At 41.9% G+C, this 115,343-nt stretch carries 100 protein-coding genes and 1 riboswitch (1 of these 101 running past the window's edge); of the genes, 45 read left to right on the top strand and 55 right to left on the bottom strand.

Annotation, left to right across the window (positions count from 1 at the left end; all coding sequences use genetic code 11):
• Both H6G14_RS02325 and H6G14_RS02320 read left to right on the top strand, forming a co-directional pair.
• On the top strand, positions 1-705 hold the 3' portion of the coding sequence (locus tag H6G14_RS02325) for a biotin--[acetyl-CoA-carboxylase] ligase (protein WP_190565548.1). It extends 120 nt beyond the left edge of the window; 705 of the gene's 825 nt are visible here — the last part of the coding sequence; the start codon falls outside the window, past its left edge; the stop codon is at positions 703-705.
• An 83-nt stretch (positions 706-788) separates the two neighbouring features.
• A complete protein-coding gene (locus tag H6G14_RS02320; protein WP_190565547.1) occupies positions 789-2,360 on the top strand; it encodes a M23 family metallopeptidase in 1,572 nt (523 codons plus the stop codon).
• 73 nt (positions 2,361-2,433) lie between these two features.
• Here H6G14_RS02320 and H6G14_RS02315 read toward each other — a convergent pair whose 3' ends face one another.
• Positions 2,434-3,093, bottom strand: a complete 660-nt coding sequence (locus tag H6G14_RS02315; protein ID WP_190565546.1) for a riboflavin synthase — start codon at positions 3,091-3,093, stop codon at positions 2,434-2,436.
• A gap of 338 nt (positions 3,094-3,431) precedes the next feature.
• Here H6G14_RS02315 and H6G14_RS02310 point away from each other — a divergent pair, with 338 nt between their 5' ends.
• Positions 3,432-3,929 carry a bifunctional nuclease family protein gene (locus tag H6G14_RS02310; RefSeq protein ID WP_190565545.1) on the top strand — a complete coding sequence of 166 codons (498 nt, stop codon included), beginning with the start codon at positions 3,432-3,434 and terminating at the stop codon, positions 3,927-3,929.
• Between the two features lie 210 nt (positions 3,930-4,139).
• Positions 4,140-5,270 carry an aldo/keto reductase gene (locus tag H6G14_RS02305; protein ID WP_190565544.1) on the top strand — a complete coding sequence of 377 codons (1,131 nt, stop codon included), beginning with the start codon at positions 4,140-4,142 and terminating at the stop codon, positions 5,268-5,270.
• An 88-nt stretch (positions 5,271-5,358) separates the two neighbouring features.
• Here H6G14_RS02305 and H6G14_RS33960 read toward each other — a convergent pair whose 3' ends face one another.
• The gene (locus H6G14_RS33960; protein WP_277884296.1) at positions 5,359-5,481 is read right to left on the bottom strand and encodes a hypothetical protein; all 123 of its coding nucleotides are present in this window, start codon (positions 5,479-5,481) and stop codon (positions 5,359-5,361) included.
• Between the two features lie 331 nt (positions 5,482-5,812).
• Between H6G14_RS33960 and H6G14_RS02300 the strand changes: the two genes are divergently transcribed.
• Positions 5,813-5,992, top strand: a complete 180-nt coding sequence (locus H6G14_RS02300) for a chlorophyll a/b-binding protein (RefSeq protein WP_010999386.1) — start codon at positions 5,813-5,815, stop codon at positions 5,990-5,992.
• 121 nt (positions 5,993-6,113) lie between these two features.
• Here the strand turns inward: H6G14_RS02300 and rpoD are convergent, their stop codons facing one another.
• From rpoD to H6G14_RS02280, 4 genes are all read right to left on the bottom strand, one after another.
• Positions 6,114-7,286, bottom strand: coding sequence for an RNA polymerase sigma factor RpoD (gene rpoD, locus H6G14_RS02295; protein WP_010999387.1), 1,173 nt, complete (start codon positions 7,284-7,286; stop codon positions 6,114-6,116).
• 1,714 nt (positions 7,287-9,000) lie between these two features.
• Positions 9,001-9,663 carry a fasciclin domain-containing protein gene (locus H6G14_RS02290; RefSeq protein ID WP_190565543.1) on the bottom strand — a complete coding sequence of 221 codons (663 nt, stop codon included), beginning with the start codon at positions 9,661-9,663 and terminating at the stop codon, positions 9,001-9,003.
• Positions 9,664-9,947: 284 nt separating this feature from the next.
• Positions 9,948-11,456: a serine hydrolase gene (locus H6G14_RS02285; protein ID WP_338421176.1), complete on the bottom strand. Its 1,509-nt coding sequence runs from the start codon at positions 11,454-11,456 to the stop codon at positions 9,948-9,950.
• A gap of 339 nt (positions 11,457-11,795) precedes the next feature.
• Complete coding sequence (locus tag H6G14_RS02280) at positions 11,796-12,527, bottom strand: RNA methyltransferase (protein ID WP_190565542.1); 732 nt, start codon at positions 12,525-12,527, stop codon at positions 11,796-11,798.
• Positions 12,528-12,739: 212 nt separating this feature from the next.
• Between H6G14_RS02280 and H6G14_RS02275 the strand changes: the two genes are divergently transcribed.
• Both H6G14_RS02275 and H6G14_RS02270 read left to right on the top strand, forming a co-directional pair.
• Positions 12,740-14,086, top strand: coding sequence for a PQQ-dependent sugar dehydrogenase (locus H6G14_RS02275; RefSeq protein WP_190565541.1), 1,347 nt, complete (start codon positions 12,740-12,742; stop codon positions 14,084-14,086).
• A gap of 179 nt (positions 14,087-14,265) precedes the next feature.
• On the top strand, positions 14,266-14,673 hold the full coding sequence (locus tag H6G14_RS02270) for a phosphomannose isomerase type II C-terminal cupin domain (RefSeq protein ID WP_190565540.1): 408 nt from the start codon (positions 14,266-14,268) through the stop codon (positions 14,671-14,673).
• A 132-nt stretch (positions 14,674-14,805) separates the two neighbouring features.
• On the opposite strand, the gene H6G14_RS02265 is transcribed toward H6G14_RS02270, so the two are convergent.
• From H6G14_RS02265 to H6G14_RS02190, 17 genes are all read right to left on the bottom strand, one after another.
• Positions 14,806-15,564 carry a HEAT repeat domain-containing protein gene (locus H6G14_RS02265; protein ID WP_190565539.1) on the bottom strand — a complete coding sequence of 253 codons (759 nt, stop codon included), beginning with the start codon at positions 15,562-15,564 and terminating at the stop codon, positions 14,806-14,808.
• 167 nt (positions 15,565-15,731) lie between these two features.
• Positions 15,732-16,247 (bottom strand): GNAT family N-acetyltransferase, encoded by a 516-nt coding sequence (locus tag H6G14_RS02260; protein WP_199326009.1) that lies wholly within the window; start codon positions 16,245-16,247, stop codon positions 15,732-15,734.
• 74 nt (positions 16,248-16,321) lie between these two features.
• Positions 16,322-16,498 (bottom strand): hypothetical protein, encoded by a 177-nt coding sequence (locus H6G14_RS02255; RefSeq protein ID WP_190565538.1) that lies wholly within the window; start codon positions 16,496-16,498, stop codon positions 16,322-16,324.
• A 237-nt stretch (positions 16,499-16,735) separates the two neighbouring features.
• Positions 16,736-17,152, bottom strand: a complete 417-nt coding sequence (locus tag H6G14_RS02250) for an ABC transporter permease (protein ID WP_190565537.1) — start codon at positions 17,150-17,152, stop codon at positions 16,736-16,738.
• Positions 17,137-18,645 carry an AmpG family muropeptide MFS transporter gene (locus H6G14_RS02245; RefSeq protein ID WP_190565536.1) on the bottom strand — a complete coding sequence of 503 codons (1,509 nt, stop codon included), beginning with the start codon at positions 18,643-18,645 and terminating at the stop codon, positions 17,137-17,139. The genes H6G14_RS02250 and H6G14_RS02245 overlap by 16 nt, the downstream gene beginning before the upstream one ends.
• Positions 18,646-18,732: 87 nt before the next feature.
• A complete protein-coding gene (gene vapC / locus H6G14_RS02240) occupies positions 18,733-19,134 on the bottom strand; it encodes a type II toxin-antitoxin system tRNA(fMet)-specific endonuclease VapC (RefSeq protein WP_190565535.1) in 402 nt (133 codons plus the stop codon).
• Positions 19,131-19,364 (bottom strand): hypothetical protein, encoded by a 234-nt coding sequence (locus tag H6G14_RS02235; RefSeq protein ID WP_190565534.1) that lies wholly within the window; start codon positions 19,362-19,364, stop codon positions 19,131-19,133. Before H6G14_RS02235 ends, vapC begins: the two co-directional genes overlap by 4 nt.
• A gap of 53 nt (positions 19,365-19,417) precedes the next feature.
• Positions 19,418-20,875 carry a DNA phosphorothioation-associated putative methyltransferase gene (locus tag H6G14_RS02230; RefSeq protein ID WP_190565533.1) on the bottom strand — a complete coding sequence of 486 codons (1,458 nt, stop codon included), beginning with the start codon at positions 20,873-20,875 and terminating at the stop codon, positions 19,418-19,420.
• Between the two features lie 223 nt (positions 20,876-21,098).
• Entirely contained in the window at positions 21,099-24,839 is a 3,741-nt protein-coding gene (locus H6G14_RS02225; RefSeq protein ID WP_190565532.1) for an ABC transporter substrate-binding protein, read from the bottom strand.
• A gap of 27 nt (positions 24,840-24,866) precedes the next feature.
• Complete coding sequence (locus H6G14_RS02220; protein WP_190565737.1) at positions 24,867-26,027, bottom strand: DUF1822 family protein; 1,161 nt, start codon at positions 26,025-26,027, stop codon at positions 24,867-24,869.
• Positions 26,011-26,655, bottom strand: coding sequence for a sigma-70 family RNA polymerase sigma factor (locus H6G14_RS02215; RefSeq protein WP_190565531.1), 645 nt, complete (start codon positions 26,653-26,655; stop codon positions 26,011-26,013). Before H6G14_RS02215 ends, H6G14_RS02220 begins: the two co-directional genes overlap by 17 nt.
• A 14-nt stretch (positions 26,656-26,669) precedes the next feature.
• Positions 26,670-27,938, bottom strand: coding sequence for a flotillin family protein (locus tag H6G14_RS02210; protein ID WP_190565530.1), 1,269 nt, complete (start codon positions 27,936-27,938; stop codon positions 26,670-26,672).
• Positions 27,939-28,003: 65 nt separating this feature from the next.
• Positions 28,004-29,347 (bottom strand): flotillin family protein, encoded by a 1,344-nt coding sequence (locus H6G14_RS02205; protein WP_190565529.1) that lies wholly within the window; start codon positions 29,345-29,347, stop codon positions 28,004-28,006.
• A 103-nt stretch (positions 29,348-29,450) separates the two neighbouring features.
• Positions 29,451-29,771 carry an NfeD family protein gene (locus tag H6G14_RS02200; protein WP_190565528.1) on the bottom strand — a complete coding sequence of 107 codons (321 nt, stop codon included), beginning with the start codon at positions 29,769-29,771 and terminating at the stop codon, positions 29,451-29,453.
• Positions 29,772-30,609: 838 nt separating this feature from the next.
• Positions 30,610-30,852 (bottom strand): hypothetical protein, encoded by a 243-nt coding sequence (locus tag H6G14_RS02195; protein ID WP_190565527.1) that lies wholly within the window; start codon positions 30,850-30,852, stop codon positions 30,610-30,612.
• 408 nt (positions 30,853-31,260) lie between these two features.
• Positions 31,261-31,441, bottom strand: a riboswitch (cyclic di-AMP (ydaO/yuaA leader).
• A gap of 18 nt (positions 31,442-31,459) precedes the next feature.
• Positions 31,460-31,594 carry a hypothetical protein gene (locus H6G14_RS33955; protein ID WP_277884295.1) on the bottom strand — a complete coding sequence of 45 codons (135 nt, stop codon included), beginning with the start codon at positions 31,592-31,594 and terminating at the stop codon, positions 31,460-31,462.
• Positions 31,581-31,700, bottom strand: a complete 120-nt coding sequence (locus H6G14_RS02190) for a DMT family transporter (RefSeq protein WP_338421178.1) — start codon at positions 31,698-31,700, stop codon at positions 31,581-31,583. Before H6G14_RS02190 ends, H6G14_RS33955 begins: the two co-directional genes overlap by 14 nt.
• A 223-nt stretch (positions 31,701-31,923) precedes the next feature.
• Here H6G14_RS02190 and H6G14_RS02185 point away from each other — a divergent pair, with 223 nt between their 5' ends.
• On the top strand, positions 31,924-32,091 hold the full coding sequence (locus H6G14_RS02185; RefSeq protein WP_190565526.1) for a hypothetical protein: 168 nt from the start codon (positions 31,924-31,926) through the stop codon (positions 32,089-32,091).
• 41 nt (positions 32,092-32,132) lie between these two features.
• On the opposite strand, the gene H6G14_RS02180 is transcribed toward H6G14_RS02185, so the two are convergent.
• Entirely contained in the window at positions 32,133-33,248 is a 1,116-nt protein-coding gene (locus tag H6G14_RS02180; protein WP_011319508.1) for a ferrochelatase, read from the bottom strand.
• 304 nt (positions 33,249-33,552) lie between these two features.
• Here H6G14_RS02180 and H6G14_RS02175 point away from each other — a divergent pair, with 304 nt between their 5' ends.
• The 3 genes from H6G14_RS02175 to ilvB all read left to right on the top strand — a co-directional run bounded on the left by H6G14_RS02175 (position 33,553) and on the right by ilvB (position 37,686).
• On the top strand, positions 33,553-34,125 hold the full coding sequence (locus tag H6G14_RS02175; protein ID WP_190565525.1) for a hypothetical protein: 573 nt from the start codon (positions 33,553-33,555) through the stop codon (positions 34,123-34,125).
• A 246-nt stretch (positions 34,126-34,371) separates the two neighbouring features.
• The gene (locus tag H6G14_RS02170; protein ID WP_190565524.1) at positions 34,372-35,634 is read left to right on the top strand and encodes an MFS transporter; all 1,263 of its coding nucleotides are present in this window, start codon (positions 34,372-34,374) and stop codon (positions 35,632-35,634) included.
• Positions 35,635-35,787: 153 nt separating this feature from the next.
• On the top strand, positions 35,788-37,686 hold the full coding sequence (gene ilvB / locus H6G14_RS02165) for a biosynthetic-type acetolactate synthase large subunit (RefSeq protein ID WP_190565523.1): 1,899 nt from the start codon (positions 35,788-35,790) through the stop codon (positions 37,684-37,686).
• Positions 37,687-37,873: 187 nt separating this feature from the next.
• Here ilvB and H6G14_RS02160 read toward each other — a convergent pair whose 3' ends face one another.
• Both H6G14_RS02160 and H6G14_RS02155 read right to left on the bottom strand, forming a co-directional pair.
• The gene (locus H6G14_RS02160) at positions 37,874-38,668 is read right to left on the bottom strand and encodes an LmeA family phospholipid-binding protein (RefSeq protein ID WP_190565522.1); all 795 of its coding nucleotides are present in this window, start codon (positions 38,666-38,668) and stop codon (positions 37,874-37,876) included.
• Positions 38,669-38,945: 277 nt separating this feature from the next.
• Positions 38,946-39,440 carry a pentapeptide repeat-containing protein gene (locus tag H6G14_RS02155; protein ID WP_190565521.1) on the bottom strand — a complete coding sequence of 165 codons (495 nt, stop codon included), beginning with the start codon at positions 39,438-39,440 and terminating at the stop codon, positions 38,946-38,948.
• Between the two features lie 177 nt (positions 39,441-39,617).
• On the opposite strand from H6G14_RS02155, the gene gcvT reads away from it, so the two are divergent.
• The 5 genes from gcvT (at position 39,618) to H6G14_RS02130 (ending at position 46,397) form a co-directional block, all read left to right on the top strand.
• The gene (gene gcvT, locus H6G14_RS02150; protein ID WP_190565520.1) at positions 39,618-40,748 is read left to right on the top strand and encodes a glycine cleavage system aminomethyltransferase GcvT; all 1,131 of its coding nucleotides are present in this window, start codon (positions 39,618-39,620) and stop codon (positions 40,746-40,748) included.
• A 189-nt stretch (positions 40,749-40,937) separates the two neighbouring features.
• Complete coding sequence (gene gcvH, locus H6G14_RS02145) at positions 40,938-41,330, top strand: glycine cleavage system protein GcvH (protein ID WP_190565519.1); 393 nt, start codon at positions 40,938-40,940, stop codon at positions 41,328-41,330.
• 212 nt (positions 41,331-41,542) lie between these two features.
• Complete coding sequence (gene gcvP / locus H6G14_RS02140) at positions 41,543-44,473, top strand: aminomethyl-transferring glycine dehydrogenase (protein WP_190565518.1); 2,931 nt, start codon at positions 41,543-41,545, stop codon at positions 44,471-44,473.
• Between the two features lie 553 nt (positions 44,474-45,026).
• Positions 45,027-45,884: an SDR family oxidoreductase gene (locus H6G14_RS02135; RefSeq protein ID WP_190565517.1), complete on the top strand. Its 858-nt coding sequence runs from the start codon at positions 45,027-45,029 to the stop codon at positions 45,882-45,884.
• A 255-nt stretch (positions 45,885-46,139) separates the two neighbouring features.
• Entirely contained in the window at positions 46,140-46,397 is a 258-nt protein-coding gene (locus H6G14_RS02130) for a hypothetical protein (RefSeq protein WP_190565516.1), read from the top strand.
• 11 nt (positions 46,398-46,408) lie between these two features.
• Here the strand turns inward: H6G14_RS02130 and mgtE are convergent, their stop codons facing one another.
• The 9 genes from mgtE to H6G14_RS02085 form a co-directional block, all read right to left on the bottom strand.
• On the bottom strand, positions 46,409-47,809 hold the full coding sequence (gene mgtE, locus H6G14_RS02125; protein ID WP_190565515.1) for a magnesium transporter: 1,401 nt from the start codon (positions 47,807-47,809) through the stop codon (positions 46,409-46,411).
• A 118-nt stretch (positions 47,810-47,927) separates the two neighbouring features.
• A complete protein-coding gene (locus H6G14_RS02120; protein ID WP_190565514.1) occupies positions 47,928-49,457 on the bottom strand; it encodes a mercuric reductase in 1,530 nt (509 codons plus the stop codon).
• A gap of 154 nt (positions 49,458-49,611) precedes the next feature.
• Positions 49,612-50,655, bottom strand: a complete 1,044-nt coding sequence (locus H6G14_RS02115) for a glycosyltransferase family 2 protein (RefSeq protein WP_190565513.1) — start codon at positions 50,653-50,655, stop codon at positions 49,612-49,614.
• Positions 50,656-50,775: 120 nt separating this feature from the next.
• Positions 50,776-52,065 (bottom strand): glycosyltransferase, encoded by a 1,290-nt coding sequence (locus tag H6G14_RS02110; RefSeq protein ID WP_190565512.1) that lies wholly within the window; start codon positions 52,063-52,065, stop codon positions 50,776-50,778.
• A gap of 50 nt (positions 52,066-52,115) precedes the next feature.
• Positions 52,116-53,408, bottom strand: coding sequence for a colanic acid biosynthesis glycosyltransferase WcaL (locus tag H6G14_RS02105; RefSeq protein ID WP_190565511.1), 1,293 nt, complete (start codon positions 53,406-53,408; stop codon positions 52,116-52,118).
• Positions 53,405-54,157 carry a histidine phosphatase family protein gene (locus H6G14_RS02100; RefSeq protein WP_190565510.1) on the bottom strand — a complete coding sequence of 251 codons (753 nt, stop codon included), beginning with the start codon at positions 54,155-54,157 and terminating at the stop codon, positions 53,405-53,407. The genes H6G14_RS02105 and H6G14_RS02100 overlap by 4 nt, the downstream gene beginning before the upstream one ends.
• A complete protein-coding gene (locus H6G14_RS02095; RefSeq protein ID WP_190565509.1) occupies positions 54,141-55,988 on the bottom strand; it encodes an ABC transporter ATP-binding protein in 1,848 nt (615 codons plus the stop codon). Before H6G14_RS02095 ends, H6G14_RS02100 begins: the two co-directional genes overlap by 17 nt.
• 90 nt (positions 55,989-56,078) lie before the next feature.
• On the bottom strand, positions 56,079-57,242 hold the full coding sequence (locus H6G14_RS02090; RefSeq protein ID WP_190565508.1) for a glycosyltransferase family protein: 1,164 nt from the start codon (positions 57,240-57,242) through the stop codon (positions 56,079-56,081).
• On the bottom strand, positions 57,208-58,428 hold the full coding sequence (locus tag H6G14_RS02085; RefSeq protein WP_190565507.1) for a glycosyltransferase family protein: 1,221 nt from the start codon (positions 58,426-58,428) through the stop codon (positions 57,208-57,210). The genes H6G14_RS02090 and H6G14_RS02085 overlap by 35 nt, the downstream gene beginning before the upstream one ends.
• Before the next feature lie 658 nt (positions 58,429-59,086).
• On the opposite strand from H6G14_RS02085, the gene H6G14_RS02080 reads away from it, so the two are divergent.
• The 6 genes from H6G14_RS02080 (at position 59,087) to H6G14_RS02055 (ending at position 67,465) form a co-directional block, all read left to right on the top strand.
• Positions 59,087-60,358 carry a glycosyltransferase family protein gene (locus H6G14_RS02080; RefSeq protein ID WP_190565506.1) on the top strand — a complete coding sequence of 424 codons (1,272 nt, stop codon included), beginning with the start codon at positions 59,087-59,089 and terminating at the stop codon, positions 60,356-60,358.
• A 90-nt stretch (positions 60,359-60,448) separates the two neighbouring features.
• Positions 60,449-61,744 carry a glycosyltransferase gene (locus tag H6G14_RS02075; protein WP_190565505.1) on the top strand — a complete coding sequence of 432 codons (1,296 nt, stop codon included), beginning with the start codon at positions 60,449-60,451 and terminating at the stop codon, positions 61,742-61,744.
• Between the two features lie 116 nt (positions 61,745-61,860).
• Positions 61,861-63,021 carry a glycosyltransferase gene (locus tag H6G14_RS33950; protein ID WP_190565504.1) on the top strand — a complete coding sequence of 387 codons (1,161 nt, stop codon included), beginning with the start codon at positions 61,861-61,863 and terminating at the stop codon, positions 63,019-63,021.
• Positions 63,022-64,824: an ABC transporter ATP-binding protein gene (locus H6G14_RS02065; protein ID WP_190565503.1), complete on the top strand. Its 1,803-nt coding sequence runs from the start codon at positions 63,022-63,024 to the stop codon at positions 64,822-64,824.
• A gap of 41 nt (positions 64,825-64,865) precedes the next feature.
• The gene (locus tag H6G14_RS02060) at positions 64,866-65,846 is read left to right on the top strand and encodes a phosphotransferase family protein (protein ID WP_190565502.1); all 981 of its coding nucleotides are present in this window, start codon (positions 64,866-64,868) and stop codon (positions 65,844-65,846) included.
• Between the two features lie 92 nt (positions 65,847-65,938).
• Positions 65,939-67,465, top strand: coding sequence for an iron uptake porin (locus H6G14_RS02055; protein WP_190565501.1), 1,527 nt, complete (start codon positions 65,939-65,941; stop codon positions 67,463-67,465).
• Positions 67,466-67,727: 262 nt separating this feature from the next.
• On the opposite strand, the gene H6G14_RS02050 is transcribed toward H6G14_RS02055, so the two are convergent.
• From H6G14_RS02050 to H6G14_RS02025, 6 genes are all read right to left on the bottom strand, one after another.
• Entirely contained in the window at positions 67,728-68,195 is a 468-nt protein-coding gene (locus H6G14_RS02050; protein WP_190565500.1) for a PepSY-like domain-containing protein, read from the bottom strand.
• Positions 68,196-68,306: 111 nt separating this feature from the next.
• Positions 68,307-68,774 carry a PepSY-like domain-containing protein gene (locus H6G14_RS02045; protein WP_190565499.1) on the bottom strand — a complete coding sequence of 156 codons (468 nt, stop codon included), beginning with the start codon at positions 68,772-68,774 and terminating at the stop codon, positions 68,307-68,309.
• A gap of 12 nt (positions 68,775-68,786) precedes the next feature.
• Positions 68,787-70,400 (bottom strand): sensor histidine kinase, encoded by a 1,614-nt coding sequence (locus H6G14_RS02040; protein ID WP_190565498.1) that lies wholly within the window; start codon positions 70,398-70,400, stop codon positions 68,787-68,789.
• 269 nt (positions 70,401-70,669) lie between these two features.
• Positions 70,670-71,338 (bottom strand): response regulator transcription factor, encoded by a 669-nt coding sequence (locus tag H6G14_RS02035; RefSeq protein WP_190565497.1) that lies wholly within the window; start codon positions 71,336-71,338, stop codon positions 70,670-70,672.
• Between the two features lie 201 nt (positions 71,339-71,539).
• Positions 71,540-72,271, bottom strand: coding sequence for a TVP38/TMEM64 family protein (locus tag H6G14_RS02030; protein WP_190565496.1), 732 nt, complete (start codon positions 72,269-72,271; stop codon positions 71,540-71,542).
• Between the two features lie 46 nt (positions 72,272-72,317).
• Positions 72,318-73,070 carry a TVP38/TMEM64 family protein gene (locus tag H6G14_RS02025; protein WP_190565495.1) on the bottom strand — a complete coding sequence of 251 codons (753 nt, stop codon included), beginning with the start codon at positions 73,068-73,070 and terminating at the stop codon, positions 72,318-72,320.
• Positions 73,071-73,341: 271 nt separating this feature from the next.
• Here H6G14_RS02025 and H6G14_RS02020 point away from each other — a divergent pair, with 271 nt between their 5' ends.
• From H6G14_RS02020 to H6G14_RS02010, 3 genes are all read left to right on the top strand, one after another.
• Positions 73,342-74,040: a hypothetical protein gene (locus tag H6G14_RS02020; RefSeq protein WP_190565494.1), complete on the top strand. Its 699-nt coding sequence runs from the start codon at positions 73,342-73,344 to the stop codon at positions 74,038-74,040.
• Positions 74,041-74,052: 12 nt separating this feature from the next.
• Positions 74,053-74,583 (top strand): hypothetical protein, encoded by a 531-nt coding sequence (locus tag H6G14_RS02015; RefSeq protein ID WP_190565493.1) that lies wholly within the window; start codon positions 74,053-74,055, stop codon positions 74,581-74,583.
• Between the two features lie 335 nt (positions 74,584-74,918).
• Positions 74,919-75,308, top strand: coding sequence for an Alr5209 family pentapeptide repeat protein (locus H6G14_RS02010; protein WP_190565492.1), 390 nt, complete (start codon positions 74,919-74,921; stop codon positions 75,306-75,308).
• A gap of 15 nt (positions 75,309-75,323) precedes the next feature.
• On the opposite strand, the gene H6G14_RS02005 is transcribed toward H6G14_RS02010, so the two are convergent.
• Positions 75,324-80,000 (bottom strand): PAS domain-containing protein, encoded by a 4,677-nt coding sequence (locus H6G14_RS02005; protein ID WP_190565491.1) that lies wholly within the window; start codon positions 79,998-80,000, stop codon positions 75,324-75,326.
• Between the two features lie 473 nt (positions 80,001-80,473).
• Between H6G14_RS02005 and H6G14_RS02000 the strand changes: the two genes are divergently transcribed.
• Both H6G14_RS02000 and H6G14_RS01995 read left to right on the top strand, forming a co-directional pair.
• Complete coding sequence (locus H6G14_RS02000) at positions 80,474-81,886, top strand: NAD(P)/FAD-dependent oxidoreductase (RefSeq protein WP_190565490.1); 1,413 nt, start codon at positions 80,474-80,476, stop codon at positions 81,884-81,886.
• Between the two features lie 4 nt (positions 81,887-81,890).
• The gene (locus tag H6G14_RS01995; RefSeq protein ID WP_242053326.1) at positions 81,891-82,406 is read left to right on the top strand and encodes a DoxX family membrane protein; all 516 of its coding nucleotides are present in this window, start codon (positions 81,891-81,893) and stop codon (positions 82,404-82,406) included.
• A 275-nt stretch (positions 82,407-82,681) separates the two neighbouring features.
• Here the strand turns inward: H6G14_RS01995 and H6G14_RS01990 are convergent, their stop codons facing one another.
• Positions 82,682-83,590, bottom strand: a complete 909-nt coding sequence (locus tag H6G14_RS01990; RefSeq protein ID WP_190565489.1) for a PEP-CTERM sorting domain-containing protein — start codon at positions 83,588-83,590, stop codon at positions 82,682-82,684.
• Between the two features lie 301 nt (positions 83,591-83,891).
• Between H6G14_RS01990 and H6G14_RS01985 the strand changes: the two genes are divergently transcribed.
• Entirely contained in the window at positions 83,892-84,983 is a 1,092-nt protein-coding gene (locus tag H6G14_RS01985; protein WP_190565488.1) for a hypothetical protein, read from the top strand.
• Positions 84,984-85,187: 204 nt separating this feature from the next.
• Here H6G14_RS01985 and mfd read toward each other — a convergent pair whose 3' ends face one another.
• A complete protein-coding gene (mfd, locus tag H6G14_RS01980; RefSeq protein WP_190565487.1) occupies positions 85,188-88,742 on the bottom strand; it encodes a transcription-repair coupling factor in 3,555 nt (1,184 codons plus the stop codon).
• A 285-nt stretch (positions 88,743-89,027) separates the two neighbouring features.
• On the opposite strand from mfd, the gene H6G14_RS01975 reads away from it, so the two are divergent.
• Positions 89,028-90,356 carry a hemolysin family protein gene (locus tag H6G14_RS01975; RefSeq protein ID WP_190565486.1) on the top strand — a complete coding sequence of 443 codons (1,329 nt, stop codon included), beginning with the start codon at positions 89,028-89,030 and terminating at the stop codon, positions 90,354-90,356.
• Between the two features lie 327 nt (positions 90,357-90,683).
• On the top strand, positions 90,684-91,268 hold the full coding sequence (hemJ, locus tag H6G14_RS01970) for a protoporphyrinogen oxidase HemJ (protein WP_190565485.1): 585 nt from the start codon (positions 90,684-90,686) through the stop codon (positions 91,266-91,268).
• 101 nt (positions 91,269-91,369) lie between these two features.
• On the opposite strand, the gene H6G14_RS01965 is transcribed toward hemJ, so the two are convergent.
• Positions 91,370-92,710 (bottom strand): TldD/PmbA family protein, encoded by a 1,341-nt coding sequence (locus tag H6G14_RS01965; RefSeq protein ID WP_190565484.1) that lies wholly within the window; start codon positions 92,708-92,710, stop codon positions 91,370-91,372.
• 320 nt (positions 92,711-93,030) lie between these two features.
• Positions 93,031-94,503, bottom strand: a complete 1,473-nt coding sequence (locus H6G14_RS01960; RefSeq protein ID WP_190565483.1) for a TldD/PmbA family protein — start codon at positions 94,501-94,503, stop codon at positions 93,031-93,033.
• A gap of 539 nt (positions 94,504-95,042) precedes the next feature.
• Here H6G14_RS01960 and H6G14_RS01955 point away from each other — a divergent pair.
• Positions 95,043-95,705, top strand: coding sequence for a class I SAM-dependent methyltransferase (locus H6G14_RS01955; RefSeq protein WP_190565482.1), 663 nt, complete (start codon positions 95,043-95,045; stop codon positions 95,703-95,705).
• 114 nt (positions 95,706-95,819) lie between these two features.
• On the opposite strand, the gene H6G14_RS01950 is transcribed toward H6G14_RS01955, so the two are convergent.
• Positions 95,820-96,098 carry a hypothetical protein gene (locus H6G14_RS01950; RefSeq protein ID WP_190565481.1) on the bottom strand — a complete coding sequence of 93 codons (279 nt, stop codon included), beginning with the start codon at positions 96,096-96,098 and terminating at the stop codon, positions 95,820-95,822.
• 5 nt (positions 96,099-96,103) lie between these two features.
• Positions 96,104-96,616: a hypothetical protein gene (locus H6G14_RS01945; protein ID WP_190565480.1), complete on the bottom strand. Its 513-nt coding sequence runs from the start codon at positions 96,614-96,616 to the stop codon at positions 96,104-96,106.
• Positions 96,617-96,858: 242 nt separating this feature from the next.
• Between H6G14_RS01945 and H6G14_RS01940 the strand changes: the two genes are divergently transcribed.
• The gene (locus tag H6G14_RS01940) at positions 96,859-97,047 is read left to right on the top strand and encodes a hypothetical protein (RefSeq protein WP_190565479.1); all 189 of its coding nucleotides are present in this window, start codon (positions 96,859-96,861) and stop codon (positions 97,045-97,047) included.
• 66 nt (positions 97,048-97,113) lie between these two features.
• Here H6G14_RS01940 and modA read toward each other — a convergent pair whose 3' ends face one another.
• A complete protein-coding gene (gene modA, locus H6G14_RS01935) occupies positions 97,114-97,911 on the bottom strand; it encodes a molybdate ABC transporter substrate-binding protein (RefSeq protein ID WP_190565478.1) in 798 nt (265 codons plus the stop codon).
• A 98-nt stretch (positions 97,912-98,009) separates the two neighbouring features.
• Between modA and H6G14_RS01930 the strand changes: the two genes are divergently transcribed.
• The 9 genes from H6G14_RS01930 to H6G14_RS01890 all read left to right on the top strand — a co-directional run bounded on the left by H6G14_RS01930 (position 98,010) and on the right by H6G14_RS01890 (position 106,398).
• On the top strand, positions 98,010-98,456 hold the full coding sequence (locus tag H6G14_RS01930; RefSeq protein WP_190565477.1) for a TOBE domain-containing protein: 447 nt from the start codon (positions 98,010-98,012) through the stop codon (positions 98,454-98,456).
• 163 nt (positions 98,457-98,619) lie between these two features.
• Positions 98,620-99,021 (top strand): DUF760 domain-containing protein, encoded by a 402-nt coding sequence (locus tag H6G14_RS01925; protein WP_190565476.1) that lies wholly within the window; start codon positions 98,620-98,622, stop codon positions 99,019-99,021.
• Positions 99,022-99,167: 146 nt separating this feature from the next.
• Entirely contained in the window at positions 99,168-99,392 is a 225-nt protein-coding gene (locus H6G14_RS01920) for a hypothetical protein (RefSeq protein WP_190565475.1), read from the top strand.
• 269 nt (positions 99,393-99,661) lie between these two features.
• The gene (locus tag H6G14_RS01915; RefSeq protein WP_190565474.1) at positions 99,662-101,467 is read left to right on the top strand and encodes a diguanylate cyclase; all 1,806 of its coding nucleotides are present in this window, start codon (positions 99,662-99,664) and stop codon (positions 101,465-101,467) included.
• A gap of 32 nt (positions 101,468-101,499) precedes the next feature.
• A complete protein-coding gene (locus tag H6G14_RS01910; RefSeq protein WP_190565473.1) occupies positions 101,500-104,385 on the top strand; it encodes a PAS domain S-box protein in 2,886 nt (961 codons plus the stop codon).
• A 36-nt stretch (positions 104,386-104,421) separates the two neighbouring features.
• Positions 104,422-104,796 carry a response regulator gene (locus tag H6G14_RS01905; RefSeq protein ID WP_190565472.1) on the top strand — a complete coding sequence of 125 codons (375 nt, stop codon included), beginning with the start codon at positions 104,422-104,424 and terminating at the stop codon, positions 104,794-104,796.
• 223 nt (positions 104,797-105,019) lie between these two features.
• A complete protein-coding gene (locus H6G14_RS01900) occupies positions 105,020-105,457 on the top strand; it encodes a hypothetical protein (protein WP_190565471.1) in 438 nt (145 codons plus the stop codon).
• Positions 105,454-105,750, top strand: a complete 297-nt coding sequence (locus H6G14_RS01895; RefSeq protein ID WP_190565470.1) for a Mo-dependent nitrogenase C-terminal domain-containing protein — start codon at positions 105,454-105,456, stop codon at positions 105,748-105,750. The genes H6G14_RS01900 and H6G14_RS01895 overlap by 4 nt, the downstream gene beginning before the upstream one ends.
• Positions 105,751-105,924: 174 nt before the next feature.
• Positions 105,925-106,398, top strand: coding sequence for a CRR6 family NdhI maturation factor (locus H6G14_RS01890; protein ID WP_190565469.1), 474 nt, complete (start codon positions 105,925-105,927; stop codon positions 106,396-106,398).
• 141 nt (positions 106,399-106,539) lie between these two features.
• Here H6G14_RS01890 and H6G14_RS01885 read toward each other — a convergent pair whose 3' ends face one another.
• On the bottom strand, positions 106,540-107,499 hold the full coding sequence (locus tag H6G14_RS01885; RefSeq protein WP_190565468.1) for a glycosyltransferase family 9 protein: 960 nt from the start codon (positions 107,497-107,499) through the stop codon (positions 106,540-106,542).
• Positions 107,500-107,665: 166 nt separating this feature from the next.
• On the opposite strand from H6G14_RS01885, the gene ispD reads away from it, so the two are divergent.
• From ispD to H6G14_RS01870, 3 genes are all read left to right on the top strand, one after another.
• Positions 107,666-108,352 (top strand): 2-C-methyl-D-erythritol 4-phosphate cytidylyltransferase, encoded by a 687-nt coding sequence (gene ispD, locus H6G14_RS01880; RefSeq protein WP_190565467.1) that lies wholly within the window; start codon positions 107,666-107,668, stop codon positions 108,350-108,352.
• A 290-nt stretch (positions 108,353-108,642) separates the two neighbouring features.
• Positions 108,643-109,176, top strand: a complete 534-nt coding sequence (gene scpB / locus H6G14_RS01875) for an SMC-Scp complex subunit ScpB (RefSeq protein ID WP_190565466.1) — start codon at positions 108,643-108,645, stop codon at positions 109,174-109,176.
• 147 nt (positions 109,177-109,323) lie between these two features.
• Positions 109,324-109,668, top strand: coding sequence for a DUF760 domain-containing protein (locus H6G14_RS01870; RefSeq protein ID WP_010999289.1), 345 nt, complete (start codon positions 109,324-109,326; stop codon positions 109,666-109,668).
• Between the two features lie 71 nt (positions 109,669-109,739).
• Here the strand turns inward: H6G14_RS01870 and H6G14_RS01865 are convergent, their stop codons facing one another.
• On the bottom strand, positions 109,740-110,945 hold the full coding sequence (locus H6G14_RS01865; protein ID WP_190565465.1) for an HhoA/HhoB/HtrA family serine endopeptidase: 1,206 nt from the start codon (positions 110,943-110,945) through the stop codon (positions 109,740-109,742).
• 215 nt (positions 110,946-111,160) lie between these two features.
• Here H6G14_RS01865 and H6G14_RS01860 point away from each other — a divergent pair, with 215 nt between their 5' ends.
• Positions 111,161-112,048: a LysM peptidoglycan-binding domain-containing M23 family metallopeptidase gene (locus H6G14_RS01860; RefSeq protein ID WP_190565464.1), complete on the top strand. Its 888-nt coding sequence runs from the start codon at positions 111,161-111,163 to the stop codon at positions 112,046-112,048.
• Between the two features lie 30 nt (positions 112,049-112,078).
• Here H6G14_RS01860 and H6G14_RS01855 read toward each other — a convergent pair whose 3' ends face one another.
• The 4 genes from H6G14_RS01855 to H6G14_RS01835 all read right to left on the bottom strand — a co-directional run bounded on the left by H6G14_RS01855 (position 112,079) and on the right by H6G14_RS01835 (position 115,005).
• Positions 112,079-113,110: a cysteine hydrolase family protein gene (locus H6G14_RS01855; RefSeq protein ID WP_190565463.1), complete on the bottom strand. Its 1,032-nt coding sequence runs from the start codon at positions 113,108-113,110 to the stop codon at positions 112,079-112,081.
• Between the two features lie 155 nt (positions 113,111-113,265).
• Positions 113,266-113,733 (bottom strand): DUF7689 domain-containing protein, encoded by a 468-nt coding sequence (locus H6G14_RS01850; RefSeq protein WP_190565462.1) that lies wholly within the window; start codon positions 113,731-113,733, stop codon positions 113,266-113,268.
• The gene (locus tag H6G14_RS33460; RefSeq protein WP_010999284.1) at positions 113,727-114,287 is read right to left on the bottom strand and encodes a DUF433 domain-containing protein; all 561 of its coding nucleotides are present in this window, start codon (positions 114,285-114,287) and stop codon (positions 113,727-113,729) included. Before H6G14_RS33460 ends, H6G14_RS01850 begins: the two co-directional genes overlap by 7 nt.
• Before the next feature lie 46 nt (positions 114,288-114,333).
• Complete coding sequence (locus tag H6G14_RS01835; protein WP_190565461.1) at positions 114,334-115,005, bottom strand: HNH endonuclease family protein; 672 nt, start codon at positions 115,003-115,005, stop codon at positions 114,334-114,336.
• Positions 115,006-115,343 lie beyond the last annotated feature (338 nt).

Genomic DNA, 115,343 nt, shown 5'->3' with positions numbered 1-115,343 from the left:
TGGGGATTAATCGACCAAGGTGCAAGTACAGGTTCCGTAGTTATTGCCACACAACAAACAGCCGGACGGGGACAATGGGGTCGTCAGTGGGTTTCGCCAACGGGGGGATTATATGTTTCTGTAGCACTCACTCCCAAGATAGACGCAAATGCGAGTTATCAAATAACTTTAGCTACTGCTTGGGGAATTGCCTGTCAATTAAGGGAATCTGGGGTGAATGTGGGGATTAAATGGCCGAATGATTTAGTTTTGGAGGGGCGTAAATTAGGCGGAATTTTAACAGAAACAAAAGTCAGCCAAGGTCAGATTTCCCAAGCTGTCGTCGGTGTGGGTATTAACTGGTCGAATGCAGTACCAGAGACGGGAATTAACTTAGAATCATGGCAGGCTGACCAAATCCATAAACCCATATCTTGTCTAGAAACCTTAACCAGTAAGGTTTTACTGGGTATAGAGTCCGGTATGGTGTGCCTTTGCCAAGAAGGAATTAGCATACTCTTGTCTCGCTATTCAGAATTATTGGTGAATATGGGCGATCGCGTACATATCAAGGATCTTTCCGGTATTGTGGTGGGAGTTACGCCCCAGGGAGATTTACGCGTGTCTTTAGAAACAGATTGCGTAACTGACATCAAAACACCAGAACTTTATTTAGAACCCGGTACAATTAGTTTGGGTTATCGTAGGTCTTTAGGTACATATTAGGTTTGTTTAAAAAATCGCTCTTTGGGCTAGACAAACCACTGTCTTCATCTGTTTAGCAAAATTCAACATAAACGAGAGAACAAATGACGCAGCGCCATAACTCTGCCCATAACCATTTGCACCAACCACAGCAACAAGGTTTGACAACAAAACGTCTAGCTTATACCCTACCAGCACAAGGTCTGTGTTTGTTGAGTAGCGTTAGTCTTCTGAGTGGTGGATTAGTAGTCGCCCAAACGGAAACATCCATAGATAACATTGTTCCTACTATTGAAAATGCCCAGCCCACAGCAGGCACAGTTACTGTAAAAAAAGATATTGTCATACCGGAAGCATCACCAACTCAGCCAAAATTTTCCCAACGGCGAGCCTCTCTTAAGCAAAGACTACGCAAGCCAGAAGTAGCTGAAACCAGACGGTCTCAACCCAAGCCTGAGTCTACTGAACCTGTTTTTAGTGTGAGACAGTCCCAACCACAAGTAGAAACTTCCCGCGTTGCTCCCACTAAGAACCCAGAAGTTAAGCCCAAGGTAGCGGAAACTCCACGAGTTACCCCTATCAAAGACCCAGAAATCGCAACTCCCACACCTTCCCTTAGAGATAACCTTCCAGCTTTTGCCAAACCTGCTAACAATGGTGTTACGGCAGAGCAAACCAGGGATTTTAACAACGCTTATATTGACCCAAACGATTACAGTGATAAAACTGCGGGTACTTATCAAGCGCCAAATTCTGTAATCATTACAGAACGCTCCAGTGGTTGTCGTACTGTGCTGTCTTCAGGACAAGGGATTGGCAACGCCTGCGCTAAACCTACGGATAGACAGTCTGTAGCCAATTCCAGTGGCAAATCATCCCCCTCTTGGCTCAGAAGAAGTCAAAATGCTCAGTTAGCTACTGTAACCCCAGCCCGGCGACTCCTAGCTACTAACAACAATGCTAGATGGGGCAATTCTGGGGTCGCTGCTGGTAGTTCCACCAAAACCGCATATCGCCCCAATCGCTTTATTCCTAACCCCAGCAATTTCGTCAGCACAACAACAGTGAGCGCAACTCCCATTGCTCCCAGTGGTGGCACACTACCCCCACCAATGGCACAGGGTAACGTTGCTCCTCGCGTCAGCACCGTAGCTTACGACATCCCCTTGGCATCGGTATTACCACAAATTCCTTACGCCAATACCATCGCCTATCGTGGTACAGGCATGGTTTATCCTTTGGCTGTAGCTTCTCCCATCACTTCTATGTTCGGCTGGCGCGTCCACCCCATCACGGGTAATCAACGCTTCCACGCCGGCACTGATTTAGGTGCGCCTACAGGTACGCCTGTTTTAGCAGCCGCCAGAGGTCAAGTAGCGACTTCTGATTGGGTGGGTGGTTATGGTTTAACAGTTATCCTCAATCATGGTTCTGCTCAACAAACCCTATACGGGCATTTGTCAGAATTACTAGTCCAACCAGGACAATGGGTAGAACCAGGAACTGTAATTGGACGAGTCGGTAGCACGGGTAACTCCACAGGGCCTCACCTCCACTTTGAAGTGCGCCACCTGACACAAAACGGATGGGTGGCTGTTGACCCTGGTGTACAGTTACAGATTGCCCTCAGCCAATTGCTCAACAATTCACGTACAGCGCGAGCTATTCGGGATTAGGGATTAGTGGGTTGCTTAGATCCCCGACTTCTTGAAGAAGTCGGGGATCTGACGACCATTAACCACTAAAGTATTACAAATACCCGTGTTCTAAGAGAAAAGCAGGCGTAATATCTGTATCTGTGGTGCGACGTTGACCGGGTTGGAGAAATTTTTCGACGTACTTGCCTAAGATATCCCCTTCCAAATTTACCAAGCTGCCAGGGACAAGATAACGGAGATTAGTCTCAGCGTAAGTAAGAGGAATAACTGCCACGGTAAACTGAGATAATTCAGGCTCGTAGGCAGCTACAGTGAGACTAATGCCATTGACAGTAATGCTACCCTTGGGGACAATGTAACGTGCGATCGCTTCCGGTGCAGTAAAGGTCATTTCCCACGAACTGGCTGTCTGTTCAAACCCTAGCAATTGACCTACGCCATCTACATGACCCATGACAAAATGACCGCCGACTTTACCACCAACTCTTAAGGAAGTTTCTAGGTTGACGTATCCTTGTTGTGTTTGCTCAGTTCCTAGAGTGGTGCGGCGCAAAGTTTCCGGGGAAGCTGAGGCGATAAACCCATCTTTCAAAATTTCTTCCACTGTTAAGCAAACACCATCTACCGCAACACTGTCACCGTAAGCCAGATCCTGCATAATTGATAATGACTGACTCACACAAGTAATCTGCCAAGAATCGCCCCCTAAAGGTTTGATTGTTCCTAATGCCTGTACTAATCCTGTAAACACGGCTTTTTTGTCAAACTAACTTTATTTATTACTTAATTTTGCCGAAAATCCACTGGTAATTCTCACAAGAATGGCAAAAATTCTGAGTATATTTTCTGACTCTATTTATTATAAGGTTATTAACACAATTACATCTTTCACAAGGCATACTTGGTTAAGAAGGTTATTGTCTACAAAGACCCATTTTCCATTACTCTGGTGTTCACCAACAGTTCGGAGTTTAATAGAGGCAATTATAGAAAACAATGACTATGTTTATTCCTGCTGTTACTTACCCAATAAGGGGTATTATTTATCACTTATCCTTGATAACTCAAAGGATGATAGAGGCTTAGTCAATGATTGAAATGAAAGTCGCTGGCATAGCATTAGATGCCATAACCCGCAGCCCCATCGTCTTGCTGAAAGACGCTTCCGATCGCCGAGCATTACCAATTTATATTGGTCAGGAACAGGCTAGGGCAATTATGGGCGCACTGGAGAATCAAAAGCCTCCCCGTCCCTTAACCCACGACCTGATTGTTAATATTCTAGAGGCGTGGAACATGACTCTGGAAAAGGTAATTATCCATTCCTTGCAAAAAGATACATTTTATGCTGCCTTAATAGTCCAGCAAGGTGAAGTCAAGAAAGAAATCGATGCACGTCCCAGTGATGCGATCGCTGTTGCTCTCCGTACAAATACACCCATTTGGGTGATGGAAGAAGTAATCGCTGATGCCTCCATTCCTGTAGACCGTGACGCTGATGAAGCAGAACAAGAAGCCTTTCGGGAATTTATTTCCAATCTTCGTCCTGAGGATTTAATTAAGCGCTTTGGTAATGGTGACAGCTAGACAAAGTGTTTAGCCATAAATTGGGGAATTTTGAGGAAAAAGGACGCAAAAATTAGCATGAAAAAGCAATTTTCTGGTAATAATTTTTGTTAGTACTTAAAACTTTTAGAGAGAAGATTCATCATCTGATACTCAGGAATCAAAACGGGCGGAATATTCTGCCACCGATGTAAGCGCACTATGCCCACAAGGCTATACTGCACTCAAACTATGCTCTACCGACGCTTTGGCAAAACTAATCTGCACCTCTCGGTTTTTTCTTTAGGGACAATGCGCTACTTGGCTGATAGCAAAAATGTGCAGCAAACTATTGCCACAGCTTTAGCATTAGGAATTAATCATATAGAAACAGCCAGAGGTTATGGTAAAAGTGAGGAGTATTTTGGCCAAGCAATCAAAGTCGGTTTATCTGTAGCTCGTTCCCAACTTTACGTAACTACCAAAATTCCACCAACATCTGATGCTGACAGTATGCGTCGGTACATCGATGAATCCCTGGAACGATTGAATTTAGATTATCTGGATTGTCTAGGAATTCACGGCTTAAATACTTGGGAACATCTGGAGTGGGTACAAGCCAAAGGTGGCTGTATGAAAGCCGTCGAGGAAGCGATTAACGACGGCCGAATTAGACACGTTGGCTTCTCTACCCACGGATCATTAGAGATAATTCAAGCTGCAATTAACACAGATTTTTTTGAATTCGTTAATCTCCATTATTACTATTTCTTTCAAAGAAATGCCCCAGCCATCAAGCTAGCATCTGAAAAAGATATGGGCATTTTTATTATCTCCCCAGCCGATAAGGGAGGAAAACTTTACACAGCACCCCAAACCCTCAAAGATTTGTGTCAGCCTTTTTCACCTTTAGAATTAAACTATAGATTTCTATTAAGTGATCAACGGATTACTACCTTGAGTGTAGGGCCAGCCACTCCAGAAGAATTAGTAGAACCCCTACAAGTAGCTAATTATGACGGTAAGTTAACATCAGTAGAAATTGCTACTTTTGAGCATTTAGAAAATCATCAGAAAACAGTTTTAGGAACTGAACAGTGTAGCCAGTGCTATGCTTGTTTACCTTGTCCAGAAAAAATCAATATTCCTGAAGTTCTTAGGTTACGAAATTTGGCAGTGGCATACAACATGACAGATTACGGACAATACCGTTATGGAATGTTTGAAAATGCCGGTCACTGGTTCCCAGGTATGAAAGCTAACCGTTGTACAGAATGCGGTGATTGTTTACCTCTGTGTCCAGAAAATTTAGATATTCCTTCTTTATTAGAAGATGCCCACAATCGATTAAATGGCAAAGCGGGGAGAAGGTTGTGGGGATAACTCCTAATTCTTAATTCGTAGTTAAATAATTATGCAAATAACAAGATGAAGTTTGCGGTTGGAGAGCCGAAAGGAAAAATTGATACTGTCAAAAGCACAGACATTTGTCGAATGGTTGAAGATTTTGTATAAACTCTGATTTTTTGGTGGCTAAAAATGGCGATCGCTCTTGTTTGTCACCATCAAATCCCCAGTTCTTTGATGTCTGCATTAAATGCTAATAATTCCTAAAAAGGAAAGCAATTATTAGAGTTAGCTAGACGCATAAATAACTCTTATTCCTGCAATCAACTACTTTTTTGCTGAAATTATTGCTTCTAGTTAGCAATAGATATTTTTTCATATAAATACTGTGTCTGTTGTGATTTCCATATATATCTATCTTTAGACAGATTTACAAAGGTTATTTTCTTATCAACTGAAATGTTGGCATAAATTAATTGCAACAAAATTATAAATAAATGTCGCATTTACGAAAAATATTGTTATATTAATTTACATACGGCAACAATCCTTATCAAAATTAATTTGGAGTGCCACCCATGACAGACACAACAAAAATCTCTGCTTCAGTAGTTGAAGACCGTAATTCTTGGCGCTGGGGCTTTACTCCCCAAGCTGAAATCTGGAACGGTCGCCTAGCAATGATTGGCTTTTTAGCAGCCACATTAATCGAACTGTTCTCTGGCCAAGGCTTCCTACATTTCTGGGGAATTCTGTAATTCCTAGAAAATATAGATAATAAAAGATAAACAAAAAAACCTAGAAGTGTATTAACACTTCTAGGTTTTTAAGTTATTTGTCAGTGGTCAATAGTAAAAACAACCGAACACTGACAACTGACTAGCGAATATATTCTTTCAGAACACTGTTGCGGTTGGGGTGGCGTAATTTACGGAGAGCTTTGGCTTCAATTTGCCGAATCCGTTCGCGGGTGACGTTGAAGATTTGCCCAATTTCCTCTAAGGTCTTCATACGACCATCATCTAAACCATAGCGTAGACGGAGAACATCGCGTTCACGAGGGCTGAGGCTATCGAGGACTTTTTCTAAATCTTCCCGTAACAGGTTTTTAGAAACTTGGTCTTCTGGGGTTTCGCCGTCTGATTCGATAAAATCACCTAAGCGGGAATCTTCTTCTTTACCAATGGGTGTTTCTAGTGAAATTGGTAACTGAGCAGATTTAGCGATGAACCGCAGTTTCTCGATGGTCATTTCCATGCGAGTAGCGATTTCTTCTTCCGTAGGTTTGCGTCCCATTTCTTGAGACAGCAATTTAGTGGTTTTCTTGATCCGGGAGATGGTTTCGTAGAGGTGGACTGGTAGTCGGATAGTGCGGGATTGGTCGGCGATCGCTCTAGTGATAGCCTGACGAATCCACCAAGTAGCGTAGGTGGAGAATTTATAACCTTTCTCATGGTCAAACTTCTCAGCCGCACGAATCAAACCAAGGCTACCTTCCTGAATCAAGTCTTGGAATGATAAGCCACGATTCATATACTTCTTGGCAATTGAAACCACAAGGCGCAAGTTTGATTGCACCATCTTATCTTTTGCTCTGCGGCCAATGTGCAAGCGATAACGAAAAGCTGGCAAGGGCAATTGTACGGCTTCTGCCCATTCACTGTCACGGGGATCACGTTCTAACTTTTCTGACAGTCGCTCCCGCACCCGTTCTAATTCTAATAAGTCAGCGATTTTTCTAGCAAGTTCAATTTCTTCATCTGCCCGCAACAAACGAATTCGACCAATTTCTTGCAAATACAGACGAATAGAATCTTCTGTGTAGTGCTTTTTCTTGCTTTGTGTCCGACGACGCGACTTAGCGGCTTTTCCAGACTTTGCGTCGTCCTCATCAGTCTGAGGCTCTAAAAACTCATCAATGTCGCCATCATCAGCGAGCAACAAATCCTCATCTTCTTCAATGAGGAGGTCATCTAACTCGATTTCAGGCTGATTCATTATTTCTAGGTCAGGCTGATAAATGCTATCGAGTACGTTGTTAGCCTGGTTCATGCCGCGTTCCTCATGCTCCTTGCAGAATCAATTACTCAAGATGGTTTTACTGCTCTTTTTAAAACGAGCTAGTTAACAACCGAAGATAGGGTTTTAAGTTGATTTCCCTGATCTTTTTCGGACGTTTTGTTCCTCATAAAAGAGAAACTTCTGGCTGAGTGTGAAAAGTCACATTAAGTGCTGACTTACTCATTTGGTTACAAACCAAAAGTGTTGCCTTCGCATATCACTGTTAACTGGCTTGTCTGAAAAAACTGGTCTTGATAAAAAAATCACCCCTTCATAACAAATGATTTATGACTGTCGGCATATTTTCCTACAAAGACTCTTCCGATTGTAGCCTGTTTCACAGAAATTGCACTCTTTTTGTGTGTTAATCATGAACTGATTAAGTAGGGTCAAGGCTCCAATATCAAAAAGATATTGTAAATGGTAGTAATCCCCTTAAATTTTCTCTAAAGCTTCTTGCAATTGCTGTGGCATTATCTTTACATTCTCAGGAAATTAAAGTTGCCTTCATACAATTTCTGGTATTGTGTGAAACATAAATTACTTAGAAACAGTGTACTTCAAGTTAACTGAGGCAAGAATTATGAACGCACCCATTTTTACATTTCCTTCATAAATAAATTAGTCCGGAGAATTGAGTAGGTCTTCCAACAATGTGCATAGAGCCAGAGAGATAATCCTTCTTTTCAGAAACTTAACTTTTTGCGTGTTCATCACAGTTAGCTCGTAGTAAAAGGTATGAGCTAACTTGCCAAACGACTAGCGGTTGAGATTTCGCAAATTAGGTCTTATTCACACATTAGCGTATCGCCGAGATTTTCAACCTCTGAATCTTGACAAACTCTTGTTATTGTATCCAACGATATTTTAATCAATTCAAAAGGACTTTGACATTTAAAATTACAGATATTTGTCTACTTAAGGCAAAACTTTATCGAATACAGACAAAATATGTAACATTCTCAAAGACGAAATAGTAATATAGCAACAGCCTAATAGCAGGATATTATCTAATGCTAGCAGCGTCTTGTGTAAATAGAAGTCAAGCGAATTGATGAGATTGGATACTTTTAACTGTTTGACTTGATATGAGAAAAGTGTGAAATAAACTACGTTAGTTTTCAACAGGATTTATTATCTTGTGAAATTCAATCCTTAAGCATAGTCAGGCTCACGTGACAGGCAAGAAGAGATTGAGCTTTGCTCTGCAAGCTTAACAAATGCTTTTTTGGTCTGTGGCTAGCATCAACCCGTGACTCAAAAACTTTATATTTATGTATATTACTTAGATAAATGATAAAAAATTTACAATAATTGTATAATATACTTGGCTGTGAGTAAATTTTGTGCATCGGTATATGCAGAAAAAGTGATGATTGTGCTTAATATTCTTTATGTATCCTATCAAACATTTTTCCCGAACTAATAAAAAGACCAAAAATTTTTCTATACAGGATTGGTAAAAAGTGATAAATGCTGTAAAGCCCTGGGGATATAGTTGCGCTCAAAGAGGTAGCGGGGCAATGATCAATGTACTGATAAGAATTTATTTCTCAGCTATTCTGCTTTTAAGCTGCATAATCCATCGTGAGGTTTGTTGACTGTTGACTGTTAACGGTCAACAGTCAACAGCCCTTGTTAGTAGTTATGCAATTTAGGCGGGTATTGGCTTATATTTTCTCTGCTACCTCTGCCCCTCGATTATCTATTGTGGTGTCGGTGTTGTGTTGGCATTGTTGGGAACATTGGGGGGCAAGATAACTTTGTCTACGACATGAACGATACCGTTGCTAGCTGGTATATCTGCTTGAGTGACTCTAGCGCCATTGACGGTAACTGTGTTATTGGTAGGGTCAACGTTGATGGTAACGGGGCTACCTTCAACTGTTTTGACTTGTCCAGATTTGAGTTGGTTTGAAGTAAAGGTGCCTGGAAGGACGTGATAGGCTAACAGTTTCACTAATTGCTGTTTGTTGGCTGGTTGAAGAAGGTTATTTAAGGTGTTTTTTGGTAAAGCAGCGAAAGCAGCGTCTGTGGGGGCAAATACTGTATAGGGTCCTGGGGCAGCTAACTGATCAGTTAAACCTGCGGCTTTTACTGCCTGTATTAATGTTGTAAACTGTCCTTGATTTGCTGCTGAATTGGCGAGTTCTCCCAGGTTACGATCCTCCGTGGTGTTATTTGGTGTTGTGGGGCTGGGAGTTGGGGTGAGAGGAGGAACCGTTGATACGGGCGTTGACGCATCAGGGGGAACTGTAGCGGTGGGGGTTTCTGTAGTCGGTTGAGCGCAGGCAGATAGCGCTGTTAGACTAATCGCACCGAAAATTTTGAAAAAGGTTTTTCCTAGCAAGCTGTTAGTTGCCGGCATGGTTTTATGGTGACTTTATTAGATCAAGAATTAATGACAATAGTCATGAAATTTATGTGGTGTTCCCTCATCCCAATGGCGTAGTTTGGAGATTGAGCATGGGGGATGGAGAACTACAGGAATCTGATTTGATTGTGTTTGCTACACCGAACATAATCAAATCGTATTTCTATATACTTGGAAATTATTTATACTGAAACACACTAGCAAACCATCAATTTTGGATAAGTTATTTTTTGGTGTTCCCTGATCAAGTTGTTAAGGCTCATGAAAAGGCCGGCTAATCATCTAGTTGGTGGGTAATATTGTGGATTCATCATTGGAGCGGGATAACTATTAGATATGGGAGGGGCAATTGATGGATTTATGGGTGTATTGGTGGCTGGAGAAGCCATGACTGGCGAAGGATAAGCAGTTGCGGGTAAATTACTAGTCGTATTACTAGGTGTTGGCTCACTTTGGCTAAACTGTTGGTAAGCTGCACGAGAAATTGAGCTAATAAGTTTTTCGGCACGGGGATCATTATTGGGGCGTTGTACCATGACAGCAACTACATAACGCTTCCCCGTAGGTGTATCAATTAACCCGGCATCTGCCAACATGGTACCTATGTCACCGGTTTTATGGTAAACTCTGGCACCTGCCCCTAAACCGGAGGGTAAGAGATTATCTCGCTCTGTCTGACGCATGATATCGAGAATTTGATCACGCGATCGCATACTCACCAAATTACCCTGACTTACCATAGTCATAATGTTTCCCAACTCTTTGGGACTGGTGGTGTTTGTCCCTGGTAGGTCTGGTAATATATTGCGAATGACTGTACTTGTCAATCCCCAACTACGAAAACGCTCGTTCAGTGCTTCCATGCCTCCCAGTCGGGCAATCAGCATATTAGTAGCTGTATTGTCGCTAATGGTGATCATTTTCGTAGCAACTTCCAAGGCAGCGTACTGAGTTCCGGCTGGTTTATATTGAAAATTCCCTGAACCCCCTGCGACCATTTCCTGTTGCATGGTCAGCAATTCATCCAAGCGGATTTTACCAGCATCCACATCTTGGAAAAAAGCGACAAGAATCGGGATTTTAATTGTGCTGGCGGCAGGTAAAGCATTAGCAGCATTGATATCTACATAACCTCCTGTGTCTAAATCTACCAAGAAGACTCCAGGGCTAAGGTTAGGAGTAGCAGTAGCCAATTGCTGCACAACATTTTTGAGAGGCGTAATTTCTTGAGTCAAGTATAAACCTGCTGGTGGGGTAGGTTTTGACTGAGTTTGTCCTGTGTTACCGGTGTTAGATGGAGTAGAAACAGGAACCATGCGAGTGGCGGGGTCTAAAACTGACAAAACTGTACCGACGATCGCACCAATACCCACTCCGACAATTAATAAGCGTATAGCATACAAAATGGCTCTGGCCATTGGTTTTAATCTAGTCTTCCGTGATACTCGTCTACCGATTTGGGGCATCGGCTGCTTCTGCGCTCGTACTGTTCTGACTTTTACATTGTTGGGGTTGAAGGGGGGTATCGGCCCTTTGGCTGTGGGAATGGGTTTGACTACACTGGGCATAACCAATCCTTGTTTGGGTCTGCGACCCCCAACAGCGACAGGGGGGGGTGTAGCGTTATTCTGAGAGCGCGTGATTACGGCTGCACCAGCACCAGCGCGCTGCTGGTTAGGAACTTTGACTTTTTTCGATTCTGCCTTTTGGACTTTACGCGATCGCTGGCGGCGGTTGACGGGTTGTCGCCGCGAAAAATCTCTTAGTTTGTCACTTGACTCTGACACTGCCACTCCTTGTGACCCACTCAAATTGTTTTCTGCCGACTCCCGATTCAAAACTTACGCCATCGGCTGGTTGAATTGGGGATTGGGGATTGGGAAAGAAACATTGTCATCTATTGGTTGTAGGCTTTTCCCCATTGGGAAAATAATGGATAGGAGCTATAGGCAAATTCATAGACTTGAGCTAACCTCTTTCCAGTCCCCAGTACCCAATCCCTAACTAGTAGTAACATTTTTGTGTTTAGTTTAAGCCATATTAAATATTTTGGGGAATACTTGCGTAAATATTAGACAATGAATTATACCAAATTGGGAAACAATGTCTCTGGGCATAATTACGAACTACACATCACGCTGGTTGTCAATTGCCCATTCTATCTGTCGTAGAATGCCGCGAAGCATTCCTACTTCATGAGTTTGCAGGTAGGCACGGTTATATAGTTGGCGAAATTTTTCCATACGGCTGGTTGCTGTATGAGGATATAAATAGCCAATTCTTAGTAGTAAGGATTCTAATTGTTGATAGTAGGCCTCCATAAACTCTAAAGGCGCAAACTCAGTTTCGCTGATTGCTTGAGTTTCAGGGGGTGTGAGATTTTGTGCTAGTTCGTAGCAGCAGATCCCGACAGATGTAGCCAGATTCAAAGACAGATAATCGGGGCTGGTGGGAATGCGAATAAATCTTTGGGCGTAAATTAATTCTTCATTGCTTAAACCCCTGTCTTCTCTACCAAAAATCAGCGCAGAGGGTTGACTGGTTTCTTCTAATAACCAAGGTAGGGCTATTCTGGGGGTTTCTAGCGTTAGACCCCTATCATTATCGCGGCCTGTAGTGGCGATCGCCCGCACACACCCATGTAAGGCTTCTGGTAAAGTTGGGATTGTAATAGCAGATTCTAAAATTTCTTTGGCATGGACTGCCATTCTCATTGCTTCTTCCGATAGTGGATCGCATTGGGGATTAACTAATACTAGCTGTGCTAACCCAAAATTTTTCATAACTCTGGCGATCGCACCTACGTTCAATGGCCCGGCTGGTTCTACCAACACGATTCTGACACCAGCCAATCCCATTATTTACCCCCTATTATCTCAACCAAGCTATCGGTTAAATATCATCAATGATTGTAGCTTTAGGCAACTGCACATGAATCAATTCAAAATACTTTACGGGAAGCTAAAGCTACAAAATAAAAAATTGATTCACAAAAATCGCACTTGTGACGGGCGGCAATTATTTAACTTCTAGCTTACATTAAGGAAGTTGTGTATATATTTGCACCATCATGAAGGTTTCTGGGCGTTTTGTGCTGTCTGTGTTTCTATTCATCACCGCAGCAGCTTGTAACCAGACTAGCGCCTCATTAGATAATTCTCCACCACAAGAAGCATCTACTTCTGCGGCTCAATTGGCACAAAATCCGACAGAAGGGAAAAACCTCATCCCTACGGAAAAATTTTCACCTACACCTATCCGCATTGACTTACAGAATTTACCAGCGCCCTTTGCTACAGATAGTGCATCTAAAGCCCCGCAAGTTGTGCCGATTCCGCAAAAACCAGTTCTGAAAGTCCCAGCCGGGTTTACAGTTAATGTTTTTGCCGAAGGTTTAGACGCACCTCGCTGGCTGGCTTTGACTCCCAGTGGTGATGTATTGGTGACGGAAACTAGACAAAACCGGATTCGTTTATTGCGTGATACTAACGGTGATGGGGTAGCTGATGTCCGCCAGACTTTTGCTAGCAAAGACAATGGGTTGAACATTCCCTTTGGGATGGCGTTTGCTGGTAATTCCTTCTTTTTAGGTAATACTGATGAGGTTTTACAGTTTCCCTACACCGAAGGACAGCAACAACTAACTGGCACTGGTAAAAAAATTGCTGACCTCCCTGGTGGTGGTTACAATCAACACTGGACTCGTAATGTGGTTGCATCACCCGACGGTAATAAACTATATGTTTCCGTTGGTTCTCGTTCCAATGTGGATGAAGAAGAACTACCAAGGGCTTCTGTACAGGTAATGAACTTGGATGGTTCTCAAAAGCAGACTTTTGCCTTTGGCTTACGTAACCCAGTTGGTCTTGACTTTCATCCTGTGACTAAAGAACTTTATACGACCGTGAACGAAAGGGATGGAATTGGTGATGATTTAGTTCCAGACTACCTGACACGGATTCGCCAGGGTGAATTTTATGGCTGGCCTTATGCTTACTTTACTCCCGAAAACCTCGACCCTCGGCAAAAGACCGGCGATCAAAGTAAACGTCCAGATTTAGCCGCTCGTACTCGTACACCGGATGTATTATTTCAAGCACACTCAGCTGCTTTGGGCTTGCAATTTTATGATGGTAAAACTTTTCCCCAAAGATATCGTAACGGTGCTTTTGTCGCTTTTCGGGGTTCTTGGAATCGCGATCGCGGTACTGGTTACAAATTAGTATTTGTTCCCTTTAATAGCCAAGGAAGACCGCAAGGTTACTATGAAGATTTTCTCACGGGATTTTTACTAGACCCTGCTGTACCAACCACTTGGGGGCGACCTGTAGGTTTACTTGTATTACCTGACGGCAGTTTATTAGTTACGGAGGAAGCAAACGATCGCATTTACCGAATTCAGTATACAGGGGGTTAGGGATTGGAGAGAAAAACAGGAATTATTCTATGTTTAAATTTAGATACAATTTATGGCCTAGAGTAAAGTGAGAGCAGTAGTAATCATCAGATAATATTGTGCATCTTGCTCTTAGTTTTCTCTGGTTTAAGTTAGATCACCTGAAAACATTAATAATCTTTTAGCTGAGAAGTTTGGTTATGACTCAGAGTGAAAACAATGGTCAGTTAGATGCTAATGATTCTTCCTCACACTCAGGTTCACGTTACTGGGGTAATGTGGAGGTAATTGAAGAGGGAGAGAGCTATAGAATTAGTCGCATTGAAATCAAGCCTAGACATGGTATTAAACCCCAAATCCACTATCACCGTAATGAACATTGGGTGGTAGTCTCTGGTGTTGCTAAGGTGACTTGTGGCGATGATGAGGTTTTGCTGGGTCGGAATCAGTCAACTTATGTACCAGCAGCAACGCTACATAAAGTAGAAAACCCAGGGTCTATCCCATTAGTAATTCTAGAAATTCAAAATGGTGAATATTTAGGCGAGGACGATACCGAGCGTCCATATGACTTAAATTTGGTTAAGCCTGGGGTTGAGAATAAGTAAGGGTCAGTTGTCAGTTGTCAGTTGTCATTCTGCTTACTTCCCCAGATCCCTGCTGCTCCCTGAATTGAAAGGGGTGTATTGGTGATCAACTCCTTACACCTCTACACCCTTACACCCCTACACCCCTACACCCTAAAACCAGCCTTCTTGTTCTAAGGTTTCAATGAGTTGCAAGCCACGGGGGTCGCCTACACCCAATAATGAGGCTTTAGCATCTTCGCGCACGCCTAAATCCTTGTCTTCGGCGAAGGCTTGAATTAAAGCATCGATCGCTGTGGCATAAACTATGTTAGAAGGCAGTTCTTTACACAATTGCCCAATTGACCAAGCGCTGTTACTCCGCACGGCGGCTACTGTATCTTGTACGAGAGCTTCAATAAGTGGTGGGATTGCGCCAACGATCGCTTCATAACCAACTTCTGTCATTTGGGCTAAGGCGCTAGCAGACCAAAGACGCACGGCGGAAATATCTGTTCTGAGAGCATCGGCTAAGGGTGCTAAACAACGGCGATCGCGGCAGTTACCTAAAGCCCAAACAACACCTTTTCTGACATAGCCATTCCAATCTCGATACAGTTGGGCAATTAACGGTTCAACTGCATCTGCGCTGGGATTTCTCCCAATGCCATAGGATGCACTCACTCGTACTAAAGGACAGTTATCACTCAAAAGACGAATCAAAATTGGCGTGGCGCGTGAGTCTTCGATATCGCAAAAAGCACGAGCCGCTAGCATCCGTTTTTGTGGTTGCGGATTGTCTAGAAGCGCTAGCATTTCATCTGGGTCAGGCTTTGGTATTTCTGACTCAGCCGTAATCGGTTCTATCTTATCTAAGGGGCTTTCTAACTCCTCCTCGATATCGAGTAGGCTTAGTTCTTCTTCGTCATACATATTTCTCTTGCACGCGCGAGTGAGATTTATATAAACTCCCCGTGCTGATTATTTAAAGCTTTGTTGTTATGGGTTAAATCATTGTACACTTTCTGATCCATCTCACACCCGATGAATTTGCAATTAGTAAGACTGTTAATTGATGACTGTTGACTGCTGACTGTTGACTAATTAATTTTCTTGACCATCCAGAGGGATTGGGTTTGATAACCTAAGTAATTGTAAAGATTTAAGGCTGGGGGATTGGATTGAAATACTTGTAATCCGATTTGGCGATCGCCTCTTTGCTTCGCCCAATTCTCTGCATATTGCATTAATGCTGTAGCAATCCCTTTGCGTCGATGTTCGGGAAGAACGTACAGCAGAAAAATATGAGCATGGCGATCGCCTTTTATTTGATCTATGGCATTTCCCATCCACAGGCAAGCCACGGGGGATAGGGGGGAATAATTCTTTGTTTCTCCCCCATCTCCCCCCAGTTCCTCACCCAAAAAATCAACCCACCACAAAGGTGTGTCTTTAGAGAAATATTGCTCAACTGTAATTGCTAGGTGAGCAAAGTCTGATTGTTGGGGGAACAACTCTTGGTAAGTACGCTGGATGAATTTGACGAGTTGCGATCGCTCCAAGGTTGAGCCGCGTCGAATATGATATCCGGGTATTAGTAATTCAGGATTAGTCAATTGTCATTAGTCGTTGGTCATTTCTTCTGAGACGTTGCACTGCAACGTCTGTAGTTTTCCTGGTTCAAAATGCTTCAAGAAAGTGCTATTGGGTCATTACCGATAGGTACGAAACTGACACCTACCTCTTCAATGGGTGCTGGTGCAGCCATATCTGAGGGTAAGAAGATGCGGGCGCTGACTGCGACTAGGGCAAATATAAATACTAGTACTACTAGTAAGGGGGCGATGTATTGTCTGAATATAGCCATATTTTGATGTGTGATTAGATTAGCTGGTGTTAGACGACCTAATCAAAGATTTGTAAATTTTACTTGACTTATTTTAGCTATATTTGAGCATAACAAACCAAAGATTCAGGACTTACGCACCCAGGTTGTCTGTTGAGACTGGGTGTAAGGGCTTTAAATATTTACACCCCTACACCCCTACACCCCTACACCCCTACACCCTTGTCCAAACCCTTGATTTTGAGGTTTCATACGTAATTAACGAGTGTCGCGGTCTAAATCATCCAGAACTCTTTCGCAGTACCAGTTGTCTGGCATCCCTGGATAGTTTTGCCTTGCTTGGTCTATTAATCGTTCTGCTGCTTCTACATCACCGGATAATCGGGAAATGAGTTTATTTTTGAGATGATTTTCGGGTATTGTTGTAGTTTGCGTTTGTGTTTCTAGCTGAGTGGGCAGTTCTGTGGGTATTACTTGCGTTTGTTCCCGCTTCAATTGCCAGAACAATACATAATATAAGGTGCCAAAAATCAAGATGAGGCTGACTGTTCCGAAAAAGGTTAGGAGGTTGAAGGCTAAAAAACCTAAAACTAACTGTGAAAGAACATAGCCGAGTAACAAACCTGTGAGTAAGAGAATAAATGTGCCGACGATAATCACTACTTGGTTTCCCATACATCCTCGTCATCAAGTCCTGGTCTATTTATTGCCACTGGTTTAGGATTCCAAGGGGCGACAACAGGCAAAAGCAGCAATCCAGGTAACGCTGCTGCTAGAGTAAGCAAGAAAAATGCAGGCCAGCCTGTGGTTTTAGCCAAATCTCCTGCTGGTGCGGATAAAACGTCTCTACTAATAGCCATTAAGCTAGAGAATAAAGCGAATTGAGTAGTAGTAAAGCGATGGTTACAAAGGTTCATTAAGAACGCTACTGTAGCAACTGTGACTAATCCTGCACTGAAGTTTTCGATATTCACTGCCAAGACTAGAAGTGAATAATTTTTGCCAGCAATGGCTAGTGCATAATAACCTAAGTTGCTCAGTAATTGAAGAATACCAAAGATCCACAAACTGCGATTGAGGCGGATTTTTGTCATGATGACACCACCGGCTAATACGCCGATAGTTGTGGCAATAAACCCTATACCAGCCTGAATTGCCCCAATCTCAGTTTTAGTAAAGGCAATTTCTCGCAGAAACAAGTTGGCGGTAATGCCTACTAGGGAGTCACCTAGTTTATATAGGATGATGAAAATCAGGATGACGCTGGCTTGAGTTAAGCCAAATCTGTGAAAAAATTCTTTGAAAGGTAGAAAAATAGCGGCTTGCAAATTTTGGGGAGGACTATCTTCTGTGACTTCTCCTAATAGTTCTGTGGGTAATAACCAGGATGTGACAATCCAAGCAATTATTAAACTTGCTAATAACCAATAAAATACAGGCAGAGCAATATACCCAACGAAAACACCGCCAATTAATCCAGCAACTAGGACTGTAATTAAGACGATAAAAATAACGTCTTTAACAGATATAGGCGCATATTTTTCAGTAGCGTTGCGGATTTCTGGCTCTGGAGGCGACCACAAGGTAGTCAAGATACTCCCCGCCATGAAAACAGCCATGAGTAAGTAAACGCTATTCCAAGGAATATAGTCGGCTAAAACTATCGCTAGGGAACTGGTGATAAACAAGGCGATGCGATAACCTAGCACCCAAACTGATGCTCCAGGTTCAGCTTCGAGGGGGTTTAAAATATCGGTACGGTAGGCATCTCCGGCGATGTCTTGGGTAGCGCTCAAAAAAGTAATGATGAGACAGTTGATAGCCAGGATTTGCAGTACTTGGTCACTTTGAGATGGTTGTTGTAATGCTAAGGCAGCGATCGCTAATGTTAACCCAATTTGGGTGCATATTAACCAACCCCGTCTAGCTCCTAACAGTGGTGGGACAAATCTATCCAATAAGGGCGACCACAGAAATTTTAGGGAATAAGGCAAAGCCAACAACCCAAATAAAGTGATTTTTCCCAAATCAACTTTGGCATCCTGCATCCATAGCTGTAATGTTCTACTGGTCAAAAACAAAGGCAATCCCGATGCAAAACCTAGCAGTAGTAGCGCTCCCATTTTGCGACTTTGAAAGGCTTGTCGCAGTGCTTGAACTTCTCTCATCGTTTATACTTTTCCTTTTCACCAGAGCGCATTGCCGTTATATTGCCATAGTTACAGTGTGATTTCATAATTTGAAAAAAATTGCCATTATTCTTCCCAATCTTCAAGCTGTAGTCCATTAATCCGACTAAATTCTCGCGTATTGTGTGTGACCAATATAAAATTTCTGGCTATTGCGCTCGTAGCAATTTGTAAATCATAAGGGCCTATTGGTGTACCACTAACAGCTAAATCAGCACGAATTTTTCCGGCTATTTTTGCCATTTCCGAATCCCATAAGATAATATTAAATTGACTAAAAAATCTTTCTAATATTTCTAGATTACTCTCAGTTTTTAAACTGCGGTAAGCACCGTAATAAAGTTCCAATTGGGTTATGGTCGAAATAAAAATATCCTCTGGCTGTTGATTTGCAAGACGATTAATTACCGTAGTGTTACTACCATTGATTAAACGAATACAGACATTTGTATCGAGAAGATAAGTCAAAATATCTGCTCCCTAGTTTCATATTCTCCCTGGTCTGGTCGTTCTAGTGCTTCTCCTACCCAACCCCCAATTACTTCTTCAAAGAAACCAGGCATCCAGCCTCGTTTTTGTGGCGAAACTTCTTGAATAGTTACTGTCACTTCAATTTCTGTATTTGCCATTTCTACGGGAATATCAAGATGTAAAATCCCATCTGCTCCAATATGAGATCGGATATTAATACTTTGCATAATTGTTTGTCCTTTGAATAGTGTTAATAACTTTCACAATCTTCAGGGTTTTCTTAATCTTCTTGAATCACATGAATTTCATGTCCCCTAATTTCTACACCATGAGCAGCGAGGCATTTTTCCCAACCTTCACGAGTGCCAATTTCGCTTTTCTGTTGGAGTAGCCCTAATTCTTGCTCTTGTTGGGTGAGTTTAGCAAATTGTTCATAAAGGGGATAGTTGGCAGTAACAAAAGTTTCTTTACGGTGCAGGACTGGTGGATTGGCTCTGGTACTATAGTCGCGGTGAGTTACATACAAAGTTTTTAAGTCAATTGTGATACTGGCTTTTAAGGACGGGTGGGGGTCTGTGTCGAATTCTGGATAGAACAAGTAGGATATTTGCGGTTGGTCGGTGTAATATTTGATCAGCGTAGCCCCATCGACACGCCCAATGGTACGGCTCGCACAACCTTCGTAAATTCGTAGCAAGGGGTCGAGGGCTGCTAATGCAGAAACGTGGACGTATAAAGCGCCCCGTGTGTGCTTACCGATTTTGCTTTTTTCACAGGCTGTCTGGACGACTTTTGGTTTACCTAAACTAAAGAGTTTTTGGTCGGCGACATTACAGGCTTCCTCGTAGCTACCAAAGAAAGCTTTGATGTCGTGGCGCATTTCTGGCGCTAGTTGGGAGAATTTGGGACGTTTATCAAAGTGAGTGAGGGCAAGGTAAACTTGAATATCTAAAGAACGACGGTAGGCGATCGCATCCCATTCTGCCTCATCGGTGGCTTGCAGGACAACTGCGAAAGCCCGGCGAAAGTTACCAAATTCGCTTAGTAATTCTTGTGCGGTGGCTAATTCTCCTTTTACTGGCAGTCTACCGCGTTTGGTGAAAAATTCCATGAGGGGCGCAAGTTGTTCCTGGTAGTCTTCAAAGCGTTTGACAGGAATGCGGACTCGCGGTGTAGAAGTGCGAGAAAAGAAACGGATGGCTTTGAAGCTTTCTTTTTCGGCTTCATCACGGAAAACGAAATAAACGCCAAGCGCCACAGGGACAGCATCAACGTTTAAAACTTCATCGATATATTTTTTCAGTTCTTGTTGTTCGTAATATTTTTGAAAAGTATTCCGACTGGTGACAATACCGTCACTGTAAGCCAGTTGGGCTTTACTGGGGGCGTTAATTAAAACTTGCGCCGCGACGATTAAAACGTTGCGGGTGAGTTCCCAGGCTTGAATGAGGCTTTGGCGGCGTTCTTCTTGGTCTTCGATGACGTTGAGGACGTAACCCAAATTCACCACATCGGCGGGGGTAGTGGCTGCATCAGGATAGTAGTAAGGATCCCAACCTGTACTGGTGTAGCCAAGATTAGCTACACGCTGGACATCGCCACCATAACCACAGCCGTAGTCAAAAAAAGTCTTGTCTGGGTTGAGGATTGCCCATTCTATAGCCAATCGTACAGGACGAGAGATTTCCGTGCGAGCGATCGCAGCTCGATGACGTTCGATTTCTACAGTTTCCGACATAATAACCCCTTGTTTTCGGGATACTACGTGTAGTTTGCTTCCCCGGTGGGGTAAGCTAATGCGCGGCTAAATTGTATAACTACTAACAAGGGGTGTTAACTGTTAACAATCAACGGTCAACAGTTAACAGTTAACACCCCTCACGATGGATTGTACAACTTAAAAGCAGAACAGCTTAGGAGGAATGCAAATTTATAGATTTAGCATCACACAATATGTAAAATTAAAACCTATTTGTTTTGGAAATCTTGTTTCTGGCTGCATTTAAGAGAAAAAAGTCATAGCCAGTTGCAGATGCTTTGCTTGCTTGAATCTTTACTAAGATAGTATCGTTTTTGAGATAGCGATCGCCTGATGGGAAAAAGCGAATTTTGCCGGTTGCACCCACAGCATAAAATTTAGGATTACGTAGAACTCTTTGTAATTCTTCACGATTTTTACTTTGCTGCAAACCTGCAATTACGGCTAGGGTTGCATCATAACTGGTAGCGGAACGCCAAGTTACAGAATTTCCCCAAAGGCGTTGAGCATTCTGGCTAAAATTATTTTGTGTATTCCCGTCTGGATGCCAAGGGACTGCTAACATTAAACCGTTAACGTCAGCTTGCCCTTGTTGTAAGGTTTGGGATGTGTATAGTGTGGGGCTAGCAAACAGTCTCAATCTACCTTTATTGGCTGCGGCTATATCTAAAGCTTTGTTAATTCTATCTATATGAGGTGCTAAAACTAAGCCATTAGCACCACTACTAATCGCCTCAGTAATTACTTGATTGGGGTTAAAATCAGGTGCAGAAAAATCACAGGGGATATTAACCAGATTTCCCCCATGAATAATGATAGCGGAGGTAAATTCATCTCGAAATGATTGATTATCTATCGCCTGTTCATCTACGCAAACTGCTAAGTTTTTTGTCCTCAATTTTTTAATTGCATAGTTAGAGAGAACATCAGCAATGAGTCTAATATTAGGGGCGGTACGGAATATATAAGCGCCACATCCTGATAATTTTAAAGAAAAGCTGGTGGGGGAAATATTAACTAGTTTACCCGCTTGATAAATGGGACAAGCGGCTACAGAAGCATCTGAAGCATTATGACCAATTACAGCTAAAATTTGCTTATCTGCCACAAAATGATTTGCTAATTGTTGAGCAATTTCTGGGTTATTATCATCGGTGGCAATTTCTACTTGTAATAAATGTCCTTGAATCCCACCTTGGCGATTAATTTCATCTTGAGCTTGAGCTACACCTTGGAGTATTTCTTTCGCAACATTCAAGTTACTACCAATAGGCACACTAACTGCGATTCTCAAGATTTTACCACTACGAGCAGCCAAAGAATTTTGTAAATATATGCGTGTTTCCGGGTCATTAAATACCTTTTGCAGAGATAGTTGAAATAGGGCGATCGCCTGTCGATAATTACCTACAGCAAAAGCTTCTACACCTAGTTGCTTTTCATGACTGGGGTTATCTTGGACTAGAATTTTATCTCCCAAACTAATCCTATGTTGTAGAGAGTTTTTCGGGACGAAACTGTAGCCACTGGGTGCTTTGGAGTCTGGTTTTACTTCTACTAAGATAGCATTGCCCACGCGATCGCCTTTGCGATCGCCCCAGGATAAAAACTGAATTGTCCCTGTAGCACTTTGTAAAGAAAAATTTCGGGCAAAGGCTTTTTGAATACCGATTCGGGTGTCGTCTTCCTGTTTCAGGGCTGCGGCGATAGCCTTGGTAGCATCAAAGGCGGTAGCCGTACGCCAAGTGATTAAATCTGGTTCACGCCAGAGATTTTTGGCATTCTGCACAAATTCTTGATTAGGAGAAACATCTGCTAACCAAGGAGTTGCTATCACCATTCCCTTAATTACATTGCCTGCATCGAGTATAGTTTTAGTTTGTAAGCTGGGATTTCCTAATAATCGTAACTTCCCTTGGTTAAATTCTGCAATCTCTACAGCTTTACCCATTCTATCAACTTGGGGATTGAGTAAAATAGCATCTACATTTTGAGCGATCGCATCTTTTACAATAGTCTCTGGACGAAAAACTTCTGAGGCAAAATCACAATTTATATTATTAATATGTTGCAAGCGTTTGTAAATTATTGCATTTACAAATGCTTGTTCAAAAGACTGATCTGCGGCTTGTGAATCGCTGCAAATCATTATCCTATTAATACCAGCATTTTTGGCATATTCAGCCAAACTTTCGGCAATCACATTAAAGCTGATAATTGTGCGATAAATATAATTACCATGACTATCAGGACGGGGACGATCTGTTAATCTTGTAGAACTACTAGTTGGTGAAACCATGACTAATTTTCCTGCCTGATAAATATCAGATGCAGGCACACTTGCGTCACTACTATTATGTCCTACTACTGCTAATATATCTGCATCCTGAACAAATCTCTGGGCTACTTGTTTGGCAATTTCTGGTTTATTATCATCATTAGCAATGACAACTTTTAAAAACTTGCCGTGAATCCCACCTTGATGATTTATTTCTTGTTGTGCTTGTGCAACTCCTCGCAAAATTTCTTGAGCAACATTGGAATTAGTACCAATAGGGACAGCAACACCAATTTTTAGTATCGGCTGATTGGCAACTTTAGCATTATTTAAATAGATTAATGTTTCTGGGTCATTATAATAATCCCGTAAGGACGCTTGAAACTTCTCTTGAGCTAACTGGTAATTACCTTGTTGAAATGCCTTAATACCTTCTTGTTTATGAGTGGTTGTCAATGTTTGCACTAAAAGATTATTACCATCACTAAAGCGTCCACGAAACTTCAACTCATTAACAACTATTGTAAAAATATAACTCCCGGTAACAAACAAACCTATTAAAATAGCTGCATTCAATCCTATTTTTGCCCAATTACTGGGTTGGGGATATTTTAATTCTGCTGCTGCTGGATTTTGAAAAATTACAGGTAGCCAGGAAGCGCAAGGATAATCATTTTCTAATTCTTCTTGCAAGCGGGCGCGACTTTGTTGGACTGAGGCGTATAAAGACTCACCGGATGCAAATGCTGTTAAGAAATATCTTAAAAAATGTTGGGCTACTATATCAGGGACAGGTTCCCGCATCACAATTGTGTAAGGAATCCTCACATCAGCCAAATTGCGCGCTAATCCTACACCATCGCAAGAATTAAAGATGGCTAGTTTTAATCCTTTCTTCACAGCATGACGGAGTGTATGACGCAGGCTATCTAGTGATAAAGTTTCTTGGGCATTAATTTGAATCTGTCCAGAAATATCATCTTGATAACTACAACTATGACCCGCAAAAAAGAAAATATCCCAAGATTGAGTCCATAATTTATCTCTAAGTTGTTGGCGTGATGGTTCTTGCAACAGTTCAATAATGGCATTAGGTAAATTTCTGATTGTTTCTAAATCCTGTTGAATGTCAATACCTTGATTGTTGCCAAGAACTACCAGAATTCTTACTGGATTTGTTAATTGTTTTTTAGATGGTTCATATTCAGAACTAACTATAATTTCTGGGCGGGGATGGCTATCGGGAAAAATATCCCATAGATGCCAAGGAATGCGGCGCAGCAAGGCATCTTGTGTTTGTAAAATAAAGCGTACATCCTGCCAATCACCAACTCTTTGTAATAATTGCCGTTCCAATTGTCTAACTACCGGTTGATTTAACCATTCATTAAAACTAAATTGAAATCTTTGAGCAGCATGATGACAAGTTTCGATGGTGGATACATTGGTAATTTGAGTTTCGGGAACAGTAATTAACCAATTTGCTGGCAAGTGACGGTAACTTGATTGCCATTCATAATAATGTTGAGGAATTGTTAATGCTGGTGGCAACCTGCCGAGAATTTCTGTAGAATCGCGTTTCCGTTCTTCCCCAATTCTAATTTTCACAGGAAACCCCTGCTGAAAACTGCCTTCTCCAATCTCGAAGATAACCAGCTTACCCACTGTTTCTTCCTTGTAATAATTTGTCTATTAAATGACAAAATTTTCTGTAAAACTTACATTATTTATAGTAACCCGAACTTGAAATTTTTCGCCAAATTCTGCACAAAATTTGCACTGGATGTAATCATCTTTATTTTCTCGTGCCTGGACTTCTAAAAATGATTTGCCATTTTCATCTAGTCCAGCTAATTGCAATCCTGGTGGTAGATAAGGCTGATTTCCCATTGGATACACACGCAATAAGACAGCCACATTCCTATCTGGTTTGGCTAAAATTGCTACCATTAAAGCGACAGGATGGCCTGCAAGCTGCATTCCTAAATCGATGATGCGTCTAGCACTGACAGCAGGATGATTGGGTGCAAGAGTCCACAAAATTTCTGCCAAAGTCCAGCGAGTTTCTTCGTCTGGAGTTGTTTTTAAAAGATGAGCGATCGCTTCAGTAAATTCAGTGCAATTATTAGTAGTGGGAGATACTTCTATATTGCCTAATCTCCTCCAAGGAAAACTTGCTAATAGTTCCGGTGGTAAACTTTTTTCCCAACTGTGAGCAGGATATAATTGCTCAACTACTTGCCAAACTTTTTCTGGAGTATCCAATTCCCAACCCCGCACACGTTTGGAACGGAAGGCTAATTGAGTGCTTCTTTGACTTGATAATTCTTCTACACTTTGCCAGTTATTGGTGTAGATACCTTCTAGCCATTGCCGTAAATGTACTAGATGTAAATGTTCAATTAATACCGTTAAAGATCGCAGTTGTTCCAGGGTAATTTCTGGAGTGTTGACACTGGCAATAAATCCTATAATTTTCCCTTCCTTACAAGTGTGATTAATTTCCACAACAACATAACCAATGCGATTATCCCAAACTTCTGGGGGAATTTTACAGGAGCGATCGCCCATCCGCATCGGCCGACATTCCAAACGTCCCACACCAGTTAATAGTAAATCTGCAACATCAGCCGCCAAGCGCCCCCTTGGATGCCAACTATAGCTAGCTTCTAGTTCCGTGGGGATATCTAACATTGCTAAATAGCTATTAACTATTTGTACAGCTAGGGTATTTAAATATACTTGTTTCGCTTTTGTAGAAATTGGTTGCTCTTGGGCAAATTCCAGAGCTATTTGGCGAAAACTCTCTGGAATCGGTATTGATATGCTTTGCTGTTCACTTAGGTAACTCATACTCATGATCAATATAACCTTGGGATATGCCGAAATTGAGGAGGCGGGGAAAACAATGGCGTTGATAGAAACCACTCAGGGTAGCGATGGAGACACCAAACTCTTGAGATAAATCCTTCCAAGAAGTTTCTGGCGGTAAGCGACGTTCAATCAACACCAAACAATTGATATCTGGGCGATTAGTTACGTAAATACGGCGTAAAGTATGAGCTTCTTTTTTTAACCATTCCTGAATTTCCTCTAGAATTGGTGGTGGTTCTGGGCGTGCAGGAATCAAATCTGTGGGATCTACTTCTTCGCCATTTTCATCTGAAGAATAATGAATGATTTTTTGATCAGGAACGACGATATCTTTCAGCCTGTACCGCAAGTAGGCATTCAGCCAAGTAATCACACTTCCTTGGCTGGAATTGTATGGTTCCTCACTGGTTGTAGCTTCGCAGAGATTGAGGCAAAAATACAGCCATGTTTTCTGCAATGCTTCCTCTGCATCAGGTACACCCGTACCCCGAAACAATTTACCCGACTGCTGAATCCGCCAGATAATTTCATGCAGTCCTTTTTGGCGTTCAATACTACCCCTTGGATGCTGACAGGTTTGTTTTACCAGTGCGGTTAATTCATCCATGCTTGACTTTCTTACTAACCTTGATCCAAATTTGAGCCAACCTTGCCATTTTTACCATCAGACTTGAGCTGATTGATTACTTGAGCAACATCGACACCAGTAGTTTGACGTAACTGTTCAATTAAAGAGGCTATTTTAGGTACGCCACCACCATTAGCCGCATCAATCACAGTTAAATTTTCTACTTCCACCTCAGGTACTCCCGCAGCCATCATTTTCAATAATGGTTCCAGTTTTTGGAAGATAAAGATTTCTCGCGCCGATGCACCTGCATTTTGCCAGGATTCAGCTAGGCGCTGGGTTCCTGCGGCTTGGGCTTTGCCTTCTTCGATGATTTTGGCAGCATCTCCCTTAGCTTGAGCGATCGCACTTTGACATTCTGCCTCGGCTGGGGCAACTATATCGGCTTGTAGTTGGTTTTCTACTTGAATGATGCGTTCGGTTTGCACTGCTACTTCTGCTTGCACCTTGGCAATTTGGGAATTGACCACCGATTCCACCTCTGCAATCACTGCGGTGCGTTTGGTAATTGCATCTCTAACTCTGCGTTCTGCTTCGGCTTTAGCAATTTGCAAATCCCGTTCAATTTGCCTGAGTTTAGTAATGCGGAGATTTTCTGAAGATTTAATGATCGCTTGGGCTTTCGCTTCGGCTTCAGCTATGCGCGCATCTCGTAGCAACTCTGCCTGTTGCTTGCGTCCTATAGAATCTAAATAAAGTACCTCATCAAAAATATTCTTGATTTGTAGGTTATCTAGTACCAATCCCAGTTTTTCTAAATCATCTTCAGCTTCTTCCAACAAAGTTTTAGCAAAGGTGATTTTATCCTCATTCACCTGTTCTGGTGTGAGATTCGCCAACACCCCCCGCAGATTACCTTCCAAGGTGTCCTTGGCTAATTGTTCAATATCCTTGCGGCTTTTACCTAACAGTCGCTCAATTGCATTGTGAATTGTCGGTTCTTCACCAGCAATTTTAATATTTGCCACCCCTTCCACCGTCAAAGGAATCCCACCTTTTGAGTAGGCGTTAGACACCTTTAATTCAATAATCATGTTAGTCAAATCCATGCGGAAAGTTTTTTCCAACAGAGGCACTTGAATACTACTACCACCTTTCACCAAGCGATAACCAACTGATCGCCTATCATCAACCTGAGTCCGGCTACCCGCAAAAATCAGCACTTCACTAGGCTGGCAGATATAATACAAGTTGCGAATCACCCACCATCCTGCGGCGGTTCCAGTCCCAAAAATTCCTAAAAGTAAAGCGATAATTTCCATAATTGTTAGTTGTTAGTTGTTAGTTGTTAGAGACGCGATTAATCGCGTCTGTACAGTTCCAATCCCTAATCTCCACTCCCCAAGGTTCCAGTAACATCAATACCCAGAGTACGATTCACATTTTCTAGGAATTGCAGGACGATTTCGGGGTAAATATTCACCAAGCTGGCTACGGATTTGCCATCGCCGTTATCAATCACATTTACCTTCTCTAGGTGAATGCGTTGAGGAATCCTCACTGCTTCTTGGAGGACGGTTTCAATTTGTTGAATGAGGAATAACTTAGAAGCATCGCTGCCGGTTTGCCGCCAAACTTGGGAAAGAATGTCGTTAACTAAAGCTGCGGCTTTGGCATTTTCCTCTAGGAAGGCTGCTTCGCCTTTGGCGCGGAGTTCTTGGGCTTGGCGACGGGCTTCGGCGGGGAGGACTTCATCGGCTTGTAGACGTAGGCGTTCTAATTCAGCCCGTAGCATTTGTAAAACTTGTTCGGCTTTGGCTTTCTTTTCCTGAGCAGCAGCCGTAGTAATTTCTTCTTCTGACTTCGCTCTCTGTTCTAGCTGGGCTTTGATTTTGCGGAGTTCGTTTTCTTTCTCCAACACAATGATTTTGTCTTGGGTTTTGGCGACTTGGGCATATTCTTCGGACTGGGCTTCGATTTGTTCGGCTTGGGTGAGTGCGTTGGATTCGGCAATCTCTGCGTCTCGAATTACGAGGGCAATTTGTTTACGTCCCCAAGACTTGAGATAGTCTACATCATCGGAAACGCTTTGAATTTTCAGGGTGTCTAGTTGCAATCCCAGTTTACTCAAATCGCGGCTGACATCAGAGGCGATGCGTTGGGCAAAACTCAGGCGGTCTTCGTTGAGTTCTTCTGGTGTGAGGGTGGCGACGACACCCCGGAGATAGCCTTCTAAGGTTTCGCGGGATACACGAGCCAATTCCGAGCGATCGCGGTCTAAAAAGCGTTCAATGGCGTTACCTACAACCACCGGATCTGAGGAAATTTTCACATTGGCGATCGCTTGAATATTCAAAGGCGTTCCCCCTTTGGCGTAAGCGTTCCGCACTTCCACCCTTACCGGCATAGTCGTCACATCCATCCGTTTTACAGTTTCCACTATAGGAATCCGAATGGCTCGCCCACCTAATAACACTCGATAACCCATCTCTTGTCCATCTTTAGTCCGCCATTTGCGTCCCGAAAGTATCAAGATTTCGTTGGGTTTACAAATACATAAAAAAGACTTGATAAACCACACCAGTACAACCGCACCAAAAATAGATAAAGCAATAGGAAGACCACCATAAAGTAGACTCTCTATCCCGTTATTTTCTTTGCTAGTATCAGGTGTATTTGCATCAACTTGTGCTACTGTTACAGTCGCTAATTCTTGTTTAATTAAGCTCATAGTTATTTCTCAAGAGTCATGAGTAATTTCTCAACTGTTAACCGTCAACTGTCATCAGAATCCCCTTCAGTCCTGCGACACCTTCCGCAAACTGCCTCTCTTGCTAAACATTAACTACCCAAACTTTATTTCCCTTAATTCGCACAACAACAACGGAATCACCTTGATTAAATTGATGAATTTCATCGGTGAAAGCTACAAAGTCTACGAGAGAACCTTTGAGATTAATACGTACTTTTCCTGGACTATTGTGGTTTATAGGAACTTCCACAATCCCAAAACAACCAACTACATTATTAATACGGATTAAACTGTCTACTACTTGTCGTCTTCGTTGCAGATAAATTAATCCCACAATGAAAACACCAACAATAATCCCGAAAGCGATTACAATACCAGCAGTTGTGAGAATTGGATTATTCATTACCCTATTTCCAGGTATTTTATAATTATTGTTCACCCTTTATTGGTAACAAAAAACCAGATGATGTTGAGATAACTTTACTATTTGCTTTTTCATAACAGCTACCTTTAAATAATATTTAACACATACATATAAGGAAGGCAGAGATATAACAAAATTTTGTTATATCTCTGGTGTTATTGAACGCGGTATATGGAGATTACAGTTGCGGTTCTATAGGTATTTCTGTAGAAGTGGGAGAAAGTTATCTCGTATGTTACAAAACTTTACACTTAGTTTTGTTCTCAGTAGTTGTAATGTATGATGTATAACTATAGCTGTTGACAGTTGACTGTTGACAGTTAACCGTCAGCAGTCAACAATCCATACAAATGATTATGTAATTTAAAAGCGTAATAGCTTAGATCATTTCAATAATTAAATCGGATTTCTATAAGCGTTAATCTTAACTAAATAAGGGTCACAAATGGTGCGTTGCTTTATACAAAAACACCCCATATAACAAAATATTGGTATTAATTAATTATTGAGGTGTATCACTAGAACAGCATCAATATTTATAGACGCTATAAGGTGGGAGATAGTTCTGATAAGCTAATGCGCGGCTAAATTGTATAACTCTAATAAGGGCTGTTAACTGTTAACTTTCAACGGTCAACCCTTCGGGTGACGCTCCTAACGTCGCTACCGCTACGCTAACGGCAGTTCGCAATCGACGGAAACCGCCAAGACTGCGACTGCCTCACAGTTAACAGCCCTCACGATGGATTGTGCAACTTAAAAGCAGAATAGCTTATCGATTCTTTTCTGAACAGTATCAACCCACCCTATTAATTGACTAAATCTCTCCAGTGATATTAACTAGCTCGTGATTACACTTCATCAACTCATATAGGTCATAAGCGTATAAATCTTCTTGGCTAGGCTCATTACTATGGCTTGCTGCAACTATGGGATCACCATAGGCATTAGTTCTGCCAATTAGTAAGAGCTTTTTTCCTGCAAACTCTCCAATTAACTTAAATTTATGCTCAGGTAAAAAGTTAACATCAGTAAAAAAGTTACGATTTTGAATAGACATTTTATTCTCCAGAACTGTTTATGAATAATACTTCCATCGTGAATTTTTCTAGCCCAATTGATGCCGCTAAACTGCATCAAGAATTTACACCTAGCACAATGACAGAGGTTTTCTCTACAGTTTGATCAAAGTTTCATAAGTACTGTGTTGGAATTTTCTCTATAGGAAAAACCAAACTTTCAATACTATTTATGGTGGCGCTAACAATGTCTACTGTAATGAAAGTCAAGTGATGATTTATCTGCAAAAACACGATCTACTGTACCTCAAGGCAACTAATCTGACCTCAGCCCCTAGAAACACAGACTATAAAACCTGACTTCCAGTGCGAGGACAGGTAAAGCGAAGCGTAAGTTTACCAGCCAAGGATACTGACGACAGGCATTATTTTGTATAAATGCTGCTCGTTCAATCTCCTCTCAATGCCTACGAAGTTAGCTGACGGGCTAGGACTGAGAGATGTCCTTCTTTAAATGCTCTAAGTCTAAAATTTGAAATTTCTCTTTCACACTTTAGCTTCAGCTTTTTTGGCAGATACGCCCCAAACTTGGTTCCTCCGTTCCTAACTTAGACCCTGCATCATAGATGCTTTTAGGGTAAACCTGGATTAGGCAGACTGATTTTTGTTCTCTGTAATATTAACGTGTTCCGACATAAGGTAACATCCTAGTAAACAAAAAGATACGATCGCATCTACGATACTGATACAGGCGATCGCCCCTTTTCTGCTACCGTTTTGCATAGGCAACTAAGGAAACACCCAGAATCACAAATACAACTCCAGCAATACGTGTTGGACTGGCTGCATACTTAGCAAGTCCTAGCGCACCATAATGATCCAGAAAAATTGCTGCGATCCAGCATAAATCCCATCACAAAACATGGTTGTTAAACAACTTCGTTACCTATGTGGGTATTATAAAGCTGACCCCTAGTTTTCTATTAAAATAGCTGCGACCCAGCAATAAAGCTATACCCCATTGCCTAGCTCAAACCTTGATATATTCAGCTTTGATCTGGGTGCAAAAATTCATTGCTTACTTGTTGTTCAGTTCTGCTCAATTGCCTAAAATGAGGGATATCACTTCACAAGTGTTGAAGAATCGACATCTAAAAGCCAATTCTCATCAACCAATTCTAGATTTTCCCCAATTAGCCTCTGAGGGTAGTACCAGCATTGCCATTCGGGAATTACAAAGTAATCTGAGCCAACGCTTAATAAGGGTGCAAGGGTGCTGAAAACTACACCCCTACACCCTTATACCCTTACATCCCTAATTCTAGTGATGATGGTGATGATGATGTACAGCTAATTGTGGGTTGATTGCCACTGCTTGCTCATGCTGCAACTCAGCAATCTGAGCATTTGCCCATTCAGCCGCCATTGCTAGAAACTCTGGATTGTCATTCACACAAGCCATCTGCACATAATCCACACCAGAATATTTCTTCTCTAAATCATGAATTATGTGGTGTACATCTAGTAAAGTTTCGTGGTTTTCTGTGGCAAAGCCAATAGGCATAAAGATAATAACCTTTGCACCCAATTGAATCAGGTTTTTAGCTGCTTGCTCTGCGTTGGGTTGCGTCCACTCAATTAAGGGGGTGTCATGATTCAGCCAACCCACAGAAATGAGTGGATACTTATAAATTAACTCTTCCCGTACCAAATCATACAACGCTTGACTTTCGACAATTCCAGAGGTGAAACCTTTGGCTTTGTGAGGACAACCGTGATTCATCAACACAATGCCAATTTGGGAAGGTAAGTAAGCTGTGGCTAAATCAGCGTTAATTTTCTCCTCAACCAGATGAGCCATTAAATGGATGTATTCTGGCTCGTTATAGAAAGAAGGTATATAACGTAATGCTTTCAGCCAATGGTTTTCACCATCATTCGTCTCAGTTAGAGCATTGTTAACTTGTTCAATAGCAATCCCACTGGTGAAAATGGAATCAACAACTAGTAGGGGGTAAATCAGAATTTTGTCAAAACCTTGACTTTTGATTTCCGCCAAAACTTGGTTAGGTAAAAAGGGAGCGCAGAAATTAAAAGCTTTGAAAACTTGAATACGATCGCCCCATTTTGCTTGTAAATTTTGTTCAATGCCAGCACGCTGCTTTTCAAAGATGGCGTTGTGAGGGGAAATAAAATCGTGGTGTTGATGTCCCCATTCGTGACGGTCAAATAACGCCAGTAACTTTGCTAACGGCGGATAAATCCAAGTCGGTACAGGTGCAAATTTTGCTGTCAGTAGGTTGAGAGCCTGTTCGTTATAGTTAGCAAAATCCTCGTAGCTTTCAACTTCACCATAACCCATGAGCAACACGGCTACTCGGTCTTGGGTTGATAAATGTTCCTGTGTATTTTGTAGTTTTTCCGGTGTGGCAACCACAATCAGTTCCTCGATATATACCAGAATGGCAAGCAAAATTTGTAGCTACAAAATAGCCATATTGTTTGCCCACCTAGTAAGTTATTATCCTATCCCCCTGGATGGGATAACAACAAAAGTGACAATAATATATCAAAAGACATACTGGGCTTAATACTAGGTACTGAGTAGTGAAAAATATTTAACACTATATGCTGTGAGGAAGAAATGTTGACTGTTGACTGTTGACTGCTGACTGTTGACTGTTGACCGTTGACTGTTGACTGTTGACCGTTGACTAATGACCAATGACTATAATTTATAAATGAGCATTATTATTTGCCCTGGAATCCATGACTCAGATTTAACTGAAAGCTTCGTGTCAGGGTGCTTGGGTGCATTCTCTGGTACCTCAATTAGTCAAAAGCCAATAGAGATACTTGTTGTTCCAGTGGCAGGGGTTTTGACTTTATCATCACTTCATATTTTGCAGTTTTTACACGATCGCTTAGGGAATAAGCTAAAATCGCCAGTTATATTCATCAGCTTCAGTGCTGGCGTAGTAGGAGCGATCGCTGCTGCTTGGCAATGGCAAAATGGAGGGGGTCATGTCAAAGCATTTATTGCCATAGATGGATGGGGCGTGCCACTGTGGGGAAATTTTCCCATTCATCGGCTTAGTCACGATTATTTTACTCATTGGAGTTCATTGTTACTAGGAAGTGGGCAAACTAATTTTTACGCAGAACCACCCGTTGAACATTTAACCATGTGGCGATCGCCCCAAACAGTACAAGGCTGGCGCTCTGATTCATCAGTAGAAAACGCTACCTCAAAAATCCGTCTAACTGCGTCCGAGTTTTTACACTCATTGTTAAGAAACTATGAAGCAAAATAGTCCGGAAAATAGTCCAAGTATACAGGAGGGAAATATTGAGTGATGAGAAAATAAGGGATAAGAGAAGAAGTAAGGGAGTAGATAACAGGCTTTTGCCGTGAGCGTCAGCCGAACGGGCGCAAGGGGAAAATTACGAAAAAATTCAGATTTTTCCAGTACCCAGTCCCTAATCCCTCGTCCCTACTTACTCAAAATTTCTCCCCACTCTCTGTTCCCCATCTACCCTAGTTAATAACCGAACTTCCCATGTTTCCCACTGAACCTGCTGCTGTTAATAATGGGTTTGGCGCACTGCTCAAAAACCGTGGTTTTATGCTCCTGTGGATTGGGCAACTAATTTCCCAATTAGCAGACAAGGTTTTTTTTGTCTTAATGATTGCCTTGTTGGAAGTGTACCCAGCGCCCTCTGGACTACCAGAAAATTCCATGTACTCAACTCTGATGGTGGCGTTCACGATTCCAGCAATTTTGTTTGGTTCAGCTGGCGGAATTTTTGTAGACCGCTTGCCCAAAAAGTTGATTATGGTTGGCTCCGATATTTTGCGTGGGCTTTTGACCTTGTGTTTACCATTTTTACCCAGAGAATTCCTGATTTTACTCATACTCACCTTTGCTATTTCCTCAGTAACACAGTTTTTTGCTCCTGCTGAACAGGCGGCAATTCCTCTGTTAGTAAAGCGAGAAAATTTAATGGCGGCTAATGCCTTGTTCAGCAGCACCATGATGGGAGCTTTAATAGTTGGTTTTGCTGTCGGAGAGCCGATTTTGAGTTGGTCAAAAAGTTTGATGGGGGAAACCTACGGTCAAGAACTGGTAGTAGGGGGATTATATATCTTATCGGGGTTGCTCATGCAGCCCATAAAATTTACAGAACACAAACCCCATAATGATCAACTGACTAGCTCTAATCCTTGGTCTGAATTTACCGAAAGTATCCGTTACCTCAAAAAGAATCGCTTAGTCTTAAATGCCATGCTGCAACTCACGACCCTATATTGTGTATTTGCTGCATTGACAGTACTAACCATTCGGTTAGCCGAAGAATTTGGTTTAAAAGAGAAACAGTTTGGTTTTTTCCTAGCAGCAGCAGGCGTAGGGATGGTAACAGGTGCAGGACTTTTAGGACATTGGGGTGATAAATTCCATCACAAGCCCTTACCTTTAATCGGATTTTTGATGATGGCAATGGTGTTAGGTGTGTTCACCTTCACTCACAATTTGGTGCTAGCTCTTGGACTCTGTGCAATTTTGGGTATAGGTGCTGCCTTAATTGGTGTACCCATGCAAACTTTAATTCAACAGCAAACACCACCCACAATGCACGGTAAAGTGTTTGGTTTTCAAAATCATGCTGTAAACATAGCCTTGTCTTTACCTTTAGCAATTACCGGCCCTCTAACTGATGCTTTGGGTTTACGAGTAGTGTTGATGACAATGAGCGTAGTTGTAGTAGTTGTTGGTGTTTGGGCTTGGAAAAATACCCGTAGAGTTTTGCAAGATGTAATTTAATCATTACTCCCCATTCCCCCCCATACTCCATATCTATCATCGTCATACTAAAGAAAGAAATTTAATTCATAATTTGATTGAACTTTTCTATTAATATTGAAGTACTGATTACAGAATTCCCCCATTAACTTAGCTATCATCTGAGGTTTGACCGTGACTGTGAGCTTGCCTTCCCCGACTAGTCCCTCACAAACAGAGAAACATACTCAGTCTGTTAATTCGCCATCGGTGGTTGTGACACCACAACGGGTAACTGGTGGCTTCGCGCTACTTGATAGCCTGCTGCGCCACGGCGTTGAGTATATCTTTGGTTATCCTGGTGGGGCGATTCTGCCGATTTATGATGATCTGTATAAGGTGGAAGCAACTGGCAGCCTTAAACATATTCTAGTGAGACACGAACAAGGAGCAGCTCATGCTGCTGATGGTTATGCTCGTGCAACCGGAAAAGTAGGTGTATGCTTTGGTACTTCTGGGCCTGGGGCAACTAACTTGGTGACAGGTATCGCTACAGCCTACATGGATTCGATTCCAATGGTGATTGTTACTGGGCAAGTACCCCGGAAAATGATCGGTACAGATGCGTTCCAAGAAACCGATATTTACGGCATTACTCTACCCATCGTTAAGCACTCCTATGTAGTGCGTGACCCCCAAGATATGGCGCGAATTGTGGCAGAAGCTTTCCACATCGCCAGCACAGGCCGTCCAGGGCCAGTGTTGATTGATGTGCCGAAAGATGTGGCTTTTGAACAATTTGATTATGTACCTGTAGAACCAGGTTCAATTAAATTACGCGGATATCGCCCCACGGTAAAGGGGAATCCCCGCCAAATTAACGCTGCGATTGAATTGATCCGCGAAAGCCGTCGTCCTTTACTATACGTTGGTGGTGGGGCGATCGCATCCGGCGCTCATGCAGAAATTCAAGAACTCGCCGAGTTATTTAATATCCCCGTCACTACCACTTTGATGGGTATCGGTGCTTTTGATGAACACCATCCTTTATCTTTGGGGATGTTGGGGATGCACGGCACAGCTTACGCTAACTTTGCTGTGACTGATTGTGATTTGTTGATTTGCGTCGGTGCTAGGTTTGATGACCGCGTTACCGGCAAATTAGATGAGTTTGCATCCCGCGCCAAAGTTATTCATATCGATATTGACCCCGCCGAAGTTGGTAAAAACCGCATTCCTGAAGTCCCCATTGTTGGTGATGTCCGCAAAGTCTTACTTGATTTGTTGCGTCGTTGTAAACAAACAGGTGCCAAAAATACCCCCAACCAAAACCAAGAATGGCTTAACTTAATCAACCGTTGGCGGGAAGATTACCCCCTAGTAGTCCCCCAACATCCAGACAGCATTCCCCCACAAGAAGTGATTGTGGAAGTCGGCAGTCAAGCCCCCCACGCCTTCTACACCACTGATGTTGGTCAACATCAAATGTGGGCAGCCCAATTCCTCAAGAATGGCCCCCGGCGTTGGATTTCTAGCGCAGGCTTAGGAACGATGGGTTTTGGTTTACCTGCCGCCATTGGCGCTAAAGTGGCCTTCCCAGATGAACAAGTAATCTGTATTAGCGGTGATGCCAGTTTCCAAATGTGCCTCCAAGAACTCGGCACTGCTGCACAATATGGAATAAATGTCAAGACCGTAATTTTAAATAACGGCTGGCAAGGGATGGTACGCCAATGGCAGCAAGCCTTCCACGGCGAACGCTACTCCTGCTCAAATATGGAAGTAGGGATGCCAGATGTGGAGTTATTGGCACAAGCCTACGGCATTAAGGGTATTGTAGTTACGCAAAGAGAGCAATTGAAAGATGCGATCGCTCAAATGTTAGCCTACGATGGCCCAGTTATTTTGGATGTTCGCGTCACAAAAGACGAGAATTGCTATCCTATGGTAGCTCCTGGTAAGAGTAATGCTCAGATGATTGGTTTGCCTAAGCAACCACCAAAGACCAGTGTCGAACCAGTTTATTGCAGCCATTGTGGTACATCGAATTTACCCAATCACAATTTCTGTTCTGAGTGTGGGACTAAGTTGTAATTCATTTGCTGTGATATAAGTGGTTTTGAAGACGCAGGGTTTTATGTACTCTGCGTTTTTTCTTGTTCAACACAGAGGAAGCGCCGAGTATAGCTGTTGACTGTTGACTGTTGACCGTCAACAGCTATACAAGAAAATATATCAACTAAATTATTAATTTTGAATGGATTTTCCTCTTGCCTCATCTTCAAGCACTACGAGGAATCCGTTCAATTTCTGCATAGCCACTGAAAATTAACCTGTCTCCTTCGGTTTCTAATCGGTTCAGCCGCATTTTCACCCCATCAAGGTCAAAACGGTCTAAATCGACCATATTATCTAAAATTTCCGCCAGTGCTAGGCTCAAGGTTTGTGATATTTCTTGTTGCGTTTCGGGAACAGCACCCAGTTCAACTTTGGGATCTTTAAAAGAAATACGGCGGCGCTTTTCCACAGCCACCGTTAGAGTCATGGTAATGGGGATCAGTTCTCCGCTACCTAAATCAGCCTGAGCTGTCAGTCTGAGGCTATTTTGGGGTAATAATTGTACCTGAACTTCGGTAAAAGAGACTGGTTTACCATCAGATAATTCAGTTAAGGCGGGTAAAGTTAAATTTACTAGGCGCTTTTGTACTAGTTCAGCTTTAAAAGCCTGATTAATTCCAGTTTCCGATAAAATTACTTGAGCGATCGCCTGTGTTGGTTGCTTGAGATTCAATTTACCACTCAAAACAGCACCAAAGTCAATAGACACCGCATCCGTCTCAAAAGACATCTCCTCTACCGCAAACTCTCTGCGGATGACTAAGCCACGTCCGCTCATTTTGAAGCTATCAATGCTACCTTGCAACAGCTTGCTAGAGGGATAGCAGCGCACAAAGACTTCTACTGACTCGCTTTGGGAAAACAGGTGGCGAATCGTTTGGCTGGCTACTGTATTGAGCATTCTCTCGCCCCAATCAGTGCCTTTAGGATCTTGTAAACCAGTAAGTCCGCCGAACATTTGGTTGTGGGTCTCTAGAAGTTCTTTGTACTCTTGTAACAAAATGTGAAGATTTCAGCAAGTCCTTGGTGATTCATTGTGCTGATACCAAGACTTGATTTTGCTGATAATGGGACAGAAAAAGCATTTGTGAAAGTCTGATGATTACTCAGCAAATGCAGACAAAATCATACAGTGCAAAGACGCTAATAACACGTTTGTGCTTTTCCCACTTAGTGGTATGCGCCTTTGCGTGAAAATAGAAAATATCTCCTACTCAGCCCCAAAAATTTTCGCCCTAGCGACAACCCAAAGATTCACGGGTATCAACACCAGTTTTAGAATTCACCCCACTGGCCTTAACACAGATTTTTTTCACCTCTGTTCCATCTAAAACCGCATTAGTAAAATCTGCCCCAGTGACATCAACATTATCAAAAACAGAACGTAGCATCATAGCATCGGTCAAAACAGCATCGCTTAAATCAGCATTTTTAAACCTTGCCAGATAAGCTATACCGTTACTAAAATCCACACCATGCAAATTGACCCCCTCTAGCACAGTCCCATTAAACACACCACCACGTAAGTCAGCATTGCTAAAATTGGCATTCTCTAAATCTACGTTGGTAAACTCAGAACCAATTAAACTTTGACCAGAGAAATCCTTTGCCTTCAGTTCATCACCAGCCGAACGGGTGATACTAGAGGAACTCGCAGCTTGCGCTGACCCAGGAAACAGAAATAAAACCATCGCTAAGACAAAACTAACCACTACTCGCCAATTTTTCATAACTTATTCTTAATAAATCTCAACACTCCACCATTATTAAACATTAAAGGGGAATGGTGAGTAGAGAGTGGGAAGTAGTGGGTAAGAAATTATTCCCCTATGTCTTACTCCCTATTAATTGAACCCATCACGTAGGATATTAAATGTTGAAGTGCGATCGCGTAAGCAAAACTATCTGTGGCTAATCAAAAAGATACTGCCGGAACCTTAGCGAGAACCCCTTTGTATCAACTGGGTGTAGAACTCAAAGCCCGCTTGACCAGCTTTGGCGGGTGGGAAATGCCAGTACAATTCGGTGGGATTACCCGTGAACACGAAGCAGTGAGAAACGCTGCTGGGATGTTTGACATTTCTCACATGGGTAAATTCACCCTCCAAGGTAAAAACCTGATTTCTCAACTCCAAGGTTTAGTTCCTTCCGACTTGAACAGGTTACAACCAGGACAAGCCCAATATACCGTGTTGTTAAACCCCCAAGGAGGAATCATTGACGATATTATTGTCTATTACCAAGGTGAAGACAACACCGGCACACAACAGGTATTTATAATCGTCAACGCCGCTACCACTAGTAAAGACAAAGCATGGATACTGTCACACCTCGACCAAAATCAGGTGCAATTCCAAGACATATCACCAGCAAAAGTCTTAATTGCCATCCAAGGGCCAAAAGCTATCGACTATCTCCAGCCTTTTGTGCAGCAAAACTTACAACCAATCAAAGCCTTTGGACATCTAGAAGCAACAGTACTGGGTAAAGCAGGTTTTATAGCCCGTACGGGTTACACAGGGGAAGATGGCTTTGAGGTTTTGGTAGACCCAGAAGTGGGGGTTGAGTTATGGCGTAGTCTATGTGATGCAGGTGTCATTCCCTGTGGCTTAGGTGCAAGAGATACCCTGAGGCTAGAAGCAGCTATGGCGCTTTACGGTCAAGACATCGATGACAACACCACTCCTCTAGAAGCTGGGTTAGGGTGGTTAGTTCATTTGGATACCAAAGGAGATTTTATTGGTCGGTCAGTTTTAGAACAACAAAAAGCCACAGGAATAAAACGCCGACTCATAGGTTTGCAAACCCAAGGACGTAACATCGCCCGTCATGGCTACCAAGTTCTCTCAGACGGTAAAGTAGTAGGCGAAGTGACTAGCGGCACTCTATCGCCTACACTGGGTTATCCCATTGCTTTAGCCTACGTCCCCAGTAAACTAGCAAAAGTTGGTCAACTGCTAGAAGTCGAAATTCGTGGTAAAGCATACCCAGCAGTTGTAGTTAAGCGACCATTTTATCGTTCAACTCAGAAGGGTTAGAAAATTGTGATTAGGGTAAATAGAGGGGCTGAGGAGCGAAAATTTAGCTTATCTCCAGCCCCCAATCTAAAAATCAATGTTGACCTACTAAATGTGTTGTAAGATACTCAATCACAGTATGGTTATTAACTAAATATGGTCTTAATTACTTTGGGACGCTAATTTTTTGATATTTTAAGAGGAAAAGAAATGTCTTCGTTTGAATACCCTCAAGATTTAAGATATTTGGATACTCATGAATACGTGAGACTAGATGGCGAAATTGCTACTATCGGTATTACAGAATTTGCTGTAGATCAGTTGGGTGATGTGGTTTTTCTAGAACTGCCGGAAATTGGCGATTTACTCACAAAAGGAGACTCCTTTGGCACAATTGAATCAGTCAAAGCCGTCGAAGACTTAAATGCACCAATCACCGGAACAGTTATAGAACGCAACGAAATTTTGATTGAATCTCCTGAAGCAGTTGCAGATGATCCCTACGGTGAAGGATGGTTCTTGAAAGTACGTGTGAATGATCCTGACGAAGTTAATGATGCTTTGACTGCGGATGAATATCGTGCTGAAGTAGAAGGCGAGTAGTTGGGGATAGGAGAATGGGGGAGAGGCAGGGGAGCAGGGGGGCAAAGAAGAATAACTATTGACCAATGACCAATGACCAATGACTCTTTTTTAACTCAGCACTCCTCCTCTCAACGATTATTCATAAATCATTCAAAAGTTTAAAAAATACCCCTACTTGTCAGGGGTATTTGTTGCAAAATATTAAATAGTTAATTCTGGAGTTTAATTTAGTGGTATCTTATGCCTCTATTCCTCAGTCTAGCGACGCAGATCACTCTACCGTAGGCGATCGCCAACAGTTAGACAATAGGAAAGAAAATTTAAATAATTTTATACAAAGACATATAGGCCCATCATCGGCAGATATTCAACAAATGCTTGATGTGTTGGGGTTCTCTAGTCTAGATGACCTGATTGAGAAAACAGTACCAAGCACAATCAGGCTGCATAAAAAACTACAGTTGCCAGAAGCACAGACTGAGTATGCAGCCCTGGCAAAGTTAAAACAAATTGCCTCTAAAAATCAGGTGTTTCGCTCATACATTGGTATGGGATATTACGATACGATTACTCCTTCAGTTATTGGGCGTAATATCTTAGAAAATCCTGGTTGGTACACTGCCTATACTCCCTATCAACCAGAAATTGCCCAAGGGCGGCTAGAAGCACTGCTTAATTTCCAAACCATGATTATCGATTTAACAGGGTTGGAAATTGCTAATGCTTCACTACTTGATGAAGCAACAGCCGCCGCCGAAGCCATGAGTATGAGTTACAGTGTGAGCAAAAATAAGGCCAATGCTTATTTTGTCTCTCATGATTGTCATCCCCAAACCATCGACGTTTTACAAACACGAGCTAAACCCTTAGGGATTGAGATTATTGTCGGGAATCATCAGACATTTGATTTCCAGAAACCAATTTTTGGTGCGGTCTTACAATATCCTGCCAGTGATGGCACAATCTACGACTACCGAGCTTTTATTGAAACAGCTCATACTCAAGGTGCATTGGTAACGGTAGTCGCAGACCCATTAAGTTTAACTTTACTCACCCCTCCTGGTGAATTTGGGGCTGATATTGCCGTAGGTAGCACCCAGCGTTTCGGTATTCCCTTGGGGTTCGGTGGGCCTCATGCGGCGTATTTTGCCACTAAAGAAGAGTACAAGCGGCAAGTTCCAGGGCGAATTGTGGGGGTATCTAAAGATGTCCACGGTAAAACTGCCCTGCGTCTGGCGTTGCAAACCCGCGAACAACACATTCGCCGGGAAAAAGCTACGAGCAATATTTGCACAGCACAGGTATTACTGGCAGTGATGGCGAGTATGTACGCTGTATATCATGGCCCAGATGGACTAAAACAAATTGCCGAAAATATCCATCAGCTAACCGTAACTTTGGCAGCTGGCTTAAAACGTCTGGGTTACAAAATTAGTTCCGAAAACTTCTTTGATACTCTGCGGGTAGAGTTGGGGACAAACAATCTGGAAGCCATTCTCGCAGATTGCCAAGCCAGAAATATTAACCTACGGATTTTTGATGAGACGGCTGTGGGGATTTCTTTAAATGAAACTACCACACCAGAAGACCTCATCGACCTCTGGCAAATCTTCGCGTTTAAAGATGAATTACCATTCACCCTAGAAGAACTAACATATTCTCCTCATCTTTCCCTCCGCACCAGTAGTTACCTCACCCACCCCGTCTTCAACCGCTATCACTCGGAAACTGAGTTACTACGTTATTTACACAGGCTAGAGACTAAAGATTTGTCTTTAACTACATCGATGATTCCCTTGGGTTCCTGCACGATGAAGTTAAATGCTACATCAGAAATGATTCCCGTAACGTGGGAAGAATTTGGCAGAATACATCCCTTTGCGCCGTTAACCCAAACACGGGGTTATCAAATTCTCTTCCAACAACTTGAGGCGTGGCTAGGGGAAATCACTGGATTTGCCGGGGTTTCTCTCCAACCTAATGCTGGTTCTCAAGGAGAATATACAGGGCTTTTGGTAATTCGTCAGTATCACGAAAGTCGGGGAGAGACACACCGCAATGTGTGTTTAATTCCTACCTCAGCACATGGAACAAACCCAGCAAGTGCGGTGATGTGTGGGATGAAGGTTGTAGCTGTTGCCTGTGATGCGGAAGGTAATATTGATGTTGATGACCTCAAAGCTAAAGCAGAAAAATACAGCCATGAACTTGGTGCATTGATGGTGACTTATCCTTCAACTCATGGTGTGTTCGAGGCAGGAATTCAAGAAATTTGTGCTGTGATTCATAGTCATGGCGGTCAAGTATACATGGATGGGGCAAATATGAATGCCCAAGTGGGTATTTGTCGTCCAGGGGATATTGGCGCGGATGTTTGTCACTTGAACTTGCACAAAACCTTCTGTATTCCTCATGGAGGTGGTGGCCCTGGTATGGGGCCAATTGGGGTTGCTTCTCATCTTGTACCGTTTTTACCTGGACATCCGGTATTGGTGAATGAGAAAATACCCAATTCCCAAAATATTGGGGCTGTAGCTGCTGCACCTTGGGGAAGCGCTAGTATTTTGGTGATTTCATGGATGTATATTGCCATGATGGGGGCAGATGGATTGACCCAAGCGACTAAGGTGGCAATCCTCAATGCTAATTACATTGCTAAGAGATTGGAAACTTACTATCCTGTGTTGTACAAAGGACAAAATGGCTTGGTTGCCCATGAGTGTATTTTAGATTTGCGCGCCCTCAAAAAATCCGCGAACATCGAAATTGATGATATAGCCAAGCGCCTCATAGACTACGGTTTCCATGCCCCGACTGTCTCCTGGCCTGTGGCAGGTACAATTATGGTGGAACCAACAGAAAGCGAATCTCAAGCTGAATTAGACCGTTTCTGTGATGCCTTGATTGCCATTCGCCAAGAAATCGCGGAAATTGAAGCAGGCAAGGTTGATATTCAAGATAATCTCTTGAAGAATGCCCCCCACACAGTTGAAAGTCTCCTCAGCGCTGAATGGCACCATCCTTATGGGCGTGAACAAGCCGCCTATCCCGTGCCTTGGATAAGGGAGTATAAATTCTGGCCGAGTGTGGGAAGAATTGATGCAGCTTTTGGGGATAGAAATTTCGTTTGTTCTTGTCTGCCAATGGACGCTTATAACTGATTCGTAATTAGGTAACGCCGTGTGCAACTTTCTCTCAGACCTAACCCCCAACCCCTTCCCTACAAGCTACCCAATATAAACATCTTTCTTAACAAAGAATCAGCAATTATTCTGAACAATGGATCAGGGAATCAAAAAACTGCCTTCATGCCATGTTTTCTACTCCCTTCACTAGCGACTTTTTATCTCTCTAGGTTGAGAAAATCTCAATTTTGTTTCCACCTCAAGACCGATAAATATTAAGTACATAGTAGTTAGTTTTAAGGCAGATGAATAGGATAAATCCTTCATCGAAAGAGAGTTGTGTACTTGTTTTCCGTGGTCAGATTAATGGTTTCAGGTGTGAGGAGCAATTATGTCAGTCATGTACATTGCCCAGCAATTAGTACGTTTGGCTAACATCCGGGGTGAAAATGCGTAAGCTTGCTATTTGCAAGTGGGAGCAAAAGCACAATTAAACCTTGGGTTGATCTGTCGATCCAAGGTTTAATTGTGCGGATGAAAATTTAATTTGTTGATCGAGAAATTGTTGGTTTATTACCAGGAGAAATATATGGCAGAGAAGCAAACATTACAACCACCGCAGCAACAACAACCACCAGGTACAGAATCGAAAATGCAGCCAAAACCTCAAGCTGATGATGCTCAGTATCGAGGTAGCGGTAAATTAAAAGATAAAGTTGCGCTGATTACTGGTGGGGATAGTGGGATTGGCCGGGCTGTGGCGATCGCCTATGCTAAAGAAGGTGCAGATGTAGCCTTTGTTTACCTGAGTGAACACGGCGACGCGGAAGAAACCAAAAATTTAGTAGAAGAACAAGGACGGCGTGCTGTATCTATCGCCGGGGATATAACCGATGAAGCTTTTTGTCAGCGTGCGATTCAACAAACAGTAGATGAGTTCGGTAAACTAGACATTCTCATCAATAATGCGGCTGAACAACATCCCCAAGAAAGCATTGAAGATATTACTAAAGAACAGTTGGAACGCACATTCCGCACGAATATTTTTTCAATGTTTTACTTGACCAAAGCAGCAATCAAACACCTGAAAAAAGGCAGCGCCATTATCAATACTACTTCAGTTACAGCTTATAAAGGTAGTCCACAGTTACTTGATTATTCTTCAACTAAAGGTGCAATTGTCGCCTTTACTCGTTCCTTATCACAAAACTTAATTAGTAAAGGTATCCGGGTGAATGCTGTAGCACCTGGGCCAATTTGGACACCTTTAATTCCTTCAACATTTCCCCCAGAAAAGGTAGAAACCTTTGGTAAACAAGTACCAATGCAACGAGCCGGACAACCGGAAGAAGTTGCACCTAGTTATGTGTTTTTAGCTTCTGATGACTCGTCTTATATGTCTGGTCAAGTTTTACATCCCAATGGTGGGGAAGTAGTTAATGGCTAATTAACAATTCAAAATTCAAAATTCAAAATTCAAAATTCAAAACAGTTAGAGTTGGGGATTTAAACCCCATCTCAACTGATACTACTTGTAGACATAGGGGTCTTAAACCCTTGAATTGACGATAATGGGGGGAGTTCAGAATAGATGATATCTGATTTATTCTGAATTTTCTTTGATGTCTGCCAACGGAGAGATGATTTCGTCCTCAGCAGTTGCTATATCTATTAAGGAACATTCAAAGAAAAAAGTTAGCTTATGTCATCCCTAAAACCATTGCACGGCACAGAATTAGTTGATTGTGCTAGAGCAAATGCCAAGCAGGGAATTGAAACTGCTGCTTATCAATGTGGCTATGGTGATGATTTGAATAGATTTGCAGGAGAACTAAGAAAAGCGTGTGAGGAAATGAACCTGCAAGTTAAAGAATTGAATGAATTGATTACCGACCAAGATATGATTCTTAACTTGGGAACTGGGGAAATTATTGCACCTGATACAGCGTCGGAATTGTAAATATCAATAATTCACAATCTTAAAATTACTCTTGCCAAATTGAAGTAAATTAGAACTCCAAGTACGTCAACGGCTGTAGTAATAAAAGGTGCTGACATTAAAGCTGGGTCTAAGCGTAAGTAGCGAAACAAAAATGGCAGTGCTGAACCAGATATAGAAGCCAGAACAGAGATAGCGATTAAACTAGCACCAACAGCGATCGCTACTTCTAATCGGCCTTGGAGAAAGTAAGCCCATATAGTGGCGATACTACCTAACATACCGCCTAGCAATGCACCGGCGATCGCTTCTCTGCCAATCACTTGTAATGTGCCGAGTGAGCGAATTTCGTCTGTATTCATCCCGCGAATCACGACTGTGGAAGACTGAGCGCCTACGTTACCACCAGTACCAGTCAACAAGGGGATAAAGGCAGTGAGGGTGACTACTTTTGTCAAGATATCTTCTTGGGACTTAATAATTGTGCCGGTGACAGTGTTGGTAACTAAGAGAACAAATAACCATAAAACCCGCTTGCGAGCTACTTCCCATAAATCCATTTGAAAGTAATTGTCGCCACTGGACTGTACACCACCACCTAAAGCGTAGATATCCTTGGTGGTTTCCTCTTCCAGAATATCAATCACGTCATCGACGGTGACAATCCCGACTAAAAGCTGTTGTCTATCTACCACCGGGACAGCTAGGAAATCATACCTTTGAATTAATCTGGCTACTTCTTCCTGGTGAGTATCTGTATTGACAAAAATTACATCACGGGTCATTACCTCACCAATCGTCTGTTCTGGCTGGGATGTCACCAACTCCCGCAGTGAGACAATGCCGGTTAAGCGTCTGGCTTGATCCGTAACGTAAAGATAGTAGATCATCTCACTAGCATTAGCGAGGCTGCGAATCCGTTCTAGAGCTTGCCCTATGGTCATATTTTCTTTTAGCCCAATGAACTCTAGAGTCATGATGCGCCCGGCTGTATCGGCTTCATAACCCAACATTAGGGCTGTGGCTTGGCGTTCTGTTGGACTGAGTTGTTCTAGCAGGTGATTGACAACCTTGGCAGGCAATTCATCAAATAATCTCGCTCGGTCATCCGACGACATTTGATCGACTATATCGCGGACTTCCTGGCTTTTGAGTTCTTCAATTAATCTTTCTTGAACACTGTAGTCAAGATATTCGTAAACTTCAATGGCTTCATCTTTAGAAAGCAAGCGAAAAGCTAAAGCGTGCATTGTTTCGGGTAAACCTTCAATCGCTTCAGCTATGTCCGCAGGCTGTACAGGTACAAGAATGGCTTTTGCTCCCTGTAAATCTCCTGCTTCTAATAGCATTCGCATCTGTGTCCGCACTAAATCACGCAATTCCCTACGTGATACATCCTGAAGGGTAGAGTTTAAATTGTTCGTCTCTGTCACTTTCCACTTTCCTCGACCAGTCTGAACAAGGTTGCTGCCCCTAGTCTAAGGGATTGTGGAAGGTGTAAGGTTAAACTTACCGTGATTTTTTCTGCTTTGATGTGTTGTCAGTTTTTTCTTAAGAAAATTTGGTTAAAAATCCCAACAGTTTTTTTGTTTTTGGTGTGAGGAGGGTACGGCGATAGGTATCTGCGGCTTTTTTGATGGCTTCGGCTTGGGTAGGATAGGGGTGAATCACGTTACTGAGTTTGTTTAAACCTATCTTATTAACTATCGCTGTTGTGATTTCCGAAATCATCTCCCCGGCGTGAGTTGCGACAATAGTTGCACCAACAATTTCATCAGAACCTTTTTTGTGGTGAATTTTCAGAAAACCATCTTCTTGAGCATCGGCGATCGCTCGATCTACACTACTAAAAGGAATTTTAATTGTCTCTACGTCTTGACTTTCGTACAGTCCCACATGGGCAACTTCTGGGTCAGTATAAGTCACCCAAGGCATTACTAAGCTACTTAGTTTCGACCTGCCTAAACCAAAGGGAGAAAACAGGGTATTCTTAATGACAATGCGCGCGGCTGCATCGGCGGCGTGGGTAAATTTCCATTCCATGCAGATATCACCAGCAGCATAAATCTTGGGGTTGGTCGTTTGTAGGTAATCATTCACTTCCACACCCCGACGCTTGTCGTATTTTACCCCGACAGCTTCTAAATTCAACCCTTCCACATTAGGCGATCGCCCTGCACCCACTAATATTTCATCTACTGTCACCGAATCACGATGACCGTTGGTAGAAAAATACAACCGTTTACCCTCGGTTACCGTCACTACTTCTTCTACCTTGGCATTTAAAACTAAGCGAATCCCTTCTTTAATTAAAGTCTGTTGGACAATTTGTGCCGCGTCGTTATCTTCTTTGTTAAGGACATGGGAACCGCTATGAATCAACACTACCTCACTCCCCAAACGCCGGAAGGCTTGGGCTAATTCGCAACCAATGGGGCCACCACCAATTACTGCTAACTTTTCCGGTCTTTGAATTAAAGAAAAAACCGTTTCATTGGTGAGATATCCAGCTTGTTCAATGCCGATAATTGCTGGTTTTGTAGCCCTAGCACCAGTAGCAATCACCGCTTTTTTAAATTTAAGGGTCTTCCCAGCTACTTCTACGGTATTCTTACTAGCAAATTTACCACTACCTAAAAATACATCAACTCCCAGGGATGTAAAACGTTCCGCCGAGTCATTATGGCTAATATCCGACCGTACTCGTCGCATTCGTGCCATAACTGCGGGAAAATCAATATCAATCTGGCTGGGAATATTCACCCCCAAATTTTTCCCATTCCAGATTTCCCCCACCACCCGCGAAGACCGAATGATAGTTTTAGAAGGTACACAACCCACATTTAAGCAATCTCCACCCATAAGATGCTTTTCAATTAGCGCCACCTTTAAACCCAAACCCAGACCAGCCGCACCCGCCGCCACTACTAAGCCAGCAGTCCCCGCACCCATGACCACCAAGTCATAATTATCAGCCGGTTGGGGATTTACCCAGTTAGGCGGGTGTACATGAGCCACTAATTTTTGATTATATTCATCCACCGGGCGGACAATGACTCTATCTAATTCTGAATTGGACATTGGGTGTAACCTCTCTCAGCAATGGGGATTATTCTATTCTAAGCAAGCTACAAAATTCGCCATTCAAAATCAGGAAATTCAGGAAAGAATATGCTACATTTCATTCACCTCTAGGTATTTTAATTTTTATTTTATAAATGTTATCTCCAGGTTATCAAACCTGGGTAAATTCTTTAACTGATGATATTTCTTTCTTAATAATTGGTAATTCGAGTTTGCGTTGTGGGAGCATTTCTGCATACCTATCGGTCAGAAATCGGTTGAGTTTTCGATCTAGCTTTTTCAGAAATCTTTTTAATGGCTTATTTTCATTCCCAAAGCTAACTTGACGTACAAAAGGTTTAATAATTGTTGCTACTCGTCTCACACCCAATTTTTTGTATTTAGTTTGAAAATAACCATCCTCAGATAAATTCCATTTAGCGCGGATACGTTGTAAACTGGCTAAAGTCCAAGCATCACTCCAACGCAGCATATAAAAATGTAAATCGCTCCATTCTAAAGGAGGCCCTGGTACATAGGTAACTAAACTATCAGGTTCAAAATAAACTTTACCTCCTGCTTGTATGACATTCATGCAAAAATCTAGATGTTCTTTGGTGTTGAGCATTTCTTCATCTAAATAGCCAATTTGCTCAAATATTTCCCTCCGTATTAGGGTACAGTGAAACTCTGCTAATTCTGTCTCAGTTTGCTGGAGTTGAGAACGCAATGCTGATACTTGATGACCTTGTTTGTACATTTTTTCCCGTAGATGTCGTCTGCCTTTGACATCAATCACGATGTGGCTTTCTCCACCTGCAAAGTGGATTCTTTCGTGTATGGGTTCTTTTTCACACATCAAAGGCCCGACTACAGTTGCACCTGTTGTTTCTGCACAATTTACTAAAGCTTTTAACCAACCAGGGGAAACTATAACGTCGTTATCAAGGAATACTAAATATTTAGTATCAACGTGACTCAAGCCAATATTCCGGGCGTGGTTGGGAGAAAGATAGTAATCTGTCCGAATTAGTTGAAAGTTCTTTTCTTGGGCTTGTTGTTGTAGATATTTTCGGGCTTTAGTTGGAGAATTACCATCTACATAAATTAGTTTGAAAGGTATCTTCGTATGTTCGTAAATACTTTCTAATGATGCTTGAGTACAGCTAAAGCGTTCACGGGGAACAATGACAATTGTCACAATTGCTTCTGACATGGTTGATAACTCCTATTAGTTATAGCTGTTGACTGTTGACTGTTGACTGTTGACAGAATAGAAAGCCCTGTGTTGTCGGGTTTTTATCTTAGCTTGATGTCCTAATATCTCTACGGCTACTTAAATAGCTGTTAATTCTTTTGGTAGATGTTGCAAATCTTGTTGGGGTGATGATGAATAGAGCATTTGTTGATAAATTTGCACCAATTCATCATTTAGCTTGTTCATGTCGTATTTTTCTTCAACACGTCCACGTCCCGCTTTACCCATTTTTTCCCACAATTCTGGATGTTCTATGAGATAGGTTAACTTATGAGCGATCGCCTCTGCATCTCGTTCAGGGACTAAAAACCCAGAAACCCCATCCTCTACTAACTCTGGAATCCCCCCGTGTCTGGTACTAATCACAGGTAAACCCATCGCCATCGCTTCTTTTAAGGTGTTGACTGGTGCATCTTGATTACCATCTTTACCAGTTACACTAGGAGCCACAAAAATATGGCATTTATCCAAAATATCAACAATCTCTTTTTGTTGTTTCCAGCCTAATAATTTCACATTTTGACTAAGATTTAATTCAGAAATTAGTTTTTCAAAATGTGTTTTTAGTTCTCCATCACCAATAATGTTATACTCAATATAGGGATATTTTCTTATGACTTGAGCTACAGCTTTAATTACATACTCAATCCCTTTTTTTTCTACCAAACGCCCAGTAGTAGCAATGCGGATAATACCATCATGGGGATAAGAGCGTTCTTGAAAAAAGAAACTGTTACTATCAATTCCTGAACCGTGGACATGAATTTTATCAGCATCACATCCCAACGCCACGGCTTTATCTTTAAAAAATTCGCAGTTAGCTAAGAAAAAATCTGTTTCCTGGAATAGTTCTTGATAAACCTGTTCTCCCCATTTGGGTAAAAATTTACTAATATCTGAACCCCGGAAGGTGGAAATTAATTTACCTTCAATTAAACCAAGTTGGCGAAACCACACACCGAACACGCCCAAGGTACTGAATTGACAGTGGATAATATCGTAAGATTTTGTTTTTAAAAATGGTAATGCTCGATAAAGCATTTTCAAGGATTTCGCCTGACTAACATAGCGCGAAGTATTGAGTAATTGCAGACAGACGCTAGGGTTTTTATGAAAATTGATTAACAGTAGACTTAAGCCTTTTACCCAACGCCATAACTCATTATTTGGTCTAGTGGGAGCGTAAATTGTGCGTTCCATGAGGTGATATTGTTCGACCAAGGGATGCAATTTAGATGTATCTTGGGGAATACCATCAAGGGAGTAAATATCAACTTCATAGCCGCGTTCTATCGTACCGACAATTTGATTTAAAATGAATGGTTCAGATAACACAGGAAAATGGGCAACAAAAAATGCTACTTTCATATTTCGTAGTTAAATAGCTGTTGACAGTTGACGGTTGACGGTTGACAGACTTAAATAGCGGTTAATTCTTTTGGTAGATGCTGCAAATCTTGTTGGGGTGATTGTGGTTTGAGCATTTGTTGATAAATTTCCACCAATTCATCATTTAGCTTGTTCATGTCGTATTTTTCTGCAACACGTCCACGTCCAGCTTTACCCATTTTTTCCCACAATTCTGGATGCTCTATAAGATAGGTTAACTTATGAGCGATCGCCTCTGCATCTCGTTCAGGGACTAAAAACCCAGAAACCCCGTCTGTGACTAATTCAGGAATCCCCCCGTGTCTGGTACTAATCACAGGTAAACCCATCGCCATCGCTTCTTTTAAGGTGTTGACTGGTGCATCTTGATTACCATCCGCAGCCGTCACACTAGGCGCGATAAAAATGTGGGTACTTTCCAGAATCTCCACAATTTCTTTTTGCTGCTTCCATCCCAATAATTTGACGATATGACCAATATTCAATTCTGTGATTAATTGTTCTAAATCTTCCTTTAAATCGCCATCGCCGATAACTTGATACTCAATATTGGGGTAAAGTTCAGCTACTTTAGCAACTGCACGAATAGCATATTCAATCCCCTTTTTTTCTACCAATCTTCCTGTTGTCGCAACTTGCACTTTCCCATCAGCAGGAAAATAGCGAGGTTTGAATGTGAACTTATTACAATCTAAACCAGAACCATGAATTATCAGTTTATCAGGATTGCAGCCTAAATTAATCGCGCGATCACCAAAAAATTTGCAATTCGCCAAGAAAAACTCCCCTTCCTGAAAGAGTTGCTCATAAACATCACTGCCATTTTCCTCGACATATTTACTAATATCAATACCCCGAAAAGTCGTGATTAATTTACCAGAAATTATCCCCACTTCCCGATAGGCTAAAGCAATAGGCGCTAAAGTGCCGAATTGACAGTGAATGATATCATAAGAGCCATCTTTCAGTAACCCTACAATTCTGTAGAATGTTTTTAAAGTAGCTACTTCCTTCCCATATCTTCCCGGAATAAAAAATCGCCAAGTTTTCAAAGAACCCTGATGAATATTCCTAATGAATAAACCTATACCTTTAAAAAAGCGCCAAATAAGATTGTTAGGAACATGAGGAGGGAAACATACACGTTCCATCAGCCGATATTCTTCCACAACCGGATGTAACTTCCCTGTATAACCCTTCGGTAAACCATTCACAGGATGAATATAAACCTCATGTCCCCTATCAATCAAACCCGTAATTTGATTAAGAATAAAAGCCTCAGACAAAACCGGAAACCGCCAAACAATAAAAGCCACTTTCATAGTAAAACCTCCGCGTCACTCCGCGTAAACCTCCGCGATACTTTGCGTTTAAAAATCCTGCCTTTCTCCTCCTTCCTCAAAAAATCCAAATGATAATTCAAATTCATCACCTCTAACTGTCCCGAAGCCAAAGAACCATCAGGAAAATTAAGAATACTAATCCCACAATTTGACTGTTGAAGAGAATGATAAAACTCAGGACTTATCCCCAAAGCAGTCCCAATCAAAGCTCGATTTGTCCCCCCATGTGCAACTACCAACACAGTTTTACCTACGTTGTTTGGTAGTACTTCTTGCCAGAATTGTTGTACCCGTTGATATAAATTCAGCGCCGGATAAAACCGTGTTTCATTATCTACCTGCATCCAAAATTCATGCGGGCGCTGTTTCCAAAGTTGATACGCTTCAGGGAATATTTCCCGTACATATTGAAATGCTAATCCTTCCCAAGCAGGCATATCATTTTCTCTTAATTTTTCATCGATAAAAACTGCATTTTTGGGAAAATTAATTACCTCTAAAATTTCTTTAGCGGTTTCCTGCGCCCGCTTGAGTGAACTAACATAAACAGCATCAAAACATATTCCCTTGAGAAATTCCCCTGTAATTCGCGCATCCCTACGCCCAACTTCTGTTAATACTGACTCATCACTACTACCTTGATATAATCCCAAAGCATTAAACGTACTCTCTCCGTGGCGTAACAAAATCACGCGAGTTCCTGAGGATTCTTCAAGCCTCAACTGCATAGATATCTCCTTCTGGTTCGACAATGCCTTGTATTTGATATAAAGTGGCGTAGTAACCACCCAAACGCATCAATTCTGGGTGAGTACCCTGTTCTAAAATGCTTCCGCCCTCGACGTAGAGAATTATGTCTGCGTTTTCTACCGCCTTGAGGTTGTGGGAAATAATAAAGGTTGTCCGCCCCTCGGTTAATTTGGCGAGTGCAGAATTGACTATATATTCACTCTTTTTATCTAAACCTGTGGTGGGTTCATCCAGAATTACTATCGGTGCTTGTCGTATTGCAGCACGAGCGATCGCAATTCTTTGTCTTTGTCCTCCTGATAGTGTACCACCGCGATCGCCCAAAATAGTATCGTAACCTTGGGGTAAATTCATGATAAATTCGTGAGCATTAGCTAGACGTGCAGCTTTTTCCACTTCCTTATCAGTAGCACCCAATTTCCCATAGGCGATATTTTCCCTGACACTAACTGCAAATAACACACTCTCTTGTAAAACCACACTGATTTGCTGGCGTAGAGAATTCAGGGTATATTCGCGGATGTCTTGACCATCGATTAAAATCCGCCCAGCTTCTGGGTCATAAAGCCGTAATATTAAACTGAGAAGCGTTGATTTACCGCCACCGGAAGCCCCTACTAAGGCAATTTGCTGTCCCGGTTGCACAGTCAAGCTAATATTTTTTAAAATATCTTTCCCTGTATCATAGCCAAAGAAAACATTTTCAAACCGCACTGCACCAAAAAAAGGATGGGCTGGTTTTGCCCCTGGTAAATCTTGTACATTGGGTTCATAATCCAGAATTTCTACTACTCGTTCACCGGAAGCGGTGGCTTTAGCGATTTGGCCGATTTGATTGGAGAGTTTCCGCATCGGTTCAAAAGCATTTCGCAGATATGTCATAAATACCAACAGTTCCCCTGGTGTAAGTTCCTTGTGTAGCACCACATGAGAACCACGCCACAACACCACAGCAATGATAATTGCCATTAAAATTTGTACAGCCCTTTCTAGTGCGGCTGAAAGTCTCAGAGATTCGATTGCTTCATCTAAACTCTTTTGATTTTGAGTTGAGAAAACGCTGTGTAGCATTTCCTGAAGAGATAAGACTTGCACCACCTTAATAGCACCCATAGTTTCGCCAGTGGTTGCGGCTAAAACACCTTCAGAATCACGATGTTTTTTGGCAAACTTACGAATGCGGCTAATCATCTGACTAGTCAACAAAAATAACAATGGGAAAATCGCCGTCACTACTAACGCCAGTTCCCAATTTAGCCAAAACATAATCCCCAACATCCCCACCAACGAGAATGTATTGGTAAATAAAGGTAAGGCTGTTTTCACCGTCACAGTCCGCATCTTTTCAATATCGGCGGTGACACGGGTGATTAAATCCCCACTCTTAGATTTTTGGTGAAAAGATAAAGAAAGATGCTGTAAATGATGGAAAACATTAGCCCGTACTGTGGACAACACCCGCACCACAGCCAAAGACATTCCGTAAGTGCTGATATATGCAGCAATGCTACCCACCCCAGAAATAACTACAATACCTACAGCCGATAGAGTTAATAATACAACTGGACTCAATCCATAAGTATGAGTAAGATTTGTATTGTTATTGTGAGCAGGGATAAGGATGTAATCAAAAACATATTTTAAAGGCCAAGGTTCCAGCAAACGTAAGCCAGTTTCCAATAAGAGTGCCAAAAAAGAACCAGCTATTAAAAGTTTTTGTTGACGAATATAAGGCGAAAATTTATCTAATATCCGCAAGATTCCCGGAATAACACCCTTTAATTCCTTTTCTTTGGCACGCTGACCCATTAATTATCTCTCTCCTTTGTTAACAAAATTTAGGGGGTTTAAATCCCCAGCTTCTATCAAGCTGCAAAGTTGTGGCTTTTTCGTTTGTTTTTAAAAAGTTTTGAGATAATTAGCAGTGGCTTCTGCACCATTCAGGTTAAATTGAGATTGATGTACAGGTCTATTTTTGTTTAAACAGATGATGATTTTTTCAGCTAAATTAGATGCTGTTAAATTTTGTGGAAGAATAGAATCAACAATTCCTAGCTTCTCTAATTTTTGAGTCCGCAATAACTGTTCTTTATCTTGCTGTTCATGCCCAATGGGAACAACAATGGCACGCACACCTGTACTCAGAATATTCATGGTGGTGTTATAGCCACTTAAGCTTAAAGAAATATCTGCCGTTTTCATGTATTCCAACAATTGTAACGTATATGTAGCGATGTGAATATGACTGCGATCGCCTGCTATTTGTCTTAATTGATTTACCTGTGCTTCTGGCATAAAAGGGCCAGTAAATATTTTGATGATATGCGGTCTTAATGGAGCTAAAATAGAGCTTGCTGCTATCACTGTTTCCAAAAGCTCATAGCCAATTCTGCCACCACCAACGCTAACTATAATTTTTGCTGTTTCTACGTTTACGTCACCCCATAATTGATGGGCATCATTGATATTAACTGTTGGGGATTGGGTGACAAATCCCGTATGAACAACTTCGCTTTTGATATATTGGTAGTCACTAAAGCTCTCAGAAAATTTTTGGAAATTAGGGTCAGCATGGAATAGCAACAGATCAAAATAACGATTCATTAAATGGCAAATAACTGCCGTTTCCTCCGTGTCACTGTCCTTACCAATCACATCACGTAAACTAGAAATGAGTTTCGTTCTAGGACTGGTAGTTTTGATATGCTCCATTAAAGGCAGTAATTCAAACAATAATTTATGTCTACCAAAGGGAAAAAATTCAGTGATTAAATAATCTGGTTTAATTCTATCAAATTCAGAAATCAAGAGATTTTTTCGCTTCTCCTTAACTGCTGCCACATCATTACAAGTATCCTCAACTCTAAAATTACCATCTTCTAACCAAAGTGCAGGTAATCTAATTAACTCTACTTGTGGTGGCATTTCAAAATCGGTAATTACAGGCCCACCATTAATAAAATAAACCTGAAAATCCTTAACTAAACTCCTCACTATTTCTGTGCTTCTAACTAAATGCCCAATACCGCTAAGGTACTGGCAATAAAACATGATCTTTTTCATAGTTAAATAGCCGTTCACAACTTGTTTGAGTTAACAGCAAAGCAATGTAAGATTTGAGTTTATCCAAACCCTCCATATTCAGGTTGACTGGAGACACAGGTAAATGATTAACGAGAGCTTTTTGCAATGTTGATGGCTGTAAATTCTCTGGAGTAATTACTGAAAACAAACCTAACTCAGCCATGCGTTGAGCGCGAATTAACTGCTCCTTAGATGGGTGCGAACGAGGGATGATGACCGCAGGTTTATTGGCACATATAATCTCGCAAACTGTGTTATAACCAGCCATCGAAACTATAGTATCTGCTGCTTGGATATAACTCATTAAATCGTCTGTAAATTCTCTCACCTGTACTTGAGGATTCTTGTCTGCTAACTCAAGAAGCATTTGTTTTTGATTTATAGGCATTTCGGGGCCAGAAATAATCAAACTTTTGTAGCGATGTGCTTCTGCTAATAAGTTAATAGCAGCAAGATAAGTAGCAACTAATTCATAGCCATCTTCACCACCACCAGGAGTTACTAAAATCAACTTCTCCTCTGGTGATACTTGCAATTCGTTTCTAATCTGTTTAGGTGATTTTAGTCCTGGTTTACGTCCCATATAGCCGCAATAACGAGTTTTGCGGTTGATGACATGACAGAACTGATATTCTGTTACTGGATCAAAAACTTCTGGTGTCCCAACTATTAAAACTTGATGGTAAAATCTTTCTATAGCTGTATAGTAGCCGTTTTTGCGCCAATCAGCGATCGTGACTTCTGGTGAGTCAAGAATATCGCGCAGTAAAAGCACCAGTTTGCTTTGAGGGAGTTGGTGATGAAAATAATGAATCGTGTCAGCTAATTCATTTTTAAGGCCGTATGGTTTTTTATCTACCAGAAATAAGTCTGGTTGAAAGTTAATTGCAGCTGAGAGAATTAATTGCGATCGCAATCTTACCGTCTCTTCCACCCCCATCCCCAAATACTTTACCGCAACTTCACCACTTGAGCCTCTATTCAAACAAGGCAATTTGATGTAATCTAGACCTTTAGGTAAACGAAATCCCTGTAACATGGGTGAACCTGAAAGCAACAAAATTGAGAGTTCAGGGATTCCTTGCAGCAAATGTTCGCAAATAGCTAACATTCTGCGGATATTACCAAGCCCGTATGCGTCATGGGAATACACCAGCATTCGCATAATTGTTACCAATTAAGTTGGAATATGTATGGCAGAAACATTCGTTTGATGTTCCCTTGCTAATACACATAATTACTGAATTACATTAATTCCTTATGAAATTTTCATGAGAAGGTTCTCATCAAGCTGTTAAGCTGATACACAAGTATTTTTACTGCCCAGACAAGGGACATATCAATAATTTTTTAATAAAACAAACAGACAATACTTGAAATCCACAGATGTTTTCATAAGAAGTTTCTCATCTTTTATTCATTAAGGTTTCATAAACTGCTGGTTAAACTAACATTAAGCGAAGGTTAATTACGACTCAGTAGCAATTTCTTATGTAGAGAAACCAGCCAATTTAAAGAGCAGAAAGATCAGCAATCAAGTAGTTTGTAGGCAGAGATAAATCTACCAATATTCTACTTGTAATTCATCGAGATTTGTTATATTTCTGCTCCCCAAGCTGATTGGTAAATAAATTACTGTTAGTACTATTTTTAACTTGTTGAATTAGTACCTCAGTATCTCTACTTAATGGCTGATTTTTTATATGTATAAGGGTAGTTGACTGTCCTCAACGCCATCAATGTAGTGTGTTCCCATGAATCATTGCGGATTGCTAGATAAAAACTAGATTAGATACCGTGTTAAAAATTAGTCAGGAGTACAAATGAACAAATTGTTACCCCACTCTAGAAAAATCACCAGAACATCGGCTAGAATCACGTCTCATGAGGCTCGCAAATGCCGTATTGCGTTGTATTCCCACGACACAATGGGATTAGGACACAAACGCCGTAATTTATTGATTGCTCAAACTTTAGGATTTTCACCCCTACAAACTGATATTTTAATGATTAGTGGCATTCAAGATGCCAGCAATTTACCAACACCACCAGGGGTAGATTGTTTGACCCTTCCGGCTCTGCATAAAAACATTGATGGGCAATATCAAGCCAGGAAATTGGATCTATCATTGCAAGAAATTATTGCATTGCGATCGCAAGTTATCCTCGCAACGATCAAAACCTTTAAACCTGATATCTTCATTGTGGATAATGTCCCACGGGGCGCAGTCAGAGAACTAGACCCCACCTTAGAATACTTGCGTAGGGAAGGCAAAACCCACTGCATTCTAGGTTTGCGCGATATCTTAGATGAACCCGCTTCCGTGCGTCGAGATTGGAAACGAGCAGCCAATGAAGAGGCGATTCAAACATATTATGATCAAGTTTGGGTGTATGGCGATCGCAACATCTATGACCTAGCCAAAGAATATCACCTCCAGCCAAAAACCGCCGCCAAATTCCGCTACACAGGCTATCTTGACCAACGCAACCGCCTCAAATATCTAAATTTAGATATAGTTCAATCATTTAAATCCCTCAATCTACCATCTGAACGCCTAGTATTGTGCCTAGTAGGTGGTGGACAAGACGGAGCGCAGTTAGCAGAAACCTTTGCTCATGCGGAACTACCATCAGGAATGAATGGTATAATCCTGACAGGCCCCTTCATGCCGCGAGAATTTAGGCAAAAACTCCACAACTATGCAGCGCAACGTGACAATTTGCGCGTGTTGGAATATTTAGCCGAGCCGACAATGTTACTACACCAAGCCGAACGGGTGATTGCAATGGGTGGTTACAATACCACTTGCGAATTATTATCATTTGGTAAGCGATCGCTCATTTTACCCCGCGTCAAACCCCGAAAAGAACAATTAATTCGGGCTGAACGATTAAAAGAACTAGGCTTAATTGATTTCCTACACCCAGATAAACTGACATCGGCTGCATTAACCGACTGGCTAAAGCTTGACATTGAGCCACCACCAGTCCGTAAATACGTCGATCTCAAAGGACTAACCCGCATTCCCCAATTCGTCCATGAAATCCTCATGTCTGCTCATCAAGAACCCCCACACGCAAAAGCTTCTTAAATAATCAACAGTCAACAGTCAACAGTCAATAGCCAACAGTCAATAGCCAACAGTCAACAGTCATCAGTCAACAGTCATCCGTTAACAAATATGCCCATGTCCGTCGCTTACGTCCTCAAACGTTATCCCCGCTATTCTGAAACCTTTGTCGTCAATGAAATTTTAGCTCATGAAGCGGCTGGCTTAGATATCAAAATTTTCGCTTTAAGACCACCATCAGACACGCACTTTCAAAATATTATTTCCCAAGTGCGCGCACCTGTCACTTACATTCGCAAGCCACTCCAAGGACGGGTGAGCGATTCACTCAATAGTCTTGCACCTACAGCCGCTAGTTATTTCTGGGCGGAATTACAAGAAGCGGGTAAAGTTATCCCTGATTTTTGGTCAAAATTAGCATTTGCTCAAGGGGAAAAAGCCAGCACTGTCTACCAAGCTACATGGTTAGCACGAGAAGTCAAGCTCAAAGGTATCACCCATTTACACGCTCATTTCGGGACTGTAGCCACTAGTGTAGCTCGCCTAGCATCCCACTTTACAGGCGTTCCCTATACCTTCACTGCTCACGCTAAAGATATCTTTCATGAAAGCGTGGAATTTGCGGACATGGAACGGAAGCTAAAAGATGCGGCTAGTGTGGTGACTGTCAGTAACTACAATGTCAAATATCTGCAAAAAACATATAACCTAGCTGCAAACCAAGTCCAACGCATCTATAACGGTTTAGATTTACGACAATTACAATATTCTTCTCCGGCGGAACGCCCACCATTAATTATCTCAGTTGGTCGGTTAATCGAGAAGAAAGGTCTATCTGTTCTCATTGATGCTTGTGCAATTCTCAAGCAGAAAAATTATGAGTTTCAGTGTCAAATTGTGGGTACTGGTTCTTTAGAGTTTCCCTTGCGTCGGCAAATTATAGATTTGGGATTGCAATCTTGTGTGGAAATTATCGGCCCTCGTCCTCAAAATGAGGTGTTTCAATTAGTACAACAAGCGGCTGTGTTTGCTGCGCCTTATGTGATTGGTCAAGATGGTAATCGGGATGGATTACCTACGGTTTTACTAGAAGCTATGGCTCTGGGAACTCCCTGTGTAAGTACGGTGGTAACGGGTATCCCTGAAGTTGTGTGTGATGGTGAGACTGGGTTGATTGTCCCCCAATATGATGCGGAGGAATTAGCCACTGCGCTTGGAAAACTTCTGAAAGATCCAGCTTTGCGAGTGAGGTTGTCTACTCAGGCTAGGAGTTTGATTGAGTCTGAGTTTGATATTTGTCGTAATACGCGAGTTTTGAGGGATTTATTTCTCACGCATACTGCTTCGCAGAACCCGGAGGGTAGGCGCAAAGACGCAAAGGAAAATGCAAGGGTTTATACCAATTAGTAAAAAAAGAATGCTATCGATACACATCTTCAAACCCTTGTGATATCAGGCTGTTTGAATTTTGAATTTTGAATTTTGAATTTTGAATTTTGAATTGGTTTTAGGAGGTGTGAAGGGTGAGAGTTGCTTATGTTTGTGCTGATGCGGGGATTCCTGTTTTTGGGCAGAAGGGTTGCTCTATTCATGTGCAGGAGGTAATCCGGGCTTTAAAAGGGCAAGGTGGAGAAGTTACATTGTTTGCTACTCGGATTGAGGGAGAGTTACCGGGGGATTTGGCTGATGTGGTGGTGCATCAACTTCCACCTGTTCCTAAGTTAGAACGATCGCAGCGAGAGCAGGTGGCTTTGGGAATGAATCCTGATTTACGCTTGAGTTTGGAGAAGTTTGGCTCTTTTGATTTGATTTATGAGCGTTATTCTCTCTGGAGTTATGGCGCGATGGAATATGCTCAAGATAGGGGAATTCCTGGTTTGTTGGAGGTGAATTCGCCTCTGATTATCGAACAGGCACAGCATCGGGGTTTAATTGATCGTGAAAGTGCGGAAGCTGTGGCGCGTCGGGTGTTTTCAGCCGCTACAGCATTAATTGCTGTTTCCGATGCAGTGAAAACTTACTTGCTGGATTATGTGGATAGTAGCAAGATTCATGTGATTCCTAATGGTGTCAATCCTCACCGCTTTTCTCATCGGCATTCTGCAAGTCAATCAGAAAGTTTTACGGTGGGTTTTGTTGGTACTTTGAAACCTTGGCACGGATTACCCATCCTGACTGAAGCTTTTAGTTTACTACATCAACGTGTTCCTCATGCCAAACTTTTGATTGTTGGGGATGGCCCGGAACGGGAAAATCTAGAAGTTGAATTAGCTGCACGGGGATTAGATGCTCATACTCAATTCACTGGTGCGGTGAATCCTGATGAAATTCCTCAGTTATTAGGGGCGATGGATGTGGCTGTTGCACCCTACGCTGCACAAGCTGATTTTTACTTCTCGCCGTTGAAAGTGTATGAATATATGGCGGCTGGTTTACCTGTAGTTGTTAGTCAGATTGGACAATTGACAGACTTGATTGATCCGGGGGTGAATGGTATGCTTTGCCCTCCTGGTGATGCGATCGCCTTAACAAACACATTAGAACAATTATGGCGATCGCCTCATCTGCGTCACAGTTTAGGACAAGCGGCGCGAGAAACCGTGATAGCTCATCATACTTGGGATGCGATTGCTCAACAAATTCTGCATCTAGCGTCTCCATTACCGGTGGAGGTGAAACTATAAATGCTAAAACCCAAAAAATCAGATGTTCCCGGTTTGTGGGGAGTGTTGACTTATTTCTGGCCTGATATTCGTCCCCAGTATGGACTACTTTTAGTTTCGGCGATCGCTTTAATTGCAGATGTAGGACTGCGGGTATTAGAACCTTGGCCTCTGAAGTTTGTCTTTGATTACGTTCTGCTGCGGGGCGAAAGGGTTAATACTCTTCCCCTCATAGCTAATCTAGAACCAATCACATTACTGACGTTTTCAGCCGTTGCAGTCTTAATTATTACAGGCTTACGCGCCCTGGCTGCCTATGGAAGTACCGTAGGATTAGCTATAGTCGGTAGCAGAGTTATGGCGAAGGTGCGGAATCGTTTATATTGTCATCTGCAAGATTTATCCTTGGCTTATCACACCAAAGCCCGTAGCGGTGATTTAATTATCCGTGTCAGTAGCGATGCTAGCCGTCTCCAAGAGATTATGATTACGGCAGCTTTACCGCTAGTAGTCAGCATTCTCTCTCTATTTGGCATGATTGGGGTGATGTTCTGGATGAATCGTAGCCTCACCCTGTTGTCATTAATCACACTACCGTTCTTTTGGTTAGTCACTAACCGACTCAGCCAGCGCATCAAAGATTCCTCATTAAAGCAACGTCAACAAGAAGGAGCTGTAGCAGCAACGGCGGCTGAATCTATCGCGGCGATTAAGTTAGTCAAAGCCCTCTCCCTTCAGGATGCTTTTGCACGGGTATTTGCTCAACAAAATCAGAGTAGTCTCAAAGAAAGCGTCAAAACCCAACGCCTAGCGGCTCATTTAGAACGTACTGTAGATGGGGTGATTGCAATGGGAACAGCAATTATTTTATGGTATGGCTCTTGGTTGGCGCTGCGAGATGCTTTAACCCCTGGGGATGTGCTGGTATTCCTTACCTACCTCAAGAACGCCTTTAAGCCAGTGCAGAACTTGGCTAAATACACGGGACGACTCGCTAAAGCGGCGGCTTCTGGTGAGCGTATCTTAGATGTGTTAAATCAAAAACCAGATATTAGTGATTCACCCGAAGCATTCCCCGCCCCAATTTTCCGGGGTTCGGTGCGTTTTGATCGCGTCCACTTTGCTTATGACTCAGGACGAGTGCTACTAGAAGATATCAATTTAAACATTCAATCAGGACAGCAGGTAGCGATTGTAGGGACTTCTGGTGGTGGTAAATCGACATTAGTCAGTCTTTTATTACGGCTTTATGATCCCACCTCTGGGCGGGTGATGATTGATGGGCGGGATATTCGAGAGTATACATTGGCATCATTCCGTTCCCAAATTAGTGTAGTTTTGCAAGATAGTCTCTTGTTTGCTGCAAGTATTAAAGAAAACATTGCCTACGGGATTGCTGGGGTGTCTGATGCGGAAATTGAAGAGGCGGCGCATTTAGCTCATGCTCATGATTTTATCCAAGCTTTACCGCAAGGATATGACACCCTTGTGGGGGAAAGAGGCGCAACTCTTTCGGGGGGACAAAGACAACGGATTGCGATCGCTCGTGCTGCTATTCGTCAAGCTCCTATCTTGATTTTAGATGAACCTACTACGGGGTTAGATAAGGAGAGTGAGAAGGCTGTAATTGATGCTTTGCAAAGGTTGTCAGCAAATCGCACGACTTTTTTGATTACTCATGATCTGAATTTTGCTACTCGTGCAGATATCATTATTTATCTGGAAAATGGGCGGATAGCTGAACAAGGTTCTCATCTGGAGTTGATGCGGAAACATGGGCGTTATGCGGCGTTGTATGAGGTGCAGGCTTCTTTGAGGGTTTAGAGAGAGTTTTTAACGCAGAGGGGCGCTGAGGTACGCTGAGTATGGTTTTTAGTGATGAGAAGATGCCTTTTCTGGCGGATGCGGTTGATCTGGTGCGGGTGAAGGAGTGTTTTGAGGGGTGTTTGGACATAGCTAAAAATTGTCGTGTGCAGAATGTCCGGGTGATTCGTCATAAGTTGGGGCGGCGTTGTTTGATTGAATATGAGTTGATTGATGATGCTGGGGAAATCATTACGCTAATTGGGAAGGTGAGGGCTAAGGGAACTGATTTTCATAGTTATGAGTTACAGAAATTTCTCTGGGAATCGGGATTTGGTGATGATAGTCCTGATGGGATTTCTGTCCCTGAACCTGTGGGGATAATTCCTGAGTGGCAAATGTGGTTACAGCGTCGGGTTGAAGGGGTGACTGCTACTCAATTGCTCTCACAAACTAACAGTATTTTACCTGCAAAACTGATTGCTGAAGCTGCTCATAAATTGCACCAAGCTAATATTATTCCTCGTCGTTCTCATAGAATGTCAGATGAATTACGAATTTTGCATGAACGGATTCCATTAGTGATGGAACAATACCCACAATGGCAATCACGTTTAGAACGCATATTAGCAGCAAGTGATGATTTAGGAGCGAACACACCAGAACCAAAACCCTGTGGTATCCATCGTGATTTTTATCCTGATCAAGTGATTATTAATAATTCTCGTTTGTATCTGATTGATCTGGATTTATGTTGTGCAGGTAATCCGGCAGTTGATATCGGTAATTTCATCGCTCATCTTCAAGAATACAGCTTGCGTACTTTTGGTAATTATCAAGCATTGCAAGAGTATGAAAATATTCTCACGAAAAGATTTATTCAGCTTACAGGTAATGAATTTTCCCCCGCAATTCAAGCCTATACTACCCTAACTTTAGTCCGACATATTCACATCAGCACCCTATTTACCGAACGTCGTCCTTTTACCGAAGCACTATTAAATCTCTGCGAACAGCAACTCAATATAATTCGTAATTCGTAATTATATAGCGTTTCATGAAATGGCTCAAACTCCTTGCCCCTCGGCGTTTCCCTCCGCGCCACTCTGCGTTTAATTTTCAGGAAATAGAATTAATGTTTTCAATCTTTTATCAGAAAATACACCTGATTACTTTAATCATTTTATCTATTTTGAGTAGCACAGCGAAAGTTAGTGCAACAAATATTCCAGTAGAAGAAAATAGTAAATTAAATAAAATTATATCAGTTTCTCAATTAGAGAATATTACCCATGATAGTTGGGCATTTCAGGCACTACAAGCATTAACTGAGCAATATGATTGTGTTAGTCAGGAGACTACTGACAATCAAACCATGACTAGATATGAATTTGCCACTAAATTAAATGCTTGTATTCTGACGATAAATAATAGTAACTTTGAAAAGTTTAATCGAGAAACATTAACTACAATCCAAAAACTACAAACAGAATTTTCTGCGGAATTAGCAACTTTTAGAAACCGCGTAAATTTATTAGAAAACAAAGTAGCTACATTAGAAACACAACAGTTTTCGCCCCAAGTTGAGTTAGCGGGAGAAGTTATCTTTGCTGTAACTGGAGTCGCTGGAGGGAAAAAAGCTAACAGTAGAACTAAGCCAATAAATGATAATTTTGTTTTGAGCGATCGCCTCAGTCTCAGCTTAGAAGCAAGTTTTACTGGTAAAGACAAATTACAAATCAGTCTACAAGGACGCAATACACCAGAATTGGCAGATGTTACCGACACTAAAATGGCTAATTTGGGCTTTGATGGTGACGATGACAATGAGGTAGAAGTAGATGAAATAGATTATAGATTTCGACTAGGTAAGCAAACCCGCGTCACTTTATCCGCGTTAGGAGGAGGATTAGGGGATTTTGTTCCTAGTGTCAATCCTCTGTTTAGTGGTAGTGGAGATGGTTCAATTTCCACATTTGGGCGAGAAAATCCGATTAGACGACAAGGTGGCGGTGCAGGTATCGGTATTTCTCATAATTTCGCCAAGTCTCTCAACTTTTCATTGGGATACGTCACCAACGACGCAGCTAATCCAGAAAAGGGAATTTTTGCTAGTCCTTATGGAGCGATCGCTCAACTCACCCTTGAACCCACCAAAACCGCAGCATTTAGCGTCACTTATATCCACTCTTATAATAATATAAATACCGGCACTGGCAGCGAATTAACCAACAACCCCTTTAATAATCAAGCCGATGCAATTACAGCTAATTCCTTTGGTGCAGAAGCTTCTTGGCAAATTAACCCAACTATCACCCTGGGTGGACGAGTTGGTTTGATTCATGCAACAGCAGAAGACTTACCCGCAACTCCAAATGCTACTATTTCCACATGGGCGTTACTACTAACTTTCAACGATATTGGTAAAGAAAATAGCTTTGCTGGCTTTGTGATAGGTCAACCGCCTAAAATAACTCATAATAGTTTTGGTAATGCCTTTGAAGATGAGGATACATCTTTACATTTAGAAGCCTTTTACCACCTGCAAATTACAGATAATCTGGCAATAACTCCGGGGTTATTTTTCATCACAAACCCAGAACATAATAATAATAACGACAAAATTTATATTGGCACAGTTCGGACAACTTTTACCTTCTAATAGCAATTTTATCTGAGGTTGCACATAATAGAAAATCCGTTGATTTATCCGCGTTTCTCTGTCTTGAAAAGTTGAGCCACTTGCTTGCGGGGGTTCCCACCGTTGTGCAAAGTGGCGTTCCTACGGAGGGAAACCCTCCTACAGAACTTTTCGCTGCGTACATCTGCGTTCAACTATTCTATACAGCTTCATATTAATTTGGTATAAGTATCGGTAAGTAGAAGAAGTCCGGGGAGTCGAGATAAATCACTCATTACTCCCGTTAATCCTCATATAAATCAGTTTGCAGGTTCCCCTGATTATCAAGATATAATTCTTCTTCAAGTTCTCCGTCAGTAATATCTACCTCATAAAACATACCATTAGGTGTAATTTCTATTTCATATTTTGTGATGATATATCCAGGACGTTCTTGATTGATACGTTTTAATACAATAGGAGGGAAATCTTTTTCTGTCACATAGTATTCTGTTTCTAGCCATTCCCCGGTATCTGAAAATTCCGCTTCGTATTGGATATTATTTTGAGTGAAAACTGCCTCATAACCGTAGTTATGTCTTTGCCAAGTGTGAGGAATATTGGGATATTTAGCTTGGAAAGCTTGTTTTACAGATTGAGGAACAACTAGACCTTGTGGTTGATTTTGGAAATAATAAAAAACAAATAAACACACTAGTAGGAAAACACCGCCAAGACCCAATAAAAAGGATTTTATTGCTATAATTACCACTTATTTGTATAAGTATTTTTCTATCATGGATTGGTAGTCAAGATAATATCATCGTGAATGCAAATCTTGCATCTAGCTGACTGTCTAGTACAATAATATATCTAGTCTATTTTAATCATAGTATAAATCAGTTTGATGATTACCACTCCTATCAAAATATAATTCTTCTTCTGTTTCTCCGTCGGTAATCTCTATTTTATAAAATGTACCTTTAGGTGTAATTTCAATTTCATATCTTGTGATGATATATCCAGGGCGTTCTTTTTTTACCCGGTTCAAGACAGCAGTAGGGAAATCTTCCTCTCTTACATTGTATTCAGTTTCTAGCCATTCACCAGTGTGGGAAAATTCTGCTTCATACTGGATATTATTTTGAGTAAAAATTGCCTCATAACCGTAGCTATTTTTTTGCCAAATGTGAGGAATATTAGGATATTTAGCTTTGAAAGCTGCTTTAATGGACGGGGGAACTATTATACTTTGCTCCTCTTTGGAGGGATGATAACAAGCCAATAAAAATGCTATTAGATATGCACCACTAACTACAAATAAGATTGATGTAATTGGTATGTTTTTCACCTATTTACATAATTAATTTTGAATAAATGTTGTTTCTTGGGGTGGTTCCAAAGGTAGGATAATCGTGAATACAGATCCTGCCCCTAGTTCACTTTGTAAGGTAACTTGTCCTTTGTGGGCTTCTGCAATGGCTTGGACAATAGATAAACCCAGCCCAGCACCTTCAGAAAGACGGCGACTGTTTGTTGCACGAGCAAAGCGCTGGAAAATTCTGTATTGGTCAGCTGATGCAATACCTGTACCTGTGTCACGTACCCAAAAGCTGATTTTATCTCTGTGAATCATTGAACCCAGAGCAATTGTATCTGTGTTGTTTGTATGTTGAGTGGCATTTTGTGCCAAATTCATCACAGCCTGAGTCAGGCGTTGACGATCGCCTACAATTTTACCTCTAGCAACAGCTTCCAGTTGCCAGATGCGATCGCCAAGACCTTTGACTTTAGCAAATAATTCTTCGGTGAAAGTGCAAGCATCAAATGTTTCTAGCAGCAAAAAATCTGGACGCTCCGCCTTTGCTAGTAACATCAAATCATTAACAAAACGGTTCATTCGTTCTAACTCGTCTATAACTATAGTTAGAGTTTCTTGTATTTCTTTTGGGTCATTACCCATCAATTCTAAATGACCACGAATAATGGTAATAGGTGTTCGCAGTTCGTGTCCAGCATCATTAATAAAGTTGCGTTGACTGATAAATGCGTTTTGTAATCTATCCATCATGTCATTAAACGTAGTGCCTAATTCTGCTAGTTCCCCATTACCATCTATAGTGATGCGTTGATTTAAATCAGTTTCACTAATTTTCCGAGCCGTTTGAGTTAGTAAGCGCAAAGGAGCCAAAATTTTTCCCGAAGCCAGCCAAGCCAAAACTAAAGCAAGTATTAAAACAAATGCACTCACCTGAACAATTACTGCTAACGTTTCCAAAACTTCTCCACGTTCCCCAGCAGTGGTGTGAGCAATGACTATAACTCCCATGATTTCGCCCTGAATTTCCACAGGTCGAGCTAGATAAACGATGCTATCAACTTCACTATTAGGCACTACCACTTCTTCTTGCTTTGGTTGTGTTAATTTTGCCCAATCTCGAATCAGTTTTGCATCTCTATCCATTTCTTTGGGTCTAGCTCTGGGACTTGATTTATAAAATTTTTCGTCCATCAGAGCAATCAAAAATGTATCATCTTCTGGGAGTTGATTGCCCAAGAAAGCATCAAAAAACTCTCTTAGTTCTTGCTTCGTAGTTGGTGGATTGAGTAGACGGTTATCAGTTTGTTTAAGTTTATCAATAGCTTCAATACTTTCTTCATCTAATTGATGCTTAGGAATGTTACTTGTACCAAGTAGTTGCTCAAATATTTCTATCTTTTCTATTGCTTCCTCATTTACACGTTGATTAACTCGTGCATACAAAGCCTGACGAATCGTCGGAATAAAAACCAGAAAAATAAAAAATAAAATTATCGCGTACCAGGACAAAATCCTTGTACGCGTAGACCAAAAAAAGCCTCGACGATGCTTGAGGAATGTTCCAGCTATGGTACTTTGCTGGTTGTTCACTGATTTTTGAATGTCGGGATGAAATAGAATAACTTGAGATTTCTCTTTCTTGGCTTGTTGCCCCATATAACTATAAGTTTTTATGTATGATAACTGCTAAAGTTTTGGATTTCGGATCTGACATCCAAAATCCAAAACCCTGCATCCAAAATTCCGGTCACATAGGGAACACAAGCGTCTTAGGAAAGCATTAATTCCGGTCACATAGGGAACACAAGCCTCTTAGGAAAGCATTTATCTTCTGTGAGCAAAGAAGAAAGGCTGCAATCGAAACCTGTGATTATTAGTTTCTAACTCTCCGATGAAAGAATCATGAAGTTTTGATGAGAAGATTCTCATGTTCGCAGACGATAACCCATGCCTCGGACAGTTTCAATTAAGTCATTACCTAATTTTTTGCGTAAATAACCAACGTAAACATCGACAATATTAGAGCCTGGGTCATAGTCGTAACCCCATACCCTATCTAATAATTGCTCACGACTCAACACTTGCCCAGGATGGCGAAAGAAAGTTTCTGCGAGGGTAAATTCCCTAGCTGGTAGTTCTATAATTTCTTGACCGATTTTAACCTTGCGCGATCGCAAATCCAAAACTATATTTCCCGACTTAATGACCATCTCGTCTACCACCTGGCTACCACCACTCTGACGCAGCCTAGCTTTTACCCGTACTAACAATTCTTCAAATCGAAACGGCTTGGTTAAATAATCATCTGCTCCTGCTTCAAACCCTGCAACCTTGTCTTGAATGTCATCACGAGCAGTCAAAATAATCACTGGGACATTTTCCCCTTGTCCCCGTAATTCTTCTAATACATCCAAGCCATCTTTACCAGGAAGCCCTAAATCCAAAATCATCAAATCAAAACCGCTACTTAATGCCATGTTTGTCGCTGAGTAGGCATCAGTAGCCACAGCCGTTGTAAAACCTTGGGAACGCAGTCCTTTCTCAATAAAAGCCGCTATGCGGGGTTCATCTTCAGCTATGAGAATCCGATTCATCCGATGCAACCTCTTTCAGTATTTCTAAGGATACAGACAACTGTAAAAGTAGAGTCTGTTCCCAGAATACCTTTTCTTCATGATTTACACCTAAAAGGAGATGCTTAATTTTGTCAGTGGTCATTAACATTCACTCACCATTAAAGGCTTTCAAGTCTGTCAACAGTCAACAGTCAACAGTCAACAGTCAACAGCTATAAATTACAAAACTTCATTTTCTAAAGCTTTCTGAGCAACACGAGTAATATAGACTGTCACAGTCACCGTAGCGATAAAACCCACAATCCGTATCGCCCATTGTGCTGTGGGGTTACTGGGTTGGGACTCTGTACCAATCATGGCTAGGTTCCCTGCTAGAGAACCAATATAAACATACATGATGGTTCCGGGAATCATTCCCACAGAACCGATGAAATAGTCTTTTAAGGCGACTCCGGTAATCCCAAAGGCATAATTTAGCAAATTGAAAGGAAAGATAGGAGATAATCGGGTTAACAAGACGATTTTTAAGCCTTCCCTACCTACAGCTTGATCAATAGCCGCAAACTTTGTGTTATCAGCGATTTTTTTAGCAACCCAACCTCTAGCTAAATACCGTCCCACTAAAAAAGCAGCCGTAGCGCCAAGAGTTGCACCCAGAAAAACGTACACAGAACCCCAAACTACACCAAAGACAACGCCAGCACCTAAAGTGAGAATTGACCCTGGTAAAAAAGCGACTGTAGCAATAATGTACAGTATTATGAATGCGATCGCTCCCATTGTCCCTAAACTATCAATCCATTGCAAAGCCCCACGTAAAAACCCCTGGGGGTTCAAAGAAATAGGATTGGCTGATGCTGGTGTAGTATAGGAGAAAAAGGCGATCGCTATCACCAATAATGTTAGAGTAAATATTCTCAACCCACGATTTACTACTATATAGTTTTTCATTTTGAATTTTGTAGGCTTGCCTTCCCGTAGGGTATTTTAAATTGATTCAATCCGCATCCTGACTCTTAACTATTCCCTCTGTCACCACCTTTTGAGATAAAGCTTTTTGAGCAATTTTAGTGATATATATAGTCACACCCACAGTTGCTATCAATCCCAATCCTTGCATTATCCATTGCCAAATTTGTGTTTCCGGCGTAACTGGTTGATGATTCGTACCCGCCAGAGCCAAATCCCCTGCTAAAGAACCAATATAAACATACATTATAGTCCCAGGGATAATGCCCAAAGAACCTAATATATAGTCTTTTAAAGATATACAGGTAACACCAAAAGCATAGTTTAATAAATTAAAAGGAAAGACCGGAGAAAGGCGAGTTAACAGTACAATTTTCCATCCTTCCTTCGCCACAGCCTGATCAATTATTTTAAACTTTGGATACTTATCTATCTGCCGCACGACCCAATCCCGTGACATATAGCGTCCAATGAGAAAAGCTAATATTGCACCCATCGTGGCTGCTATTAATACATAAATTGAACCCCAAAATACACCAAATAAACAACCACTTTTTAAGGTCAATATAGAGCCGGGAATAAACAATAATGTTGCCAGATTATAAATAATCATGTAGGCGATCGGCCCTAAAAATCCCAGGCTTTGCACCCATAATATTAACGTTTGGAAAAGTGATTGAATATTAACTTGTTGTGCCGCAATTATCAGCACAGCAATTGTCAAACCTATAAGCAATAATCTATGTTTACTATTGAATCTAGTCTGCTCTTTGGGAACCATTAAATCACCTCAGTTTTCCGCATTACTTTAAGTAGTTAAGGATAATGTCATACAACAACCAAAAAGCAAAAGATTCCTGAGCTTGCTTTTATTATCACCTTTCATTAGAGTATGCTATCTATATGAGAAATGGCTGAGAAAACTTCTGTGAAGTATGAAGTCAAAAATATTTCTGAGCAGATGATCTTGATCACATACTGAATTAGTTAATACCAACTATACTTAACTCTTAAGATTATCTATAACAACTACTCAATTGGGAAGCTGAGTTATGGCAATGCGGAGAGCGGATCGTCGAGACTCTAATCATGACAATTCAGTTAATAATCCTCGCTCACCTCAAAAAGAACCAGTTCCACCCCATGAGCTTAAACAGTTATTGATGACGGTTCGCGCTCAACGTGATGAGTGGCAAGAACTTGCTAAACAAAATGAGGAAGCAGCATCTCAACTGGTTCATGTTCAGCAAACACTTCAAACCTATCAAGTTGAAGCTAATGATCTCAAAGAGCGTGTGACCCAAAATTACCAGCTTTATCTTGACGAACAACAAAGATATCAGCAGACTCTCTGCCTCTACAACGAAGAAAAAACTAGAGCAAATGAATTGTTTACCCAATATGAGACAGCAAACTCTGAGCGAGAAATGTATTTGACTCTATACAATGAAGCCAAAGCGGAACTCAAGTATGAGCGACGTTCTAAAGCTAGTATTAAAGGATGGGAAACTCGTCGTAAAGCCGAGAACGAAAAACTAAAGCGAGAAATCGCGGAAATGGTTGTGCTATTGCGTGAATCTTTGGCTAGTAAGGAAGAAGCTGTCAACAGCCTCTACGTTGTAGCAGAGCGTATGGATAGGATTCAATCTTTAGTTGATTCGGCTGATGAAGAAACAACAAACAATCCTGTCGGTATGGTACAAAAATTTAGACGCATCTGGCTTGCTATTAAAGAGATACTTTCTGAGTAAAGCTGTATCCTCATGGGTAAAAAATCAGTGCCGTCCACACAAAGCAAAGCAACATTGGGAAACCAAATTCGTAGTATTGCCGATCGCCTCAAACAAGAAACTGAGGTACAAATAAAAGCAACATCCCGTATTTTAGATGCTGCTGCTCAAATTTCGCAAAATCACGAGCGACTAATTAACGAAGTAGTTGAGATGGTTGAAGAAGACCTTGAGCAAGAAAGCCAGATTTTTCCAAGGCAGATTTATAAGGTTGATATTCTGAAACAACAGTTTAAAACATTGCGTGAAGCCAAAAGTCACTTTAATTTGAAAGTCAATAGTTGGGAAACGCTGGCTAACAAATTAAATGAACCGTCTTTGCAAGAGTGTTTCTTGGAGCAGAAACATCCGTCAGATGGTATCAGGAAAGAGGAACATGGACAAGAGAAGATTGAAAAGATTACCGTTTGTTTACAGCCTGATGTTGCAGAAATTTTTCCTACCGAGGAAGCAGTAAATGAGGCTCTGCGTTTTTTAATCAGAATTACAAATAAACATCTTTAATTAATATCTGAAACTTTTGCTACTTGTTGACCTGCAACAGACATGGAAGTTTTCGCAAATATAGCTGTTGACTGTTGATGGTTGACGGTTAACAGACTTGAAAACCTTTTATTGTCAGAGTTTCACCTTAGCTTGATGTCCTAATATATCTAGCTACAGCTATATATTCGCTTTGACTTGACTTTGAACAAAAGCTAGAGCAGGTTGTTGACTGAGTATGAAGTTGATAAATAATACTTATGTTATGTCTGCCAGCATTCTGCACATCAGCAGCTCTATGATAAATTTATGTGATTTAACAAAGATGTGTACTGAAAAATCTGTGAGGCTGTTTTATGTCTGAAGTCAATTATCAACAGCCCATTAGTACAGTAGCTACTCTCATCGAGATGTACACTGCGGGAAGGCGTGATTTTAACCGCGCTGAATTGGGTGATGCTAATTTACAAAATGTAGATATCAAAGGCTCTGACCTTAGCTACGCTGATTTAAGTACAGCTAATCTTAGAGGAGCCAACCTGAGGGGAACTGACTTAAGCTTTGCTGATTTAAGTCAAGCTGATTTGCAAGATGCTGATTTGCGAGGCGCATTATTAATGTCTGCCAATCTCCGCCAAGCTAACCTCCAGGGTGCAAAACTAGAAAAAGCTGATTGCGATCGCAATACTCATTTTCCCGAAAATTTTGATCTCCTAAAAGCAGGCTTGCAACTCAAGGAATCGTAAACTATCCAATGAGGTTTATTTGCGTCCAAGGAGTTGGGCGATCGCCTGAGCTAACTCCACTGGGTCTGCTGGTTTGGGTATATGCTTTTGAAAGCCTGCGGCGATGGCTTGTCTTTGATCAATTTCTCCAGCATAGGCAGTCAGAGCGATCGCGGGAATTTGTCCGCCTTGTTCTGGCGACCATTTTCTAATTTGCCGCAGTAACATATAACCATCAATTTGTGGCATCCCAATATCACTTAACAGTACATCTGGCTTTGAGCGCGCTAGAGCTTCCAATGCCTCTATTGCTGATGCTACCGCCATTACATTCGCCCCACACTGTTCTAAGGCAAAGCTAAAAAATTCCCGTACATCTTCTTGATCATCAACTAAAAGAATCTGCACACCAAGCAATAGTGAGTCTTGATTCTCTAGTTCTGTAACCGCAGACTCAGCACTCTGCACTTGGTAATCAGCACTTTTATACAAGGGTAGTTTGACAGTAAAAGTTGCTCCTTGGTCTTCTCCGGCACTCTGTGCTACTACTGTACCACCGTGTAATTCTACAAGATGGTGGACAATTGCCAATCCCAAGCCCAGTCCGCCAAAGACTCTGGTTGTCTTGGCATCAGCTTGACGAAAGTATTCAAAAACATAAGGTAAAAATTCTGGTGTAATGCCTTTACCTGTGTCAATCACTTGAATTTGGGCATCTCGTCCCACCTGTTCTAAACGCACTTCTACCTGTCCTTCCGACGGTGTAAACTTGACGGCATTGGAGACTAAATTCCAGATTACCTGTTGCAAGCGATCGCCATCACCCATCACCTGTAGAGGTTCATCACTCAGAATGGCGTGAATTTCTATTGATTTCGCTTCGGCGGCTAAACGAACTGTTTCTAACCCAGCTTGAACTGTGTTTCTTAAATCTACTAAACAGACATTTAAATTCAGCTTACCGCGTAAGATGCGGGAAACATCTAATAAGTCGTCAATGAGTTGAGTTTGTAACTTGGCGTTGCGCTCAATTGTTTCCAAACCTTGCTTGACGGTCTCTTCCTTATATGTGCGCGTGCGGAGTAACTTAGCCCAACCCATGATGGGATTGAGAGGGGTACGCAATTCATGGGAAAGAACCGCCAAAAATTCATCTTTAATCCGGTTGGTGGATTCGGCGATCGCTCTGGCATTTTTTTCTGCTTCATACAGTTGAGAGCGAGCGATCGCCTGAGCGCATTGTTGACCCAATGTCAACATAAATTTTTGCTGTTCTTCGTTAAATTTTTGGGCTGTAGCAAAGCTTAAGGCCATCACGCCAATTGTCTGCTGTTCGACAATGAGGGGAATACAAGCAAAGGCGCAATTACCCGTGAGGGAGGGGACATTAGCAATTTGCGGATATTTGCTGGCAAAGTCTTTGATGTTGGCTAAAAAAATCGCTTCCCCTGTCCTGGCTGTTTCCGCAATTGGTACAGATGCAGTCAGGGGGAAAGTTTTCCAAGTATCCCGTACTGATTCTGGGTAGCCAATGGCTTGAATGATTTTCAGGGTAGTACCGCCTTCAGTCAACAGCACCACAGAACCAGCAGATGCTCCCAAGGCTGCCAATCCTTGATTTACTACCACATCAGCAACTTGTTGGGGAGTGAGGGCTTCGGACAGAGCTGCTGTGATGCTTTGTAAACGCACCATCCGGCTCATAGCTAACTCGGCGGCTTGTTTCGCCTGCTGAGTTTCCTGATACAGTCTGGCATTATCAATGGCTGTAGCTGCACGCCGGGCAATATCTTCTGCCAATGCCAAATCCGTTTGTTTGAATTGCCTGCCTGAACTACCGGTAACAAAGGAAATGACCCCAAATATTTGCTCCCGTGAGTAAAGGGGAACCACCATCAGCGATCGCATTTCCAAGGTTTGCAATAATTGTAGATGTTGTTCATCCTGTGCCATCTCTACCAAAATCGAGTTTGGCAATTCAGGATAAAAAGCAGATTCTCCTTTGAGGAGTTTATCCCGAAACGGGTGTTTACCTTCGGTTCTGGTTGGATATGAACGGCGAATTTCTTCTATAATATCCAGTTTTACAGGGTCAATACAGGCGATCGCTACACGTTTCATTGACCAGTCGGGTTGGAGAATATCTACAGTACACCAATCAGCAATGGTAGGTACTGCCAAATGAGCCACATTATTCAGGGCAACCTCATAATCTAAAGAAGCTGCTAAAACAGTGCTGGCTTCAACTAAAAAGTTTTGTGCGGCTTCTGCTTGTTTGCGCTCATTAATATCTTCAATAATACCCAACGCATATTTAGGTTCTCCTTGCTCATTCCACACGGCTGATGCAGTCAGATTCACCCAAACAGTCGTCCCATCTTTGCGAATATAACGCTTTTCTAAAGAGTAACCATTAATTTCCCTGGCTAATACTTGCTTGGCATATAGCCAATCAGCTTCCACATCATCAGGATGGGTAATTTCGGTAAACTTCATCTGGCTTAATTCTTCAGCACTGTAGCCTGTAATGTCGCACAAAGCCGGATTATTTTGCAGAAATTGACCATCTAAAGTAACTAAGGTAATACCCACAGCTGCTTGGTCAAACATTGCTCGGAAGCGTTCTTCACTTTCTCGCAAAGCAATTTCTACCTGCTTGGTAGCTGTCACATTTGCCAAAATAATCCCGATGCCTACTGTTTTGCCCATGCTGTCGTAGACTGGGTAATAATTACCTAACCAATAACTATTAATTTCTGGTCTTCCTAGCGCCTCACCACTAACCTCTATATTCAGCAGAGGTTGTCCCGTCTCCAATACTTGCTGTAATTGCGCTTCAAATGGCTCTGCCATCTTGGGTAAAACATCCCGAAATTTTCGCCCCAGATGCTCTTCTATGCTTAAACCATTGACATCAGCCAATACTTGATTAATGCGGATATATCGTAATTCCTCATCCAAAAAACAGACCGCCACAGGTGCGCCCGCCAACAGGGCATCTAAAAGCGCCAACGATTCAGCATAATGCTTTAAAGCTTGGTGAACATCTCGATACAGTTGAGCGTTCTCTATTGCCAGGGCAGCACGATAGGCAATATCTTTGGCTAAAGTTAAGTTAGCTTGATTGTAGCTACGGCCTGATTCAGCACTGACAAAGGTGATACATCCCAGCACTTGCTCATGTGCTATTAAAGGTAAAAACATGAGTGATTTAATTCCTATCTGCCTCACCAAGTCCAGATGTTCCTCATTTTGAGCTGCTGCTGCTAAAAGAGAATCTGGTATGTCTGCAATTAATAGCGGTTCCCCAGTTTGTAATACTTTGGTAATTAAACTCGTACTTCCTGGTTCTGGTACATATTCCTGAAACGACCTTGCTAGTTCTGCTTTTGCTGGGTCTACATGAGCAATAGGTAAGCGGCGTATCGAGCCATCTTGGTTGATAATATCAATACTGCACCAGTCTGCTAGTTGAGGAACGGATATTTTCGCAATCTGTGCCAAAGTTTCCTCGTAATCCAAAGAACTAGAGAGTGTGTTACTGGTTTGGGCAATATACCGCAGCGCATCCTCAGCTTGCTTTCGTTCTGTAATATCAAGAGCCGTCACCCCAACCCCTAGTAGTTTGCCATCTGGTAAACACACTGGATAGTAGTTCACCAAGCTACAACGATGTATTCCCGATGGATAGGTTATCCCACATACTTCTTGATTCAGTAGTGGCTGCTTGGTTGCCATTACTTGGTGGAGAATAGGCTCCAGTTGTGTTGCCCATTCTGGCAATACTTCTCTCAGGGTGCGCCCAATGTGTTGACTTTGGGGTATACCGTTAATTGCTGCCAGGGCTTCGTTAGTATAAACGTAACGTAGTTTTGTATCTAAAAAAGCTAGGGCTACAGGTGAGCTAGCCAGCCAAGCATTCAATAATGCCAGATATTCGTCTTGTTGCTGGATAGCTTTTTGCAGTTTACGCTGTAATTTAGCCTTCTCTAGTTCTGAGCGCTTGTGTTCAGTAATATCTACTGCTGCACAGGTAATACCCTGAATTTGACCATCATTTTTCAGGGGTTCGGCTAACAAATCGTAGTAAACGACTTCTCCGTGAAAAATTACGGACACTTCTTCATGGACGGAGATATCTTTCTCTAATACTTTTTGCTTAATGGCTGTGAGTTTTTCTGCAACTGAGGCGGGGAACAATTCATTATCTGACTTACCAATGATTTCTTCAGCAGAGGCTACACCCCGATAATTATGAATCCATCGATACCGCAAATCTCGATCCTGTTGAAAAACCATGATATTAGAATGGCTCAAAGCTAATCGAAATCGCTCCTCGCTCTGCCTAAGTTTCTGTAAATTAACTGCATCTTGCTTTTTGGTATTTCTCAATGTTTCACAGATAAAACTGAAAAACCATCCTTGTACAGCAAATAGCCCTATTTTAACTACATTATAAATATCAAGAAATAGAGTATATCTTGGATGAAAAAAGAAGTAATTACTTAGGATTACAGATAAGAAAGTTGCTAAAATTCCTGACCAAAAACCTCCATACCAAGCACTAAACATGACAGCGCTAAAGAATAATAAAAAAGGAGTCCTGGTCATCCCTAGCCAAGGATCTAACAATAGCATCAGCACACAAGCCAGTGCGACAGAAAATATGACAATTCCAAAACGTAGTAATGCAGAAATAGAAATATTAGGCATGAAAATGACTTGCGACAACTAATACTTGTTGCAGAGCTTATACTTAACCTAAGCTAGTTTGCAAGTTTTAGGTACTCATCTTCAGGTAGATTATCGTATCAGGTAAAAAAACTTCTCTTGGTTAGATGCTAATTTTCTCTTAATGTAGTAATACAACGAAATTATTCATATTTGAGCAATCTCAAAAATTACCCTCTTTATTGCTATCAAATGTGAGGTTTTATTTCAATGAAGATAAATACTTGAGGAAAATGGCGGATCGAGAAACAAGAACCCCGACATCTTCAAGATGTCGGGGTTCTGGAGGAATTCTCGCAAAGTCTTTGGGTAATATAAATTATTGCTGAGAAAGTGATAAAAAATGTGCTGCAAATTCCCGTGAATTTCTCAGCCAAGCTTTAGGACTACATCACTTAAGACTGAGTAAATGCCGTAATACTAAGAGCAGTTCACTAAAGTAACTGTTAATACTTATGCAGCAAGCATCTCATCCCACAGTCATCCTGGGTGCTGGCTTTGCTGGACTGTTTACGGCTCTGCACTTAAGCCAGCAAAATTACTCTAATCCGATTATTTTAATAGAACAGCGCGATCGCTTTAGCTTCAAACCATTATTGTATGAATTATTGAGCGGCGAGCTGCATAGCAAACAGGTATATCCTCGTTATCAAGAGCTGTTAGCTGGTAGCAAAGTTAAGTTTGTTCAAGACACGGTGCAATCAATTGATATACATCAGCAGAGAGTTGATACAATCTCTGGTCAAGTTTTTCACTACAGCAAGTTGGTATTGGCGCTCGGTAGCAAAACCACTTATTTTGATACTCCCGGTGCGGCAGAATATGCAATGCCCTTTACCTCTGGGGAACAGGCGATCGCACTCCGCCGACAATTGCGTCGTAAATTATATCAAGCCATTCAAACACCAGACGTAGAAAGCCGTCGTCTACTGTTAACTGTTGCCATCATTGGTGCGGGGCCGGCGGGTATTGAATTGGCCTGTACATTAGCTGATTTACTGCCCATTTGGTACGACGAGTTGGGCGGCGATGGTAGTGAAATTCATGTTGTCCTCGTCAACCGCAGTCGAGAAATTCTCAAAGGCGATGTTAATAGCCATTTGCGCTGCACTGTCGAACGTGCCATGAAAAATCGCCTCATTCCCGTGGACTTTTTATTTGATGCGGCTGTCACGAAGATTACACCTGAGGGCGTAGAGTATCGGCGACATGAGCAAATACAAATGTTACAGGCAGGAACGATCGCCTGGACTGCTGGCACAGCACCCAATCCTTTGCTGATGGAATTACCCGTTTCTCAAAATCGAGGACGGTTACTGGTGAAACCAACATTGCAACTATCTAATTTTCCCGAAATCTTCGCGGCGGGTGACTGTGCCACAGATAGCGATCATCCCCAGCCACCCACAGCTCAAGTAGCTTATCAACAAGGAATTGCGATCGCTCAAAATCTCCAGCGAATCAGCCAAAACAAACCAACCGTTCCCGTACAAGTCCAACTGCGTGGCACTTTGATGAAATTAGGACTCAACGAAGGCGTTGCTAACTTATTCAACAAATTGCAAATCAAAGGACAAGCAGGCCATTTGATTCGGGAAGGAACATATTTACAACTACTACCCAACTCTGCTCATAACCTGAAAGTTACAACCGAGTGGCTAACAGATGAATTATTTCAGCGTCACCGTGCTGTTACCCCCATGCAGCTGGGACAAACACCGTGGTTGTCTGGAGTCGCCACCACCGCAGCTGCACTAATTTTTGCCACCCCTCTCGTTTGGCGAGTAGCCCAACCTACCCAATTTCAGCAAAATCTCAGTTGGACAGGCGTTCCCACCTTACTCAATCACCTAACACCCCGCCGCTAAATTCATGATGAAATACCTACTTAACCTCCACACAGCAGTTACCGTCAATCGCATCACTATCGGCTTTTTCTTCTTCCTCTCAGGTATTGCCAACTACTTAAATTTCAGTGTTCCTAACGGTTTCTACCAAACAGTCATCACTCAAAAATTGCAAATGATTGGCCCTGGAATTCCCCCTGGATGGGAAGGTATAGGGCCATTACCTTGGTTAATAGCGGTTCCCTATGCTTGGTCGTTACCTTTAGCAGAAATCGTTCTGGGTATCTTATTTGCCCTCAATTATTGGGTGCGGTGGACAGGTTTACTACTGATTCTCATGACATTTAGCATCATTCTCGCATTTGGTATTATTCCCGCAGGCAGTCTATTTCCCAATGGTGCAGAAAGCTTTAACAAAAACATTCTCTTCATGACCTTAATTTGGATTTGCATTGCCTACGATGCTTACGAACAGAAAATGAGCCGTCGTCGTAGTCAAGCAATGGCTGATTATGCTGTTATGGCTGCTGACGAAGAATAGGCGAAGATGGTCATATCAGAGGATTTTGACGGTATTCAAAATACCCGGCGGGTAACGTGGTAGCGTTCCGCCGGCAAGGCTGCGCCAACAAAATTCGCGCATTAAATGCAGCCACCCACAAGGGGGAGCCAGTCTCATGGGCGGTGAGTGCAGCCACACGTGCGGCTATGCCGCCGGGTGGACTGCCGTAGCTTGCTTCTCCGTAGGAGTATCCGAAGGGGTTTTCCGACTTGAGAGAACTGGCGTTGAGGTTCCTACCTCCCTGGAGAAATGAATCATTGTTGGGTTGATAGAATACTTAACCTTTTAGCTAGCTTCTTTGTTAGAAAACCCACCATTCCCAGGATGGCTAAACTCAACCCAGAAAGTGGGGTTGGCTCTGGAACTGTGATTAAAGTTGCCGCCGTTGGCGTTGCAAAGAGGAAGTCGTCAGTATTAACGAGATCAACACCATTAGCTAAATCCTCACCACCAAAAGATTGGATAGTAGTGCCATCAAAGCTAAATAGTGCATTCGTCCCGACGGTCAGTTGCACCTCAGTTACTATCGGTTGGTCAAAGAGAACTCCCAAAAACTGAGCCTCTCCTGATGCGCCAACGGGAACGAAATACTTGCCAAGACTGACCTTATCGCCTTTGGTCGTTGTACCAAAGTATTCGATACTACTGCTAGCTGCATCTTCCACATCGAGGAAGATGGCTCCAAAACCTCGTGTCCCAGCAGCAGTTGTTGTGCCAGGTAAAACGAAGCTCTGTTCAATAAAGCGATCCTCGAACTGACCATTATTAAAATCGAACATCACAAAAGTATTTTGCGGACTAAAAGCGGGAAACTCCCCTGCTGTACCTGGATTGACACTGGCAAATCCATCGCCACTGACGGCATAGGGATCAGCAAACAGCGCACCTGCTCCCAAGAAGCGATTGACGGGAATCGCTACTGTTTTCCCAGGATCAATTACTTGAGTCTCAGGGTTAGCATCAGTACCGTCGAGACGGACACCATCCCAACCAATACGGCTACCACCACCGATCGCTGTTTGAAAATCCCTGAAGGCTGTAGTTGTTGTTGCTCCCGATCCACTAAAGACGAGAGTAGATGCCTGTGCCGATTCAGCAACAGTCGTCAGTAAGCTCAATACTATGCTTCCTGTCACTGAAGCTAATATGCCATGTTTAAACATAGTTTTTGTTTCTGAAGTTGTGAGTGATTATTAGGGAAGAATTCAAAACTAAGAGGTCATCACCCAGTTAATAACTGGTAAATAGAGCAGTCATAATTAACTGGAACATCAAAGTAATATGTGGATTTATCGGATGTTTTTGAGGAAATTATGCAATCAATTGAAAAACAATTTTATTTTTTTGATTCTGTCTGTAAAGGATAATATTTCAGATTTATCCTCAATCTTTTTTAGTGGTTATACGTAAAAAGTATGTATAATATCGGGAAAATATTTAAATCATCAATCGACTCTGAAAGTAATGAATCGTACCCAAGAAGAAAACAACCTTTGTCGTTCTGATGCTATTGCATATTTACTGTTAGAAAAGCTTCATTTATTTCCTCTGAGTGCTGGACTGTGGTCACTGGCAATTGTTGTAATATTTGATCTGCTGACTGCACTAGCCAGCAACACTCTAACAGGATCTAGAGGATTACTTCAAGACCCCATACCCTGGATAGCAGCGATACTCATCAATCCAGTAGTAGTTGGATATTATTTGTGGAGTTTTCAAGCAATTAGCAGTGTAATTAAAAACCTGGACGAATCAAATGTAGTAATAGAAATTGATAGATTAAGGATTGAGCGTATATCTTCAATTCTCTATTACCAAAAATCGCGTAATTTCCTAGCAATTATTAGTGCTATTAGTATCAGTATTTATGTATTTATCACTCAACCGAAATTGGTAAAAAGCTGGACAAGCACAGGATTACTACCAAATTTGACCATCACCATTGTCACTTTGATAGTTGTATACATGGGTACGATGCTGATTCTGAATCTAATTAATAATATCCAGATTCTCCATAGAACTCTCAAAAATAAAAAGCTGAATGTGAACCCTCTTCATCCGGATCGCTGTGGCGGTCTTCGACCCCTAAGTGATTATTCACTCAAAACTGCCTACCTCATCACTCTTTTAGGTTTCTGGGTTAGCATTATTAGCTACCAAACTATCACACAAGGTAGTAAGCAAGATTATTGGTATATTTATTTTATTGTAATATTGTATATTTTTCTTTCATTAGCGTGTTTTTTTGGCCCTTTACTGACTGCTCATAGAGGCATGAAAAAGGCTAAGGAGGACGTTTTACACGAGATTGCTCATCAGTTTCAAATAGATTATTCACAAATTCACAGTAGTCTGACAGAAGATGCAGAAACACTAAAAAAAAGAACTGAAAAAGTCCGAGAACTACGTAATTTATACACTATGACTGACGAATTCCCGGTATGGCCTTTTGATGTACAAACTTTTCGGCGGTATCTGCTTAGCGTCAGTACACCCCTCCTTTCTCTCCTCGTAGGAGTGCTACAAAAGTATTTGGAAATTGTGATGAAAAAATAGGAAAGACGAAAATCTAGTTAGAAAATAAGGAGTGACGGCAGGGGTGTAAGAGAAAGATATTGTTATATTTGGTTGTGAGTTTTTCTCATATTTGAATATATTGCAAACAGGATTAAACTCTGGTCTGTTTATAACTTTTAACAAATTCGCTAAAATCCCAAACTTTGGGGCTTTCTTTCCCAAGAATAAAATCCAGGAAGAGAGTTAAGCTGTATGATTTGTCGTATCTGCGATCGCTCCCTGCATTCTCCCTAACGCATCAATCAAGCTTTGCAATTGTTGATCTGCTTTGAGGACTGCTAAACCCCTGACGGTGACTTTACCAGGAGAGTAAACAAAGCGGGTTTTGAGATGTTCTGGTAAGTTCGCCGCCAGTAAATTCCATGCAGGTTCTTCCATTGGGGTTTCTAAAACCACGTGCTGTTTACTTTCTGGCTTGATACGGCTAAATCCTAGCTTTTTCGCTAGTTGTTTCAGTTCCATTACCCGCAAGAGTTGATTGGCGCTGACTGGTAAAGTACCATAGCGATCGCTCCACTCGGCTGCAATCTGGGTTAGTTCGTCTTTGGATTTAGCAGCCGCTACCGCACGATATGCGCTCATTTTTTGGTCGATGTCGGTAATATAATCGGCGGGGATAAAGGCGGTGAGGTTGAGGTCAATTTGGGTATCGTCAACTTTGGGAATTTCTTGACCGCGAATTTCTCGGATTGATTCTTCCAACATTTCCATGTATAAATCAAAACCAATCGCTTCCATTTGACCGGATTGTTCTGCACCCAGCAAGTTACCCACCCCCCGGATTTCCATGTCGCGCATGGCTAATTGATAGCCAGAACCAAGTTGAGTAAATTCCTGAATTGCTCGTAGTCGTTGCCGGGCGGCATCAGATAGTTCTCGTTGCTTGGGGTAAAATAACCAGGCGTGGGCTTGAATTCCTGCTCGTCCCACCCTTCCCCGTAACTGGTAAAGTTGGGATAAACCAAAGCGGTGAGCGTCTTCAATTAAGATGGTGTTGACGCGGGGAATATCTAACCCAGATTCAATAATTGTGGTACACACCAGAATATCTGCATCACCATTGCTAAAGGTGAGCATAGTTGATTCTAACTCGCTCTCATCCATTTGCCCGTGAGCGATCGCAAATCTGGCTCCGGGAACCATCTCTCGCAGATTGGCGGTAATCTCTTCTATGCCATCAACCCGTGGAACTACATAAAATACCTGTCCACCACGGTCAAGTTCTTGACGAATAGCACTGCGTACACTTTCCGGGTTTCTGGGTGAAAGATGGGTTTTAATTGGTCGTCTGGTGGGGGGTGGTGTGGTAATCAAGCTCATTTCCCGAATCCCGGACAAGGACATATACAAGGTACGGGGAATGGGGGTGGCGGAGAGAGTCAATACATCAACTTGGGTTTTTAAGGACTTAATTTTCTCCTTCTGGTTCACCCCAAACCGCTGTTCTTCATCTATGACCAACAGCCCTAAATCTTTGAAACTGACACTTTTACCTAAAAGTTGGTGCGTCCCTACCACAATATCTAACTCACCAGTTGCTAATCGCTTTTGAATATTCCGCCGTTCTTCAGCTGTGCGGAAACGATTCAGTAACCCAACATTCACAGGGTATGGGGCAAAGCGTTCTTTAATGGTGTGGTAGTGTTGCTGGGTGAGGATGGTAGTTGGTGCGAGGAGGGCGACTTGTTTACCAGAGGTTACTGCTTTGAAGATGGCGCGAATCGCTACTTCCGTTTTCCCGAAACCCACATCACCACAAACTAAACGATCCATTGGGCGATCGCTTTCCATGTCCCGTTTCACATCTTGGACGGCTTTTAGCTGGTCGGTTGTGGCTTGGTAGGGGAAAGAATCTTCCATTTCCTCTTGCCAAGGCATATCTTGGGGATAGGCAAAACCTTGTTGTTGCGATCGCGCTGCATATAATTTCAGCAAGTCTACGGCTAATTTTTTAATCGCTTTACGGACACGGTTTTTGGTATTGTCCCAAGCTTTCCCCGTCATCTTATGTAGTTCTGGCGGTTTATCTCCCGTAGCGCGGAACCGAGATAAAGCACCTACTTGATCAGCCGCTACTCTTAAAAGACCGTCAGCATACTGGACAACGATATAATCACGGGTTTCGTCGTTAATTGTCAGACTCTCCAGCTTGACAAACTTACCAATCCCATGACTTCTGTGAACTACATAATCCCCTTGACGCAGTTTATTAGGGTCAACTTGTTTAGAAGCCGCCTGACGACGCTTGCGGATAAAACTCGGTGTAGCCAGGGAGTGTTGACCATAAAATTCCCGGTCGGTGATGACTACTAGGCGATAGGTAGGGAGAATAAAACCTTCCAGTTCCGCCAGACCAGAATATTTCAACGCTACGGGGGTGTGATTGATTTGCAGCTTATCAATTGCTTGGTAATCGCGGGGATTGGGGATAAACTGCGCCGGACAGTCGTGTTCTTGTAATAGAGAAACAGAACGGGAAGGTTGAGCCGAGATTAACCAAATCGAGAAATTGCGATCGCGTTCTTGCCTTAATGTGTCTGCCAGTTTAGCAAATTGATGGGGTGTTACCGGCACAGACCGACTAGCTAAATTCACCCCGCTATTTTCTTCCGATAGTTCCGATAAATATAAGGTTTTAAATCGAGTCGCATCAGCCAAACATTCCTCAAAAGACCGATGAATTTTGGGTAATTCATTCACAACTGACCACTGACTACCAACCACTAACAATTGCTCATCAGCATTTTCCACCCAGCGATCGCTATGAGCATGACACTGTTCTGGCTCATCAATCGCAATTAAAGTATTTTCCGGTAAATAATCCAAAACAGATGCAGGTCGCTCAAAAGCCAAACCCAAAAACCGCCGACTACCTTCTATGAGTGTTGAGTCAGAACTTAACTCAGAACTTAGCACTTGGTACTCAGCACTCTCCTCCAGGGCTTTAGTAATAATAGGAGTAAAGCTTGTGGGTGTAAGCACAATCTCTGTTATCTTGTCAAGCGCCGAACGTTGAGTATTGGGGTCAAATTCCCGGATTTGCTCAATTTCATCCCCAAACCACTCCAACCGTACCGGCAACTCCGAAGAAACGGGAAACACATCCACAATATCCCCCCGCCGACTCCATTGACCTTCTGTTTCCACCAAAGGAACACGCTCATAGCCCAAAATAGTGATTTTTTCACTGAAGGTATCTAAATCAAATTCCAGCCCCCGCTTCAAAGTTAGGCAAAAAGGAATAAAAGCATCTGGTGGCGGTAAATGGGGTTGTAACGCCCCAACAGTAGCCACAACGGCTATTTTATTTTGTTGACCGTTGACTGTTGACTGTTGACCATTGACCGTTGACTGTTGACCATTGACCGTTGACTGTTGACTATTGACTGTTGACTGTTGACTCTTCACCAAATCAGCCAACACCTGCATCTGACCCCAAGTCATTTCCGTTTCTGGGTCAAAAGGTTCATAGGGAGAGGCTTCTGAAGTGGGGTAAAAATGTACTGTTTGCCATCCCATCGCCTCCAACTGTGCGTAAGCGCGTCCAGCTTCTTCTAAAGTGGCGCAAACCACAAACAAATTATTGCCAGAATTTTGTGCTAAAGCCGAAGCCACCAAGCCCTTAGGCAGACGGGGAATGCCATTTAATCGCAAATCTTGCTGGCGATTGAGTTTAGAAAGTAACTCAGTGGTGAGTGGCGATCGCGCCAAGGCACGCACAATAGAAGAAAAAGCCATAAGTAGGAAGTCGTTGCAGAACAGAAAATAGAGAGGTAGCCTATGTCAACTATTTTAAAAGTGTTAAACACTCCTCTTAATATTTCTGTGGAAGAATAATACTCAACAAATTCAGGAATCCATGAAAAATGCTGATTATTGAGTAAGGTATTCTTTCCTTACCTCCTGCTTCCTTGAAAAAAAACCTACTACTTTATGTATAGTTAAAGAGTTTATGAGAAAACCTTTAATACTAGATACTAAGGATTGAGCTAAGTTCGCTCTATATAGCGGCAATTCATCATCATGTCTTCCATCACTGTTGAAATTTTAATTATTTTGGTACTAATTATTGCTAACGGCATTTTTTCCATGTCCGAGATGGCGATCGTCTCGGCACGGAAGGTAAGGCTACAGCAACTTGCGAATCAAGGAGATCCCAAGGCAAAAGCTGCGCTGAAATTGGCAGAATCCCCGAATAATTTCCTCTCTACCGTACAAATAGGTATTTCTCTGATTGGTATCCTGACAGGTGCTTTTGGAGGAGCAACAATTGCCAGCAGGCTGGCGGTTTACGTCCGGCTCGTACCGTTTTTATCACCTTATAGTGAGCCAGTTTCCTTCGGTATCGTAGTTTTGATTATTACTTACTTATCGCTGATTATTGGTGAACTAGTGCCGAAGCGTTTGGCATTAAACAGTCCTGAACGTATTGCTGCTGTCGTCGCCATTCCCATGCGTGCTTTGGCGACGTTGGCTTCTCCGGCGGTGCATCTGTTGAGTGCATCTACGGATATGGTACTGCGAACTATGGGAATTACACCTTCTCTAGAACCACAAGTCACGGAAGAAGAAATTAAAATCCTGATTGAACAAGGTACGGAAGCGGGAACCTTTGAGGAAGCAGAACAAGACATGGTAGAGCGAGTTTTCCGTCTAGGCGATCGCCCTGTCAGTTCCTTTATGACACCCCGTCCTGATATCGTCTGGCTGGATTTGGAAGACACAACCGAAGAAAATCGCCAAAAAATGAGCGAAAATGGTTACTCCCGTTATCCGGTGTGTCAGGGAGGACTGGACAACGTCTTAGGAATTATTCCCGTCACCGACTTACTCGCCAGAAGTCTCAGAGGCGATTCCCTAGATTTAACAGTGGGATTGCGTCAGCCTGTATTTGTACCCGAAAGCACCCGTGGCTTAAAAGTTTTAGAGTTATTTAAGCAAACTATCACCCACATGGCGCTAGTCGTCGATGAATACGGCGTAATTCAAGGATTAGTCACTCTTAACGACATCATGAGCGAAATTGTTGGCGATGTACCTTCGGCTGATGGAGAAGAAGATCCCCAAGCCGTGCAACGGGAGGATGGTTCCTGGCTGCTCGATGGAATGTTAGCAGTGGAAGACTTTTTTGAGCTGTTTGATCTAGAGGAGTGGGACTTTGAAGAACGAGGTAGCTATCAAACCCTTGGTGGTTTCGTCATTACCCATCTTGGCCGCATTCCCGCCGCCGCCGATCATTTTGAGTGGCAAGGTATGCGAATTGAGGTCATGGACATGGATGGCAACCGCGTTGACAAAGTTCTAGTCGTGCCGACAACAAATAAGGTAGCAGATACACAAAAAGCTGATTAGGAGGCAAGGAGCAGAGGAGAAAATTTACCAATTCCCACTCCCCAGCAGTGTTTGAATTTAGAATTGAATAGGACTTACGCATGAAAACGCAAGATCAAGGGTTTGAGAAGGGTATAGGGGTATAGGGGTGTAGGGGTATAAATGTTTGAAACCCTTACACCCTTACACTAGGTCTCAACAGAAAATCTGGGTGCGTAAGTCCTATTGACTTCTCTCCATTCCTAAGTTCTTTATCTATCCAAGATGCCGGAGGAAGTTTTGCCGTAACCTGATAATGAGGGTAATTGCAATCATTCAAGAACAGATAGATAAAGGCAGGTTGCATTCATGGCATATTCCTGGTTTAAAGCATTTCATATTATTGGGATTGTGGTTTGGTTTGCTGGGTTGTTCTACTTGGTAAGGTTATTCATTTATCATGTGGAGGCTAACCAGGAACCAGAACCAGCAAAGACGATACTGAAAAATCAGTATCAAATTATGGAGAAGCGCCTCTACAACATTATCACGACACCAGGAATGTTGGTGACAGTAGCAATGGCGATCGGTTTAGTGAGTACAGAACCAGAAGTCTTAAAACAGGGTTGGTTACACTTTAAGCTGCTGTGTGTTGCTTTATTACTTGGCTATCATCATTACTGCGGTCGGTTAATGAAGAAGTTAGCCGCCGATGAATGTCGCTGGAGTAGTCAGCAGTTACGGGCGCTGAATGAAGCACCAACAGTGATGTTAGTGGTTATCGTGATGCTGGCTGTGTTTAAGAATAACTTGCCTACGGATCTCACTGCTTGGCTAATTTTTGCCTTGATTATCTTCATGGCAGTCACGATTCAGCTTTACGCTAAAAAGCGCCGATTGGATAAAGAAAAACTCACAGCCCAAATCGGACAAATTCCTCAAGAACAGAGTTAGCCTTGCTATGCCAGTAGTGGATTGACATGACTAAAATGTTGTAAAAAAAATTAGTGGGGTTGAAAATACCCCACTAATTAACTCAAAATCACTTTTAACTTTTATTCACCAGTGATTGATAATTCCTCCACCCAAATTCTCGGAGCCACACCACCAGGCGTTAAAGCCACTTCTGGTTCTACGTAAATAATTGATTTCAAAAGTTCTAAGAAATCACCAGCAACAGTTGCTGATTCAATACTTGTTTTGACACCTTTGTTAATCAACCAACCATCAAAGGGCAGAGAAAAAGATCCTTGCAAAGATTTCACACCAGCGTGTAGAGCGTGTAAATCATCGATCAAAATCACATTTTCTGCTGTTTCTAAGTTAAGTTTCTCCTCAGCATCCCCAGAGGCAAACACATGATAAAAGTTAGGACTAACACTAACTTTTGCACCAATACTAGCATTACCGGTTGGTTGAGTATTCAACCTTTTTGCAGTCCCTGCACTGTGAAGAAAGCCTGTTAATATTCCATTTTCTATTAATCTAATCTGACGAGTAGGTGTACCTTCGCCATCAAAACTTTCTGCACCTATGTTAGCAGGATGTAGAGCATCATCGTAAACCGATAATAAAGGCGAAGCAATTTGTTTACCTAAATCATCGGGAGTGGATAAGCTTTGTTTATCAAGAATATTTTGGGCATTAAATAAATTAGAAAAAGCCCCTAGCAAACTTAAAAAAGCTTCCGGCGAAAAAATCACCCGATACTTGCCAGTTTTAATTTTATCGTAGTTGAGATGACTAATAGTTTTTTCAGCAGTTTCTTGGATACATCCATTGATATCCAAATTTTCTAAACTACGGTTGATTCTGTAAGCACCAGCACTACGTGGTTTTTTCCCTTCCTCTTCAGTTTTGCTGTACAGATAAACTGATGACAACGAAACAGACTCAGTTCTTAAAGCGCCCTGGCTATTAAGATAAAATCGGTCAATATCTCTTTGTGCCAAGCCGTTATAAGGTACACCTTTAATAGCCGGATGGGCAGCCAGCAGTTCTTTTTCAGCCACTAGCAATTTTTCTATTAGTTCCGAAACAGGAGCTTGAGGCGCTTTCTCATTTAACGTATTGGCAAGAGGAACGGTAGCTTCTGGACTAAAATCAGGAACATTTTCTTTAACTCCAAAAAAACTAGATTCATAAGCTGTTTTTAAAGCTAATTCCAATCCTTTGGGATCTACATCTGTGGTGCTAGTAATGCCTATAGTATTGTCTTCATTCCAGACACGTACGGTGACACCAGAGCGATTTGAAGCCTTGACTTGTTTTGGCTCACCTTGGTCAACTTGTACACTAGTTTCATCTACAGTTGAACCATAAATATCGAATTTTTGAATGCCCAGCTTTTGAGCATTGTCTTTGGCATAAGTAGCGATTTCATTAATATTCGGCATAGTCAATTTTTGATTTTAGATTTTGGATTTTGATAAGTAGATTAAACTTTGGATTTTTGGATATTATGACTTACGTTTTTCGCTCAAGAAATATACGTAGTAGCGTATCAGCTTAAAAATATTGGCATCAAAAAGCCTAGATAGTACCAAATAAAACTATTTTAGGATTACTCAATCCAAGCAATTAAGCTGGTTACACTAGGAGGGTGGACATTGCCCACCAAAATCATGTTATGGTGGGCATTGCCCACCCTACAGATACTGGCTTGAAACTTCTGCTCATTCACAACCCAAAATCCAAAATTTAAAATCTAAAATTCTTAGCGTCCACCAACTGTGATGGAATCAACTTTGATGTGTGGTTGCCCTACAGTGGTGTAGATACTGCCGCTAACAGAACCACAAAAACCAGGCGCAATTTCCAAATCTTGGGAACACATAGAAATTTTATTCATAATTTCCTTAGCTTCGCCGATGAGAGTTGCACCTTTTAATGGCTTTGTGATTTTGCCGTTTTCAATTAAATAGGCTTCATCAACACTAAAGTTAAATTGACCAGTAGCACCAACGCTGCCACCACCCATTTTTTTGCAGTAAATACCTTTATCTACAGAAGCGAATAATTCTTCGACTGTGTAGTCACCAGTGGCGATGTAAGTATTACGCATCCGGCTAGCCGCAGCAAAAGTGTAATTTTGACGGCGGCCACTACCAGTTCTAGGATGTCCGGTGCGGGAAGAGCCTGTTCTATCTGCCAAGAAGTTTTTCAAAACACCTTTTTCAATGAGTAGTGTTCTCTGGGCTGGCATACCTTCGTCATCCATGTCAATTGTCCCGAAGGCATTGTCAGCTCGCCCTTCATCCCAAGCTGTTAGGCTCTCATGGGCAATTTTCTCACCTTTCTTATCAGCAAAAGGTGTGGTGTTACGTTCGATTTGTGTAGTTTCTAGCAAATGCCCACAAGCTTCATGAAAAATTACACCACCAAAGTGATTTGCCATGATGATGGGGTAAGTACCTGATTCCACGTAATCGGCATAGAGCATTTTTCCCGCAGATTCCGAGATTTGCTCGGCAGCTTGTTGATAATCCCAAGTCCTCAGGAAGTTAGCATCGCTAGTATTACCGGCGCGTTCACCAATGGAAGCGCGATTTGCACCATCAGCACACAGTAGGTTAAATCCTACCGATTGAGTTAGGCGAATATCACGGGCAAAAGTGCCATCACTGGCTGCAACTAATACTTCTTGCCAATCCCGAAAGTAGCTAGCACGGCGTGATTGTATGTGATTAGCTTTTTGTTTCAGGTAGGCTGTACCATCAAGCAGGATTTCTCCCATTTCCCGAATAGAACTACACAGAGGTAGCCAAGAGTCTTTGCCGCGTTTGGTGGCATAGTCTCTGAGTAATTCTAGGTTAATTTCTGGGATAAAAGCGTTAGGGGCTGGTAATTGTAAGCCTAGAATAGATAGACCTTTTTCTAAAGCTGCTTTCAAGCCAGAGAAGGATAAATCGTTGGTGCTGACATAGCAATCTGCTTTGCCACGAAACACTCTGACTCCCGCACCTGTGGCTAGACTGGGCGAAATACTGGTAATTGTATCGTCTTCTGCCAAACTACTGATATAGTTGCGACGCTCTAGGAAAAGTTCAATAAAATCAGCACCGGCTGCTCTTCCTAGACCCAAGAGTGTGGCCAAGGGGGCTTCCCAGGTTTCATCGAATCGCTCTGGTGTAGAAGAATATTGTAAGTTAGGGAGTTGGTTTGAGAGAAGTAGGGTACTTGTAAGCATGAATAGCCTCGTCTGCTGGCGTTATCAGAGATTTGACTGAAAAATCCTGGTGTCAACAGTCTAGCAAATCGGTGAAAGCCGTAGGTGGCATATAGGCGGTGGAGGTTTCCCTACTTTGCAATTGAGGGCTAGTAGTTCGCCAACCCAAAATTGCTGGGCTAGGGCAAGCAGGGGAAGCAGAGGGAGCAGGGGGAGAAAGAGATTTTTTTTGCTGCTATTAACCTTGCAAAGTTCTCTTGGCAGACTGCTAGTCCTCACTTTGCTTCTTTTGCCCTTCCCGCAGCTTTACCCCCATTGGAGATTCACGTTAGATTATACCAATTTGAAAAAAGAATGCGGCGGTTATACGGCTCCAAAAGCTTGTCATCGCTTGATTCCTAATTTTAAATTTTGCGGAAAGTTCTGTAGGCGGTGAATCCATTGCTGTAGGCGAGTTTCCCCCCGTAGGAACGCAATTTGCTACAAGCCAAGGAACTGCCTCACCAACGCAGTGGCTCAACTTTTCAAGACGAATTTTGACAAATTTACAAATTAATCTTATGACGACTCGCACTCTGGGAATGGCCCCAAATTTATATGATTATTTACTATCTGTTTCTTTGCGGGAACCGGAAATACTCACTGAGCTACGACAAGAAACAGCCTTGCAACCTATGGGAAGAATGCAAATTGCTCCAGAACAGGGACAATTTATGGCGTTATTGGTGCAGTTACTAGGGGCAAAAAAAACTCTAGAAGTGGGGGTATTTACAGGCTATAGTTCCTTGATTGTGGCACTAGCTCTACCTGCGGAAGGAAAACTGGTAGCTTGCGATGTTAATGAAGAGTTTACAGCGATCGCCCGACGTTATTGGCAAAAAGCTGGAGTAGACCACAAAATTGACCTCCATCTTGCCCCAGCTTTGGAAACATTGGATAAGTTACTAGTAGCAGGTGAAGCCGAAACCTTTGATTTTGCGTTTATTGACGCAGATAAGAGCAACTATGACAATTATTATGAGCGATCGCTGCAATTAATTCGTTCAGGAGGTGTGATAGCGATCGATAATGTTCTCTGGTCTGGTAAAGTTGCCGATCCCGAAATTCAAGATAATCGCACCAAAAAAATCCGCGCCTTCAACCACAAGCTATTACAAGACCAGCGCATCACCTTAAGTTTAATTCCCATCGGCGACGGATTAACTTTAGTACGGAAAAATTAATTGTATGTTTTGTTAACAGTTGACGGTTAACCATCAACCATCAACTGTCAACAGCTAACACTAAAAAATGTACAAGTCCAAACAAGGGATGCTGACAAATTTCATGATGGTTACTCAGAGGTTATTTTGGTAAAATGCCTCAATTGCACCCACAGCTTTTAATAACGGCGAATCTAAAGGTTCCACCCAATCAGCCACTTCACGAGCCAACCCCAGAGTTGAGGTTCCTGTTGATGGTTCAAGTTGCCCAGCTAATGCCTGATTTCTCAGAGATTGCAGGACGGTAATCACATTATTCAAACGTTCTGAATGAGCTAGTTCAGTACGCATCTGTTCTGCAATCTTCAGTGCTTGGTCTATCAGATGGAGAAACTTTTCGGTTTTTATTTCCATAAATTTTATGGGCAACTAAATGCTTCTATCTTGAGATTTCCTACGTCATTCCACTTGATATTAGGATCTCTGGTATCTTGAATAAAGGTCTGCTGACCACCCCCTGGGTAGCACTGAGCAGGAGTTTGAGGGGCAACAATGCCTTGATATACCGTTGTTCCAGCAGGCACAGTGACTTTAAGAATTGTAGTTGCCTGATTGCCCCATTCTTGATTCAGCGCTAAATTCCTGATAACTTCTATATTTGTTTTATATCGATTAGTGGTTAAATACCTACCATATTTATTAGTACTACTACTATAGTAGCGATAAAATCTTTGCGGACGTTCTAGTTTGACTGCCTGACATTTAGAATCAAGGAAAGTAACAGCAATCTCTGGTGGGAGAGGACAGGAAGCAGCCGCGTCTTGAGCCAAAACTCGTTGCGAATTAACTAAGGGAGTTGATAAAGCACTGATATAAAACAAATTGCTGAGAACGCTTAAACCAATACCTACAGATGCTGACTTAAATTTCATAGATACTCTTCCTGATAAAATTTTCGAGAGTGATTTATAATGCACTCACAAATAAATATTTTCTCAGCATTAAAATCCAGGTGCAACGACAGATAAGACATTTAACGAAAATTATTAAAAATACACTACAGTTTAAATACTTAAACAAATTCCATAAAAGCAAGAAAATATACTGAAAAAATGTAGCTATCCCCCCTACCGCAACTCTTGATTTTCTTGTTTGTCGCCAGTCTAGGAATTCTATGAAGTTGCGCCAAATAAAAACCCCACCCATAAAGGGATGGAGTTTTGTCAGTGTTGAGGCAGTGCGTTGGGGAGACAGCGCTGTGGGCGGCTTTGCCGACTTGAAGCGACTGTCGTCGGGTTCCCCGACTTGTAGCAACTGCCGTTCCCCGGAGGGGTTCTCGGAGAGTACCCGTAAGGGTCAGTAGTTAGTGGCAAAGATGCCCGTAAGGGAAGAGAGAAGCAACTGACAAATGACAACTGACTAATGACCTTTAAGGCAAAATAAACCCATATTTCCTTAATACAGCTTTCACTTGACTACTAGTAGTTAAGTATTGGGTAAATTCCTTCGCTGCATTAACATTTCTGCTACTTTTCACTACAGCTAAGGGATAAATAATGGCAGAGTGGTATTTTTCGTCAGCCGCAACTACAACTTTCACTTTGTCGGAAATTTTGGCATCAGTGGCGTAAACCAAACCTGCATCAGCATTGCCACTTTCTACAGAAGCTAAAACTTGACGCACATTATTAGCGTAAACTAATTTCGACTTGACACCGGGCAACAGTTTTAACCTCTCCAAAACCTGTTCCGCATATTGTCCAGCCGGTACACTTCTAGGTTCACCAATAGCAATTCGCTTAATTTGGGCATCTTTTAAATTAAAGAAGCTGGTAACACCAGTGGTATTCTTCGGCACAACTAAAACCAGGCGATTTTTCGCTAAAATGCCTCGTGTACCTGGAACGAGGAGGCTTTTCTGCTCTAAAGCATCTACTTGTCTTTTAGCTGCTGAAATAAAAATATCTGCTGGCGCACCGTTTTCAATTTGCTGCTGCAAAGCGCCAGATGCACCAAAATTATAGCTAATGTTGACATTTGGTTTACTCTGTTGATACAGGGGTTTAATCTCTTCCAGTGCGTCTTTCAAGCTTGCTGCCGCAGACACAAGCAAATTAACATCTGATTGCGCTACAACTGGAGCAGGTGTAAACAATGGTAAACCGACTGCCAAAACCCAGCCAGCAAGTACTGTACCAACAAAGGTGAGAATGTCTCTTCTTTTCATAGAAAATCGTGTTTAAATAGACTCGGCTTCAAGGGATAGAGGCTTGGTAGGATCGTACTTAGATAATTTCGATATTTACCAACCTAATTGGTAACATTATGCCAAGAAAAGAACAAGGATGGATCACTTTTCAAACATCAGAAGAGGAACGCAAGATTCTCGAAGAGTTTTGTCAGCAATCTCAGCGTACCAAAACTGAGATTTTACGGGAACTTGTGCGCGGACTCAACCAGCCTGCTCCGACAGCTAAATCAATACCAACCAAACAGGCGCTCAAAATAGAACCAGAGGCGAATGAAATATCTGAGTTGGAAGTTATTAGCGCCAAAAGACCTTTTAAGGTTAGTTCCCGTAATATTCTCAAAGGAGTCATCAAAAAAGTTGTCGTTGGTTCTGTTAACAGCGAAGTGACATTAGAAATCGTTCATCGAGTTGAGCTAACCTCGATTATCACCCGGATGTCAGCTGAGGAATTAGAACTAACCGAGGGTGCAGAAGCTTATGCTGTGATTAAATCTAACGATATCGTTATAGCCAGAGATTAGCTAAAGAAACAGAAGTTAGGAGAAAATATCTTAACTCATCTCTCATAATTCACTTTTTATATAGGAGGATAACCTGTCTTTAAAAGTTCGGTTATGCGAACTAGAAGATAAGAACTAAATTGCTAAATTAGTTGATAGTTGAGCAACATTTGAGATAGTGACCATGAGTGAAAATTCCCATCGTAATCCAGATGATTTTGCTAGTGAAGCACTCAACAAGAGTGGGCTGTGGGAATATGTACAATCAATGAGTCCTCAAACTGTTACCCAGTTATCTAAGCCTGGTTCAAGAGAAGTCCTGCAATTAATTCAGCGTGCTGTTGTGGCGACTTTGGGTAACTTACCTCATGAGCAATTTAACACAAATATTACTACCAGCCGCGAAGAGTTGAGTCAGCTTTTAGGTGCTGCAATGGTAGATGGGTATTTCTTGCGTAATGTTGAACAGCGACTGGAGTTAGAAAAATCATTTTTCCCTCTAGGTGATGAAACTGTAACTCATCTTTACTTAACAGGCGAAACTCCTGTAAATGAAGAGTTGCAAGAACAAAACCAGGAAAATTAATCGAGTAACAGTTGTCTTGGAGCCTTTTTATTATTAATTAAGTTGTTGAGACTAATTGATAATAAAAAGGTTACATTTTTGGCAGCGAAAATGTTCCGTACTATAGCCATAGCCAGATATAGCTGTTGACGGTTGACGGTTGACGGTTGACAGACTTGAAAACCTTGTATTGTCAGCGTTTGATCTTAGCTTGTTGTCCTAATCTATCTGGCTACGGCTATAAATTAGGACAAATCGACGCAAAGCGCCTCCCCTATGGGGCAATTCGTGGACTCGTAGCGTCTGTCTTTGACACGCTCCGCGAACGTAGAGAAGACTGCGACTGCCTCACATTCAACCGTCAACAGCTATATTTGAGGACTTACCCATGAAGACGAAAAATAAAGTGTTTGGACAAGGTTATAGAGGTGTAAATAGCTCATTCATTGAAACTAAAATATACTTAGAAATCGGTGATGATGTGCTACCAGTAGTTTATTAATCATGGTGATCATAAATTAAATGTTTACATTTACGAAGACAGGCAAAATTGCTGCTTTGATATAAGTTAGCCTTAGAGTGTAATTTTCAAGCAGATTTTGTATCCAATTATTTATTTTTTGCAGTTAATAATAAGTCGTAATTGCGGTGATTTACCGCCATGAGAATTTTATTAGTAGAAGATGACGAACTGATTGGCGAATTACTTGTTAAATCGCTAACAAGTCAGCATTATACTGTTGATTTCGCCAAAGATGGACAAGAAGGCTGGGATTTTGCGGAGTCATATAGTTATGACTTGATTCTGTTAGATTTAGTATTGCCTAAGCTCGATGGAATTAGTTTCTGTCGGCAGTTACGGTCTAGTGGTAATCAAACACCTGTTCTCTTGTTAACCTCTCAAGATACAAGCATTACAAAAGTTACAGGCTTGGATGCTGGAGCAGATGACTATGTAGCAAAACCTTTTGATTTTCAAGAGTTATTAGCTAGAATTCGGGCTTTATTGCGTCGGGGTGGTTCAGCTTTACCGCCTCTGTTGGAGTGGAATAACCTCCGGCTTGATCCGAGTACTTGTGAAGTCGTCTGTGACGGAAAACTCTTACATTTAACTCCCAAAGAATACGGTTTGTTAGAATTGTTTCTCCGCAACAGTCACCGCATTTTTAGTTGTAGTGCTTTAATAGACCAATTGTGGTCATTTGAAGAACCACCCACAGAAGATACAGTGCGCTCCCATATCAAAGGATTGAGACAAAAGCTGAAAGCAGCTGGAGTTGTTGAAGATCCTATTGATACTGTTTATGGGATTGGGTATCGGCTCAAACCTGTGCAGTCAGGAAAAGAAGAAGAATTAAATATTGAAAAAGCCGCAGGTGCGATCGCCAATCCGGTCGAGAATGAGGTAAGAAAAGTCTGGGAAGATGTAGTAGAGAAAATAGAACAGCGTGTAGCCGTAATTGAACAAGCTTCTCATAAACTGCTACAGAACAAAGTTAGTGAGGAAATACTGTCAAAAGCTAAGGTGGAAGCTCACAAATTAGCTGGTTCTTTGGGAATGTTCGGCTCTGATGAAGGTTCCCAGATAGCTCAAGAAATAGAATCTTTATTAGATAATGGCAAAAAGCTGAAAGCTTCTGGACGGAAGCATTTGGGGCAAGTAGTTGAGGCATTGCACCAAGAATTAGAAAATTTAAAATTTGGGTATAAAACACAACTATCAGTAGTGGATGCAAAAGCGGATGATCGCCCTTTGGTGCTAGTGATTGACAAAGACCAGGAATTAGTCAGGGAGAGCAGGAGTCAGGGTTCAGAGGCGATCGCCTCTGGGCAATTAACACAGGCCAGAGTGATGATTGTAGATGATGATCCGGAAATATTAACTGCACTCCAGACTTTACTCAGTGCTTGGGGAATCAACGTCTATACCCTCGCCCATCCCCAGGGATTTTTGGCAGCGAGGTTAGGGAATTTAGCAGAAATAGATACGCTGACATTGGTAGCTAATCGCCGTAAATCCACCCAGGAATTAAACCATTACCTTCATTGGTGTCATACTCACCAGCAAACCCTGAGTTTCGCTGTTGTAAAACTGGATGGACTCAAGCAAATTAATTATAACTATGGTCATGAAATAGGCGATCGCGTCTTATCTCAACTGGGCGAATTGTTAAGGCAGATGTTCCATAGTCAAGATGTTGTCGGACGCTGGGGAGGTGCGGAGTTTATCTTAGGAATGGCAGGAATAACCAAAAGTGAAGGGGTAAGGCGATTAGGGGAATTACTGACAACTTTCCAGCAAATTGAATTTATTACTACCAGCAATCAATCATTCCATGCCACCTTTAGCGCCGCAGTGGTGGAATATCCCCAAGACGGCGACAAACTGGAAGCGCTATATCAAGCAGCTGACATAGTTCTTAACCAAGCAAAGGCGGCTGGGAGAAATCGGGTGTTGAGTAGTTGAATTAGGCCGCAGGGAGTAGGGAGTAGGGAAGGATGGGAATATATGTCCGGATTATTTTATATACATTTTTGATCTCAGTCCCTGATTGGCATCCTCATGATTGGTTATCTGGAATCATCACAACGATTACAGCGATCGTTTTTCTGTACACAGTATTTATATGTGTGAAACTAATTGCAAAAGCTGGGAAATTTCCTCCCAAGGTACAGTTAGAAGTAACAAATCAAAAATTGCAACAGGCAATTTTAAACAGTGCCAATTACACAATTATTTCCACCACACCAGACGGCATAATTCTGACCTTTAATGCGGCTGCACAGCGATGGCTAGGATACACCGCCGAAGAAGTGATTGGTAAAAAAACCCCAGAGATAATCCACGATAAAAATGAAGTCGTGAAAGTGGCACAAGAACTATCTCAAGAATTAGGGGTAACCATTGCACCTGGATTTGAGGCTTTTGTGGCTAAAGCACGACTGGGACAGGTGGAAGAACGGGAATGGACTTACATTCGTAAAGATGGTTCGCGTTTCCCAGTGCTGCTATCTGTTACACCTTTGTATGATGCAGAGAAAAATATTACTGGTTTTCTGGGTATTGGTAGTGATATTACTGCACGCAAATTGGCAGAAGCAGCTCTACGAGAAAGTGAATATCGTTACGCCACCCTGGCGCAAACCGCACCAGTAGGCATTTTTCGTAATGATGCTTCTGGACGGTGCATTTTTGCTAATGAAAGAGCTTGCAATTTAATTGGTTCACCCCTCGAAGACATATTGGGTGAAGGCTGGATACAATCCTTGCATCCAGACGATCGCCTGCGTATTGTGAGGGAATGGAATCAAGCCATAAAGCAAAATTTACCGTTTAAAGCAGAGTATCGTTTTCGCCATCCCAATAACGTCATTAACTGGGTAATCTCCCAAGCAATCCCCGAAAGAGGAAGTAATGGAGAGGTGACAGGATACATTGGCACAATGACGGACATTAACGATCGCAAACGAGCCGAAGAAGAACTGCTGCACCTCAGCCAAGCCTTGGAAAGTGCTGTGGAAGGTATCTCTCAGTTAGATACTCAGGGGCGTTACATCAAAGTCAATCCCGCCTACGCCCAGATCACTGGCTACACACCAGAAGAGATGATTGGTATGGAGTGGACATTAACTGTTCATCCAGATGACCAAGAAAAAATGATGGCTGCCTATCGCCAAATGCTGAAAAGTGGCAAGGTAGAAATGGAAGCTAGAGCCATGCGTAAAGATGGTTCAGCTTTTTATAAACAAGTAGTGATGGTCAAAGCCTATAACCAACAGCAAGAATGTATAGGCCATTATTGCTTCATGAAAGATATTAGCGATCGCCGCGAAGTCGAACGTCTCAAAGATGAATTTGTCTCCGTAGTCAGTCACGAATTACGCACCCCTCTAACTTCCATTTCTGGCGCTTTAGACTTATTAGCTAGCAAAGTTGTACCGGCAGGTTCCGAAGATGCCCAACGGATGCTCAACATTGCCGCTAATAATACTGATAGATTGGTGCGTCTGATCAACGACATCCTAGATATTGAACGCATTGAGTCGGGAAAAATCCAAATTACCCCCCAAGCTTGCAATGCTGCCGACTTAATGACCCAATCAGCAGAAGTGATGGAGGAATTAGCAGAGCAAGGGGGAATAAAATTATCAATGTCACCCCTATCTGCTCACCTCTGGGCAGATCCCGATCGCATCATCCAAGTATTTACTAACCTTATCAGCAATGCCATTAAATTTTCCCCTGCTGGAGCTACAGTTTGGGTGACTGCTAAAATTCCCGAAAAAGGGGAATTAGAAAAATCCCAAACCCCTATACCCCTATACCCCCATACCCCTATTATTCTGTTTGCAGTCAAAGACCAGGGTCGGGGTATTCCGGCTGATAAACTGGAATCTATCTTTGAGCGTTTTGGACAAGTTGATGCCTCCGACTCCCGTCAAAAAGGTGGCACAGGTTTAGGCTTGGCTATCTGTCGCAGCATTTTGCAGCATCATGGAGGACAAATCTGGGCTGAAAGCACTTTGGGCGAGGGTAGTACCTTCTCTTTTACCTTGCCAATTTTTCCAGAAGAACAGAATCAAGAAGAAGAGTTTCTGCATCTTTCCCACGCCCCACTTCAGCACCTCGCTGACTCAATCTCTCCTCTGATACTGCATTGCGATGATGATCTTTCCGTGCGGGCTGTTGTGCAAGTCATCCTCGAAAAGCAAGGTTATCGAGTCATGACCGTAGCATCAGGAAAGGAAGCCATAGAAAAGGCGAAAGTCAACCAACCTGATGCAATTATTCTCAATCTCATGATGCCAGAGATGGATGGTTGGGAAACATTAGCACTTCTCAAACAGCAGCCAGAAACTAAAAACGTTCCCGTAATTATTCTTAGTGGCGTCACACCTGATCATAATCAAGAACTTCCCCATGATGTTAGTGATTGGATTATCAAACCTCCCGATGTGAAGTTGTTATGCCAAGCTTTAGAAAAAGCTACCACCAAGCAACAAGTCATCAAAGTGCTAGTTGTAGAAGATGACCCAGATTTAGCACAAGTATTGATTGCTATGTTCAATCGTCACGGCATTTCTACCTTCTATGCTCAAACAGGACGAGAAGCCATTCAAATTAGTCAAAATATCATTCCTGACTTCTTGGTACTAGATTTGGGATTACCCGAATGCGATGGTTTCGCCGTGGTGGACTGGTTACGGCAGTATCAGCGTTTGTATCATGTACCTTTAGTAGTTTACACAGCCCGCGATTTAGATGAGAGCGATCGCCAAAGATTAAAATTAGGGCAAACATTGTTTCTCACTAAAGGACGCATTAACCCCCAAGAATTTGAGCAGCGCATCATTACCTTACTCAACAGAATGATTTGCAATTAGGCTAAAGAAAGTGCTGAATTATGAATCTTGAATCAGATGGATACGAAACGCATTCTCATCATTGATGATGAATATGATATCCGCGCAGTGGCTGAACTCTCTTTAAAAGCAGTGGGTGGTTGGCAAGTCTCAACTGCTGCTTCTGGTAGTGAGGGAGTGGCTAAAGCGGCGGCTGAACAACCAGACGTAATTCTTTTAGATGTGATGATGCCCGACATGGACGGAATCGCCACTTTTCAAGCCCTACAAGCTAATCCAGTTACTCAGTCCATTCCTGTTATTTTGCTGACAGCAAAGACCCAAACCGCCGAACAGAGACGATTTGCAGAGCTAGGAATACAAGCTATTATTACCAAGCCCTTCAAGGCGATGAAGTTGCCTGCTCAAGTTACCGCAGCTTTAAATTGGTAAATTAAAAAAATCTCTAACTTTAGACGTATCTCCACAAGTTCTGCATTTTTGATGTTTAAAGTTAGAAGCAACAAAGAAGGTAACAGTTTAACAGTAATTTTACTTATGGGGTAATAAATAAATACCTATTACTTAGATTGGTACTTGAACATTAAATGCAAGCAATTATTTCCCACCGATAAAATAATTTAATTAATCGTTTTTTATTACCATTTAAAAAAAAATGAAAGATTTAGAATTATTCCAATTTCATCTCGATAGAGCAATTTATATCTTAAGGTTTCAGGATAAAAAACTAATTGAAACTTGGGTAACTGAATTAGATCAGCATTTAGCTCCGGACTATATAGAATCATGTCTCACAGCAGCGATCTTAGAATTATCAATATCTCATTCGGAAACATTCCACTGGATTTTAGATCATTTAGCTGATTGGAGACCTTATAAGCAATTACTAGAATCAGTCACTAGATTTGCTTTAAAAAAACTTGTCCAAAAAGGTTTTATGCCTGGTGGAGAATTTAGTTTTACTGCTGATGGCAAAATATTGCTGACTGAAAATGCCAAAGCAACAATTATGAAAGATACTGCTAAAACTGACCGTCTCTTGCTAGAAAAAATCCTTTTAACTCCCCAACAAATTCACTCACTCACAACATGATGTCTAGTATCACCTTCAGCTTCGTCTTTGTTGTAAATCTTCTCCTACAGCCGATCCGTCAATGGCTGGAATCTCTAAAAATCGAAAATCACCGGTTAGCACGATGGCTGTGTACAGTTATTCCAGCCAGTTGTCCATTTGAACGAGAATTTAAGTGGGGCGATCGCATCCTAGTTCATATCCCCCCTTTATGTAAACTCAATCCTTTCTACGAACAGCTAATAGAAATTCGCTTTAAAGCCTTGATGTACTTAGCAGACGAATGTGGTGAAGATGTAACACAGTTCTGTTAGGAAGCAGGAAGCAGAATATCTTGCCCAGGACTCACAACTCAACACTTAATACTTCTCACTTTTGAGGCTTTACTGGCTCCGCAGTCACAAAATATAGCGCCGACAGCAGAAAGCTGGTACTGTGGATTCTCAAGCATACTTACTACTGAGCTTAAACAAGTAGCTGATGAGTCCATGACAATTACGATCGCCCTCAATACAGACACTGTTAATACTCTCGATTTATCACCTGCACATCAGGTAATCAACCAACTGCTGCAAGAGGGAAATATTGCTTCCCACGAACAGCAGTTAAGTTTTGCTATCGAATACACTCTAGAGCCTGGCGATCCCCGCGAATTGTCAGAAATTCCTGAATTAAGGCTGTGGTTTGTGCGTCTGGATGCCAAGTATCCTTGGTTGCCATTTTTACTAGATTGGAAAACTGGTGAACTGGGGCGTTATACCGCTATGCTTGTACCGCACCAATTCAGTGCGAAAGAAGGCATCCAGTACAACCCAGAAGCTTTAGAAATCTTTTTGATGCACAAGATTTTTGTTTTAAGTGACTGGTTAAAACAACAAAAAATACCCTCGCAATCGCGTCTTAAGTCTATGGCGCAAATGCTGGGTTACGAATTAGAAGATGGGTTTTTTGAAATGTTTTAGTTGGGGACAAAAAAGTAAAAAGTAAAAAGATAAAAGATTTTTTCTTTTGACTTTTACCTTTTTACTTTTGCCTTGGACTGGGGATTGGGCGAAAATCTTGCAGTCAGTTCTCCCCCTGCCTCCCCTGCCCCCTGCCTCCGATCAACCTCCCCAAACTTTTTCTAATACAGCTTTGGGTAAAATATCTGCCACCCTACCTGTGGGAGATTTAATGCCCAGAAGTTTGTCGCTATTTGGTAATAACTTGACGGGATCTGTGGAACCAAATAGAGCAATAGTATAGGTTTGTACTGCCACACTTAAGTGCAGTGGCGCACTATCGGTAGTTAGCATTAAGTTAGCTCCAGCAATCATCGCCGTTAGTTTACCGACATTATCAGGGGAAGTCACCTTGATATCTAAAGAATAATCTCGGAGCGATCGCACAAATTGCTCATCATCTGGGCCTTGTATGACTACAATAGGCAAATCTGGCTGCTTTTGTCGAAAGTCTTGAATGATTTCCTGCCAGTTTTCCACGGGATAAATTGAATCCAAAGCTTGAGGCTGAGATGCCCAGCTAGAGCCGCCATAAATCAAAACATAACCTGTTTGACTAACCCCAAGACGTTTTTGTTCGCTATTTGCCCAGTCAATATCTGGTTTTGGCACATTTACCGCTAACTCTGGAGTAGGGGTTGTGATGCCGAAGGGTGCCAGCAAATCGTGGTAAACCGCCGCCGCGTATTGGGATGGTTTGAAGGGTACAGTTTTGGTCAGAAATGATGCACCTTTACCTTGGTAGCCGATACGGGTGGGGATTCCTGTTAACCAGAGGAATAAACCCACTAACCAGCTTTGTCCAACAGCGATCGCCACATCATACTCACGATCACGAATTGTGCCTACGAGATTTCCCCAATCTGCTAGGCTGTTACGGTCTTTGTAATCGAAGGTCAGTATATCGTTTACTGACTTGCTCACCCGGTAGGCAGCCTTTGACCGGGGTTCCACTACAACATCTAACTGAGCGTTTGGGTAATAGCGCTTCAGATCGTCTAGAGTCGGAAAGAACAGAATTTGATCGCCAATTCCGCCAGGTACAAGGGCTACTACTCGCATAATATTTATTGACGCTTATCGCTCCTTATTTTAGGTGAATACGGGAAAGTCAAAATTCAAAATTCAAAATTCAAAATTCAAAACTAAGTCATTTTCAATTCATAATTTTGAATTGGAGGTAGCCAAGTTTCCCTGTACTCATTCCCTAGTTTGGCATTAAAAGACAGTGTATTTACTAATTCCCGCCGCCGGTATTGGCAAAAGAATGGGCTGTGACCGGAATAAGCTGCTGTTAGAAGTGCGATCGCAACCTATTATTGCTTGGACTCTTTTAGCTGCACAAGCAGCCAGTGAAATTAGTTGGATTGGTATTATTTCCCAACCCACTGACTGGCCAGATTTTAAATCCATTCTTGCTAACTTGCAGCTGACTAAACCAGTGGAATTTATCTTAGGCGGTTCCACTAGGCAAGAATCGGTTTACAACGGCTTACAGGCGCTACCAACAGCCGCAGAGCAAGTTTTAATTCATGACGGTGCTAGATGTCTGGCGACACCGGATTTACTTAACTCTTGCGCTCAAGCAATTCGTCACTGTTCCGGCTTGATTGCGGCTGTCCCTGTAAAAGATACGATTAAAGTTGTGGATGAAAATGGCATAATTCAAAGTACACCAGACCGACGCAATCTTTGGGCAGCACAAACCCCCCAAGGCTTTAACGTTGAATTGTTGAAACAGTGCCACGCTGAAGGTGTTCGTCAAGCTTGGGAAGTGACTGACGATGCGGCTTTATTTGAAAAGTGCGGCATCGAAGTGCAAATTGTGGAAGGAGAGGAAACAAATTTGAAAGTAACCACTCCCCAAGATTTAGCGATCGCTGAATTTATTCTTAACAGTCGAGACAATTCGTAATTTAGGCTGCTAAAAGTCTTGTGTTTTGCTGCTTTGACGAACTTGGGTAAGCATCTTGACTGAAAATCAAAAAATATGTATAATCCCCCACATTTATTGGGAAGCATAATTAACCGTTAGAGTAAAACTAGGCAAAGGTCAACCGTCATACACTAATGACCATTGACTAATGACTAATGAACCAAAATAAAAAGGATACAAGCCCCTAAATTTAATGGGGATTGTAATTTTGAATTTTGAATTTTGAATTTTGAATTCCCCGAAGGGGTTGACTAATGACTCTTGATTAAATGAATACAGCCACAGCAACTAAGATAGAAGCGATTCTCTATTTAAAGGGTAAACCCCTATCGGTCGGTGAAATTGCCGAGTATGCCGCGTGCGATCGCGCTACCGTAGAGGAAGGCATCATTGAATTAATGGACAGCTACGCCCACCGAGATAGCGCCTTGGAAGTCGTAGAAACTACAGATGGTTACAGTTTGCAACTACGTTCAGACTTCCAAGACTTAGTGCAGACAATGATTCCTGTAGAATTGGGGTTAGGTGCATTGCGGACATTAGCAGCGATCGCTCTCAATAGTCCCATCCTGCAAAGCGACTTGATTGAGCTACGCGGTTCCGGTGTATATCAACACGTACCAGAACTAGTTGAACTCGGTTTTGTGCGTAAGCGCCGAGATAATGAATCCCGTTCCTATTCACTCCAAGTCACACCAAAATTTCATCAATACTTCCAAATAGAGCAGCTTCCTCAACCCTTCGACAATGACCAGAAAGAACAGCAGTTAGAATTAGACTTAGCTGTGGGCGCTGGGGAGTAGGGAGCAGGAGGCAGGGGAAGTTAAAGAAGAACGACAACACACAATTGTACAGACGCGATTAATCGCGTCTCTGACAACTGATCTAAAGCACTACTCTTGTACTATGGTTTAGAGTAGAATTAGCAACTAAGCTAAAAAAAATTGCCAATGGTGTTTGATCCTGACTTCTTAAACGACAACTCCGAAGAACACACCAACCAAATTCTTTCTGACCATTTTGGGGAACACCCAAATCAGTTACTAAAGTATCTACAACATCAGTCTCCCGAAGTTCTAGCCCGTGTAGCTCAATCCGTCAGCCCGGAAATTAAACAAATTATTTCCCAGAACGTCCAAGGGTTAGTGGGAATGCTTCCCGCAGAAAATTTCAATGTCCAAATTACTACAGACAAAGAAAATCTAGCGGGTTTATTAGCATCGGCGATGATGACTGGATACTTCTTACGCCAAATGGAACAAAGGATGCAGTTAGATCATTTGTCTAATGGCTAAGTGTCATTTTTTAGTAGCTAGTAGTCAGTTGCAAAAGCAATCACAACTGACATCTGACCACTGACAACTAGCTATCTGTTGGGATAAACTCCCGACTGAACCTTTAAGGTGAGAATTTCACCACTGCGATTAACTTCGACGGCTAGGATATCTCCAACTGTGCTGGATTCCACTAATTTTTGTACCTGGGCTGATGTTTTTAATGTTTTACCGTTAATTTTTTGAATCACATCACCAGGGAGCAAGCCTGCTTTTTTGGCTGGGGAATCATCCAAGACACTTTTAATTACCACCCCAGTGTCTTGTCGAATATTTAACTTGTGGTCAATATTTATTTGCTGTTTTTTGCTGGGGGACAAGTCTGTCATTTCAATCCCTAAAAACGGATGTTGTACACTCCCCTTAGTAAAAAGCTCATTAGCGACACGGGCGGCTGTTTCTATAGGAATAGCAAAGCCAAGACCTTGAGCATCTGCACGAATAGCAGTGTTAACGCCAATTACTTCGCCTTGAGCGTTTAATAAAGGCCCGCCAGAATTACCGGGGTTGATTGCTGCATCGGTTTGAATAAAGCTGACTCGTTTATCGGGAACTCCAACTTGGGCGCTGGTGCGGTCGGTAGCGCTGATAATGCCGATAGTCACAGTATTATCTAAACCGAGAGGATTGCCAATAGCGATCGCCCATTGTCCGGGAATGAGGTTTTGCGAATTCCCCAAGTTCACTGTCGGCAAGTTTCTTCCAGGGATTTTGACAACAGCTACATCTGTAATCGGGTCAACCCCCAGTACCTTCCCCTCAAAAGTCCGGCCATCCTTAAGAGTTACTTGTACGGTGTCTGTGTCAGCTACAACATGGGCATTAGTTAGTAATTGCCCGTTTTCGCTTAAAATAAACCCCGAACCTGTACCGCGCTCAATTCGCTCTTGGGGAATTGGCTGTTCATCTTCACCAAAAAATCGACGCAATAGAGGATTTTTTAAAACATCAGAGATAGGATTGGCAACTTTACGGGTGGCATTAATTCGTACTACAGCCGGGCCAACTTTCTGCACAGCGCTAGCAATAAAATTGACATTATCCCCCCCATTATTTGCCGCAGAACCTGTGACCGGACTAGACGCTAAAGATTCCGCAGGCAAACCGACTGTGACATTTTTGAGTTGTTGGAACGAGCGATTTTGTGGGAGGAGATAGCGACTGCCTAACAAACCTGCACTACCACCAACTACTAGTAGAGACAGATAAACGGCCAGTTGCTTTAGGGATAAATTCATAATGACTACGCTCAAGGACAGCAATGCAGTTGCTAATTTCTAAGTGTAGTCAAGCAACCCCTAACTGGACAGATAAATTTAACATAGAGTTGCTTTTTTGGGGATTGGGTAATGGGTAATTGGTAATTGCTAATGGGCAATGGGTAATTGGTTCTTCCCCCAGTCCCCAATTCCCAAACTAAAATTTAAAGTTAAGGCTCTCGTAATTTGTAAACATGATTGTTTCCTACCGTCTGCTTTTACTCTGTAGTTTAGTCAGCACTATTGGACTGACGACTATACTCCCAAATGCGAGCAGGGTTAACGCTGCTGTAGAGGGTTGCCCAATTCCCGCTTTATCTCGCTTCAAGCGCCATAAAGTGGTTCGTGGCGATACGTTAGTAACCATAGCTCAACGCTACAATCTCAGCCCAGAAACGCTGATTGGGATGAATCCATCTATTCATGATGGTTCTTCTCCGGCGGTGGGTAGTGAATTACAAATTCCTCCTTACAACGGGGTGGTTGTGGAAGTGCCTCAGGGTCAAACTTGGCGGCAGATAGCTACGAGATATAAGGTTCGTCCTGATACTTTATTTGAGATTAATGGCTGTCAAGCAAATCCCAGAATTGTGTTTGTTCCAGGGGTGAATTGGTCGCCTAATGGCTCTTTTACCCAGTCTCCTAGACCTTCCACCGCTAGGGCTTCTGCTCAGTTAGCTGGCTATCCTTTTTCCCAGGCTGTGGAGGTAGGGTTACCTTATGGCTGGCAGATTAACCCCAATACGGGTGAAGTATTTTTCCACAGTGGTGTGGATTTATTGGCAGCATTGGGGACTCCTGTTGAGGCGATCGCACCAGGTACGGTAGTCTTTGCTAAGGAGCAGGGTACTTACGGCAATTTGGTCATCATCAACCACAATGGCGGACTCCAAAGCCGCTACGCCCATCTTGGCAGCATCAATGTTAAGGTTGGTCAAAAAGTTAATCAAGGCCAGTTACTCGGCACCGTCGGCACTACAGGACAACCTACAGCCAAACAGCCCCATCTTCATTTTGAAGTGCGTGCTAGTTCATCTCTAGGTTGGGTGGCAGAAAATCCTAAAGACTATTTGAAACCATAATCACGGACTGTTGGTGACCTTTTGATTGGTTTAAGTAGTTTTCTGTAACCATTTCTCAATATATTCAGTAGATTTAACAATTTGCATCCCTGCTGCTTGGAACTTAGCAAATGCGGCATCCGCTTGTTCTGTATAATCTACAACACCAGGAACTACAACAGGAGAAGAAGCATCTTCTAGTAAATAAACTTTTTTAGCAAGGGCTGTATCTACTTGTTGAATTTCTGTTAATAAATCATCAATTGTCCAAGCAACGCAATGACTTTTTGCTTGTCCAGCAATAATCACAGCATCAAATTCTAAAAGTTGCTTAATTAATTTTTGATTTTTATCAGCTAGGGGATTTTCATCAAAACCAACTAATACTTCTGGACGTAACACAGAATAATTTTCTGTTAAAGGATTGTCACCCTTAATCTCAAACTGTGTTTGACTGTGGCGAGCTATACCATGAAAAAATATGGCTTCTTCCACAGCAGAAACTAACGCATGACCAATACCACCCAACATAGAATGGTAAGGCCAAACAGTCAAAGGATATTTCCCATCTTGACTTAGTTGTTTTACATAGTGATAAGCGTGTTTTTCTAATAATTCATAATCCCCATGAGTAATACTGTTAGCCACATCTGGGTTAACTTTCCAAATCCCTTTCTCAATATCTGTAAGAGTAATACTAGTAGCTGCTGGTGTGGGATGTTCGCCTAACCCATTCACCCAAAATATAGGATGAAAAATCTGCATGGCGGTATGGGTATCTAAGGTAGGAATAATTTTTGTGATTAGGCCTAAGTTGTGATAAATAAATTCACATATTCTCCGATTATCATCTACAGCACCAGTCCCGGATTTACCACCCACAAATAATTCAAATTCTGGGATACAAAAGGTGTTCTGCACATCTATTAGCAATAAACAAATACGAGTTTTATCAAAAGCTGCTGGTTGGATGTTGTGTTGTTTTGCCCATGCTTCCGCTTCTGCTGCACGTTCTTGGTAAGGTACGCGCCAAACTTCGCCAACTTTTGCTGAGTTAAAGTGTGGGGGTATAGGTAGCGGCATATTACATCTATGGTTATTTTATTGAATCTACTGTAACCAGTGATATGAGCAATGAGCTACACCTAACCGGAGGTCAAACTAATTTAGGTTCTCGAAAATAAGACTGCACTAACGTGTAATATACCGGAACTCGCTCTTATTATTTACTAGAAAAATTAAATTGGTCTTTTCATGATGCAAGCAACTTCACCATAACCAGGATTGCCAGTTAAACCTTGTAAATTATTATGCTCTATATCTTCATCTTGACCAAGCTTGCTTGTCCATTTACCGTCAGGTAATTGCCTAGCAACATGAGTTGGTACTTTGCTGGAATTAATATATATTGAAATTTTTTGAAATCTTGGTTCTAAACTATCATCTTGGCAAACTTCATAACCAAGTGTCCGAAATGCTGCTTGAAACGCCTCAAGAGTTTCTTCTCTAGGAACATCAGGCGGCCAATGTTCTTGATTTTGAGCATCTGGCCACCACCAAGTTTGATCATCTTCTCCTGCCCATGCAACACAGTTATATTCAGTTGTATCTGGACTCGTTAACTTGTATCCGTGGATAATTAAGTTGGGATAATCACGTTCAATAAAAGTTTTTACATAGTTATCCCAAGCGTTATTACCTACCACTCATAACCCCTTTGCTTACCCCACTCCAGCCAAGCTCTAGTCATTTCTTTTGTGTTTCCTCTAAACTCCGAAGGTACAGGATCTTCTCTAGAAATAGATTTTAATGCCCAAAACCAACGTCCAGATTTTCTCTCAAGCTCTCTTAACAATAAAGGTATGATAGTTTCACCCATTCCTATTATTTGTTGATAAGCAGGGTGCATTGACATTTGATTAGTAGATGATATACCACGAGTTTCATCACGCCATTGCTTGGCTAGTGTTATGAAAGTTGATTCTATTTCTCCCTGACTAGAGGTGCTTTGAGAAAAATTAGAATTATTTTCATGCGATATTTGCAGTTCTTCTGTCTTCGTCAGTTGTGCCGCATAAGCAATTGCAGCTTTGATTTTTTCTAATGTTAGTGCTGGATAATCTTTGACTATTTCCTCAAATGTCAATCCTTCCGCAAGGTTATCAAGGATGACTGAAACCATTACTTGTGTACCTGTAATGTGTGGTTTACCATGACAAGTTTGAGGATTAATATTAATATGTTCGTGCCAGTTGGTCATGTTTTTGAATGATGTTGGTTAAGGTTGTTTATAAGCAAGTTAATCTCTAAACAGTAAATATTTTTTTTGCCATTTTTAGTAATTTAATTTTTCTTTGTTGGAATTGCTGGATATTCCAGTCGTCCAATTTTGCAAGTTCTCTATTTAAAGTTACATTGGAAAGCTCATAAAGATTTCTTTTATCAGCAAATAGCTTATTACTTGCAGTGCTATTGTTGCGTCCAGGCCAAAAAGATAAATTACCAATGTCATGCTTCCACGGTTCAAGCTCTTCTGAGATTAAATTACTATTGACGTTTTGTGGATATATATGCTCTATCGTGACTTTACTCAAATCGAAAATGCTAATCTCGTTTGGCTTTGGTTTACCATTTGCACCATTAGAGTACCAGCCAGTATGATCTTCCAAGGTAGTTAAAAAATGTCTTATGATCATCTTTTTGGAAGAATTATCTTGATAGCTTAATTTTTGCATTAATAAAGATTCAAAAGTTTCGTCAGGAGCATACTTCTCTTGTACAGCTTTTAGTTCACTTCTTAAAGTGGAAATTTTATAATCCTGAGGTGCTTGTCTGATCAACTTTGCATGGTCATAATATATTGTAGATATTTTTTCAGCGTGCGCTCCTACAATAGTAATATAACGAAAAGCAAAACGCTCTAAAATGTCTATGACTTCTATAAATTCTTTTTCTGAAAGGCAATGATAAAAACTCAATAATAGTGGTATACAAAGTGTATGCCTTAATACTTTTATTAAACGTTGTAGCCTTTCTTGTTGCCAATCGGAAGCAGTTGCTTCTCGATATGGCCATCTTCGTTCTGATACTTCTATAAAAACTTGTTGCTCGTTTTTTATATCAGAAATAGTCTTAGATACTTTTTTAGCTTCTTCAGTATCAGAACTTTCTAAAACAAATCCGGGCGGAAATTTAAATATATCTAGGACTTACGCATTGACAAAAAATTTCATTCATGTGTACTAAGCAACACAAGTATGGGTAAGATTTTCTACAATGTAATCACGCAAAACTAAAGTGAATAAGTTCCTTTGCA

It is taken from the genome of Nostoc parmelioides FACHB-3921, from assembly GCF_014696625.1.
In the GTDB taxonomy this organism is placed as follows: Bacteria; Cyanobacteriota; Cyanobacteriia; order Cyanobacteriales; family Nostocaceae; genus Trichormus; species Trichormus parmelioides.
Note: the sequence above shows the minus strand (reverse complement) of the source record. Positions and strands in the feature narration are given on the sequence as shown.

Excerpts from the sequence above, each read along its gene's own strand:
- H6G14_RS02320 (WP_190565547.1), top strand. The coding sequence starts at position 789 with ATGACGCAGCGCCATAACTCTGCCCATAACCATTTGCACCAACCACAG.
- H6G14_RS02310 (WP_190565545.1), top strand. The coding sequence starts at position 3,432 with ATGATTGAAATGAAAGTCGCTGGCATAGCATTAGATGCCATAACCCGC.
- H6G14_RS02305 (WP_190565544.1), top strand. The coding sequence starts at position 4,140 with ATGCTCTACCGACGCTTTGGCAAAACTAATCTGCACCTCTCGGTTTTT.
- H6G14_RS33960 (WP_277884296.1), bottom strand. The coding sequence starts at position 5,481 with ATGCAGACATCAAAGAACTGGGGATTTGATGGTGACAAACAAGAGCGA.
- H6G14_RS02300 (WP_010999386.1), top strand. The coding sequence starts at position 5,813 with ATGACAGACACAACAAAAATCTCTGCTTCAGTAGTTGAAGACCGTAAT.
- rpoD (WP_010999387.1), bottom strand. The coding sequence starts at position 7,286 with ATGAACCAGGCTAACAACGTACTCGATAGCATTTATCAGCCTGACCTA.
- H6G14_RS02290 (WP_190565543.1), bottom strand. The coding sequence starts at position 9,663 with ATGCCGGCAACTAACAGCTTGCTAGGAAAAACCTTTTTCAAAATTTTC.
- H6G14_RS02280 (WP_190565542.1), bottom strand. The coding sequence starts at position 12,527 with ATGGGATTGGCTGGTGTCAGAATCGTGTTGGTAGAACCAGCCGGGCCA.
- H6G14_RS02275 (WP_190565541.1), top strand. The coding sequence starts at position 12,740 with ATGAAGGTTTCTGGGCGTTTTGTGCTGTCTGTGTTTCTATTCATCACC.
- H6G14_RS02270 (WP_190565540.1), top strand. The coding sequence starts at position 14,266 with ATGACTCAGAGTGAAAACAATGGTCAGTTAGATGCTAATGATTCTTCC.
- H6G14_RS02265 (WP_190565539.1), bottom strand. The coding sequence starts at position 15,564 with ATGTATGACGAAGAAGAACTAAGCCTACTCGATATCGAGGAGGAGTTA.
- H6G14_RS02255 (WP_190565538.1), bottom strand. The coding sequence starts at position 16,498 with ATGGCTATATTCAGACAATACATCGCCCCCTTACTAGTAGTACTAGTA.
- H6G14_RS02250 (WP_190565537.1), bottom strand. The coding sequence starts at position 17,152 with ATGGGAAACCAAGTAGTGATTATCGTCGGCACATTTATTCTCTTACTC.
- H6G14_RS02245 (WP_190565536.1), bottom strand. The coding sequence starts at position 18,645 with ATGAGAGAAGTTCAAGCACTGCGACAAGCCTTTCAAAGTCGCAAAATG.
- H6G14_RS02235 (WP_190565534.1), bottom strand. The coding sequence starts at position 19,364 with ATGCAAAGTATTAATATCCGATCTCATATTGGAGCAGATGGGATTTTA.
- H6G14_RS02230 (WP_190565533.1), bottom strand. The coding sequence starts at position 20,875 with ATGTCGGAAACTGTAGAAATCGAACGTCATCGAGCTGCGATCGCTCGC.
- H6G14_RS02220 (WP_190565737.1), bottom strand. The coding sequence starts at position 26,027 with ATGAGTTACCTAAGTGAACAGCAAAGCATATCAATACCGATTCCAGAG.
- H6G14_RS02215 (WP_190565531.1), bottom strand. The coding sequence starts at position 26,655 with ATGGATGAATTAACCGCACTGGTAAAACAAACCTGTCAGCATCCAAGG.
- H6G14_RS02210 (WP_190565530.1), bottom strand. The coding sequence starts at position 27,938 with ATGGAAATTATCGCTTTACTTTTAGGAATTTTTGGGACTGGAACCGCC.
- H6G14_RS02205 (WP_190565529.1), bottom strand. The coding sequence starts at position 29,347 with ATGAGCTTAATTAAACAAGAATTAGCGACTGTAACAGTAGCACAAGTT.
- H6G14_RS02200 (WP_190565528.1), bottom strand. The coding sequence starts at position 29,771 with ATGAATAATCCAATTCTCACAACTGCTGGTATTGTAATCGCTTTCGGG.
- H6G14_RS02195 (WP_190565527.1), bottom strand. The coding sequence starts at position 30,852 with ATGTCTATTCAAAATCGTAACTTTTTTACTGATGTTAACTTTTTACCT.
- H6G14_RS33955 (WP_277884295.1), bottom strand. The coding sequence starts at position 31,594 with ATGCAAAACGGTAGCAGAAAAGGGGCGATCGCCTGTATCAGTATCGTA.
- H6G14_RS02185 (WP_190565526.1), top strand. The coding sequence starts at position 31,924 with ATGAGGGATATCACTTCACAAGTGTTGAAGAATCGACATCTAAAAGCC.
- H6G14_RS02175 (WP_190565525.1), top strand. The coding sequence starts at position 33,553 with ATGAGCATTATTATTTGCCCTGGAATCCATGACTCAGATTTAACTGAA.
- H6G14_RS02170 (WP_190565524.1), top strand. The coding sequence starts at position 34,372 with ATGTTTCCCACTGAACCTGCTGCTGTTAATAATGGGTTTGGCGCACTG.
- H6G14_RS02160 (WP_190565522.1), bottom strand. The coding sequence starts at position 38,668 with ATGTTCGGCGGACTTACTGGTTTACAAGATCCTAAAGGCACTGATTGG.
- H6G14_RS02155 (WP_190565521.1), bottom strand. The coding sequence starts at position 39,440 with ATGAAAAATTGGCGAGTAGTGGTTAGTTTTGTCTTAGCGATGGTTTTA.
- gcvH (WP_190565519.1), top strand. The coding sequence starts at position 40,938 with ATGTCTTCGTTTGAATACCCTCAAGATTTAAGATATTTGGATACTCAT.
- H6G14_RS02135 (WP_190565517.1), top strand. The coding sequence starts at position 45,027 with ATGGCAGAGAAGCAAACATTACAACCACCGCAGCAACAACAACCACCA.
- H6G14_RS02130 (WP_190565516.1), top strand. The coding sequence starts at position 46,140 with ATGTCATCCCTAAAACCATTGCACGGCACAGAATTAGTTGATTGTGCT.
- H6G14_RS02120 (WP_190565514.1), bottom strand. The coding sequence starts at position 49,457 with ATGTCCAATTCAGAATTAGATAGAGTCATTGTCCGCCCGGTGGATGAA.
- H6G14_RS02115 (WP_190565513.1), bottom strand. The coding sequence starts at position 50,655 with ATGTCAGAAGCAATTGTGACAATTGTCATTGTTCCCCGTGAACGCTTT.
- H6G14_RS02110 (WP_190565512.1), bottom strand. The coding sequence starts at position 52,065 with ATGAAAGTAGCATTTTTTGTTGCCCATTTTCCTGTGTTATCTGAACCA.
- H6G14_RS02105 (WP_190565511.1), bottom strand. The coding sequence starts at position 53,408 with ATGAAAGTGGCTTTTATTGTTTGGCGGTTTCCGGTTTTGTCTGAGGCT.
- H6G14_RS02100 (WP_190565510.1), bottom strand. The coding sequence starts at position 54,157 with ATGCAGTTGAGGCTTGAAGAATCCTCAGGAACTCGCGTGATTTTGTTA.
- H6G14_RS02095 (WP_190565509.1), bottom strand. The coding sequence starts at position 55,988 with ATGGGTCAGCGTGCCAAAGAAAAGGAATTAAAGGGTGTTATTCCGGGA.
- H6G14_RS02090 (WP_190565508.1), bottom strand. The coding sequence starts at position 57,242 with ATGAAAAAGATCATGTTTTATTGCCAGTACCTTAGCGGTATTGGGCAT.
- H6G14_RS02085 (WP_190565507.1), bottom strand. The coding sequence starts at position 58,428 with ATGCGAATGCTGGTGTATTCCCATGACGCATACGGGCTTGGTAATATC.
- H6G14_RS02080 (WP_190565506.1), top strand. The coding sequence starts at position 59,087 with ATGAACAAATTGTTACCCCACTCTAGAAAAATCACCAGAACATCGGCT.
- H6G14_RS02075 (WP_190565505.1), top strand. The coding sequence starts at position 60,449 with ATGCCCATGTCCGTCGCTTACGTCCTCAAACGTTATCCCCGCTATTCT.
- H6G14_RS02065 (WP_190565503.1), top strand. The coding sequence starts at position 63,022 with ATGCTAAAACCCAAAAAATCAGATGTTCCCGGTTTGTGGGGAGTGTTG.
- H6G14_RS02060 (WP_190565502.1), top strand. The coding sequence starts at position 64,866 with ATGGTTTTTAGTGATGAGAAGATGCCTTTTCTGGCGGATGCGGTTGAT.
- H6G14_RS02055 (WP_190565501.1), top strand. The coding sequence starts at position 65,939 with ATGTTTTCAATCTTTTATCAGAAAATACACCTGATTACTTTAATCATT.
- H6G14_RS02040 (WP_190565498.1), bottom strand. The coding sequence starts at position 70,400 with ATGGGGCAACAAGCCAAGAAAGAGAAATCTCAAGTTATTCTATTTCAT.
- H6G14_RS02035 (WP_190565497.1), bottom strand. The coding sequence starts at position 71,338 with ATGAATCGGATTCTCATAGCTGAAGATGAACCCCGCATAGCGGCTTTT.
- H6G14_RS02030 (WP_190565496.1), bottom strand. The coding sequence starts at position 72,271 with ATGAAAAACTATATAGTAGTAAATCGTGGGTTGAGAATATTTACTCTA.
- H6G14_RS02025 (WP_190565495.1), bottom strand. The coding sequence starts at position 73,070 with ATGGTTCCCAAAGAGCAGACTAGATTCAATAGTAAACATAGATTATTG.
- H6G14_RS02020 (WP_190565494.1), top strand. The coding sequence starts at position 73,342 with ATGGCAATGCGGAGAGCGGATCGTCGAGACTCTAATCATGACAATTCA.
- H6G14_RS02015 (WP_190565493.1), top strand. The coding sequence starts at position 74,053 with ATGGGTAAAAAATCAGTGCCGTCCACACAAAGCAAAGCAACATTGGGA.
- H6G14_RS02010 (WP_190565492.1), top strand. The coding sequence starts at position 74,919 with ATGTCTGAAGTCAATTATCAACAGCCCATTAGTACAGTAGCTACTCTC.
- H6G14_RS02005 (WP_190565491.1), bottom strand. The coding sequence starts at position 80,000 with ATGCCTAATATTTCTATTTCTGCATTACTACGTTTTGGAATTGTCATA.
- H6G14_RS02000 (WP_190565490.1), top strand. The coding sequence starts at position 80,474 with ATGCAGCAAGCATCTCATCCCACAGTCATCCTGGGTGCTGGCTTTGCT.
- H6G14_RS01995 (WP_242053326.1), top strand. The coding sequence starts at position 81,891 with ATGATGAAATACCTACTTAACCTCCACACAGCAGTTACCGTCAATCGC.
- H6G14_RS01990 (WP_190565489.1), bottom strand. The coding sequence starts at position 83,590 with ATGTTTAAACATGGCATATTAGCTTCAGTGACAGGAAGCATAGTATTG.
- H6G14_RS01985 (WP_190565488.1), top strand. The coding sequence starts at position 83,892 with ATGAATCGTACCCAAGAAGAAAACAACCTTTGTCGTTCTGATGCTATT.
- mfd (WP_190565487.1), bottom strand. The coding sequence starts at position 88,742 with ATGGCTTTTTCTTCTATTGTGCGTGCCTTGGCGCGATCGCCACTCACC.
- H6G14_RS01975 (WP_190565486.1), top strand. The coding sequence starts at position 89,028 with ATGTCTTCCATCACTGTTGAAATTTTAATTATTTTGGTACTAATTATT.
- hemJ (WP_190565485.1), top strand. The coding sequence starts at position 90,684 with ATGGCATATTCCTGGTTTAAAGCATTTCATATTATTGGGATTGTGGTT.
- H6G14_RS01965 (WP_190565484.1), bottom strand. The coding sequence starts at position 92,710 with ATGCCGAATATTAATGAAATCGCTACTTATGCCAAAGACAATGCTCAA.
- H6G14_RS01960 (WP_190565483.1), bottom strand. The coding sequence starts at position 94,503 with ATGCTTACAAGTACCCTACTTCTCTCAAACCAACTCCCTAACTTACAA.
- H6G14_RS01955 (WP_190565482.1), top strand. The coding sequence starts at position 95,043 with ATGACGACTCGCACTCTGGGAATGGCCCCAAATTTATATGATTATTTA.
- H6G14_RS01950 (WP_190565481.1), bottom strand. The coding sequence starts at position 96,098 with ATGGAAATAAAAACCGAAAAGTTTCTCCATCTGATAGACCAAGCACTG.
- H6G14_RS01945 (WP_190565480.1), bottom strand. The coding sequence starts at position 96,616 with ATGAAATTTAAGTCAGCATCTGTAGGTATTGGTTTAAGCGTTCTCAGC.
- H6G14_RS01940 (WP_190565479.1), top strand. The coding sequence starts at position 96,859 with ATGAAGTTGCGCCAAATAAAAACCCCACCCATAAAGGGATGGAGTTTT.
- modA (WP_190565478.1), bottom strand. The coding sequence starts at position 97,911 with ATGAAAAGAAGAGACATTCTCACCTTTGTTGGTACAGTACTTGCTGGC.
- H6G14_RS01930 (WP_190565477.1), top strand. The coding sequence starts at position 98,010 with ATGCCAAGAAAAGAACAAGGATGGATCACTTTTCAAACATCAGAAGAG.
- H6G14_RS01925 (WP_190565476.1), top strand. The coding sequence starts at position 98,620 with ATGAGTGAAAATTCCCATCGTAATCCAGATGATTTTGCTAGTGAAGCA.
- H6G14_RS01915 (WP_190565474.1), top strand. The coding sequence starts at position 99,662 with ATGAGAATTTTATTAGTAGAAGATGACGAACTGATTGGCGAATTACTT.
- H6G14_RS01910 (WP_190565473.1), top strand. The coding sequence starts at position 101,500 with ATGGGAATATATGTCCGGATTATTTTATATACATTTTTGATCTCAGTC.
- H6G14_RS01905 (WP_190565472.1), top strand. The coding sequence starts at position 104,422 with ATGGATACGAAACGCATTCTCATCATTGATGATGAATATGATATCCGC.
- H6G14_RS01900 (WP_190565471.1), top strand. The coding sequence starts at position 105,020 with ATGAAAGATTTAGAATTATTCCAATTTCATCTCGATAGAGCAATTTAT.
- H6G14_RS01895 (WP_190565470.1), top strand. The coding sequence starts at position 105,454 with ATGATGTCTAGTATCACCTTCAGCTTCGTCTTTGTTGTAAATCTTCTC.
- H6G14_RS01890 (WP_190565469.1), top strand. The coding sequence starts at position 105,925 with ATGACAATTACGATCGCCCTCAATACAGACACTGTTAATACTCTCGAT.
- H6G14_RS01885 (WP_190565468.1), bottom strand. The coding sequence starts at position 107,499 with ATGCGAGTAGTAGCCCTTGTACCTGGCGGAATTGGCGATCAAATTCTG.
- scpB (WP_190565466.1), top strand. The coding sequence starts at position 108,643 with ATGAATACAGCCACAGCAACTAAGATAGAAGCGATTCTCTATTTAAAG.
- H6G14_RS01870 (WP_010999289.1), top strand. The coding sequence starts at position 109,324 with ATGGTGTTTGATCCTGACTTCTTAAACGACAACTCCGAAGAACACACC.
- H6G14_RS01865 (WP_190565465.1), bottom strand. The coding sequence starts at position 110,945 with ATGAATTTATCCCTAAAGCAACTGGCCGTTTATCTGTCTCTACTAGTA.
- H6G14_RS01860 (WP_190565464.1), top strand. The coding sequence starts at position 111,161 with ATGATTGTTTCCTACCGTCTGCTTTTACTCTGTAGTTTAGTCAGCACT.
- H6G14_RS01855 (WP_190565463.1), bottom strand. The coding sequence starts at position 113,110 with ATGCCGCTACCTATACCCCCACACTTTAACTCAGCAAAAGTTGGCGAA.
- H6G14_RS33460 (WP_010999284.1), bottom strand. The coding sequence starts at position 114,287 with ATGACCAACTGGCACGAACATATTAATATTAATCCTCAAACTTGTCAT.